Annotated in this window: 92 protein-coding genes, 1 tRNA gene and 1 pseudogene (1 of these 94 running past the window's edge); 63 read left to right on the top strand and 31 right to left on the bottom strand. The window is 43.1% G+C overall.

Annotated elements, in window-relative coordinates; translation table 11 throughout:
• On the top strand, positions 1-477 hold the 3' portion of the coding sequence (locus AC04NP_RS18660; protein ID WP_482861443.1) for an SDR family oxidoreductase. Its footprint begins 330 nt before the window's first position; the window shows 477 of its 807 coding nt (coding positions 331-807); its start codon lies beyond the left edge, outside the window; it ends in the stop codon at positions 475-477.
• 49 nt (positions 478-526) lie between these two features.
• Here AC04NP_RS18660 and AC04NP_RS18655 read toward each other — a convergent pair whose 3' ends face one another.
• A complete protein-coding gene (locus tag AC04NP_RS18655; protein WP_482861442.1) occupies positions 527-1,258 on the bottom strand; it encodes a hypothetical protein in 732 nt (243 codons plus the stop codon).
• A 224-nt stretch (positions 1,259-1,482) separates the two neighbouring features.
• Between AC04NP_RS18655 and AC04NP_RS18650 the strand changes: the two genes are divergently transcribed.
• From AC04NP_RS18650 to AC04NP_RS18590, 13 genes are all read left to right on the top strand, one after another.
• Positions 1,483-1,555: transfer RNA gene (locus tag AC04NP_RS18650), tRNA-Lys, on the top strand.
• A gap of 290 nt (positions 1,556-1,845) precedes the next feature.
• Positions 1,846-2,400 carry an RNA polymerase sigma-70 factor gene (locus tag AC04NP_RS18645; protein WP_482861441.1) on the top strand — a complete coding sequence of 185 codons (555 nt, stop codon included), beginning with the start codon at positions 1,846-1,848 and terminating at the stop codon, positions 2,398-2,400.
• 86 nt (positions 2,401-2,486) lie between these two features.
• Positions 2,487-3,548, top strand: a complete 1,062-nt coding sequence (locus tag AC04NP_RS18640) for a FecR family protein (RefSeq protein WP_482861440.1) — start codon at positions 2,487-2,489, stop codon at positions 3,546-3,548.
• Positions 3,549-3,907: 359 nt separating this feature from the next.
• The gene (locus AC04NP_RS18635) at positions 3,908-7,387 is read left to right on the top strand and encodes a SusC/RagA family TonB-linked outer membrane protein (protein WP_482861439.1); all 3,480 of its coding nucleotides are present in this window, start codon (positions 3,908-3,910) and stop codon (positions 7,385-7,387) included.
• 31 nt (positions 7,388-7,418) lie between these two features.
• A complete protein-coding gene (locus AC04NP_RS18630) occupies positions 7,419-8,942 on the top strand; it encodes a SusD/RagB family nutrient-binding outer membrane lipoprotein (RefSeq protein ID WP_482861438.1) in 1,524 nt (507 codons plus the stop codon).
• Between the two features lie 20 nt (positions 8,943-8,962).
• Entirely contained in the window at positions 8,963-12,391 is a 3,429-nt protein-coding gene (locus AC04NP_RS18625) for a VCBS repeat-containing protein (RefSeq protein WP_482861437.1), read from the top strand.
• Between the two features lie 400 nt (positions 12,392-12,791).
• Positions 12,792-13,349, top strand: coding sequence for an RNA polymerase sigma factor (locus tag AC04NP_RS18620; protein ID WP_482861436.1), 558 nt, complete (start codon positions 12,792-12,794; stop codon positions 13,347-13,349).
• 401 nt (positions 13,350-13,750) lie between these two features.
• Positions 13,751-14,791, top strand: coding sequence for a FecR family protein (locus AC04NP_RS18615; RefSeq protein WP_482861435.1), 1,041 nt, complete (start codon positions 13,751-13,753; stop codon positions 14,789-14,791).
• 82 nt (positions 14,792-14,873) lie between these two features.
• A complete protein-coding gene (locus AC04NP_RS18610; RefSeq protein WP_482861434.1) occupies positions 14,874-18,470 on the top strand; it encodes a SusC/RagA family TonB-linked outer membrane protein in 3,597 nt (1,198 codons plus the stop codon).
• Positions 18,471-18,489: 19 nt separating this feature from the next.
• Positions 18,490-19,911 carry a SusD/RagB family nutrient-binding outer membrane lipoprotein gene (locus AC04NP_RS18605; RefSeq protein WP_482861433.1) on the top strand — a complete coding sequence of 474 codons (1,422 nt, stop codon included), beginning with the start codon at positions 18,490-18,492 and terminating at the stop codon, positions 19,909-19,911.
• A gap of 19 nt (positions 19,912-19,930) precedes the next feature.
• A complete protein-coding gene (locus tag AC04NP_RS18600) occupies positions 19,931-20,863 on the top strand; it encodes a hypothetical protein (protein ID WP_482861432.1) in 933 nt (310 codons plus the stop codon).
• 172 nt (positions 20,864-21,035) lie between these two features.
• Entirely contained in the window at positions 21,036-22,199 is a 1,164-nt protein-coding gene (locus tag AC04NP_RS18595) for a T9SS type A sorting domain-containing protein (protein ID WP_482861431.1), read from the top strand.
• A gap of 552 nt (positions 22,200-22,751) precedes the next feature.
• Positions 22,752-22,928: a hypothetical protein gene (locus AC04NP_RS18590; protein ID WP_482861430.1), complete on the top strand. Its 177-nt coding sequence runs from the start codon at positions 22,752-22,754 to the stop codon at positions 22,926-22,928.
• A gap of 17 nt (positions 22,929-22,945) precedes the next feature.
• Here AC04NP_RS18590 and AC04NP_RS18585 read toward each other — a convergent pair whose 3' ends face one another.
• Both AC04NP_RS18585 and AC04NP_RS18580 read right to left on the bottom strand, forming a co-directional pair.
• Positions 22,946-23,308 (bottom strand): hypothetical protein, encoded by a 363-nt coding sequence (locus tag AC04NP_RS18585; protein ID WP_482861429.1) that lies wholly within the window; start codon positions 23,306-23,308, stop codon positions 22,946-22,948.
• 402 nt (positions 23,309-23,710) lie between these two features.
• Positions 23,711-24,004 carry a hypothetical protein gene (locus tag AC04NP_RS18580; RefSeq protein WP_482861428.1) on the bottom strand — a complete coding sequence of 98 codons (294 nt, stop codon included), beginning with the start codon at positions 24,002-24,004 and terminating at the stop codon, positions 23,711-23,713.
• Positions 24,005-24,434: 430 nt separating this feature from the next.
• Here AC04NP_RS18580 and AC04NP_RS18575 point away from each other — a divergent pair, with 430 nt between their 5' ends.
• From AC04NP_RS18575 to AC04NP_RS18565, 3 genes are all read left to right on the top strand, one after another.
• Entirely contained in the window at positions 24,435-24,887 is a 453-nt protein-coding gene (locus tag AC04NP_RS18575) for a helix-turn-helix domain-containing protein (RefSeq protein WP_482861427.1), read from the top strand.
• Between the two features lie 505 nt (positions 24,888-25,392).
• The gene (locus tag AC04NP_RS18570; protein WP_482861426.1) at positions 25,393-25,926 is read left to right on the top strand and encodes a DUF6978 family protein; all 534 of its coding nucleotides are present in this window, start codon (positions 25,393-25,395) and stop codon (positions 25,924-25,926) included.
• Between the two features lie 4 nt (positions 25,927-25,930).
• Entirely contained in the window at positions 25,931-26,710 is a 780-nt protein-coding gene (locus tag AC04NP_RS18565) for a DUF1828 domain-containing protein (RefSeq protein ID WP_482861425.1), read from the top strand.
• 136 nt (positions 26,711-26,846) lie between these two features.
• On the opposite strand, the gene AC04NP_RS18560 is transcribed toward AC04NP_RS18565, so the two are convergent.
• The 3 genes from AC04NP_RS18560 to AC04NP_RS18550 all read right to left on the bottom strand — a co-directional run bounded on the left by AC04NP_RS18560 (position 26,847) and on the right by AC04NP_RS18550 (position 30,209).
• Entirely contained in the window at positions 26,847-28,100 is a 1,254-nt protein-coding gene (locus AC04NP_RS18560; RefSeq protein ID WP_482861424.1) for an NAD(P)/FAD-dependent oxidoreductase, read from the bottom strand.
• 6 nt (positions 28,101-28,106) lie between these two features.
• Positions 28,107-29,108, bottom strand: a complete 1,002-nt coding sequence (locus AC04NP_RS18555) for a 4-hydroxyproline epimerase (RefSeq protein ID WP_482861423.1) — start codon at positions 29,106-29,108, stop codon at positions 28,107-28,109.
• A gap of 174 nt (positions 29,109-29,282) precedes the next feature.
• Positions 29,283-30,209 (bottom strand): dihydrodipicolinate synthase family protein, encoded by a 927-nt coding sequence (locus AC04NP_RS18550; protein ID WP_482861470.1) that lies wholly within the window; start codon positions 30,207-30,209, stop codon positions 29,283-29,285.
• Between the two features lie 160 nt (positions 30,210-30,369).
• Between AC04NP_RS18550 and AC04NP_RS18545 the strand changes: the two genes are divergently transcribed.
• The 4 genes from AC04NP_RS18545 (at position 30,370) to AC04NP_RS18530 (ending at position 35,989) form a co-directional block, all read left to right on the top strand.
• Positions 30,370-31,266: an AraC family transcriptional regulator gene (locus tag AC04NP_RS18545; RefSeq protein WP_482861422.1), complete on the top strand. Its 897-nt coding sequence runs from the start codon at positions 30,370-30,372 to the stop codon at positions 31,264-31,266.
• Positions 31,267-31,329: 63 nt separating this feature from the next.
• A complete protein-coding gene (locus tag AC04NP_RS18540) occupies positions 31,330-32,148 on the top strand; it encodes a M90 metallopeptidase family protein (protein ID WP_482861421.1) in 819 nt (272 codons plus the stop codon).
• Positions 32,117-34,456 carry a S9 family peptidase gene (locus AC04NP_RS18535; protein WP_482861420.1) on the top strand — a complete coding sequence of 780 codons (2,340 nt, stop codon included), beginning with the start codon at positions 32,117-32,119 and terminating at the stop codon, positions 34,454-34,456. The genes AC04NP_RS18540 and AC04NP_RS18535 overlap by 32 nt, the downstream gene beginning before the upstream one ends.
• A 252-nt stretch (positions 34,457-34,708) precedes the next feature.
• Positions 34,709-35,989, top strand: a complete 1,281-nt coding sequence (locus tag AC04NP_RS18530) for a Gfo/Idh/MocA family protein (protein ID WP_482861419.1) — start codon at positions 34,709-34,711, stop codon at positions 35,987-35,989.
• A gap of 81 nt (positions 35,990-36,070) precedes the next feature.
• On the opposite strand, the gene AC04NP_RS18525 is transcribed toward AC04NP_RS18530, so the two are convergent.
• Positions 36,071-36,667 (bottom strand): 3-keto-disaccharide hydrolase, encoded by a 597-nt coding sequence (locus AC04NP_RS18525; protein WP_482861418.1) that lies wholly within the window; start codon positions 36,665-36,667, stop codon positions 36,071-36,073.
• 966 nt (positions 36,668-37,633) lie between these two features.
• Between AC04NP_RS18525 and AC04NP_RS18520 the strand changes: the two genes are divergently transcribed.
• Positions 37,634-37,768, top strand: a complete 135-nt coding sequence (locus tag AC04NP_RS18520; RefSeq protein WP_482861417.1) for a hypothetical protein — start codon at positions 37,634-37,636, stop codon at positions 37,766-37,768.
• A 7-nt stretch (positions 37,769-37,775) separates the two neighbouring features.
• A complete protein-coding gene (locus AC04NP_RS18515; RefSeq protein WP_482861416.1) occupies positions 37,776-37,991 on the top strand; it encodes a hypothetical protein in 216 nt (71 codons plus the stop codon).
• Positions 37,992-38,121: 130 nt separating this feature from the next.
• Here AC04NP_RS18515 and AC04NP_RS18510 read toward each other — a convergent pair whose 3' ends face one another.
• A complete protein-coding gene (locus AC04NP_RS18510) occupies positions 38,122-38,925 on the bottom strand; it encodes a class I SAM-dependent methyltransferase (RefSeq protein WP_482861415.1) in 804 nt (267 codons plus the stop codon).
• Between the two features lie 130 nt (positions 38,926-39,055).
• Between AC04NP_RS18510 and AC04NP_RS18505 the strand changes: the two genes are divergently transcribed.
• Positions 39,056-42,337 carry a VPS10 domain-containing protein gene (locus AC04NP_RS18505; protein WP_482861414.1) on the top strand — a complete coding sequence of 1,094 codons (3,282 nt, stop codon included), beginning with the start codon at positions 39,056-39,058 and terminating at the stop codon, positions 42,335-42,337.
• Positions 42,338-42,575: 238 nt separating this feature from the next.
• Positions 42,576-43,508, top strand: a complete 933-nt coding sequence (locus AC04NP_RS18500; RefSeq protein WP_482861413.1) for a LysR substrate-binding domain-containing protein — start codon at positions 42,576-42,578, stop codon at positions 43,506-43,508.
• On the opposite strand, the pseudogene AC04NP_RS18495 reads toward AC04NP_RS18500, so the two are convergent.
• A pseudogene (locus AC04NP_RS18495) lies at positions 43,495-43,946 on the bottom strand (DUF3291 domain-containing protein). The gene AC04NP_RS18500 and the pseudogene AC04NP_RS18495 sit on opposite strands and share 14 nt — an antisense overlap.
• 103 nt (positions 43,947-44,049) lie before the next feature.
• Between AC04NP_RS18495 and AC04NP_RS18490 the strand changes: the two are divergent.
• Positions 44,050-44,409 (top strand): winged helix-turn-helix transcriptional regulator, encoded by a 360-nt coding sequence (locus AC04NP_RS18490; RefSeq protein WP_482861412.1) that lies wholly within the window; start codon positions 44,050-44,052, stop codon positions 44,407-44,409.
• 11 nt (positions 44,410-44,420) lie between these two features.
• On the opposite strand, the gene AC04NP_RS18485 is transcribed toward AC04NP_RS18490, so the two are convergent.
• The 3 genes from AC04NP_RS18485 to AC04NP_RS18475 form a co-directional block, all read right to left on the bottom strand.
• Complete coding sequence (locus AC04NP_RS18485) at positions 44,421-44,900, bottom strand: vanadium-dependent haloperoxidase (protein ID WP_482861411.1); 480 nt, start codon at positions 44,898-44,900, stop codon at positions 44,421-44,423.
• Between the two features lie 81 nt (positions 44,901-44,981).
• The gene (locus tag AC04NP_RS18480) at positions 44,982-45,383 is read right to left on the bottom strand and encodes a hypothetical protein (protein ID WP_482861410.1); all 402 of its coding nucleotides are present in this window, start codon (positions 45,381-45,383) and stop codon (positions 44,982-44,984) included.
• A gap of 70 nt (positions 45,384-45,453) precedes the next feature.
• Complete coding sequence (locus AC04NP_RS18475; RefSeq protein ID WP_482861409.1) at positions 45,454-45,750, bottom strand: hypothetical protein; 297 nt, start codon at positions 45,748-45,750, stop codon at positions 45,454-45,456.
• Positions 45,751-46,102: 352 nt separating this feature from the next.
• Between AC04NP_RS18475 and AC04NP_RS18470 the strand changes: the two genes are divergently transcribed.
• The 5 genes from AC04NP_RS18470 to xylA all read left to right on the top strand — a co-directional run bounded on the left by AC04NP_RS18470 (position 46,103) and on the right by xylA (position 52,752).
• Positions 46,103-46,723 carry a hypothetical protein gene (locus AC04NP_RS18470; RefSeq protein WP_482861408.1) on the top strand — a complete coding sequence of 207 codons (621 nt, stop codon included), beginning with the start codon at positions 46,103-46,105 and terminating at the stop codon, positions 46,721-46,723.
• A 402-nt stretch (positions 46,724-47,125) separates the two neighbouring features.
• On the top strand, positions 47,126-47,440 hold the full coding sequence (locus AC04NP_RS18465; RefSeq protein ID WP_482861407.1) for a hypothetical protein: 315 nt from the start codon (positions 47,126-47,128) through the stop codon (positions 47,438-47,440).
• A gap of 168 nt (positions 47,441-47,608) precedes the next feature.
• Entirely contained in the window at positions 47,609-49,870 is a 2,262-nt protein-coding gene (locus tag AC04NP_RS18460) for a xanthine dehydrogenase family protein molybdopterin-binding subunit (RefSeq protein ID WP_482861406.1), read from the top strand.
• A gap of 23 nt (positions 49,871-49,893) precedes the next feature.
• Complete coding sequence (locus tag AC04NP_RS18455) at positions 49,894-51,381, top strand: xylulokinase (protein ID WP_482861405.1); 1,488 nt, start codon at positions 49,894-49,896, stop codon at positions 51,379-51,381.
• A 12-nt stretch (positions 51,382-51,393) separates the two neighbouring features.
• Positions 51,394-52,752 carry a xylose isomerase gene (gene xylA / locus AC04NP_RS18450; protein WP_482861404.1) on the top strand — a complete coding sequence of 453 codons (1,359 nt, stop codon included), beginning with the start codon at positions 51,394-51,396 and terminating at the stop codon, positions 52,750-52,752.
• A 160-nt stretch (positions 52,753-52,912) separates the two neighbouring features.
• Here the strand turns inward: xylA and AC04NP_RS18445 are convergent, their stop codons facing one another.
• Positions 52,913-53,944 carry a nucleoside hydrolase gene (locus AC04NP_RS18445; protein WP_482861403.1) on the bottom strand — a complete coding sequence of 344 codons (1,032 nt, stop codon included), beginning with the start codon at positions 53,942-53,944 and terminating at the stop codon, positions 52,913-52,915.
• Between the two features lie 359 nt (positions 53,945-54,303).
• Complete coding sequence (locus AC04NP_RS18440; RefSeq protein ID WP_482861402.1) at positions 54,304-55,392, bottom strand: methyltransferase domain-containing protein; 1,089 nt, start codon at positions 55,390-55,392, stop codon at positions 54,304-54,306.
• A gap of 327 nt (positions 55,393-55,719) precedes the next feature.
• Here AC04NP_RS18440 and AC04NP_RS18435 point away from each other — a divergent pair, with 327 nt between their 5' ends.
• Both AC04NP_RS18435 and AC04NP_RS18430 read left to right on the top strand, forming a co-directional pair.
• A complete protein-coding gene (locus AC04NP_RS18435; protein WP_482861401.1) occupies positions 55,720-56,211 on the top strand; it encodes a YdcF family protein in 492 nt (163 codons plus the stop codon).
• A 155-nt stretch (positions 56,212-56,366) separates the two neighbouring features.
• Positions 56,367-57,692, top strand: a complete 1,326-nt coding sequence (locus AC04NP_RS18430) for a neutral/alkaline non-lysosomal ceramidase N-terminal domain-containing protein (protein WP_482861400.1) — start codon at positions 56,367-56,369, stop codon at positions 57,690-57,692.
• Positions 57,693-57,896: 204 nt separating this feature from the next.
• Here AC04NP_RS18430 and AC04NP_RS18425 read toward each other — a convergent pair whose 3' ends face one another.
• The gene (locus AC04NP_RS18425) at positions 57,897-58,526 is read right to left on the bottom strand and encodes an RNA polymerase sigma factor (RefSeq protein WP_482861399.1); all 630 of its coding nucleotides are present in this window, start codon (positions 58,524-58,526) and stop codon (positions 57,897-57,899) included.
• 221 nt (positions 58,527-58,747) lie between these two features.
• On the opposite strand from AC04NP_RS18425, the gene AC04NP_RS18420 reads away from it, so the two are divergent.
• From AC04NP_RS18420 to AC04NP_RS18310, 23 genes are all read left to right on the top strand, one after another.
• Positions 58,748-59,875, top strand: a complete 1,128-nt coding sequence (locus tag AC04NP_RS18420; RefSeq protein ID WP_482861398.1) for a FecR family protein — start codon at positions 58,748-58,750, stop codon at positions 59,873-59,875.
• Positions 59,876-60,300: 425 nt separating this feature from the next.
• Positions 60,301-60,609, top strand: a complete 309-nt coding sequence (locus tag AC04NP_RS18415; protein WP_482861397.1) for an FAD-dependent oxidoreductase — start codon at positions 60,301-60,303, stop codon at positions 60,607-60,609.
• A 605-nt stretch (positions 60,610-61,214) separates the two neighbouring features.
• Positions 61,215-62,102: a helix-turn-helix domain-containing protein gene (locus tag AC04NP_RS18410; RefSeq protein ID WP_482861396.1), complete on the top strand. Its 888-nt coding sequence runs from the start codon at positions 61,215-61,217 to the stop codon at positions 62,100-62,102.
• 48 nt (positions 62,103-62,150) lie between these two features.
• Positions 62,151-64,550 (top strand): glycoside hydrolase family 127 protein, encoded by a 2,400-nt coding sequence (locus AC04NP_RS18405; protein WP_482861395.1) that lies wholly within the window; start codon positions 62,151-62,153, stop codon positions 64,548-64,550.
• 10 nt (positions 64,551-64,560) lie between these two features.
• Complete coding sequence (locus AC04NP_RS18400; protein WP_482861394.1) at positions 64,561-66,609, top strand: beta-L-arabinofuranosidase domain-containing protein; 2,049 nt, start codon at positions 64,561-64,563, stop codon at positions 66,607-66,609.
• Positions 66,610-66,683: 74 nt separating this feature from the next.
• Positions 66,684-68,285 (top strand): arylsulfatase, encoded by a 1,602-nt coding sequence (locus AC04NP_RS18395; protein ID WP_482861393.1) that lies wholly within the window; start codon positions 66,684-66,686, stop codon positions 68,283-68,285.
• 29 nt (positions 68,286-68,314) lie between these two features.
• On the top strand, positions 68,315-68,935 hold the full coding sequence (locus AC04NP_RS18390; RefSeq protein WP_482861392.1) for an RNA polymerase sigma factor: 621 nt from the start codon (positions 68,315-68,317) through the stop codon (positions 68,933-68,935).
• Between the two features lie 143 nt (positions 68,936-69,078).
• Positions 69,079-70,107, top strand: coding sequence for a FecR family protein (locus AC04NP_RS18385; protein ID WP_482861391.1), 1,029 nt, complete (start codon positions 69,079-69,081; stop codon positions 70,105-70,107).
• 146 nt (positions 70,108-70,253) lie between these two features.
• The gene (locus tag AC04NP_RS18380; protein ID WP_482861390.1) at positions 70,254-73,787 is read left to right on the top strand and encodes a SusC/RagA family TonB-linked outer membrane protein; all 3,534 of its coding nucleotides are present in this window, start codon (positions 70,254-70,256) and stop codon (positions 73,785-73,787) included.
• A gap of 19 nt (positions 73,788-73,806) precedes the next feature.
• Positions 73,807-75,252 carry a RagB/SusD family nutrient uptake outer membrane protein gene (locus tag AC04NP_RS18375; protein ID WP_482861389.1) on the top strand — a complete coding sequence of 482 codons (1,446 nt, stop codon included), beginning with the start codon at positions 73,807-73,809 and terminating at the stop codon, positions 75,250-75,252.
• A complete protein-coding gene (locus tag AC04NP_RS18370) occupies positions 75,239-76,753 on the top strand; it encodes a sulfatase (protein ID WP_482861388.1) in 1,515 nt (504 codons plus the stop codon). The genes AC04NP_RS18375 and AC04NP_RS18370 overlap by 14 nt, the downstream gene beginning before the upstream one ends.
• Positions 76,754-76,819: 66 nt before the next feature.
• Positions 76,820-78,541 carry a sulfatase family protein gene (locus AC04NP_RS18365; protein ID WP_482861387.1) on the top strand — a complete coding sequence of 574 codons (1,722 nt, stop codon included), beginning with the start codon at positions 76,820-76,822 and terminating at the stop codon, positions 78,539-78,541.
• Positions 78,522-80,189, top strand: coding sequence for an arylsulfatase (locus AC04NP_RS18360; protein ID WP_482861469.1), 1,668 nt, complete (start codon positions 78,522-78,524; stop codon positions 80,187-80,189). The genes AC04NP_RS18365 and AC04NP_RS18360 overlap by 20 nt, the downstream gene beginning before the upstream one ends.
• A gap of 73 nt (positions 80,190-80,262) precedes the next feature.
• Entirely contained in the window at positions 80,263-81,768 is a 1,506-nt protein-coding gene (locus AC04NP_RS18355; protein WP_482861386.1) for a sulfatase family protein, read from the top strand.
• 86 nt (positions 81,769-81,854) lie between these two features.
• Positions 81,855-82,055, top strand: coding sequence for a hypothetical protein (locus tag AC04NP_RS18350; RefSeq protein ID WP_482861385.1), 201 nt, complete (start codon positions 81,855-81,857; stop codon positions 82,053-82,055).
• Between the two features lie 435 nt (positions 82,056-82,490).
• Positions 82,491-83,450: a stage II sporulation protein M gene (locus AC04NP_RS18345; protein WP_482861384.1), complete on the top strand. Its 960-nt coding sequence runs from the start codon at positions 82,491-82,493 to the stop codon at positions 83,448-83,450.
• Complete coding sequence (locus AC04NP_RS18340) at positions 83,437-84,369, top strand: hypothetical protein (RefSeq protein WP_482861383.1); 933 nt, start codon at positions 83,437-83,439, stop codon at positions 84,367-84,369. Before AC04NP_RS18345 ends, AC04NP_RS18340 begins: the two co-directional genes overlap by 14 nt.
• Positions 84,344-85,093 carry a DUF4129 domain-containing protein gene (locus AC04NP_RS18335; RefSeq protein WP_482861382.1) on the top strand — a complete coding sequence of 250 codons (750 nt, stop codon included), beginning with the start codon at positions 84,344-84,346 and terminating at the stop codon, positions 85,091-85,093. Before AC04NP_RS18340 ends, AC04NP_RS18335 begins: the two co-directional genes overlap by 26 nt.
• A 20-nt stretch (positions 85,094-85,113) precedes the next feature.
• Positions 85,114-86,313, top strand: coding sequence for a DUF4350 domain-containing protein (locus AC04NP_RS18330; protein ID WP_482861381.1), 1,200 nt, complete (start codon positions 85,114-85,116; stop codon positions 86,311-86,313).
• A gap of 6 nt (positions 86,314-86,319) precedes the next feature.
• Positions 86,320-87,297, top strand: coding sequence for an AAA family ATPase (locus tag AC04NP_RS18325; RefSeq protein ID WP_482861380.1), 978 nt, complete (start codon positions 86,320-86,322; stop codon positions 87,295-87,297).
• Positions 87,298-88,629, top strand: coding sequence for a DUF58 domain-containing protein (locus tag AC04NP_RS18320; protein ID WP_482861379.1), 1,332 nt, complete (start codon positions 87,298-87,300; stop codon positions 88,627-88,629).
• 256 nt (positions 88,630-88,885) lie between these two features.
• Complete coding sequence (locus tag AC04NP_RS18315) at positions 88,886-90,610, top strand: amidohydrolase (protein ID WP_482861468.1); 1,725 nt, start codon at positions 88,886-88,888, stop codon at positions 90,608-90,610.
• A gap of 212 nt (positions 90,611-90,822) precedes the next feature.
• Positions 90,823-91,704: a Cbp1 family collagen-binding glycoprotein adhesin gene (locus AC04NP_RS18310; protein WP_482861378.1), complete on the top strand. Its 882-nt coding sequence runs from the start codon at positions 90,823-90,825 to the stop codon at positions 91,702-91,704.
• Between the two features lie 339 nt (positions 91,705-92,043).
• Here the strand turns inward: AC04NP_RS18310 and AC04NP_RS18305 are convergent, their stop codons facing one another.
• The 13 genes from AC04NP_RS18305 to AC04NP_RS18245 form a co-directional block, all read right to left on the bottom strand.
• Positions 92,044-92,730 carry a class I SAM-dependent methyltransferase gene (locus AC04NP_RS18305; protein ID WP_482861377.1) on the bottom strand — a complete coding sequence of 229 codons (687 nt, stop codon included), beginning with the start codon at positions 92,728-92,730 and terminating at the stop codon, positions 92,044-92,046.
• Positions 92,727-93,566, bottom strand: a complete 840-nt coding sequence (locus AC04NP_RS18300) for a hypothetical protein (RefSeq protein ID WP_482861376.1) — start codon at positions 93,564-93,566, stop codon at positions 92,727-92,729. The genes AC04NP_RS18305 and AC04NP_RS18300 overlap by 4 nt, the downstream gene beginning before the upstream one ends.
• Before the next feature lie 85 nt (positions 93,567-93,651).
• On the bottom strand, positions 93,652-94,539 hold the full coding sequence (atpG, locus tag AC04NP_RS18295) for an ATP synthase F1 subunit gamma (RefSeq protein WP_482861375.1): 888 nt from the start codon (positions 94,537-94,539) through the stop codon (positions 93,652-93,654).
• Between the two features lie 44 nt (positions 94,540-94,583).
• Positions 94,584-96,164, bottom strand: a complete 1,581-nt coding sequence (gene atpA, locus AC04NP_RS18290; protein ID WP_482861374.1) for a F0F1 ATP synthase subunit alpha — start codon at positions 96,162-96,164, stop codon at positions 94,584-94,586.
• A gap of 47 nt (positions 96,165-96,211) precedes the next feature.
• Complete coding sequence (gene atpH, locus AC04NP_RS18285; protein WP_482861373.1) at positions 96,212-96,769, bottom strand: ATP synthase F1 subunit delta; 558 nt, start codon at positions 96,767-96,769, stop codon at positions 96,212-96,214.
• A gap of 11 nt (positions 96,770-96,780) precedes the next feature.
• Complete coding sequence (locus AC04NP_RS18280) at positions 96,781-97,275, bottom strand: F0F1 ATP synthase subunit B (protein WP_482861372.1); 495 nt, start codon at positions 97,273-97,275, stop codon at positions 96,781-96,783.
• A 98-nt stretch (positions 97,276-97,373) separates the two neighbouring features.
• Positions 97,374-97,622 carry an ATP synthase F0 subunit C gene (atpE, locus tag AC04NP_RS18275; protein WP_482861371.1) on the bottom strand — a complete coding sequence of 83 codons (249 nt, stop codon included), beginning with the start codon at positions 97,620-97,622 and terminating at the stop codon, positions 97,374-97,376.
• A gap of 46 nt (positions 97,623-97,668) precedes the next feature.
• Complete coding sequence (gene atpB, locus AC04NP_RS18270) at positions 97,669-98,691, bottom strand: F0F1 ATP synthase subunit A (protein WP_482861370.1); 1,023 nt, start codon at positions 98,689-98,691, stop codon at positions 97,669-97,671.
• A gap of 12 nt (positions 98,692-98,703) precedes the next feature.
• The gene (locus AC04NP_RS18265; protein WP_482861369.1) at positions 98,704-99,096 is read right to left on the bottom strand and encodes a hypothetical protein; all 393 of its coding nucleotides are present in this window, start codon (positions 99,094-99,096) and stop codon (positions 98,704-98,706) included.
• Positions 99,093-99,341 carry an AtpZ/AtpI family protein gene (locus AC04NP_RS18260; RefSeq protein ID WP_482861368.1) on the bottom strand — a complete coding sequence of 83 codons (249 nt, stop codon included), beginning with the start codon at positions 99,339-99,341 and terminating at the stop codon, positions 99,093-99,095. Before AC04NP_RS18260 ends, AC04NP_RS18265 begins: the two co-directional genes overlap by 4 nt.
• On the bottom strand, positions 99,341-99,745 hold the full coding sequence (locus AC04NP_RS18255; protein WP_482861367.1) for a hypothetical protein: 405 nt from the start codon (positions 99,743-99,745) through the stop codon (positions 99,341-99,343). Before AC04NP_RS18255 ends, AC04NP_RS18260 begins: the two co-directional genes overlap by 1 nt.
• 71 nt (positions 99,746-99,816) lie before the next feature.
• On the bottom strand, positions 99,817-100,260 hold the full coding sequence (locus tag AC04NP_RS18250; protein WP_482861366.1) for a bactofilin family protein: 444 nt from the start codon (positions 100,258-100,260) through the stop codon (positions 99,817-99,819).
• Between the two features lie 10 nt (positions 100,261-100,270).
• Complete coding sequence (locus AC04NP_RS18245) at positions 100,271-100,999, bottom strand: M23 family metallopeptidase (RefSeq protein WP_482861364.1); 729 nt, start codon at positions 100,997-100,999, stop codon at positions 100,271-100,273.
• A gap of 237 nt (positions 101,000-101,236) precedes the next feature.
• Here AC04NP_RS18245 and porW point away from each other — a divergent pair, with 237 nt between their 5' ends.
• From porW to AC04NP_RS18225, 4 genes are all read left to right on the top strand, one after another.
• Complete coding sequence (gene porW / locus AC04NP_RS18240; protein WP_482861362.1) at positions 101,237-103,885, top strand: type IX secretion system periplasmic lipoprotein PorW/SprE; 2,649 nt, start codon at positions 101,237-101,239, stop codon at positions 103,883-103,885.
• Positions 103,886-103,888: 3 nt separating this feature from the next.
• Complete coding sequence (locus AC04NP_RS18235) at positions 103,889-106,237, top strand: penicillin-binding protein 1A (protein WP_482861361.1); 2,349 nt, start codon at positions 103,889-103,891, stop codon at positions 106,235-106,237.
• Positions 106,238-106,425: 188 nt separating this feature from the next.
• Positions 106,426-108,219: an excinuclease ABC subunit UvrC gene (uvrC, locus tag AC04NP_RS18230; protein ID WP_482861359.1), complete on the top strand. Its 1,794-nt coding sequence runs from the start codon at positions 106,426-106,428 to the stop codon at positions 108,217-108,219.
• A 46-nt stretch (positions 108,220-108,265) separates the two neighbouring features.
• Entirely contained in the window at positions 108,266-109,015 is a 750-nt protein-coding gene (locus AC04NP_RS18225) for a TIGR04283 family arsenosugar biosynthesis glycosyltransferase (protein WP_482861357.1), read from the top strand.
• A 105-nt stretch (positions 109,016-109,120) separates the two neighbouring features.
• Here the strand turns inward: AC04NP_RS18225 and AC04NP_RS18220 are convergent, their stop codons facing one another.
• Genes AC04NP_RS18220 through AC04NP_RS18210 form a run of 3 tightly spaced genes read right to left on the bottom strand, consistent with a single transcriptional unit; the run spans position 109,121 to position 112,133 of the window.
• On the bottom strand, positions 109,121-109,705 hold the full coding sequence (locus AC04NP_RS18220; protein ID WP_482861355.1) for an ABC transporter permease: 585 nt from the start codon (positions 109,703-109,705) through the stop codon (positions 109,121-109,123).
• Positions 109,689-111,773, bottom strand: a complete 2,085-nt coding sequence (locus tag AC04NP_RS18215) for an ABC transporter permease (RefSeq protein ID WP_482861354.1) — start codon at positions 111,771-111,773, stop codon at positions 109,689-109,691. The genes AC04NP_RS18220 and AC04NP_RS18215 overlap by 17 nt, the downstream gene beginning before the upstream one ends.
• 33 nt (positions 111,774-111,806) lie before the next feature.
• Positions 111,807-112,133 (bottom strand): PadR family transcriptional regulator, encoded by a 327-nt coding sequence (locus tag AC04NP_RS18210; protein WP_482861352.1) that lies wholly within the window; start codon positions 112,131-112,133, stop codon positions 111,807-111,809.
• 294 nt (positions 112,134-112,427) lie between these two features.
• On the opposite strand from AC04NP_RS18210, the gene AC04NP_RS18205 reads away from it, so the two are divergent.
• From AC04NP_RS18205 to AC04NP_RS18195, 3 genes are all read left to right on the top strand, one after another.
• Positions 112,428-112,814 carry a BlaI/MecI/CopY family transcriptional regulator gene (locus tag AC04NP_RS18205; RefSeq protein WP_482861350.1) on the top strand — a complete coding sequence of 129 codons (387 nt, stop codon included), beginning with the start codon at positions 112,428-112,430 and terminating at the stop codon, positions 112,812-112,814.
• On the top strand, positions 112,807-114,093 hold the full coding sequence (locus AC04NP_RS18200; RefSeq protein ID WP_482861348.1) for a M56 family metallopeptidase: 1,287 nt from the start codon (positions 112,807-112,809) through the stop codon (positions 114,091-114,093). Before AC04NP_RS18205 ends, AC04NP_RS18200 begins: the two co-directional genes overlap by 8 nt.
• 533 nt (positions 114,094-114,626) lie before the next feature.
• Positions 114,627-115,343, top strand: a 717-nt coding sequence (locus AC04NP_RS18195; RefSeq protein WP_482861346.1) for a hypothetical protein, incomplete at its 3' end; no start/stop codon positions are given.

Genomic DNA, 115,343 nt, shown 5'->3' with positions numbered 1-115,343 from the left:
AATTTTTACGGCGCTTTGTATGCGACCAAATATTGCTTGCCACCTATCATTCGCAGCAAAGGATCTGTGGTAGGTATATCTTCTATAGCTGGTTACCGGGGGTTACCGGGCCGTGTGGGCTATTCTGCCTCCAAGTTTGCATTGCAGGGATTTCTGGAAGTTTTAAGAACGGAGATGTTAAAGAAGGACGTACATGTTTTAACCGCCTGTCCGGGTTTTACCACTTCAAATATCAGGAAGGTGGCCCTTACAAAAGATGGCGGCGTTCAGGGAGAGTCACCGCGCGATGAAAGCAAGGAAATGTCTGCCGAAGAATGCGCACTGTTAATCTATAAAGCAACGATGAAACGGAAAAAGCATTTGGTTTTGACAACGCAGGGCAAACTTGTAGTTTGGATGAATAAGTTTTTTCCCGGATTTATAGATAAAATGGTCTATAATGCGCTGGCGAAAGAGCCTGACTCACCGTTTAAATAGCCCTGGTACTACTAAAATATGACTACATAAAATATAATCGGACCTTTGGTTAATGAAGGGTAGCGATGTTGTTTTCCCTGATGTAAGCGATGTTTCCTTCCCATTCAATTTCTACCCAGACATCCTTTTTATCAATTACTTTGACCCTGTGCCCCTTGTCTATGATCCTGACCAGGTCGGCACCGGATGAAGGGGCATCCATGATGTAGGCGTCGGTTTGTACAATGATACCCCTGTTATAATTATCCGAAAAATTGACATGGTAAAAAAGAATGCCTAGTGTGAGCGTTAGTAAAACCCCGGTGGTAACCGGTTTTTGGTCGTATTTTCGTTTCTGCCTGAAAATAACCGCAAAAAGTATCAGGGCCAAAGCCAGTAGCATGTAGGTCAGGGATGCATTGTATTTCCGGTAAAGCATCATAAAAAACTCCCAGTCAGCATATTCATAGCCCGACAAATTATGGTTTTCGGCCAGCTCCTCCATTTTCTTAAGGACCTTTTTGTCAGTGGTTTGCAGGTAATACAGATTTAAGTAGTAAAGTGCTTTGCTGTAATCTCTTAAACCTTCTTTTATGAAAGCCATCTTGAGCAGCATTTGAGGAGAAGATTGCTGGTATGTTTCCAGCAACCTCTCATATATTTCAAAAGATTCGGTAAATTTTTGCTGGGAGAACAAGGAATCTGCCCGTTCAAGATTTGCCTGGGGAGATTGGGCAAACGACAGGTTTACGCCAAAAACAATAAAAAGTTGGATGAAAAAATTCAACAGATAATTGCGCATTGTACTCTTCTGAATTCCGATAGTGCGAAATTAATTAAATCGAGGGTCAACTTACAAGGATTTAACTTTAATTAACACAGGATCGGGGATGGCTGAGACGGAAAAAAATATCAGCGTAAATTTGTTGGTAAATTTTTGCATTTTAACCAATTGGGATTAATTTTGCACTCCGCAAACGCAGGAAACGCCTGTAGGGGTTTTAAATAAAGCCTTGACTTTCACATGATTCCGTAGCTCAGTTGGTAGAGCATCTCCCTTTTAAGGAGAGGGTCCTGGGTTCGAGCCCCAGCGGGATCACTTTCGTATACTTAATCCCCTTGTAATTTTAAGTGAATTTACCTCCGCCTTTTTAAAAGTATTGCGTTCCCTCCCCGGTATTATAGCCCTTCCCTTCTCCCTTCCGTGGTATGCGTGTTTGACATTTCATACAGCCCTATGATTTTCCGACGTATAAGTTCTGAGCAGGTATGATACCATAAAGTTCGTGAATTTTTCATATTATCTGGGCAGATATGATAGGTACCTTGGAAATAATTTATATATTAGGTGAAAGATGGCGCGGCAGGTGCTGACATGTATATAACCAAATGAGGTTAGATCTTTTAAGAAATATCAAAAATGGAGATACTGGGTCATTCAATGAACTGTATGACCTTTACAGCATCAGGCTGTTAAATTTCGCCTTAATGTATCTTGACAGTAAGGTAGAAGCCGAAGAAGTGGTACAGGATGCCTTCTGCAAAATCTGGCAGAACCGTCATAAACTCGATGAAAAATTTTCTTTAAACGGTTATATCTTCCGGATTACAAAAAACCTGGTTTTAAACAAGTTAAGAAAACGCATCAACGAGCCCTCTGGCTATGTGCCGATCGGTAGTTGCAGCATTCATCACAATAAAACTGAAAATGACATATTGTTTCATGAGATGGAGCGACTACTGGAAGATGCCATAGAGGCACTTCCTCCGAGAAGGCAATTGATCTTTAAACTGAGCCGGGAAAAAGGCTTATCGAATCAGGAGATTGCAGATCATCTGGATATCTCTGTCAATACAGTTGAAGGGCAAATTCGAAAGGCCATCAAATATCTCAGGAGCTACATTAAAATTGTGAGCCTCACCGTGATATTTATTTTTTTATAATAATTATTTCATGGGATAACGGTTAGCACCGATTTCTGTGTATTAAATAGTAAATGCAGGATTAACTAAAAACTATTTGCACAGAAATGGATATGCTTCTGATCAAGAAGTTTCTCAAAAAACAATGCAATGAGGAGGAGCTTCAACAAGTTTACCGCTGGTTAAATGACCCAAAGAATAATGAAGAAGTAGCTGCATTGCTAAAAAATAGCTGGCATCAGGTATCTGATAAGAAACCTGAGGCAGATGTTGACTTGGAAAAATTAAGAAATCAGATTCTGGACAAATTGAGTTTTACCGAAACTGTGCGTATTGATCCGGTGCAAGAGGCGGAGGCCGGTGCATTTGAAGCCGGTGCTTCAAAAGTTGGTGATACCGCGAGGGTTAAACCTATTCATAAATTCAGATGGTTGAGGGTGGCGGCGATCATCATACTCCTGGAGGGCATCGCCTTTTTTGCCTATCGATACCTTAGCCATACCGACCTTGAGCCTCAATACACAGAAAAAACAACACTCGATGGCCAAAAGTACACCCTCTTTTTAAATGATGGGTCTAAGGTCATATTGAACTCAAACAGTGTCCTCAGGTATCGCACGGACTTTGGTGAAACATCCAGGGATTTGGTTTTGGAAGGTGAAGCATTCTTTGAAGTCTATGAAGATGCATCCAAACCGTTCAAGGTTGAGACGAATGGAATTACCACCGTTGCCCTGGGAACATCTTTCAATATTAAGGCAGAGCCGGAAGCCAATGAGCTCAGTGTTTCGCTGATCACAGGAAAAGTAGAGGTGACCGGTGGAAACGAATCAGACAAAAAATTTATATTAACCCCGGGTGAAGCATTGATCTTTGACAGGGAGGCCGGGAGTTTCAGCAAAACCCTTTTCGACCTTAAGGAACGGGTAGCATGGAAGGATGGTATCATTTACTTTCGCGATAAGGATCTTTTTGAGGCTTTAAGGGAACTTGAAAAATGGTATGGTGTTGAATTTGAAGTGGTTAATATAGAAAAAGCCCATGATGACTACGGTAAGATCAATGGAGAATTTGAAAATGAAAGTCTCGCCAATGTGCTCAAGGTGATGAGCTTTGCGAAAGGCTTTAAATATCAGATTACAGGCAAAAAAGTGGTAATAGAACTTTAGCCGGAGCGTGGCCGGACAGGTATGTCATGTATGTCGAAATGTCGTAATTCATAATACTAATCTATGAGATCCCTAAGATAAATATTCTCAACTATCAAAATCACCCTATATGAAAAAAATTGATACAAGCTAAACAAAAACCCCCGGTATGAAGATACCAGGGGCGAATATGCTCTTGTCTGTCCATGTGAATAAGCTTAAGGTCCAATTTAATTTTATTCAAAGCAACAAGAGCGCCTCATTTTTATGAAAACCGATGTTTCACAAAAACATATAAATATATGAAATATAAAGCTATACGAATTATTACTTTGGCGTCGAAGTACTCATGTTACGTTTTAATACTGCAATCTGTCTTTATGTCAGTAGTAATAGCTTCGGAAGTTGCGGCCCAGTATAAAAGCGTCAAAACGGTGAAAATTAACGAATCATTCCGTAATCTGACGCTTCTGCAAGCTTTTGAAAAGATTGAATCCAATACTGAATTTAGATTTTATTATCATAGTGATGATATTAATAAATTCAAAAAAATTGATATATCGAGCCAGGGCGAACAGACCGTAGCCGACATACTTACTGAAATCTCCAGGTTATCACGTTTAAAATTTAAACAAGTCAATAATCAAATTGCAGTACTTAAAATACCCCGTTTACGAAAATTACGATCCGATCCGGTGGAAGTATTGAGAACAGTAGCTGGGAAGGTACTGGATGAGGCAGGAGTGGGTCTGCCAGGCGTTAATGTTTTGGTGAAAGGGTCATCGACCGGTTCGATCACCGATGTCGACGGAAACTTCAGCATAGATATTCCGGACGAGACCACCACGCTGGTTTTCTCCTATATCGGTTACATTACAGAAGAGGTGGAGGTGACATCAGGTCAAACCACTGTTAATGTGACCCTGCTTCCGAATATCACAGAACTTCAGGAGGTGGTAATCTCTGCCTTTGGACTTGAAAAAGAGACCAAGCGTCTCGGATATTCAGTTACTGAGTTAGCAGGCAAGGAAGTTACAGAAACCCGGGAGCCGGCATTCATTAATGCCCTGGCCGGTAAAATTGCCGGAGTAGCCATCCAATCAGCCAATAATGGCCTGGCAGGCTCCAACAGGGTGATTATAAGAGGCAATGCATCATTCAATAACAACCAACCCCTGTACGTCATTGACGGGCTGCCCATCGATAACACGCTGCAGGGAGAAGCGGGCGCATTTGGCGGTGTAGATTTAGGTGATGGACTAGCCTCTATTAACCCCGATGATATTGAATCGCTGACGGTCTTAAAAGGGCCATCGGCCGGAGCACTCTACGGAAACAGGGCGCAAAACGGTGTTATTCTTATCACCACTAAAAAAGGAAGTAGCGGAAAAGGCGTTGGCATTGAGTTTAACAGCAATACGGTTTTTGAAAAAATAAGAGCCTATGATGAGGATGACCTGCAGACAATTTATGGCGGAGGCTTTGGCGGGGAACTTTTCGGACAGGATGATGGCAGTGGAAGTGGTGTAAACAATGGTTGGTCATGGGGAGCAAGAATTGATACGACAGCTACTTTTATTGATTTTGACGGGGTAGAAAAACCCTACGAGTTAAACACCATCAATGATAACTTTGACCGCTTTTTTGAAACCGGTTTGAGTACCACCAATTCCCTGGCTATTTCCGGAGGAAATGAAAAAAGCACCTACAGGCTATCGTTGAGTCAAACGCATACGGATTCCCCTTTTCCCAATAATGCCAACCTGGACAGATATAATATCGGCTTAAGGGCAACATCGAAATTTGGTGAGAAGATCTCCACCGACTTTAAAATAGATTTGTCCAGAACCCTTGCAGAAGGCAGGCAATTGCTGCAACAAGATGGCCGGGGCGCCGTGGGACTCACATTTTTCAGGCTTACCAATACCACCAATGTGTTAGATTTGAGGCAAAAGGATGAGAATGGGAATTTCATTTTTGTGGGCAGCGGAACACCCAATCCATGGAATGCTGTGGAGCGGATAAATCAGGCTGATACCCGGAACAGGATAAATGGTTTTGTAAGCCTCAAATATGACTTTACCGATTGGTTGGCATTGCAGGTAAGAGGTGGTTTGGACCGGTCTAATATTGAAGATGGTTTTGGCATAAGGCCTAACCCGAATGATGATGGTGGCGGTCAGTACAGTGAACAAAGAACGACTGTGGAAGAGGCCAATGCCGATTTCCTCCTATTAATCGACAAAGATATTTCGGAGGCTTTTAACATATCCGGCACTTTCGGAGGCAACCATAGAAGTGCCACCTTCAACCGTACTACTATTTCAGGGCGTGATTTTGCCGATCCAAACGTCTTTAATATCAGTAATTTAAGGGTTAGGAATTTGCCAGGTTTTAGCCGCTCCAATACCGAAGTAAATTCTTTGTTCGGAGCCATGCAGTTTGGATACAATAATTACCTCTTCCTGGAATTAACGGCTCGAAATGATTGGTCATCCTCCTTAACTTCAATAAGACCCGGAGTTTCAGAGAACAGCCTTTTCTACCCTTCTGCCAGTCTGAGTTTTGTGTTTACCGATGCCTTTGACCTGGGCTCCATTTTCACATTGGGAAAAGTGAGGGCCTCATGGGCACAGGTAGGAAGTGACGCAGATCCTCATCAAACCGAGCTTACTTTTACACTGAGTCCCGAGACCAATGGCCTCTCAGGGGCATCAATTAACGGGGGTAATCTGCCTCCGACTACGATTAGGCCGGAAGAAACCGATGGTATTGAATTCGGCGTTGATTTGCGGTTTTTTGATAACCGGGTAGGGCTGGATCTGGCCGTATACAGGCAGGAAACCAGGGATTTTCTACTGCGGCAGAGCATTTCCAGGGCTACCGGATTTACCGGGGCATTTTTAAATGCCGGATCGATGGTAAATAAAGGAATAGAGGTTTTACTTACCGGAACACCAGTAATGGCCAAAAGATCTGGTGGATTTAGTTGGGATGTATCTGTCAACTGGGCCAAAAATGATAATGAGTTGACTGAGCTAAGTCCGGAGTTGGAAGAAACCGGCGTATCACATGGAAATCTGATAAGATCAAAAGTCGGATATCCATTTGCTTCTATCTTTGGCACGCCCATAAGAAGGGACTTTGAAGGAAATATTGTTTATGAAGTTGTTCAGGTGGAAATTAATGGGGAAACAGTCGACAGGGTCGTACCAGCCCAGGGGAGGTATGTCTTTGATGCCAACGGACAGGTAGTTACCGATGAGAATGGAAGTGCAATTATTGAGAATGAAGTATTCCTCGGCAACCCTAATCCGGATTGGATCGGAGGGATCACCAATACTTTCTCTTTTAAAGGATTTACATTCAGCTCCGTGATAGATGCCCAATGGGGTGGAAAGCTTTTCTCGAGCAGCTATCGTATGGCCTCTCTTTTAGGCCTGACAACCGCTACCGAAAGAGGAAGGTCGACCGATGAGTATATTCCTGAAGGCGTGAGGAATACCGGTACTTTGGAAAATCCGGTTTTTGTTCGTAATGATATCCCTTTTAGCCCGGAAGAAACTTATATTAATGGGAATCCCGGATTGCTGATCGATGAATTGTTTGTATTCGATAATTCATTTATCCAATTAAGGCAAGTAAGTTTGGGTTATACCTTTCCCGGAAGTTTATTAGGAAACACGCCTTTTCAAGCGGCAACGCTTTCCCTGGTCGCCAGAAACTTGTTTTTTATTACCAAAAAAGTGCCTCTGGTAGACCCGCGGTCCAGCACAACCGTGGGCAATGGCTTTGGGTTTGAGCAATTCTCTCTTCCCGCAAGTTTTACATTTGGATTTAATCTGAATATCAGACTTTGATGAAAAGGTGTTTAATTTAAATCGCTTAGCAATGAAAAGATTTATAAATATAAAATTATTCTTTACCCTCTTCCTGGCAGTTGGGATTGTTTCATCATGTGATGATGGCTTTGGTGAATTGAATCTGGATCCTGATGCGATCACCAGTGTTACACCGGGACAGCTTTTCTCCAAGGCATTGATCAGTAGCTCGAGGGTGGACATGGAACCCAGGACCAATTATTTCCATGCCTTTATGCAATACGGGTTTAACGGGTTTTGGTCAGGGACTAATTATGCTATCAGTGATGGCATTATTTCCAGGTACTTTAACAGTATGTATACCAGTCCCGTCAAAAACATAACGTTTCTTATCAATGAATTTAACGATGATGTGCCGGCTGGCAATACCATAGCGGCGGCAAGGATCTGGAAAGTGTTCTTATTTCAAAAGCTCACGGATGTTTATGGTGATATACCCTATTTTGAATCGGGCAATTCACTCGAGACCCGCAATTTTACCCCGGCCTATGATAGTCAGCAGGCGATCTATAATGATCTGATCAAAGAATTGAGAGAGGCCAAGGCAGCCTTCGATCCGGATGATGAAAATGGTATCAGAGGAGATCAGTTTTATGGAGGGGATATCGTTCGATGGGAGAAACTTGCCAACTCACTCCTGTTGCGTATTGGCATGAGGTTATTAAAGGTTGACCAGGGACTGGCACAGGAACTTATCAATGAGGCAGTATCTGCTGGCGGAAGCGGGGTAATGAGTAGTAATGAGGATATGCCGGTGATGAGGCATACGGAAAATGAGCCTAATCCCTTTGAATTTAATCTCAATGATCAGCATTTTTTGTTACATAAAACCCTGGTTGACCATATGAAAGTAAAAGGCGACCCCCGGCTCAACATCTATGGTGCCATTCACAATGAACCCAGGGGAGTCGTAACCTCTACAGATACAACCGAGTACGAGGGTTGGAGCTTCGATGAGAATGACCCGGAAGAAAATGTCAGAGTTACCTTCAGTATCTACAGAAATGAGGAGACCCCTTTTTTCCACTTCAGTTATGCCCAGGTGGAGTTTTTACTGGCTGAAGCAGCGGTGAGAGGACTCATTGCCGGTGATCCGGCTGCACACTATGAGGCCGGTATCAGGGCGCATATGGAATCACTGTCAGACCTGCCTACCGGTCCGGCGGTTACCGGTCAGGAAATTGATGATTACATTGCGGCTAATCCTCTCGATGATCCCAATGACCCCTCGGATGACTCAAACGAGGCAAAAATTGAAAAAATTGCCACCGAGTTTTGGGTATCGGCTTTTTTGTTTGATGCCGATGAAGCATGGAACAACTGGAAAAGAACAGGTTTTCCTGATTTGATACCAAATCCTAATACGCTGGATCAGGCAGTGGGTAGTGATTCACCCGGGAGAATACCCAGGAAACTCCCTTATCCACAAGCCGAATTTGTTAACAATGGTGTCAACGTACGGGAAGTATTACCAAATTTTGGAAATGCCAACGATTTCAATGAGGCCTCCAGGGTATGGTGGGATGTAGAGTAGGAATTTGACGATCGAAATCGATGCAAAGCTATTTAAGAATAGATTACATTGACAGGGGGGGATTTTTCCCCACCCCTGTCAAAATATGGCCCTTCTTTTCGGATTTTAAGTTGTCCGTTTTGCAGGCATTTTTACTTTTCCTGATGCCCACACTTTTACCCTCACCCGTATGGTCCCAGGAGCCCTCGAAACTTTTCACCTTATTAAGCAGCGATCATACCGGTGTTACCTTTGAAAACACCCTCGAGGATACAAAAGAACATAATATTTTCCGTTATGAAAACTACTACAGTGGTGGTGGGGCAGGTATCGGTGATTTTAACCGTGACGGCCTCCCGGACATTTTTCTAACTGGAAACCTTGTCGGAAATCAGTTGTACATCAACCAGGGTGATTTCCGCTTTGAAAACATCACAGACCCCGCCGGTATCATAGATGATGGGGCATGGTCGTCAGGGGTGGCAATAGCCGATGTAAACGGAGACGGATGGGACGATATCTATGTTTGCAACGAAATGTATGACAATGCTGCCGAACTAAGAAAGAACAAGCTTTACGTCAATAATGGCGATTTAACATTCACCGAGAGCGCTGAGCCATATGGTCTTGCTGATAAAGGAAGGTCAAGACAGGCAATTTTTTTGGATTACGATCGCGACGGTGATCTTGACCTCTTTCTTTTGAACTCTCCCCCGGAGCCCGGAAAATATTCAGGCATTTCCTGGGATAACCTCCTAGTAGATAAATACAGCCCCAGGTTATATCGAAACCAGGGAGGCAGGTTTACAGATGTCACCGGGCAAGCCGGTGTTTTGAAGGCAGGATTTCCTAACAGCGCTTCAACAGGTGATTTTAACCATGATGGCTGGCCGGATATTTATGTGGCCAATGATTTCAGGGCTCCTGATTTTTTATATATCAATAACGGAGATGGCACATTTACTAATATAATCGATCAGGCCATGAAGCATATCTCCAACTTTAGTATGGGAGTGGATGTGGCAGACATCAATAATGACGGATTGCTGGATATTTTTGTACTCGACATGGCCGCTGAGGATAACTACCGGTCCAAAGCCAATATGAGTGGCATGAATCCCGGGGCTTTCTGGCAGGTGGTCAACGAAGGAGGACATTTTCAGTATATGTTCAATACCCTGCAGCTTAACCGAGGAAACAATCATTTTAGCGATATTGCGCAAATAAGCGGTGTATCTTCTACAGACTGGAGCTGGTCAAATCTTATAGCCGATCTGGACAATGACGGATACAAGGATATTTTTGTCACGAATGGGATCATGAGGGAAATAAGAAACACCGATGCTTTTCTCAAAATACCCGGGTATGTTAAAGCAATTGCCCATGATTACCTTAAAAAGAATCCCGGGCAAAAGGGTTTGAATATCTGGGATGTGGTAAATCTCGACAGTGTTTTGGCATTTTTGCCATCCCAGAAGTTGCCCAACTATGCCTTCAGGAACAACGGTGACCTGACGTTTACCAAAAAGAGCAGGGATTGGGGACTGGATCATCAGACTTTTTCCAATGGCTCGGCCTTTGCGGATTTGGATAACGACGGCGACCTTGACCTGGTTGTGAATAACATCAATGACAAGGTATTTATTTATAGAAACAACGCCGACAGGCTGGTGGCCAACCATTACCTTCGTGTAAAACTTACCGATGGTGAAAATCACCATTTGATCGGCACAAAAATAGAAATACAACACGGCAGCCACCGTCAGTTTTTTGAGATCACCAACGCCAGGGGAATGTTCTCTTGCTCAGAATCAATAGCCCATTTCGGCCTGGGACAAGATAAAAAAGTAGATCGGATAATCGTTACGTGGCCCGACCAGAGACAGACCGTCAGGAAAAACATTAAGACAAACCGGTTGATGACAATCGATAAGGGAAAAAGTAACCTGTTGTCACCGAAACCGGTTGAAAAGCGTCAGCCTTTGTTTGAAAATCACACCGGCAAATCGGGCATCGAGGTCAGGCATCGTGAAAATGATTTTGACGATTTTGAAAAACAGGTGCTATTGCCACACCAGTTGTCCCGGTTTGGTCCTGCCCTGGCAGTGGCTGATGTGGATAACAATGGCCTGGAAGATTTTTTTGTGGGAGGAGCATCGGGCTACAGCGGTGAACTTTATCTGCAATTTCCGGATCAGAAGTTTTCCAAAATGACCCATGCACCATGGGAAGCCGATCAAATGTCAGAAGATGTCGACGCACTGTTTTTTGACTCGGATGGTGACGGAGATTTGGATTTGTATGTAGTAAGCGGAGGCAATGAATTTGAACCGGGAAATGTAAGTTACCAGGACAGGTTATACATCAATTCGAACGGAAAGTTTGAAAAATCGGATGGTATTTTACCCGGTATGCCCGTCAGTGGGTCTAAAGTGGTTCCCGGCGATTATGACAACGATGGGGATACCGATCTTTTCCTTGGTGGCAGGCTAACCCCATATGCCTACCCGCTTCCGGGTAAAAGCTACCTGCTGGAGAATAACAATGGGAAATTTTCAGACATTACTTCAGAGGCTATTCCCGAGTTATTGGCTATTGGCATGGTGACCGACGCCGTCTGGACCGATTTTGATAACAATGGAACACTCGACCTCATTGTGGTTGGAGAATGGATGCCTGTTACATGTTTCAAAAACACGGGAAAAAGTTTTAAAAATATAACCCTTGAAACAGGCCTCGAAGGAACAACAGGCTGGTGGTTTCGCATAACCAAAGGAGATTTTGATAAAGACGGTGATGATGACTACGTTGTTGGAAATTTGGGAAAGAACGCTAAATATAAAGCCAGTGAAAGCGAACCTTTTCAAGTCCACTATGACGATTTCGATGATAACGGTTCGAATGATATTGTTTTAAGTTATTACAATTTTGGAGGGATCTACCCTGTGCGGGGCAAATCGTGTTCATCCCAACAAATCCCCTCACTTCGAAAGAAGTTTAAAACCTATGATTTATTTGCGTCATCGGATCTGAATGCAATTTATGGCGCCGATAATCTGGACAGGGCATTACATTATGTGGTGAAAACATTTGCCAGTGTATTTATTGAAAACCTGGGTAAAGGTCAATTTAAGCTTTCGCCACTTCCGAATGAGGCGCAGCTATCGAGTATCAATGATGTGGTCATCGATGACTTCAACAAGGACGGGAATCTCGATGTATTGCTGGCCGGTAATTTATATGCCGCTGAAGTAGAAACACCGAGACATGATGCCAGCGTAGGTCTTTTGATGACCGGGGACGGCAAGAATAACTTCGAGGTTGTTCCCCCTGATGCCAGCGGATTTTATGCCCCCTATGACACAAAAAATGTGGCAGTTATTCACATAGGAAAAGATAAAATGATACTGTTGGGAGCCAATGATGATTATCTGCAGCTTTTTAAGGTATTGAAAGTTAAGAATCTTTAGCGCTCCAATTTTGGCCTTATCCTGCTGCTTTTGCCCATAAGGCTTGGGTTACTTGTCGAAAAACCATACCTCTGGTCAATAAAGGTTTATGAGCTCGCTCGATACCTGATGCAAATTTAACATTTTAGAATACTAAATTATCCAAATCAGGGCCAGTATAATCATTGTGTGAAAATTTATTACTAAAATTAGTATTGCTTATTCCGGTCTTATGGTTCTTGGTTTTTTGAAAGAAATGGATTAATATAAATGAAGTCGAGTTACATAACTTAAGCTAAAGGATTACTTTGCGTATGTAAAATGGTGTTTGAGGGGCTGCTAATTAGCGATGGCTTAATCATGGCATGGTAGAAATAATTAGTTGACGTTTGTGAATTGATCATTATTAAAAAGTTGATTTATGGAAAATGATGCGTGGCGACGTCTGAGGAATGGAGATATACTTGCCTTAGCATCCCTATTTGATGAATACAAGGATGATCTTTTTTCTTATGGAATCCATGTTTTCAAAAAAAGAGAATTAGTAGAAAATGCTATCCAGGATTTATTTGTTGAACTGGCCTCCAAATGGTCAAAACTTCCGGAGGTTAATTGTTTAAAGGCCTATTTATTTCGAGCCTTGAGATATAAAATTCAACGTCAATTATCAGCCTTTAACGCTAAAAATGAAAGGTTATTCACAGATGTTTTTGACCATGACCTAACGCAGATCTCTCCTGAGGATCAATTGGTTAATGCTGAAACCAAAAGACTGAATGATCAAAAAATACGACATACCATTTTGCAGTTGGCCCCCCGTGAAAAAGAAATCATCCATCTGCGGTTTTATCAGGATTTAAGTTTTGAGAAGATCGCTGATATTATGAATTTAAATTATCAAACGAGCCGTAACTTGCTCGCCAGAGCAATCAAAAAGATTCGGTGTAAATTTGACGAGCATTATTTGGCTCAAAAATAACAGGACTGTCCCAAATTCTTTTTTCACTATCCTATTTCTCACCTTAACCATGCCTTCAATTAATCAAAGCATATCGAAGGACTGGCCTTTGCCGGTATACTCAGGCAGTTCTTCATCAATTCTGGCGAAAGGATATTTCAAATTTTAATTTATGTTTTTCGATGGCCTGATCATAGTGAATTATCAAAGATTTAGCAGGCGCTAAAAAACTTTTATGTGCATACCAAAAAGGTTCACCAAAATTGATGAAGAACCAATCAGGCTTTTCACTTCCGGCGTGATCCGACATTTTCAAACCCCTATCGGAGCCTCTCAAAAAGGCTTTTTGAAAAATTTGTTTTGATATATAGTTACAAGGTGGGTATTTCTTGTACTATAATAAAAAAACCGGGGAATTGCGCATGAGTGATATAGATTACACCAAATACAAAGCTGAAGATTTTGTACAGGATTCTAAATTTTATCAGTGGGTGGTGTCGCCTGATGATGAGGTCAAAGCATTTTGGAAAGAGTGGTTGACCCAAAACCCTCAAATGCTTGAAGAAGTAACGTTGGCGAAAATCATGTTGACGTCAATTATAGAGAGCAAACCATCCTATAAGCTATCTGAACAAAAAAGTAAGGCAATACTGGAAAAATCGGTGCAGGCCTATTACCAAACCAGGCAAAAGGATTCAAAGCCCGAACCGGCCCCTAAAACTGTTCCCATTCAACGCAGCCTATTTAAATGGGTCTCAGTCGCTGCTGCAATTGGGCTGATTGTCAGTATTGTTGTAATCAACAAGACCTGGGATTTGGCCGGAGAAACCTATAAGACTGAATTTGGAGAAATCAGGCATGTTACACTCGCGGATGGATCGGAGGTGGTTTTAAACGGAAATTCTCAGCTAAAGATTCCAAAGACCTGGGATACCGGGCAGGCAAGAAATGTATGGTTAAAAGGGGAGGCATTTTTTTCAGTGCAACACCTGACATCCGAAATAAAGTTTGTTGTGCATACGGCCGATTTACAGGTCGAGGTCTTGGGAACGGAATTTAATGTCAATAACAGAAGAAATAAGACCAAAGTTGTGTTGAGCTCGGGTAAGATAAAAGTTAATCTGGAGAAAAATAAGCAAACGTTGGAAATGCAACCCGGCGACTTTATCGAATTCTCGAGCCAAAGTAACGAGATCAACAAAAAAAAGGTTGATTCGAAGAAATATACGGCTTGGACCAACTTTGAGCTTACTTTTCATAGTACCCCGGTCGAAGAGGTGTTTGAGACGCTGGAAGATGTTTACGGATACTCAGTAGTCGTAGAAAATCAAGTAGATTTTTCGGGACTAAGCCTTACTTCAAAAGTTTCTGCAAGGGATCCTGAAATTCTGCTACGGGTTTTGGAAAACACTTTCCAAATGAAAATTAGACGGAACAAGAAGCAATTGCTAATCACAAAGTAAAAATCAGCCCTGTCAGTTATTTACATACTGCCACTTATTCATTGACAGGAACTGATTATGGTATAACGTTAAATGACTGCCTATGCGATTTAATTTACAAGTATTTGTCACATTTATTTTTATGGTGTCGGTTGTTTGGGTGCCTTTTAAAATACCTGCTCAGGCGACTAATTTTTATAATCGGGTGGAATTGGTTTCTCTTAACGTACGAGAGAAACAAGACCCTTTGGAAAATCAAAAGCAGCCTTTAAGGCAAGCTTTATTGGGCTTGGAGGAAAGATTTCAAATCAACCTTTCCTTTAATGATGAGTATGTGCAAGGGGAATCAGTGGACAAAAAAAAGACGGTCGGTAATGATGTTGAAAAAATTCTTGCCGAAATTCTTTCTCCTTTTCAATTGATTTATGTCAAATTGGATCAGAAACACTATGTCATAAAATCTTCCCGGCCGAACGTAGAAAAAGCCATTTCCAAATTGGACAGGAAAAGATTTAAAATTTTGCCTGATCGGATTTTAAATCCGCAAAAAACCATTGACACGACCATTCCTGCTTTACGGAAAGGCGGTGACCACATTGTTTCCGGTAAAGTTACCGACAGGGCCGGCGAACCTATTCCTGGCGTCAATGTAATTATCAAAGGATCGACACAAGGTGTAATCACAGATAGTGATGGCAGCTATGTGATGGTGGTGGATGATAAGCAAGCTACCCTGATATTTTCGTTTGTGGGTTATGAAACCATAGAAATGCCTGTAAATGGGAGGTCGGCCATCGATGTAGTATTGTTTGAAAACCTGCAGACCCTCAATGAAGTGATTGTAACGGCCCTTGGTGTTGAAAGGTCGACAAAATCGCTGGGTTATGCGGTTAGTAATGTAAAAGGTGAAGAGATTGGTGAAACGGCCGAATCCAATGTAATCAATGCGTTATCGGGGAGAGTGGCAGGGTTAGATATCAGTTCCTCATCAGGGGGTGTGGGCGCTTCATCCAGGATCATATTAAGGGGAGTAAAAACAATAGGCGCTAACAGTGATCAACCTTTATTTGTAATTGATGGGGTTCCGGTCAATAATTCTTTGAGAGCTACGGGACGCATTGACTATGGAAATAGCATTGCGGATTTCAACCCCGATGACATTGAGGAAATAACGGTTTTGAAATCGGCCGCTGCTGCTGCTTTATATGGTTCGGCGGGGGCTAATGGTGTGATCGTCATTAAAACCAAAAGCGGGAAGGGTAACAAGAACCTTGGTTTTGAGTTTAATAGCAGTCTTACATTGAGTGAACCCTTCAGGTTAATTGATTACCAAAACGAATATGGCCCCGGATTGCCGGGAGTTGATTGGAACTATTATGATCCTGTAGGCGGTACAGGCAATTCCTGGGGCGATCCCTTTGGCGTACAAGAGACAGCCGTGCAATGGAATAGCCCGCTGGACGCAGAAGGTAACCCTGTTCCTTTGCCACTTCGCGCATATCCGGATAATGGGAAAGATTTTTTTGATACAGGGGTAATGCGCGAATTAAGCCTGGCAGCTTCTAAAGGTGAAGAAGGTAAGTATCATTTTAGATTGGCCTTAAGGAACGCTGAAGAGCAAGGCATGGTGCCTACCTCAGAGCTAACCAGAAATACGATTACATTGAATGCAGGGGTAAATATAACAGAGAAGCTGGAGACAAATGTAAATTTAATTTACGCCAATCAGGAAAGCCCCAACAGGGTTGCTACCGACAATTGGTCGAATAATCCAATCAGACAGGCCCTGATTGTACCCAGGCACGTTGATGTAAAAGCGCTCCGCAATTATGAACATTTGCTTGCCAACGGTGTGCCTGTTCCATTTGAGGTTACAGGCCAGGATCCCCAGGTGATCGTACCGGGCTGGACTGCCGCAGATGGAGACTTCTTTCCCAATCCTTTCTTTACACTCAACAACGAAAAAAATGAATACAGTAATGAGCGGATTTTTGCTTCGGCCCATATTAAATATAAATGGACCGATTGGCTGCAACTGGATGCTAAAGTCAACCAGGAAGTAATCGATGAAAAAATTGAACAAAAAAGGAATGAGGGGGTCCGGTTATGGACGGGATCATTCTTTGGGTATGCCGGGTCCTATTACCGGGATGTTTTTCAGAGAAAAAATACTTTTGCCAATGTGATCCTGACTGGAAACAACCGCATTGGAGCGTTTGGTTTTAATGCCATACTGGGAGCAGAGACAAGGACTTTCGTACTTGATGGTGCCTGGCAACGGGCGCTTGAATTAGAACTTCCTAATTTGTTTACGATTAATAATGCCGTGGGTAATCCGCAGCTTGATCAATATTATTCGGAATCAAAAATCAACAGTGTTTTCGGCAATGTGGATTTCGATTACAAAAACCTGGTCTTTTTTACCCTGACAGGGCGTAATGACTGGAACAGTACCTTACCCATTTCAAATAACTCGTTTTTTTACCCATCCGCATCATTAAGTTTTATTATGAGTGATTTACTGGATCTGCCATCTGCTATTTCTTTTTTGAAATTTCGAGGCAATGCGGGCAGGGTTGGCATCGGCACCTCAGCTTATCAAATTGACCCTACTTTGTCAACAAATACCAGATTAGGCGATGTATTTGAGGCAACCATTGCCAATGGGCTTAACAATCCAACCCTAAAACCAACGAGAACAACCACCTATGAAGTGGGTATGGATCTACGGCTTTTTGACGCCAGATTAAACTTCGATGTGGCCTTGTATACGGGAAAATCCGAAGATCAAATCCAAAGAGTACTTTTACCCGGATCTTCAGGATATACAAGCAGAATCATTAATGCCGGAGATATTAAGAATGAAGGCATCGAAATAGCTGTAACGGCAATCCCTGTTGACAAAGCTATCAGATGGGATGTTGGTTTTACTTATGCCAGAAATGTAAACGAGGTACTTTCGCTTGCCGAAGGTGTTGACGAATTACAGATAACCGCAAAATACTCCAACATCAGAACCGTTGCCAGGCCAGGTGAGCCTTATGGCCAATTGGTGGGCAATGGGCTCAAACGTGACCCAAATGGTAATGTGATCCACAATAACGGTCTTGCGGTTCAAACAGACCAGCAGGTTGTATTGGGAAATGTTACTCCCGATTGGTTAGGAAGCTTTATGAGTACTGTCAGTTATAAAGGGCTTAGCCTTACAGCGCAGGTCAATGCAAAATTCGGAGGGGATATATTCTCATTAACCAATCAATGGGCAGCCAGTGCAGGACTTACGAAAAGTACGCTTTCTCCTCACAGAAACCAGTCTATCGTCGGAGAAGGGGTTATGGAGGTGATCAATGGAGATGAAGTAAGCTATGTGCCCAATAACGTGGCAGTGCCCTACAGAGATTATGTTGGAAATCTGATGAGGTGGGGACTTCATGAACCGGTGGTTTATGATGGCACCTACATCAAGCTGAAAGCTATCCAAATTTACTATTCCATACCGCAAAAACTGGTTGACAGATGGCTCCCTTTTCAACGCATGAGAGTAGGTGTAGCAGGCCGGAATTTGGCATTGTTATATGCCAAGGCGCCTAATTTCGATCCGGAGGCGTCGATGTCTGCAAGAAACACCGATTTAGGGTTTGACATGTTTAATTTACCCACTGCCAGAACGGTCACGTTCAACTTGTCCTTTAGGTTTTAATTATTAATGGTTGAAGATTATGAAAAATTTAGCTACAAATCAAAGTTGGTTGTTGCCGCTGCTTTTTCTTTGGGTGCTTTCCGGTTGTGACGATAACTTTGAAGCAATCAACACCGATCCCAACGCTTTTTCAGAAGTGCCGGCACATTTTTTTCTCCCGGGTTCCATATTATCCATGGCCAATGCAGAAAATGATTATTTTGACGGATATCTTTATCCGTCATCCTGGATTCAGCATACGGCTTTGGTTAGCTGGGATCAACCGGGCAATTATTTTTACGAAAAAGGCCGTTCAAGCCTTTGGAATAATTTATACCGGGGGCCTTTAGTGGATCTGGATTTGATGATTGCACAAGCTGAGGAGGAAGAAAATCAGTCTCTCAAGGCAGTAGGTATGATTTTGCATGCTTACGGATTTTCACTGTTGGTCAATGCCTTCGGGGATGTGCCATACAGCGAGTCTTTTCGGGTGGATGAAGGAATTAATCAACCTGTCTATGACGGGCAATCGACTATCTATGAGGCGATTCTTGCACAATTGCGACAAGCCGATGCGCTGCTTGACGGTGTGACCAGCATAGATATCGATCGGGATTACGATATCCTTTACCGGGGTGATGGCCTCAAATGGAGAAAGTTTGCCAATAGCCTAAGGTTTCGTTTATTAATGCATATATCTGCCATCACCGATGTCGCATCAGAGCTATCGGGCATTTCTCCCTTGTTTGAAAGTAGTGATGATAACGCCATCTATCGATATCCGGGAGATATAGAAGGTGCCATTTATTCACCGGCCCAGGCCATAGGACCGGAGGCTACAGACCAGGGGCATAGAATGGCATCGCCATTGGTTGACAGGATGACTGCCACCAATGATCCAAGGTTACCCCTGTATGCCTTGGTCAGTGAAGATGGAGGAACTTATGCGGGCGTGCAACCGGGTATCTATTTTGTGGAAGATGATGTATTCTCAGGCATTAATCCGGCCGGTTTCACGCGTGATGCCACCATTACCTTCATGGACTACTCCGAATTATTATTCCTGCAGGCAGAAGCGGCCGAAAGAGGTTTGATTACCGGAGATGTAACCGCTTTTTTAAGCGATGCGATCGGTTGGAACATGACCCGCAGGGGTGTGGTAAGTGATGCTATTATTGATTACGTTGCTAACGTACTTTCAGACGGTACCGACCTCGAAGAAATTTATATGGAAAAGTGGGTAAGTATGTTTGGCAGAGGTATGCAAGCCTGGACAGATTACCGCAGAACCGGTATGCCCGGTCTTTCCCCGGTACCTGGCGGCATTGTTAATGTGATACCCAGAAGGTTTAGCTATCCTGAAAATGAGCAAGCGACCAACAGCGTAAACATGCAGGCCGCTGCTGCCAAACTGAGTAATGGAGATAACCTCGACTCACAATTAATCTGGACTATACACTAACGCTGTAAATTATTTGATCATGAAAAGATATATATACCCACTGTTTATAGTTTTGCCATTATTGTTTTCAGGATGTCTTGATGAACCCGGGCCATTTGCCAGTGATGCAACGCCCGGACTATCTGTTACCTATGATGAAGAAGTCAGCGAAATTACTTTTACTAAAAATCCCGATGCAACCATCACAGGAGCAATAAACATATCAGGTAAGTTCTTTGTCAATCCTGCGGCCGTATTTGATCGGGTGGTGATTATAAAAGCCTTAATGGATAACGATTTCAAGGTGATTGAAGAAAGTCTGGCCATTGGGGATTTAGCTTTCTATGATTCTGTTGTTTTTTCTATTTCCAGCGTTGAAGCGCTTTTTGATGGATTGAGCATCGAGCCTGATGAAATTGTGGTAGGATCGACTTTTGGCTTTCGGCCAATAGGCATTTTACCCTCGGGAGATACGATCGAGGTTACCAACTCGGTAACTGTAATTCCCGATTATATTGCCTTTTGTGAGATACCCGATTTGGCGCTGGGAACCTGGGTGGCGACCAATACGGTATCCGGCTTTTCCAAAGAGGTAGAACTCATTTGGAATTCTAATGAAAATCTTTACGTTTTGACTGATTTTGGATTGGATTGGAGCAATTGGGATGATTTTTGGTATGGCACAATGTTCTCCCTTGCATGTCCGATAGTAAACACAGATCCTGTAGAGATTAATCTTGCCGGTAGGGGATGGGACACTGATGAGGAATATGAAATGCTTGCCGATGACGGCGTTACCATAGAAAAGAGAAGGTTAAGATATATGCCCTATATCTATAAGGAGGCTTCACCTGTTGGCTATTTCGATGCAACGACTGGCAGCTTAATTTTTGATGGTGTAAATTTAACAGATGCCTGGTGGGATGCCGATAGCCACGACCAGGTAAGCCTCACCTTCTCTAAAAAACCTTAATGGCCCTATTCAAACGACAGGGGAAAAATGTATTTACCTTTGATGGTTAAAAATGGGACATCGCCAAGCGATAAAGGAATGGAAAATGTGTGCCGGAAAAACTCTGAACGACAGGGGAAAAATCCATCTCCTGTTTTAGAAAAATGGTTATCAGACAGTTAAATAGAATTATATGAAAGGGTACAGACTAAAAATGACATCGCTTTTCATCTTAGGTGTTACGATATCAACGGCATTACCTGCCTATTCCCAGGAATGTAAGGTGGTTCGTTTTGTTTATTTCGTCGAATCGGATTATGATTTTAATCAGGAAGACAAAGACGCTATAGCGTCGCATGCCCTCGCCTTCCAACAATATTGGTATGAACAACTGGGGGTGACTTTTTATCTTAATGATCCGATGGTAGAGGTGATTTATGCCGACCATCCCAGCAGTTGGTATATAAATACGCCCGACGGTATCCACGGGGATCAGGCGAGATGGTACCGATTGGGAAACATTAAAAAAGAGGTTTATTCAAAACTAAACATTGAAGATTTCGATCCTAACAACAGGGTCGTAAATTATCCTGCTTCCCGCAGTGACGGTAAAGTCGGGGCTAACTTCGGAGGTGCCTGGATGGATGCCGATGACATGTGGTGTATTTCAGGTAAATCCGGCTCTTTTCCTTTTGATGAAGGTACTTCCGCTCATTGCCTCGGTCACGTGGTACATGAATTTGGCCATGTCCTCGGGTTACCCCATCAGGGCCCCCGGACGGATTGTATGCAATTTGGTTTTTATAATAATACCGGAGGGTCGGGTATGTGCGACTTTTCCCGGGAAAATGTGGACCAAATCCTGGCTGACTCCGACAATACAGGTTGGTTTGAAGCAATTCCCGGACAAATTTGCGGATCATCGGGTGTTGTTTGTGTCAGCGATAGTGATCATGACGGAGTATGTGACCCGACTGATCAGTGTCCGGGATTCGATGATACACTTATTGGTACTTCCTGTGACGATGGTGACGATGCCACTACAGATGATCAATACATTAACGCGGGCTTTGCAGGTTGTAGATGTGAGGGCAAGGTAGTTGTTGGGGTCGATGAAAAGGCATTTGAAAATAACTTGAAGATCTATCCCAATCCATCATTTAATTTTATTACTGTCGAGTCGGGGACTTATATGGATGCCACAGTCGAAATCATCAGCTTAACCGGCAAAATCTGGTTATCGAAATCTGCCTCCAACCGGACTGAGTTGAACCTGGCGTCTCTTCCGAAAGGTGTTTATATACTCAGGGTATGTCATAAAGATTCTATTATTCAAAGAAAAATAATCAGGAGGTAATGTTGCAAAAGTAAGGCGAGGGCATTTCATAACTTCAGAAAATGGTTCCTGAAATTACAGGAAGTAGACAGAGCTACCCAACCTTACATAGCGTATGGTTAAAGCTGAGCAACTCTGCTACCTTAAAGGTCCCCTAAAAACTTATCAAAATCCATTTATTCGATAAGCAATCTTTTTATAATTCTCAGATGGCCTTATTCCCTCATTTCCTTCCAGCACCAAAATCAAAATCACCGAGCCGGAATCATCCATAGGGGAATCAATCGGTCTATCGTTATATCCTCACCTGTACAAGATAGCAACCAGATGAAGCATAACAGTAGCACAGCCATAGGTTTAATTCGTGTGTCTGTTTTCATAATTTATGATTGATGGTGAATATTTACTTTAAAGTAAATGGGCTGTATAACAAAAACTTATGCTTACTTTGCAAAATGTAATACTATATTTCCGGTTGAGGCGCTGTGAAGGTTTTCCGTTTGTATGATGGTACTGAGTACAGTCATAAAGCCTACAAAATGGTGCGTCATTGTGTTGTCCTGCACCAAAAAAATGCGTGATAGACCAATTATCGCTACCATGCAATTAAGGGATCACTACCTATCTGATACGCTGATTTTCAGGATGAATGGTAATATTGGATATTCGCCTCCCCGGTACAGGGAAGGGAGCCATATTGGGCCGCCTCGCTTTTTTCGGGGCTTTAAAATCGTAGTTTTTACCAACTAGAAGGGCTAATACACGGTTCAAATGGGTGATCGATATTTGTTTTTTGAAAAGATTAATTTTTCAGGAAATACCGAACCCATCGATTTCCGGCGGACTTCAAAACACGAAATTTCATCGTCATCCCTATCGCATAGGTTGAAGTAGCAAGGGGATACGCCCCTTTGTAATAAGTGCTTCAAACCCCCATCGGGATAAATTTTGAGACATACAGGATTGTAATTGCTAATCATGATAAATATAAATAACGCCAATAAAGGATAAGCGGCCTCCATGTTTTTGTACCTGACGTGAAGTTGCCCTTTTGCCTGGCGTATTTTTTCAATGCTGCAGCTAAACTGTCTTAAATCTTCCACCATGTCGAGCCAAATCATATCCATCATACTGAATTTCCGCCATTGCTTGTTAGCGTCCCTTGCGGCAGGAATTATCTCTTAATTATCCCAGTGGTTGATTAACCGGTATTCTTTACCTGCCCCTTTATTGACCATTCCTGTTTTTTTGTTCAATGCATTGCTTAAAGCTTTGATGTCAGGCGCCCTGAAAAAATTTTCAACATTTTCTGGGCTAAACCATCCATTCTGTAAGTTGCCCGACCTGTTTTTCCATTGTTTTAAAGGTTTAGTCGAACCATGGTTCAAAACTATGCACACCGGTATATTTTCGGACAGAATAAAAGCCAACCTGAGCAAAGCATAGTAAAGGGCTGCCCTTAGAGCAACCCTTGATTAGTAAAACAATGACATGCGCACCTCAAGCAGGTTTGTCAATCAAATTTTGCTTAATCACATGCATGAATTTTTTGTATTTCGCGTCAGGTGGATTGTTGGGAGACAATCCAATTCGCGCTTTTTAATGATCAAATCAGCATAAAAATTAAAAGCCTGTTCCAAAAGTTCTTTATCATTTTTCGGATCCATCCTTTCGACCAATTTGTTTTGACGATCAAAATACCATTCTTTAAATTCATTTGTAAGGTTATTATCAAAACCCATAATGGCTGAAATTAATGGGCTAAAACCCAGGAAGCCAGCGTAGGCGTCAATTCCTTTCGTGGCCAGGTCATTGGCGCATTTCACGTTTTTCAATTCAGCTTGGATCAGGAACAAGATAAGCTCGACCTTTGGAGGCAGGTTGACTCATGGTGTGTTTTGTAACCCATTAATTCCGGATCGCAATCTTCAATTTCAAATTGTCTTATAACCCCTAAAACTGCGTTTTGGTAGCTTTGTAATTCTTCGATTCCCGATAAAGGGATCGCGATCTTTCATTGATTTTCTTTTTGATCGTATTCTATCATGATTTATGGAATTAGGTGTAATAAAAAAGTGAGTTGTGTTTTACAATTTCACAGGTTGTGTTTTATCGGGCCCTGTTTAACGCACTAAAGTAGAGGAGAAATTTAATTGTATCCTACTACCGCAATGCGTAGTATTTTACGTTACTTTTGTTTTGGCATAGACGATTCAAAAGTTTTGTATCAACCCTGGGAATTGATATATTTATGCTATGGAAAATAACACAAAACCCCGCTCCAAACACATGGGAAGAAAGATTGGCCGCATGCGTGAACTGTTGGGTATCAGACAGGATGCGGTCGCCGACAAATTAGGTATCAGCCAGCAAACCGTCTCCAAAATTGAACGGAGTGAAAATGTCGATGATGAAATGCTGGCCAAGATGGCCAAAGCGCTGGGTATAAATGTAGAGGCCATTAAAAGCTTCGATGAGGAATCTATTGTTTACAATATTATTCAAAACAATTATGAAGGGGCAACGAATAATACACATAGCGAAAACCCTCAATATCATTGCACTTTCAACCCTATCGATAAGTTGATGGAGGTTGTTGAAGAAAACAAAAAATTGTATCAGGAGCTTTTGAAGGAAAAGGAGACTGTTCTGAGGAGTGAAAAAGAGAAGGTGGCGATGTTGCAGAAGATGTTGGATGAAAGGAAGTGAAGTGATTTTTTAGTATTTTTTTGGGCTATGGGGATGATAAGTTTGGCCAGCGCTTAATTTCCCGTTGACTTTTGCAAATTTTTTAAATTGTGGATCCAATTTCTTTTTAGCTGTATGATTTTGGCTTATCTGATTGAATCCGGTTTTTGGAAAAAATACGAGATTAGATGTCTTAGTTTATAGTTATTGTTATCAACCAAAAGCGGACATGGCACTAACATCTTCTAATGCGTATTTCTACGGTTGTTTATTTGTTTATTAAAAGCTAGTTTGCTAAAGGTTAAAATATCTGTCTTAAACCTAAAGTAGATGTTGATTAAACTTAATACGGAGCATATAATTTCAGTTATCAATTTGATCTTCAAACTTCGTTGTTCCAAAATAACAAGGTTAGAAGCTAGACACTGAGATTGGATGAAGTGAATCGATTACTTTAGCTTATTTATATTTAAGGAATTGTACATCATACACATAGGTTAAATTTTTATTGCTTTAAAAAACAGCCATGATTTCAAGGGATGAAGCAAATGAACTTATAGCAAGTCCAAAAATACCAAAGGACGGATCATCATTGCTTTATGACCAAAGAAAGACAAAACAGGTTTATGAATTAATCTCCCAAGAAGATAATAATCTAAAGTTTAAACTTGACTACAGCGAGAGTAACAGGGTCTCACTGAAGCTTTCTTGTCACCATAGAGATTTTGGCAATCTTGGTCTTATTCGGATCGATTTCCAAGGATCAAGGCACGAGAATCCGCAAACTTTAACAGCGACAGCACCAAATTTTTTACATAACTACGTTGGGCTTGAAATACCTCCGAGAAAAGCACACATTCACATTTACGTTGAAGGGTCTGAGCTAAATTGGGCCATACCAATGGAAGATTATTTGAAACTGGATTCTGGCCAACGATTTCAATTGAATATAACGGAAATTAATGTTGAGGCAGATAAGATGAGAGCGGTTGAAGATTTTGCAAGACTGATTAATTTGCAAGCCACTTTCTCATTTTTAGGTAAATTATCGTTAAATTAAATATATGAACGAACTGTCCAAAATATTAGACGATTACTACAATTGGCTTAGATCCAAAACTCATATCATTGAGGATGAGCAGACGGATTGGACAGCCATAGCAACCCCCTTTACCGGAATATTTAACGATGGAATTGAAATTTATTGCAAAAGAAAAAATGGCAAATGGATTCTTTCGGATGGAGGAGAAACAATTAACTTACTTGAAGAAAGTGGGGTGTCGATAAGTAGATCTCCAAAGAAGAAACAGTTTGTGGATGGTATAGTAAAAAACTATGGAGTAAACGAAAGTAAGGGGGAATTCTATGTTGAAGCTAATATAGAGAATTTTTTACAAAAGAAGCATTACCTGCTACAAGCAATATTGGAACTCCATGATTTAGAATATTTATCGGAGAAAACCGTTCGTTCTTTGTTTAAGGAGGATGTTGAGAACCATCTGAACGAAAAGAGAATCATTCACGTTAGAGACGTTAAATTCGCAGGTTATAACGGATTGGATTATCACTTTGATTTTCATTTTCCAAAATTTGATAAAGAAATTGTATTAAAAGCATCAGAACAACTTCGCCAAAGCACAATTTCCTCGTTTGTTTATTCTTGGCAGAACGTTAAGAAATTAAGGGAAGAACACAATAAGAAATCATTTGAAGCAACTATCTTAGTGAACGATCTTTCACACGAACCAAAATCTGATTTAATGGAAGCATTGGCTATTGAAGGAGTACAGACCCATAGATGGTCAAAGATAGAAGAGTTTGATAAATACATCGGCCAAAATTAAAGGGCAATAGATGCCATTTGATCTTACAATGATCAAAATACCTGACAGTTAGGTAAGCATATTTAATAATATGCGGATGGAACTTTTGACTTTTTCTCTATTAAAAATCCGATGCGCATAGTATGCTTATCTGATCTCAATCATATCTTGAAGGATTTAATAATGATATATCTCTTTCCATTTTTTCGTTACAGGCAATCTGAGATACGAGGTGCCCGGTTACCGGGCCAAGGCTGAGCCCCATCATAGCATGACCGGTGGCTAAAATTAGATTTTTAAAATGCTTGGGCCGTCCCAGATAGGGGAGGCCGTCAGGACTGCAAGGACGCAGACCGGTCCATACATCCAGGTTTTGAAAGTCAACAGCTTTAAAATCGGGGAAATATTGAGGTATGGACTTAAATATACCATTTAAACGCTTTTTATTGACTTTTTCATGGGCGTTCCCTAGTTCCATGGTCCCTGCAAAACGCAATCCGTTTTGCATAGGCGTTACCGCAACCCTGGCTTCTGTGAGGATTGCGCAGATCTTTGGTCGAGCCTTGGGCTGAGGTAGTAATACACTGTATCCTTTACCGGCGATCAAGGGTAAATTGACTGAAAGGTTTCGACACAATCGGCCTGACCATGCACCCCCGGCTATGATATATTCGTCGGCGACAAAACTCTTATCTTTGGTATGAGCAGCCGTAATCACACCTGTTTTTTTAGAGAACGAGATGACTTCTGAAAACGGCAGAAATGAAACCCCCAAGGTGCAAAGCCTATGATACAAACCGGACATAAAAAGCTGTGGGGTAAGGAAGGCATCCCCAGGAAAATAAACCGCTCCGGCAATAGCTAATCGCAGGCCCGGATCCAGTTGCCTTACCTCATCCGATGATAATACCATGGCCTTTATCCCAAGCTTTTGGGCCATCGTGACCAGAGATGCTTCTTCATCCAATACTTTGAAAGTTTTACATACCATCAGCAGGCCTTTTTTCTGAAATCCAAATGCCGGCAACGCTTCTTCACCGATTTCCTCATAAAGTTGCTTACTCGCGAGATTAAGCCAACTCAATAGGGGCGCTGAACGCGTAACGTGCTTTTTGTTGGCTGCCCGGTAAAATTTCCAAACCCAGGTAATCAGGTCTTTGTCAAGGCGAAGCGGAAGATGAAAAGGACTTTCAGGGTTAAACATCCATTTTAACCCAAGTTTAATTGCCCCGGGTGCTGCAAGAGGGATAAAATGGCTGGGAACTATCATGCCTGCATTTCCGTGTGAACAACCTTGCCGGAAGTCTCCTTTGTCTATCACTGTTACTTCAAACCCTTTCTTGTTCAGAAAATAAGCGGAACACAAGCCAATGATACCACCTCCTACGACTACTGCTTTTTTAGTTTTCATAGGGGATTAAATTACCTGGAAGCCGTGAGCATAAGGATCGTCATCATCTATGAAAATATTATTATAGCCTGTAATCCTGGCCCATCCCTCTATACTGGGTATGATCGCCATCATGCCATTAATAGTGGTTTCTTCTTCTATACGTCCGGTGAACTTGGATCCGATGTAACTTTCGTGAATGAAGGTTTCACCGATTTTCAGCTTACCTTTTGAATACCATTGGGCCATTCTTGCTGAGGTGCCGGTGCCGCATGGCGACCGATCAATGGCTTTATCTCCATAGAAAACGGCATTTCGAGCCGTAGCGTCAGCAGAAAGCGTATTTCCGGTCCATAGGATGTGACTTAAACCTTTTATGGAACTATTCAATGGATGAACAAAGGAATGCGCCACATTGATCTTTTCCCTTAAAATCCGGCTATGCTGAACGAGCTGCTCTGCAGAGAAATCTTGTATGCCACTAAAATTCTCCTGTGGATCGACGATGGCATAAAAATTACCTCCGTAAGCTACATCCACAGTAAGCTTACCCAGGCCGGGACAGGCTACCGTAATATTTTCGGCTGCCAGATAAGCAGGAACGTTGATCAGCCTGACCGAGGTTACTTTTTTACCTTCTTGTTTGTAATCGACGATGACTAACCCTGCCGGCGTTTCAAGCCTTAGCTTCCCGGGAGATTTAGGATTTACAAGCCCTTCTTCAATAGCGATAGTGACAGTACCTATGGTGCCATGACCGCACATTGGCAGACATCCACTGGTTTCAATAAACAAAACACCAACATCATTGGCAGGGTCTGCGGGTGGATACAGAATACTTCCCGACATCATATCGTGCCCCCGCGGCTCAAACATCAGCCCCTTTCTGATCCAGTCATACGTTTCAAGAAAGTTTTGACGTCTTTCGGTCATATTTTGACCTTCGAGGATAGGCCCTCCGCCAGCCACCAACCTCACAGGATTGCCACAGGTATGAGCATCTACACAAAAAAAGGTCTTCTTAGCCATTTGCTTTTCAAAATTGTTGAACCGTTCGGGCCTCTATCAATCTTCAGGCACCTTTTACACATGGACTCGAGACACATCATATGCTTGTAATTGGATTTCCGTGGTTTACATTCTCCAGATGTTTCCGGAGCGTGTCGCAGTCATGAGACCATTGATTTAAATGATACCTTTACCCTATTGGGCGGCTGCCGGTTCTAAATTTAAGTAATCAGGTAGTTGCGGCCGTTTTTCGAGCGCCCGTTCTATAACTGCTATCACTCGTTCCCTTTCCTTACCGGCCAGAGGTAATCTCGGAGGACGCACATTTTCGCTTCCGAGTCCGGTATATACTTCCGCCAGTTTTATATTCTGAACCAGTTGGGGATTGATATCTAATTCCAATAAGGGAAGGAACCAACGATAAATATCCACCGCCTCTTGCGATTTACCAGCTTTTATCAATCTATAGATCGCCACGGTTTCGTGAGGGAATGCACAAACCAAACCGGCCACCCATCCATGGGCACCCAGGAAAAGGCTTTCCATGGCCAGCGTATCCACCCCGGAAAAAATTTTAAAACGATCCCCAAACCTGTTGATCATTCTGGTCACATTGGTTGTATCCCTTGTGGAGTCCTTCACGGCTACGATATTTTTACAGGAAGCTAACGCTTCAAACATATCCAGGCTCACCATAATTTTATAGTCTACAGGATTATTATAAATCATGACAGGCAGATCTGTCGCGCTGGCAACCTCCTTAAAATATTGTACGGTTTCCGCATCTGTGGCCTTGTACCTCATTGGCGGCAGCAACATGATACCGTTTGCCCCATTTTGCTGGGCCTTCTCCGCTTGTCTGATCGCATTTTTAGTGGTTTGCTCGGCGATGTTCATAATAACGGGAACTTTACCCGCTACCACAGAGCGCGTCGTAGTCAGTAACTGAAGTTTTTCTTCCTCATTTAATGCGCTCGCTTCACCTAAAGATCCTCCAAGTATAATCCCGTCTACTCCAGCCTCTACCTGAATGCCTATACTTTTGCCAAATTTGTCAATATCCAATTGATCGTTGTCTGTAAATTTGGTTGTAATCGCCGGATAAACACCATTCCAATTCATCATGATTTATTTAGTTAAATGTTAAGTTCCCTGCAAATTTCGTATCCCAATGGATTAAAACCTTTGACTATTTTTGCGAATAGTCATGCTATTTTGCTCTATAATGAATATTTATGGCATTGATTCGTGCAAAATAGTATTTACTTAGTATATTAACTGTATGAAAATTCTTCCTTTTAAGATACCGAGGACAGAGGATGTATCTTTTTTGGTTCAGTTTGATGATGAGCCACATTTCTACGATACACTTCATCAGCACCCGGAAATCCAGATCACTTTGATTCTAGAGGGCACCGGGACCTTATATCTTGGAGATTATATCGGAGAGTTCAAAAGCGGGGATATTTTTGTTATCGGGGAGAATATTCCACACGTATTCAGAAGTGATAAAATATATTATGAAGATTTGCCCCACCTGCGGGCCAAAGCGATTTCAGTGTTTTTGGACCGCAGAACATTGGGGAATAATTTTTTTAATATTCCCGAAACCCGAGAAGTATCCGATTTTTTTAAGAGGGCAAAAAAAGGGCTCAAGATCACAAAGCACACCAAAAAGGAGATTTCTTCGCTATTGAAAAATATTACGCAGGTCGAAGGGCTCGACAAGCTTATACAAATTTTGATCATGCTTCGCCTCCTGTGCAGAACCGATAATAGTAAATTTCTATCCAATTATGTCACCGACGGTGATGTGCAGGAAATTGATGGTAAAAGACTAAACGATGTTATCCAATTTACCTTAAGCCAATATCACAGGCCGATCGGACTGGAGGAAGTATCTGCTATAGCCAACATGTCTTCCAGTGCCTTTTGCAGGTTTTTTAAACATAGAACAAGAAAGACCTATGTTAATTTTTTGACTGAGGTGAGAATAAGCAAAGCATGCAATTATCTCCGGGAGAAAGATTCGACAGTGATACAGACATCTTATAAAGTTGGCTTTAACAATCTCTCGCATTTTAACAGAAAATTTAAAAAAATTACAGGATATACTCCCACCGGATATCAGAAAAAACATCATCTGATACAGCATCCCTTAAAGAGTGGCTTGATTTAAAACACCCGTGGTATTATTGGAAGTAGTAATTGATACATATAATTTACAAAATAGCATATATTGATGAAAACCCTATCATTATTAGTAACCAGCATAACGCTATTCGTGTTATCGGGTTCAAAAGTGATCGACAATGATTTCAAAAATTGGAAAATCACAGCGCCCCCTGACTCGTTACATCTGGATCCGTTTTACAAAAAATATATCAATGTTAATGGCATCCCTATTATATCATCGCACAAAGTACCTGATGAGGCAATTCAGGCAGCGGGAGTAACGGTAGCAGCCATGACGGAATTTTTGGTGCCTAAAGTATTGGACGCGTTGGTAAAACACCACACCAAAGTGGCTATTATGGCCAGATACGAGGGTACCACTGATTTGCCTGAACACCGCTATTTGGCCAAAGATACTACGCTTAACTGGGATGTCAGGGCCAGGGGATTGGGTGGGACTTTGGAAAGCCCGCTAACAAGCTGCGCAGAGGAAAACCTGCTATGTTACCAAATAGATAAGTACCATGCCGAAGACATACTTATCCATGAGTTTGCACATGCCATTCATGGGATAGGAATCCTCTCCGTCTATCCTGACTTCAATGATCGTCTCCAGGCGACCTTAGATGCTGCCTTGCAAGACGGTAAATATAAAAACACTTATGCCGCTACCAACATTCATGAATATTGGGCTGAAGGAATACAGAATTGGTTTGGCGTCAATGCAGAAGTGCCCAAGCCGGATGGCAAGCATAATTATATAAATACTGCCGACGAGATGAAGGTGTATGACCCCCAACTATACGCATTGATCGATGAATTCTTTGATTTGCCCACCTACAATCCTTCCTGCCATGCCAAATCGAACATTTATACAAGCGATTAATTTTGTTTTGACAATGATCGCCGCCATTAAAAAATGCTGCTTTTTTCTCATCGTTTGCGCGGGACTTATTGCCTCTTTTACTGCCGGGGGACAGGAGGTAAGCCGCGATGATTATGCCAGGGCTGTTAGTTTTTTGATGGAAAATATAAACAATAAAACAGCCTTCAATCTGTTTGTTCGCGCCAATTGGTACCCTGATAGTTCCGGTCTTTGGTACATGCATTATGGGCCGGGGAACAAGGTATTTAATCAAGTATCTTTCCCTTCACTGGAAGTGTCACACCTTTTTGACCATCAGAAAGTGGCGGATGCTTTACGTGTTATTTTGAAGGAAGAAATACAGGCAACAGACCTTCCTTTTAATTCTGTAGACTATATTAATAAAGAACATATTCAATTCAGCGTAAAAGGGAAGATTTTCCAACTTAATTTAGAGGCTCATACAATTACTTCCGTAGCGCCTCAAAAGGAAGAGTACCTGTTCGAATCCCGATCACCTGATGGCAAATGGGTGGCCTATTCCGAAGATTATAATCTTTTCATAAAATCAACAGAAACAGGGAAAGTGTATCAGTTGAGTACCCGGGGAAAAAAGAACTATGAATACGGCAGCTATTATGGCTGGTTTGATAAAATGGAAGGTGAAAATGGTGAACGTCCTCAGCGATTTTATGTCAATTGGTCTCCCGATTCCAAATGGATTCAAACCAGCATTTGTGACCTGAGGTATGCGGATAAAATGTATTTGCTCGATTGGAGCGTAGACACGCTTTACCGCTCCAGGCTGCTCTCCTACTTCAGGGGTTCGCCCGGAGATACTACGATGGTTCACATGATACCGGTATTTTACAATATCGAACAGAAAAAGGAAATTGTTCCTGATTTACCACGCAATACCCATATTAATGGTATTAGCTTCCGTTGGTCTGCTGCACCGGGACAGGTTTATGCGCATTATTCGGAACGTGGGTATCAAAAATCCCATATCCTTAAACTTGATCTGAAAACCAATCAATTAACCACCCTGATTACTGAAACAAGCGATACCCGTATTGACAATTTTAATTACTGGTTGATCGAAGCAAAGAACCGATTGATATTTACTTCGGAACGTAGTGGTTGGAAACAGCTTTATACATTGAATCTGGAAACAGGGACGATAAAACCCATTGGTTTGGGGGACTATTATGTCAATACCGTCCAACAGATTGACACGAAAAAGGGTATTATTTATTTTTTGGCATCCGGTAAAGAACCAGGAAGAAACCCCTATCATCAGCACCTTTACCGGGTAACTACAGACGGCAAAAAGTTAAAACTACTGACCGGAGAAGATGCTCACCATGAGGTGAGTTTCTCTCCGGATAGAAACTATTTTTTTGATAATTTTTCTACGGCAACAACTCCCACTATTTCCGTTTTACGAGATGCCGGAAGTGGCAGGATTCTGGTTGAAGTATCCAGGGCAGATATAAAGCGTCTGCTGGCAAAAAACTGGCGTCCCCCTCAGGTATTCGAGGCCACAGGCAGAGACCATAAAACCAGGATTTACGGAGCGTTATGGAAACCAACCGACTTCGATCCTATGAAAAAATATCCACTTATCGACCATAGCTATACCGGCCCCCATACGCAAATGTTTCCCAAATCATTCAGCATGACGTTGGCTCGGAACAATCAGGCCTTAGCGGAATTGGGGTTTATTGTCATGATGGTCGATGGCATGGGCACCGCCGGCAGATCGAAGGCATTTCATGACGTTTCCTACAAACAAATGGGCTTTAATCTGACCGATCACGTATTGGCCATCGAACAATTGGGCAGGCAATATAGTTGGATAGATACCGATAAGGTAGGAATTTTTGGACATTCCGCAGGGGGATATGACGCGGCCCACGCCCTGCTTCAATTCCCGGATGTATACAAGGTGGCTGTTGCGAGCTCGGGTGATCATGATTTCAGGATGGAAAAGGCCTGGTGGCCTGAAATGTATATGGGCTGGCCAGTGGATTCCAGTTACCACCTGCAATCCAGCATTACCATGGCCGGAAAATTGAAAGGCAGCCTGCTGCTGGTGCATGGAGGTCTGGACGACAATGTGAATCCTTCTGCCACGTTTAAACTTGCTGAGGCACTGGTTAAAGCTGATAAGGAGTTTGACTTGCTAATACTTCCAGGCCAACGCCATGGATACCGGGGGCAGCATGCAAAGTATTTTCGCAAAAAACGTTGGAATTACTTTGTAGCCCACCTTTTGGGCGCTGAGCCCATATGGGATTTTGATTGGGAACAAACCCTGTCAAAATAGAAATTCCGGTGAACGCTTTGGAAGAGCGATCCGGGTGTTAATGTCTTTCAGGGAAATCACCGGTATTCGAAAAATACCGGGATTTGGTATTTTAGGCGTCATTGATCTTTTATCGGGAGATTTTACAAAAATGGTAACTACCGCTGTCCTTCCTGCATTTTCTTCAGGTTATTTTAGGGTGAAAAGCTGGCTGGCCGGTTTTGCATGTCATATTGATTTGGAATGGTGGTTTTTTTTCTGTTAATTATTACTATGAAACGAAGAACCTTTATTAAAAACACCGGGCTAACCATTTCAGCTTTACCACTTTACAGTGCCACTTTTCAAAACCAGTCCTATAAAATCGCTTTGGTAGGCTGTGGTTGGTGGGGTATGAACATATTACGGGAAGCAATGGCTTACGGTCGATGCAAGGTGGCAGGGCTCTGTGATGTAGACAAAAATGCTGCGACCACAGCAAGGGGGGAAGTAGAAAAACTAAACGGCGATAAACCAAAAATATATGGTGATTTCAGGGAACTCATCAGCCGTGAAAAACCGGACATCACCATCGTGGCTACTCCTGATCACTGGCATGCACTTCCGGCGATTATGGCCATGGAAAATGGCGCTCATGTGTTTATTGAAAAACCGATCGGCCATACTATTGGCGAAGGACAGGCAGTTTTGAGGGCTGCCAGGTTACATGACCGCAAAGTGCAGGTGGGCACCCACAGGAGGTTGTCACCTCATAATATTTCTGCCATGGAATTCCTCAGATCAGGCAAGGCAGGAAAAATTATTCAGGTGAAAGCCTTTGTTAACTACCAGCAAGGTGCTGGCACACCTGCCCCTGATTCGGACCCTCCCAAAGGGTTGGATTGGGATATGTGGATAGGACCGGCACCCTGGCGTGATTATAACCCCGGAATCCACCCGCGAGGGTTTAGGCAATTTCTGGATTTTGCTAATGGCACCGTGGCCGATTGGGGGATCCACTGGTTTGACCAGGTGCTCTGGTGGACCGAGGAAAAGTATCCAAGAAACGTGTTCTCCCATGGCAACCGGTACATCCGCCAGGACGGATCGGATGCCCCGGACACACAACTGGCAATATTTGAGTTCGAGTCGTTTACCCTGGAATGGGAACATAAACTATGTGCCGGTAATCTGAATGAAGCCCACAATGTGGGTTGTTATTTTTATGGCACCGAAGGAACTTTGCACCTGGGTTGGCGCGATGGATGGACTTTTTATCCGAAAAACAAAAACAAGGAAAAGGTGCATCAGAATCCTACACTTCATGCACCGGATCATCAAAACATCAAAGAATCCTGGGCAGACTTTATCCTGGCCATAGAACAAAATAAATTACCTGCCAGCGATATTGAAACAGGGCACCTCGCCAGCAACATTAGCCTGCTGTCTATGATTTCCTGCAAACTGGGCAGGAGCATTCAATGGGATGGTGAAAATGAAATGATTGCAAGTGATGCCGAAGCCAATAAGCTCCTCCGCAGGGAATATCGTGGCGACTGGCAATATCCCGGGTGACTAAATAAAATTAGTCATTAATACAATTCTAGTCATAGTATGACTCCAAGTCATACTATGACTTTCATATAACTAAAGTTATCATATCTCGGCCACCTTGATATTTCGGAAGTCAATGGACATCTCATTCTTAGGGTGCAATTGTAACCCTATCGGGCCTTGTTCAATGGCATTTTCCGACGTATAAGTCATTACCTTTTGCCCATTTAGCCAGACTGTATAAACATTCGCCTTCGCTTCTACCTTCATGGTATTCCAGCCATCGGTTTTGAGCAATTCCTTGACGCCTTCAGCTTCCACAGGATAGCCTTTCCCCGGAATGTAAGGGGAGCCGGTCATGTCACGTTTTAACGATCCCGAGATGCCAATCTGGATTTGTTGTTTGTCATTTCGGAGGAATATACCGGAATCTACGGTACCTCCACCGAACCGGAAGTCGGTCTGGACAACGAAGTCCTTATACTGCTTTTCAGTCCATAAAACGGAGCCTTTTTTGTCAGGACCATTTTTTACAGAAAGTATGCCTTTCCCGGCACTCCACCAGATGTTATTTTCAGGCACCGCCCAGCCATCCAGCGTTTTCCCGTTGAAAACCTTTTTCATTTTTTGCGCTGGCGAATCTACGAGAATACCTGCCAGAATGAAGGACATTACTAGTATCAAAGACTTGGATCTCATGGCTCTTAAGTTTATGTTAAAAATAAGGTTTTTGCGCTTTCAGTTTAACATGTAATCTACAAAGTAAGCTTCATTAATTCCAGCCTTCTCAAAAATTTGTATTTATTTTCATAGAAGCCATAGCAGATGCGGAAGAGCGTTTTACGGGCTTTGAATAAAAATTTCAACCATTCAATTTTATAGGTATAAATACGCATATTTAAGTTTTTATACGGAATTATTGCACACTTTTAAGCGGCTGATCTTCATATACTTTCACCTGTTTTTATCAAGAAGCTTCTTGATAAAATATCAAAATTGCTTGCCTTCGGAAAGCCTTGAAAATTTTGAAGATGAAATTTTTAATAGTATTCACTATATGCTCTTTTTTAGATCTAACAAAACAATTATATTCATTACCGGGTATTTATACTCAGACCATTTAATTCAGGTAACCAGGTAGCCAGCCCCTCATCGGCGTTGCCGGAAGCTCAATTTATGCGTGTCGATGCCCGCCCGAGGTTCATTGTCAAACAAATCACCGGTATATGTTGCGTCAGGTAATTCCTATGTCGGGTAAAATAATTTGACCCCGATGGTTTTCCGCCGACTAAACTTATTTGGACTTAGGCTGATTTAGGAACTTAGTAGTTAAGTATGCTGATTTTCAAACTGATAGCTAATGATTTAGCGTTTCATTTGTACGGCGTTCCGGGAACGGATGAAGGTTTTTTATCAAATTATAAAGGAAATATGATTTGACGAATTTCAGATCAGTCTTTTGCCATACACAGGCTTACCGGCATTTTGATTTTTTCCTGCTTGAAAAAAGCAGCAGGTGAAAAGTTGAGGCATATTGAATAGGAAAAATTGAAATTTGATTGATTGGAAACATTACACTTATGTTATTACTCCTCAATTTAGGAATGCCCGTTGCATAGATCATTGATATCTTTGACCTGTCGGATTAACATACAGGCACGCAGTATGAAATTAAATTGTGTTGAAATCGATCATGGAAGTGCAGCATTAAATATCCGTGGGGAAATAGCGCAGAATTTTCCGGGAAAGAAAATAGGATCCTGTATACAAAGCTTATTGGAACAAATTACTGACGATTAAAGAAGAAGTGCCGGGCCAAAATGTGAAAATGATTGTACCCATGGAACATCGCGCCAATCATGACGCTTATGTAGAGGCCAACATGAATACCGGGATCAACAAGGTAGCGGGAAAAGGCAGGGGCCTGGAAATGGTACGCAAAGACGGCTCCAAATTTTGGGACAATTTATCTTTAAGCAAAGTACACGTTGGTGAAGACTTGCCATACACGGCTTTTAATTAAAGATATCACCCGGCAAAAAGCACAGGCAGCCCAACTCAGTAGTATGATAGAGGCGATTAACACAAGCCAGCTTGTGGTAGCGTTTAATCTGGATTGCCCTGTCACGAGGTACAACGGAAGAGAGCAGGTTTTACTTTCTGCAAATAAATGCCAGATTTGTTTTTTCTAAAATACCAAGAGGAAACTGATAATCATGGTTATAGTCGGCCAAATCTTTTATTTCTACACTACTGAACGAGCGTGAAAGTAAATTGACCACATCCATGCCGTAATCCCTGAAATGTCCGTTAAAGCTTAAATCTTTGAAAGTAATGGTTTTATTCCGGCGCCAGTTTCCTGGAATGGTAAAAATTGCTAAACCCTGTTTTTTTAAAATCCTGGCAACCTCGGCGATGGCTTTATCATCTTTAGGTACATGTTCAATCACATGATTACAAAGGGCCATATCAAAACTTTCTGTTGCAAAGCTTAGTGCCTGGATATCTTCTTTCGGGAAATCGACATCTTCCAGTATGTAGTCTGTGGTTTGGTAGCTTTTTTCCAAATGTCGGAAAAGCGGATAAAAAACCGGCTCCGGGGCAAAGTGAATTACTTCCGGTTTATCAAGATTATGCAGGACTGCCTGGTAGAGTACCTTCAGGCCCCGGTGGCGTGGTCTGGAATTACAGTTAGGGCAGACCGAATGCCACTTAATTCTTAGCCGATTGGATAAATGGACAAAATAGGGGAGCTGTCGCTCGCATAAGTTGCAGTAATATCTCGGTTTCTTCTGAGACTGGATAAGCCAGTTTGAGCTATCGGCAACCAGACCGTTAATCACAGCGGGTACATCTCCCTGCCTGAGGCGGGCATATGTTTTGGATAAAATTTTTCTCAAGGTAGTTTTGGGAAAAGACTGAAATGCACCCGGGTTTGTTTTGGTGGTGACCGTCATCGATCTTTGGTTAAAGTGGTGAAAGGCCCTTGAAATTCACTTTAAATTTAAAAAAGGATTCCGTTAATTTGTTTATCTGGCTGAAATAAATGTTTAAAAACCTTTTTAACCTTAAACACCCGCTACCAAAATGAAAAAACTATACCATTTTTACCTGTTAATTGCCTTTGTAATGCTCTTTGCTTTTCATTCACAAGCTCAGAAAAAAGGCATCGAAAGCTTAATGTCCGATAGTCTCTTTATGGGAATTAAAATGCGTAACATCGGTCCCGCGTTTATGTCGGGTCGTATTGCAGATATTGCCATACATCCTGAAAATGAACACGTTTGGTATGTAGCCGTAGGCTCCGGTGGAGTGTGGAAGACCAAAAACGCGGGCATAACCTGGAAGCCGGTTTTTGATAATCACCGGTCTTATTCCACCGGCTGCATTACTATTGATCCCAATAACCCTCATATTATCTGGTTAGGAACCGGCGAAAATGTGGGTGGCAGACATGTGGGTTACGGGGACGGGATTTACAAAAGTGATGATGGAGGGGCTACCTGGAAAAATATGGGGCTGAAAAATTCCGAGCACATCTCAAAAATTATTATTCATCCTGAAAACCCGGCGGTTATATGGGTGGCTGTTCAGGGGCCTTTATGGTCAAAAGGTGGCGAACGGGGTCTGTACAAATCCAGCGATGGTGGAGAAAACTGGAAAAAGGTTTTGGGTGACGATGCATGGACCGGGGTAACCGATGTGGTTATTGATCCCCGCAACCCGGACTGGTTATATGCTGCCACCTGGCAGCGTCACCGGAATGTTGCTGCTTACATGGGGGGAGGGCCTGGCTCCGGCATCCATCGCAGTACTGACGGTGGGGAGACATGGACCAGGCTTTCCAAAGGATTGCCCGCTTCTAATATGGGTAAAATTGGCCTGGCGATTTCACCACAAAAGCCCGATATCCTGTACGCTGCTATAGAGCTGGACAGGCGTACCGGAGGGGTTTACCGCTCTATGAACCGCGGCACTTCCTGGGAAAAAAGATCTGATGCCGTGTCAGGAGCTACCGGACCACACTACTACCAGGAGCTTTATGCCTCACCGCATCATTTTGACAGGCTGTACCTGGTAGATGTCCGTATGCAGGTATCTGAAGATGGAGGTAAAACCTTTTACCGGATGAAAGAAGACCATAAACACTCTGATAATCATGCCATAGCCTTCAAAAAAGATGACCCGGACTATTTATTGGTGGGCACTGACGGTGGCCTTTATGAAAGCTTCGATCTTTCGGAAAACTGGCGTTTTATCAATAATCTGCCTGTTACACAATATTACAAAGTGGCTGTCGACGATGCAGAGCCCTTTTATAACATTTATGGGGGCACACAGGATAACAATACGCATGGCGGACCTTCCAGAACGGATAATGTACATGGCATCCGCAATGCAGACTGGTACATCACCCTGTTTGCCGATGGTCATCAGCCGGCTACCGAGCCGGGCAATCCCGATATTATGTACTCGGAGTGGCAGGAGGGCAATTTGGTACGGGTCGACCGGACTACCGGTGAAATCGTGTACATTAAACCCCAGCCCGAGGCCGATGAAAATTATGAACGTTTCAACTGGGATTCCCCTATTTTGGTGAGTCCCCATGCTCCCACCCGTCTGTATTTTGCTTCCCAAAGAGTGTGGCGTTCCGATAACCGCGGGGATAGCTGGACCGCTATAAGCGGTGATCTTACCCGTAATCAGGAGCGCGTTTCATTGCCGATTATGGGTAAAACCCAAAGCTGGGACGAGCCCTGGGACGTCAGTGCTATGTCTAATTATAATACGATAACTTCCCTTGCCGAGTCTCCTAAACAGGAGGGCCTCATTTATGCCGGTACCGACGACGGCATCATTCAGGTGACCGAAAACGGCGGGCAGAGCTGGCGCAGGATAGAGGCAGGCAGTCTGCCAGGCGTACCGGCGACAGCTTTTGCCAATGATATCAAAGCCGATCTGTTCGACGTGAATACGGTCTACGTGGCACTTGACAACCATAAATTCGGTGATCTGCAACCCTATCTTTTAAAAAGTACCGATCGTGGCAAAAGCTGGCGTTCCATCACAGGTAATATTCCGGACCGCACCCTGGTTTGGCGGTTGGTACAAGATCATGTTAAGCCGGAACTGCTGTTTGCCGCTACCGAGTTTGGCATTTACTTCACCCTGGATGGCGGTATTGAGTGGATGAAGATTATGGGTGATGTCCCCACCATCTCCTTCAGGGATCTGGCCATCCAGCGGAGGGAAAACGATTTAATTGGAGCGTCGTTCGGGCGTAGCTTTTTTGTGCTGGATGACTACAGCCTACTGAGAGAGGTGTCGGAGTCCCAGCTACAGCAGGAAGCTTCACTGTTTGCTACCCGAAAGGCCTGGTGGTACATCCCCCGGATCGTGCTGGGAGGCAGCGAAAAAGCTTCGCAGGGTGCTTCTTACTACGTGGCACCTAATCCTCCGTTTGGCGCGGTATTTACTTACTATCTGAAAGATGACTTGAAATCAAAAAAAGAGATCAGGAAAGAAGCGGAAAAAGCACTTAACAAAGCCGGTAAAAATATTCCCTTTCCGGGTTGGGAGGCATTGGAAGCCGAGAGAAGGGAACCATCACCCAAAATATGGCTGGTAGTGAAGGACAATCAGGAAAATGTTGTCAGACGACTGGAAGGGCCTATCAAAAAAGGCTTTCACCGTGTAGCCTGGGATTTACGGTATCCCGCTTCGCAGGCCATTACCATGGATCAAATCCGGACTGAAGATGAAGACAATCAGCCCCGGGGTTTAATGGCTGGCCCGGGCACTTACACAGTTTCACTTTTCAAAGAAGTCAACGGGGTCATTTCCCCCTTGGCAGCACCCGGGACTTTTGAGGTAGAACGCCTGAGGAAAGGCGCACTGGAAGGTGCTTCTCCTGAAGAAACAGTGGCTTTTTGGCGTGAAATTGAAGGTTTGCAAAAAGCTACTTCTGCTGCAACCGTGCAGGTGGGAAAAGGGCTGGATAAATTGAAAGTTATGCAGGAAGCCCTGTCCCGTGCTATGGCCGTTCCAGGTGAACTGGATGCCCAATTATATCATTTGAGAATGAGCCTGCTGGATCTGGACCAACAATTAAATGGTAACCGCACCAAGCAACAAATCGGGGAAAAGGGTAAGCCCACGGTGCAACAAAGGTTAGGTGTGGCCTATTTGGGTACCACAAATGCAACCTACGGCCCTACGCCCATGCACAAAAGAAGCCTGGAAATCGCTCAAACCCAATTCTCCGAAATCCAGCGGCAGTTACAAAAAATACTGACCGTGGACATTTTAAATATGGAAAAAGCGCTACAGCAAGCCGGGGCTCCGTGGACAGAGGGTATAGGGAGATAGAGTTTGAAGTGTGGGTGTGGGTTTGAGGGTGTTTTCTTGTATGGGGGGGAGGGAGATGTGGGTGGATGGGATAATGTTGAGTGTTGGTGGTCATTTGCTGTGCTATCGCGACTCTCGTGAAGTACATCATCATCGATAAGGGGAAAAATCTGTTTATGTCGAAGTTTTTTTTGTAAATGAGGGCATAATGGGTATATTTATTAAATAGATAATTCTTTAATCAATATTTAAAAAATAAATGACCTTACAACAGTTACAATATGTCGTGGCACTTGACACCCACAGGCATTTTGTAAAGGCGGCAGAAAGTTGTTTTGTAGCGCAACCTACCCTCACGCTGCAAGTAAAAAAGCTGGAAGACCAAATTGACTTGTTAATATTTGACCGGTCGGTCCAGCCCATGAAGCCTACCCCCATGGGACAGGTTTTTATCAGCAAGGCCAGACAGATTTTAAGAGATGTCGAACAACTCAAGCAACTGGTCAGTGACGAAAAATCCGACATGCAAGGAACGTTTAAGATAGGCATCATACCGTCGTTATCTCAATACCTGTTGCCGCTTTTTCTGGCTGACTTTTCCCAACAATTTCCACAAACGAATCTTGAAATAAAGGAATGGCAAAGTGACGGTATTATAGAGGGTTTGCAAAATGGCTTACTGGATCTGGGCATTCTGGTCACGCCCCTGGAGGAATCGTCCTTAAGAGAAATTCCCCTTTTTTACGAACCTTTCCTGGTGTATGCCAATAAACACAGTGAATTGCTGAAGGAGCAAAGGGTAAATTTGGGAGATATGGACAAGGACGGTTTATGGTTGCTGGAAAAAGGTCACTGTTTCAGAAATCAGATTTTAAACATATGTGCCAACCGGGAGGAATCGAAAACGCAGCGAAATATCCATTTTGAAGGAGGCTCGCTGGAGACATTAAAAAGGATGATTCAAAAGATATCCGGATACACCCTGATACCGGAGTTATCATTTGACCCGTATCCGGATGGAGACTTTACCCGCAGGTTTAATGAGCCGGAACCGGCAAGGGAAGTGAGTATTGTGGTGCATAAAAGTTTCACAAAAGAAAATCTGATCACCTCCCTGAGAAAGTCCATTCTCAAGTTTACACCGGAAAGCTTCAGGAAAAACAATCGTTTTGTAACCGTCAAGTGGCGGTAATATTTGGTGGAAATGGTCTGCCAAATGTAAATGCTACCGGGCTCTCTCCCGATTCCTGCAGGTTTTTTAGTCGCTCTTTGGCTTCTTCTATTGTGGGAAGGTGTCCCTTTTCGATCCACCACAAGGCCATGTGGGCCGAAGGCATCTTTTCAAACCAAAGGTTGCGTTTTTTGAGGATTTGCATGTGACCGGATTTGAAGACAAATGCCTTCAAATCCTCTAAAGTTTCCCATACAGACATATTAACGATGATCAACGGATCACCGAAAGCAGAATGTCCGTGGCATTGCCCGATTCATCTTTGAACCGCCAGACAAATCCCTTACTCGCTTCAGCCAGGGCATTGATTCTGTCCAGATTATTGGCAAATTCGGCAATCTCAGGGTGATCGATGGGGTACTTCAGTTTTCCGATATTCAATTGCGCCAAATGATACATTGCATGATATAATGATTAAATTCGAATAGCTAAAGTAAAAGAGATTACCGGAGCAAATCAAGTAGTTACTTTTTGCTCCCAAAGGAACTAAAAAGTATCAATTATGAGTATGAACCCGAATAAGCGATGTGCCGTCATAGAAACTTTAAAAGTTTTTTCCGCCAAGTGGAAACCCTGTATCCTGAGCTTTTTGTTTAAGGGCAATATGAGGTATGGAGAACTGCAACGCCTGATCCCTGATATTAGCCGCAAAATGCTGACCCAACATTTGAAAGAGCTGTATGCAGATGGGTTGATTGAAAGAAAATCCTTTCCCACCATTCCGCCGAGGGTGGAATACGCCATCTCGGAAAAAGGCAAAGCTTTACAAGCTGTGTTCAGGGAGTTAAACCGGTGGGGCGTTGAGAATCTGGCCCATGTTTGTTCAACCGAGGAGATGACTACTTCCTGGCCCCGGCGTTGACAGCTTTAGTATCATCCTCCCCCGGAAACAGGCCTTAAAAAATTTCTGCATACATGATTGGCGACATTCATGCCTTGTTTCAACCCTTCATCAGTAGCAAACCTGAAATGAAATCCATTCATGATCCTGGATTCCGCGCATTTTAATGCAGCATCGAACACGTTGGTGTATGTTCGTGTTCTGGCATTTGGCAGGGCGGTTATGGACTCCATCGTAAAAATGACTTCCGGCGTTCCATACACATATGCAATGATCTCAGCACCACCCCCTCCCACCGCCGCATGGGCCGAAGGATATTCAGGCCAGGGCGGGGTCAGCATCTCAGGTATCCAAGCGGGATCTGCCTCCGTGCGCTTATTGCCATCCTGATCTCCCGCCCTGATCGCAGTGTAGGGGCGCCAGGTATCATAATGGTATTTGCTATCAAATGAAACAAGATAGGTATCATAAATATTCATATTGATCAACGCAAACATCCTGGCTGTTTCCAATACGCCCAGATTTCGTTCTTTAGCGGTGATCCTCCCAATTCTGTTCCAACTATGCTCTGCAAATTCTGCCCACCAATGGGCCTAGTTGGTTTTATCCTCTGATCTTACTTTGCTGTTCCTGGCGCCGTACGTTTTCACCTCATTGTATGAGTCAGCATATTTTTTGCTGTTTAACGCAGGGGGATCGGGGGATCTGAATTGTGTGACCGAGTCTAGTGTAAATGGTTTTGCATAGGAAAAATCGGGTTTCCAGACCCAGTCAAATTCCGGCGTGTACTGATAATCTCCCGGTTTGGTCATTGGCGTGTAATCTCCTTGTTTTTCATGCCCGTCGCCTGCTCTCATTTTTATGATAGCCCGGGCAGACAAACTTCCGAGTTCCAGTCCCAATTGTTTTGCGGTTCCTTCTTTTATGGTGGCGAGCCACTGGTCGCAGATCAGATTTATGGTATCTGACCTGTCTTGGTATATTGCCGACAGCACTGTTTTGGCAGCCTGAGCAGCCGCAGCGGTAGGATCTGCCTGAGGGTGTGAACCCTTGTAAGCATAAGGTTCATAAGTTGTTCTCTATGGCGTTAAAAGCATCATGAATCGCCAAATGCGTCATAGTCAATGCCCTGACACCAATGAATGACAGAAAATAGTCATGCTCATTGGCGATTGTATAAGTGAGATGATTAAGTGCTATGACCAGATTATTGTCCAGATGCTTGAATACCCGCCTGTTGATGGTTTCAGAGGTTCTTGTCTTGCGTTGACAGCTTAACAGGGATAATAATATCAGAAAGTAAATTGCCGGCAACAATAGTCTTTCGAAGAATAATTTGGTATACTTCAGGAATAAGTGCATGATGTAAATAGTCCTGTTTCAAAAAACAACCAGTCAGCCACTGGTAAATGCCTTTTAGGTTTTATGATGGTTTTAGAGGCAGGTAACCCGGGGGCAATTAAAATAACAATGGGAAGAATGAAAATGGAGTGGGTTTATTGTTGCTACCGATGATAATTACTTGTTTATCTTTTATAATATCTTTTTGAAGGTTTGTAATGAAGCCTATGCTTTAATGTTTTTTACGAAATTTTTGAGTTTTGATTCCGGTTTTATACGGAATTGTAATCGGGAACACATAGGGTGGTCTTTTGCAAATTTTTAGAGATGAATTACCTAAATTTAGCAAGTTAATTTTAAATGATCGAACGCTATGAAACACGGTTTTGCACTTTTTGTTTTCTCCTTTTTTACAATGGCACAAGCAGCGGCACAAAATAATAACCTGGAAAAGGCTACATCCGGCGAAGAACTACCTTACTACCAGATTCCTTCCTATCCGGAGACTTATACTCCGGGCACCGTAGCAGCCCGTATGATAGATGCGCTTGGTTTCAGGTATTATTGGGCTACCGAAGGGCTCAGGGAAGAGGATTTGAAATTCAGGCCCAATGCACAGGCCAGATCATCTATGGAAACCCTGGATCACATACATGGTCTTTCGAAAGTAATTGTGAATGCCTCTGACCAAAAAGCCAATGAACCGGGCCCGGATGAAAAGCACCTTACTTTTGAGCAAAAAAGGGCCAAAACCCTGCAAAACTTTAAAAGGGCGAGTGATTTGCTAAAGGCGCATGGAGGCCATGAGGTAGAGGATTTTAAGATAGTTTACGGAAGCGGTGAAAAAACCACTGAATTTCCTTTTTGGAATCTCATAAATGGTCCTATAGCAGATGCCATCTGGCATGTAGGACAAGTAGTCTCGTTCCGGAGGTCATCCGGAAACCCGTTTAATTCCAAGGTAAGTGTCTTCCATGGGAAATTGACGGAATAATCCGCATTTCCACTCCAGCAAGGACATTTTACTTTCTGCATGATACTTTCCTTTTCCCGGGTGCAATAAAAAATTCTTAGGAGATGAAGTCCATTTCTGACAAACTTTCTGTTGCCTGATGTCATAAATAGCTGTTATGGTAAAGATTACGCAGTATTATGTAAGGTTGTACCGGATTTGACACATTCGGTTTTTCCGATAAAAAATCATTATTGTTGACTTCCAGTGATAAATACAGAACAAAGGTCGAGGTAATCGATTTTTTCTGATGTTTTCTCGAAGGGGTATTTTGAATCTAAAGGGAAAAAGACACATGTCATGAACTGCAGGTAATTTTTAACGCTTCATATAACAAATGCACTAATTTGGCCGCCAATTAAGGAACAAAATGATTTGGATATTATGGGATTAGGAAAACTTACAAAAAAAATGAATAAAGGTATAACATTATTTTGTTTGTCTCTTTTGTTACTTAGCTATGATGGAATTGCGCAAAAGTTTTATTCGAGGGCTGGTGGCGAATATAAAGTTCAGGGTGGTAAGACCAACTTTATAGATACTGATCCTAACGACAGAACTTTTATGAGCCCGGCACCGGTGATTGATCCTGGATTTTCTGGTGTTAATCCTACTACCGAACCATCAACTGATCATCCTGCTACGTTGCCATTGCATTATGCCAATGCCAGCAGTGTGGGAGTTACTATGAATTTTTAACGTTTGTCAATCCTTTTATAAACTAATAGACCAATAATCAAATGGCCATTCAACCCCATGAATGGCCATTTTTTTATGCTTTTTGGTGATAAATAATCAACAATTACAATTATCTTTTTTAAATTAGATCATCGATCTGATATTACTGGATAATAGCTATACCACCTTATGAAGAAAACTGTCGAAAACACCCCATCCATTCTAAAGCTGGATCGCAGAAGTTTCCTGAAAAACACCTCCATAGGATTTACAGGCATTATGTTGGGGATGCAGATAGGTTGCGGGCCCCGGGAAAAAGAGTTTTATTCCGATGCAGCATTCAAACCCAATGTTTATCTGAACATAAAAGGAAACGGCGAGGTGGTCATTGTTGCGCATCGTTCGGAGATGGGTCAGGGCGTGCGTACCGGTTTACCTTTGATCGTTGCTGACGAGCTGGAGGCAGACTGGCAAAAAGTGAAAATAGAACAGGCAGTGGGTAACGAGGAAGTCTACGGTAACCAAAATACCGATGGCTCGTTTTCTATCCGAATGTTCTACATGCCTATGAGAAAAGCTGGTGCGGTAGCCAGAATGATGCTTGAGCAGGCAGCGGCGAATCGATGGCATGTGGAGGTAGCCACCTGCAAAGCAAAAGACGGCGAGGTGATTCATCAAACATCAGGTAAAAAACTGAGCTTTGCGGCACTGGCCGAAGCAGCCTCTTTACTGGAATTGCCCCGGGAAGAGGATATTCGGTTGAAGCCGGCGTCTGAATTCAAATACATCGGCAAAGGGTTGCCTATCGTGGATCTCCATGATATGGTCAGCGGAGGGGCTGTTTATGGTATGGATGCCAGGGTGGAAGGGATGAAAATCGCTATGATACAACGATGTCCTGTGGCCGGTGGCAAGGTAGTGAGTGTGGATGACAGTGAGGCTTTGAAAGTGCCAGGTGTACAGAAAATATTTACGCTTGATTCCCCTGGGTTTCCCACCAATTTCCACAATCCCCTGGGTGGGGTAGTAGTAGTGGCTGACAATACCTGGGCGGCGATGCAAGGGAGAAAGGTATTGAAAATCGAGTGGGATTATGGTGTGAATGCCGGATATGACTCGCACAAATTTGCGCAGCAAATGGAAGCCGATGCCAAACGAACCGGAAATATTAAACGTGAACAAGGCGAAATAAAAAAAGCGCTCAAAGCTGCCGGTAAGATGGTAGAAGCCACCTATAGTGTTCCCCACTACGCCCATGCTACCATGGAGCCTCCATGTGCGTTGGCTAAAATGGAAAACGGCAAATGTGAAATATGGGCACCTACCCAACATCCTCAATGGGCTAAGGGAGTAGTGGCCGAGGCGTTGGGAATAGAGGAAGAAGACGTTACTATCCATGTTACGCTTTTAGGAGGGGGTTTTGGCAGAAAGTCGAAGCCCGATTTTGTGGTGGAATCAGCAGTTATCGCCAAAAATTGTCAGTGGCCGGTCAAACTAATCTGGACCAGAGAGGATGACATTCAACATGATTTTTATCACTTTAATAGTGTGCAGCATGTAAAAGTAGCGCTGGGTAACAACAACGATGTGTTAGGGTGGAATCATAAGACGGTGTTTCCACCGATAGGTGGAACGGCCAGTGCCGATGTAAAGGAACCTTCTTTTGAGCTGGGTTTGGGTTTTGTCGATTTTCCCTACAACATACCCGCTATACGCCTGGAGACCCATGAAGCCAAAGCGCAAATCAGGATTGGCTGGCTGCGGTCTGTGGCCAATATTCAGCATGCTTTTGCCATCGGCAGTATGCTTGACGAGGTGGCCGAGGCAAGAAAGGTCGATCCTATCGACAACGCCCTGGAACTACTGGGAGAGGATCGCCATATTAACTTTAATGACTTGGTAAAAGACTTTTTCAACTATAATGAAAAACTGGAAGATTTCCCTTTTAACACGGGTCGTTTAAGGCATGTAATCAATATGGTAAAGGAAAAATCAAGTTGGGGAAAAGACCTGCCTTCGGGGAGAGGACAAGGGTTTGCCGTTCACCGGAGCTTTTTGACCTATGTAGCCTGTGTGGTAGAAGTATCTGTTGATAACAATGGAAAGATTTCAATACCCGAAGTACATTATGCGGTGGATTGTGGTGTACCGGTAAATCCCGACAGGGTAAGGTCACAGTTTGAAGGCGGTGCTATTTTTGGTACGAGTATAGCCTTAAAAGGCCAGATATCGGTAAAAGACGGACAGGTCGAACAAAGTAATTTTCACGATTACCCATTGGCCAGAATGCCCGATGGGCCCTATGACATTCAGGTACATTTGGCAGACAGCCGGGAGAAGCCTACCGGCGTAGGAGAACCACCTGTACCCCCCTATATCCCGGCACTTTGCAATGCTATTTACGCAGCCACAGGCAAAAGGGCCAGGAAGTTACCGGTAAGTCTAACCTAGTTAATAGTTAATTTTTTATTCAAATGTATTTATTAGGATACGATATCGGCAGTTCTTCCATTAAAGCTGCTCTGGTGGCCATTGAAACCAGACAAACCGTGGATGTGGTTCAACATCCGGAAACCGAAATGGAAATTGCTTCTGCGGCTCTGGGTTGGGCCGAACAGCACCCTGATACCTGGTGGGAAAACCTTGGCAAGGCTACACACAAACTGTTAGCGGCCAACCCCCAGATCAATCCTGGCGAAATAAAAGGGATTGGCATCGCCTATCAAATGCACGGCTTGGTGATCATAGACAATGAGAAAAAAGCGTTAAGACCTTCTATAATCTGGTGTGACAGCCGTGCGATCGAAATAGGCGATGAAGCTTTTCACAACCTGGGGGAAAAGCGGTGTTTGGAGTCACTGTTAAACGCACCCGGGAACTTCACAGCTTCCAAGCTAAAATGGGTTAAAGAAAATGAACCGGAAATCTATGAAAAGGTGGACAAATTCATGCTTCCGGGCGACTACATCGCCATGAGAATGACCGGCAGGATTTTGACCACCATGTCCGGATTGTCTGAGGGCATTATGTGGGATTTTAAGGGAAATAAACCGGCTTCGTTTTTATTTGATTACTATGGCATTTCAGAAGATATGCTCCCTGAGGTGGTAGCTTCCTGTGGCGACCATGGGGAATTGACGGAGCAGGCGGCTGCGGCTCTGGGCCTGAGTGCCGGAATACCGGTTACATACCGTGCCGGTGACCAGCCCAACAATGCCATGTGCCTCAATGTGCTGGAACCGGGAGAGATAGCTGCTACCGGGGGAACATCAGGTGTTGTATATGGCATAACCAACAAACCTGTCTATGATCCCGAATCACGGGTAAACGCTTTTTTACATGTCAATCACACCATTGAAAAGCCGAGAATCGGTATTTTGCTCTGTATAAATGGGGCAGGGATACAATATAGCTGGATCAAAAAACAAATGACGCAAAACGGCGCCACCTACGAGGAACTGGAAAAGATGGCACAGGCCGTTCCGGTCAGTTCGGATGGGTTAAGAATTATCCCGTTTGGCAATGGTGCCGAAAGGATTCTGGGCAACAAGAATATAGGTTCCCACTTTGTGAATCTTAACTTTAACCGGCACAAAAAAGCCCATATGGTCAGGGCTTCCCTCGAAGGGATAGCTTTTTCATTTATTTATGGCATTGACATCCTTAAGGAGATGGGCCTTGACATTCAGTTGATCAGGGTAGGAAACGACAACCTGTTTCAGTCTGAGATCTTTTCACAGACAGTAGCCAGTTTATTGAATTGTGATATCGAGGTGCTTGATACAACCGGTGCCGTAGGAGCCGCCAAGGCCGCCGGTATCGCTCCCGGTTATTATCAGGACCTCAGGGAGGCCAATGAGGATTTAAAAGTAATTAGCCGTTTTGGTCCGGATAAAAACCAGGGCATCTATCGGGATGCCTACCGGGTTTGGAGAAATGATTTGGAAAAAATATTTAAATAACTATAGAAAAGTATGAGCAGTATCAGTAATTCAGCCGAAACATTGCCAGTGATCATTGGCGAGAAAGAATATTTCAGCGGCATTGACAAAATATCTTACGAAGGAAGGGAATCCGACAATCCGATGGCCTTTAAATATTATGATGAAAAAAGGTCAGTGGCCGGAAAGACCATGAAAGATCATTTTAAATTTGCCGTAGCCTACTGGCATTCTTTCTGCGGCACCGGCGGCGATCCTTTCGGGTTACCTACCAAAAATTTCCCATGGTTATCATCCAATGATCCTATACAGCAGGCAAAAGATAAGATGGACGCGGCTTTTGAATTTATCACCAAATTATCGGTTCCTTATTACTGCTTTCACGATTTCGATCTTATCGAGGAGGGGGCATCACTGAGTGAGTCTGCCAGGCGGCTGGAAATAATTTCTGACTATGCGCTGGAAAAACAAAAGATGTCAGGCGTGAAGTTGCTTTGGGGTACCGCCAATCTTTTTTCTAACCCGCGGTATATGAATGGCGCCGCCACCAATCCGGACTTTGCCGTAGTAACCTATGCAGGGGCGCAGGTTAAGCATGCCATCGATATTACCATCAAACTACAGGGCGAAAATTATGTTTTCTGGGGCGGAAGAGAAGGCTACATGTCATTGCTGAATACCCATATGAAAAAAGAGCTGGATCATTTTGCCACATTTTTGCATATGGTCAAAGACTACGCGCGCAAACAAGGTTTTACCGGTAATTTTTTCATTGAGCCCAAACCTATGGAACCTTCAAAGCACCAATATGATTTTGATGCTGCTACGGTTATTGGCTTCCTGCGACAATATGATCTGATGGAAGACTTTAAATTGAATCTCGAGGTCAACCACGCTACGCTGGCCCAGCATACCTTTGCTCATGAACTGCAGGTAGCAGCAGATGCAGGCCTGTTGGGAAGTATGGATGCCAATCGCGGTGACTATCAAAATGGCTGGGACACAGATCAGTTTCCCAACAACATCTATGAATTGGTGGAAACACTGCTGGTATTTTTGGAAGCAGGTGGACTACAAGGTGGTGGCGTCAATTTCGATGCAAAAACCAGGAGAAATTCCACTGACCCGGATGATCTCTTTCACGCCCATATTGGAGGTATGGACGCTTTTGCCCGGGCTTTGTTAATTGCTAACGAGATTTTGGAAAATTCCAGGTACAAAAGTTTGAGGGAAACAAGGTACGGTTCTTTTGCTGATGGAGAGGGCAAAACCTTTGAGGAAGGTAATATGACTCTCGAAACCCTGGCCGATATTGCCGGTCGAAATGGTGAACCACCACTTACAAGCGGAAAGCAGGAGCTGTACGAAAACCTGATTAATCAATACCTTTAAGAACAATATTTCCGAAGCGTTAACAGATGATGGTTCGATCGATCCCTCACCTGAAAACCAGATGACATAAAATAATTAGCTCCGGGCACTTTTGGTTGTTGAACAAGGTTTAACAGCAAAATAATTACCGAATGCCGCGTGCGTTTAGCGCAGCCGGATGTTATTTTTGCAGAAAACCATCGAACACCTGCCAGAACCGCTCCTTCATGGCTTCCACATCGATGGAAGTATAGGCATAGATGGGACGGTCCAGGTTATCATAGGGGCTTTGTACTTTGGATCGATTGGCCAGTTCCGGATAAGCGATTGCCAGTATGATGGCAATGTCCCACATGGTCCAGTGTTTTTTTTCCTTATCGTTTTGCTGCCAGTAACGATGATAGGATTCCCAGCGATTCACCAGGTAATCTGCTATCCCACCTTTTCCTTTCAGGTGGAGATCGACTTCGGCTTTATCGAATACCAGGTGTTGGGAAGTCGATGCGGTCATGACATGGAATTCCAGGTCGTGGGTGTTGATCAGCAAATTCACGGCATTAGGGTCATTGTTGGTATTGAATTCGCGCTTATTCCATGTACGTGTTTCCGGGTGGTGCCAAAAGCCCAGGTAGTTGGCAGTTACTTTGGGAATGATTTCCGGTGCCATAAGAACCGCCGAAGCAAGGTTAGTGGCCGGACCTAATACCACGACATTGAGTTTTTCCCCGAGGGGTGTGGCTTTGGCCTGTTCTATGATAAAAGCAGCCGCATCCGAAGGTTGTGGACGAAAGGTATTTACCATGGGTAAGTTTGAGCCTTCAGGGTGCGGAATATCTTCCATGCCCATCAATGACAGTATTTCTTCATTGAGCCTTTGACTTTCCCCCACTGTATCGTTGGGTGCATTCGGATGGGTATGCCACTGTGCTGAAGTGATTCCTGCCACTTTCAATCTTGGCTCAATAAGTGCGATGGCAATGGCATACAGATCATCGACCTCATTGCCTGTATCGGCGTCTACAATCAATCTGACAGGCGATTCCCCGACATTACCCACCGGAAAGGCACCAAAAGCCGGATCTGTACCTAGCAGCCAGGTCATCAGGCCGGCTTTGCCTGTCCGGGCAAAAAAGGTCCTGCGTGAATACATTTCCATAAGGTAAATATATTCCTTTCTTAAATTAATCCCCTGGCCTGAATGATTTTTTAACATTTGACAGAAATATTGCTACCTTCAATGCTTGCCCTTCCTGTTGATGAGCGAGAACACCGTAAGTACCATAATGATGACAGAAACTACTACAGTCCAATCATCCATTTTTCTTGATTCGGCATACATCTGGTAATCCCTCGGCAAAAATTTTGTTATTAGTGGCCGCCGGAAAAGTTGCGGCCCGGAAACAGAATCAGCATTAGTGCTGCGGGCACATGGCATCTGAATGCTATGAGCAGGTTAATGGTTCCAATTGATAAAATCCGATGTTTAATTCCCTTCGGATGCTTTTGACAGTTTTTTTAGTCCGGATTTACATTCGTCGCATCCATGTGTGCTTTCCCCAAAACAGCATAGCCTCATACATCAGGTGTATCACCTTTTCTTGCAATAGCCTTAAAGAAGGTATAACAAAAGGTACCCCCTCTCTCTGCTGTTTTAAACAAATCTTTGATACCTTTCTGCATCGCTTCCTTACTGATGATCTTCCTGGCTATGGCTTCCTCTGAAATCCCTTTGATCATGGCGACGAAAGTATTTTTAATAAAACCCTCCGTTAACTGTGGTTTGGAGTCGTTCACATATACTTGCCGGGGTGATACCTCAATATCGGTATATCCTGTATCAAGAAGCAACGGATACAGTTTTCTGCCAATATTGGCATCACAACCTGTCTGGCTTTGCAGGGTTACCTGAGCGTTAACGGCTTTTATCGCCGCCGAACTTTCGGGATGAAAATAGGTCGAGCCATGATCTCCCTCGATTACCGTAATTGTTCCCTGGGGTTTAAGCACTCTATACAACTCGAGTAATGCTTCTGAAGGATGGGACAAATGTTCCAGTAAGAAACAAACGAAGATATGATCGAAATGGTCATTTTCATATGGCAAATCCTGTATATCTGCTAACCGGAACATTACATGCTCAATATTCAGCTCATTGACCGATTCTTCGGCTTTTGCCAGGGATGCAGGCGATAGATCAACAGAGACAAAAGTAGATTCCGGGTTTTTGGCAGCTATGATCCGGGTCTGTGCCCCGACGCCACAACCCGCTTCCAGAATCAATGACCCTGGTTGCCATTTTGAATCCCAATGTAAAAGTTCGGACACAGTGTTGGCCTGGTCATTTAAACGGGTCGTTTCATCCTGCGAGTATCCGTGAACGTAATTTTTCAGGTGCTCTTGATTTATTTCCTGAATATTATTTTCTACGCGTTGCAATTGCTCGAGAATCTCTTTGCTGGCGTCCCGCAGCTCCTTGCCGGCCAGTGTGAACAGCAACTTGTTATTTACCCGGTGAAATACCTTGATGCCGAGACGCGATTCCAACTCTTTAAGCTGATGACTCAACGCGGATTGAGTCAGGCAAAGCCTGTCAGCGGCGTTTTTCAGAGTTCCTACTTCAGCAACCGCATCTATCAGTTTTAAATGACGAATCTCTATCATTGAAATGGTATGGAACAGGTATTCTAAATTAGGAGACTTTATTGAAAAAAGAAGCTTATGAAATATGAAAAGAATTCATGTTATCAGTGAAATTTGTTAACTGAACATACAAATCTCATAGACCTGGTAATCCGGAAGATTTCCCGGAAAGTCATGATAAGAAATAGAAATCATTCATTTAAAGTGTATATTGAATGATAAAATGAGATTTGCAATCCTAAATTCCAAGAAGTGATAAAGGTAAAGATGAAATAATTAACATCCTTAGTAAGTTTTTATAGAGGTTGGTTGACGCCAGAAAAGTGAGCATTTAAAGTAAGTACAAGTTTGAAAAAGGAAGTATTGATAGTATTGGGCGCCCCCAACTCCCCTTCCGGTGAGTTAAGCAGCATAGCTATCAGCCGTCTGGATTGTTGCCTTGGTCTTTATTCAAAAGGAAAATCAGTATTATGCACAGGAGGTTGGGGTAAACATTTTAATACTTCTAATGAAGCACATTGTGTTTATGCCAAGAGATATTTAATGCAAAAAGGGGTTTTGGAAAACGATTTTTTGGCATGTGCGTTGTCAAAAAATACGGTTGACGACGCTATAAAGATAAAACCTATTGTTTCAGCCTTGGAAAACCCCGATTTAAAAATAATCACATCGGCTTTTCATATGGAAAGGGTGCAGGTGATTTTTAATGAAATTTTAAAAGGCTTTAACTGCAGCTTTATGAGTGCACAGGATAATTTAGGAAAGGCACAGTTGCAGCGACTCATAAAACATGAGAAAAGGGCGATAGCATTAATCATGAAGAACGGATTATACTATTAGCTCCTGAAATAAAGTAAAGTCCTTTTTCTTGAATACAATTCATGCGATCACTGCAACGCTTTACCGGGAATTAATTAATATTGCAGTAATACAAAAATTGAGGGAATTACTTGGCCCCTTCGGATTTTTCAAAAAAAGCTAAAGGTAAAAAAAGCATGCTAAGGTTAGCGTTGACCGTTTTACTATTGGCAATCCTGATGATAATTTTATTTACCCCGGTAGATGACACGTCATTTCGGGAATCGGATTTTTATCAGGACACCATGGAGGGGCTTGACAGTGTGAGGAATGTACTGGATCGGCAGCCATCCGGCAAGGTTCATATTGGGTGGGGACAGGCAAGCATTACACCGGAAAGTCCTGTCAGACTTACCGGAAATCATTGGCAGCCTTTTGATACCATTTATGACCCCGTTTATGTGAGGAGTTTCATTTTTTCCAACGACTACCATAAAATTGCCCTGATCAGTTACGATTTATGGATTGTGCACCCACAACTTGCCAAAGCAATATCCAAAGCGGTCGAAGCCACGGATTTGGGGATTACCGGGATTTATTTTACAGCCTCACATACGCATTCGAGCGTGGGTGGCTGGGGCCGTGGTTTACTGGGAAAACTGGTGATGGGAGGTAATAACCATAAAATGGTTGATCTTCTGGTGCAATCGACCTTAACATCACTCGAAGCCGCTAATACAAATATTGAGGCCTCAGTGATCGGTTTTGGGGCGGTGTCGACATATAATATGGTTATAAACCGGTTGGACCGGGATGGCCTGGTCGATGATAAGATAAGGTTGTTGAAAGCAAAAAACCGACTTGGCGAACAGGCTGTTTTCACCACTTTTTCTGCTCATCCGGTGTATATGGATAAAAATCTCAATGCCCTGTCATCTGATTACCCCGGCCCTTTACTGACTTATGTCAAAGAATTGGATTCCATCGGCTTTGCCTCTTTTGGCGCCGGGGCCATGGGCAGCCACTCTCCGGTCAGGGCCGGGCCGTTTGTGTATGAAAACTTGCTGCAATACAGCCGCCATCTAAAAGATTACATTGCAGGGGCGGAGGATGGAATTACCATGGATTCTACCGACATCCTGCGATTTGCGCAGTGGCCTGTCACCATGAGGTCGCCGCATTTCCGCATAACTGATCACTGGAGGGTGAGGTCCTGGTTATTTCATGCGGTTCTGGGAAAAAATACAGGATATATCACTTGTCTGAGAATTGGCAATACAGTGCTTGTCGGGTTGCCTGTTGAACTTTCAGGGGAGTTTTACTCGCAGTTCGAGGCTATCTGCAGGCAGAAAGGCATTTCTTTAATGATCACCTCCTTTAATGGAAATTATCTTGGGTACGTAAACCCTGAAAAGTACTATTTCACCATCAGCAAGCCCGAAACCCGTGAAATGAATTGGTACGGCCCCCAGGCCGGGGAGTACATTGTAGCATTAGTGAATGAGCTCCTGGCCATAATCTGAACAAGTACGGAATTTATCCTTAAATAGCGCAAGCGTCCCGTGGCTTTTGCCCAACGTTTTCGACAAAATTCTTGGTGTCTCTTTGTGTCTTGGTGGTTAACCATTTTTCACCACGGAGGCACCAAGAGACACAGAGGTAATTTGGGTATTTGTGGTGTATAAATTGCATATAAACTGCCGGCGCCGGTGGTCATTTAATCCTGATCAACCAATCAATTCCCTTATTTTATCGATGGCCCTGTAAAGGAGTTTTCTGGCCGAGTTCTTGTTTTTCATGTCCATGACATCGGCGATTTCAGATTGTGTAAGGCCTTCGTAGTAATAGAGCAGCACCGCCTCTTTTTGTTTTACCGAAAGCCCCTGCAGCGCACTCCGCACCTGCTTCAACCGGGTTTGAATTCGTTCCTGGTCGATAATGCCCTCTTCCCGGGATATATATCTCTTCGGAAATTTGTCGTCGCAAACCAGGCTCACTAATTGAGGGTTCTTTAATTTTTTTTTCCTGTCCCTGATGATCCTGTAGAGCGATTTGTACAAATAAGGTCTTACTGCCGACACCTCGCCAAGAAAAGCTCTCCTTCTTAGTAAACCGAGAAACAGTTCCTGTATAACATCTTTTGCGGTGTCGCGGTCAGTGTATTGAACAGCAAAACGGAACAATTCCTGTGAATATTTTTGGTAGATATAAACGATTGCCTCCTCGTTCGAATTTTTGAATCTTCTCCAGATTTCTGCTTCGCTCAGGTTTTCCATGAGCGACCTCACCCTCTGGCTTTCAGCCTTATTGCCAAATGCGTGTAAATCGGTTTTAACAGAATCAGGGCGAGTTGCCATAGTATCGAATGCTTTGAACTAAATCAATATATGAAAAATAAATCTAATAATCACATTTAAATCCTGTCAAGTTAAAGCCGGGGTATTTATGTTGCCAACACACATCCGGTTTTTGTCTTTATTTTAAAGCACAACAGCCAAAATATAATAAAATTCAGCTCATTTTAAAAAATCAGTTGCCCTTTATGGCACACTTCCGATATTCTTTCCCTCTCTAAAGTATGAATGACCGGGTAAAGTATGATGACAACCTTGTATTTTTGCCTGGAAAATTTAATGAGTGGAAAGTTTTGGAAAAGCTAAACTACAGGGATTACGACGCCCTTAATTTTATTAAGGATGAATTTTTTGTCCGTTGGGTTAAAAACCCGACAAAGGAGTCTTCTGACTTCTGGGAAAAATGGATTGCCAGTCATCCTGAAAAGCATGAAGAAATCATTTTGGCCAAAAGTTTGGTACAAACCATGGATTTAGCTAAAGATGAACAATTGAATGAGCAGGAGTCACTGGAAATTTTAGATGAAATTCTGGCCAAAAGGCCCGGTAAGTACGAGAAGATTGATTCCGGCCATCCGTATTCACTACTCCTCAAAGTAGCCGCCTCGATCATCATCATATTGTTATCAGCCCTTTTCCTGTGGAAAGCGTCTTACCCTCCCGCCTATGATGAGCAATTGGAAGCCATGCCTGGTTGCGTTGTGAAAGCCAATCCTCCGGGCCAGCGGTCTGTTATGTTTTTGGATGACGGATCCAAGGTAACACTCAGCTATGGCAGCAAAATATCTTACCCGAAACCTTTTAAAGAAAATGAAAGAACAGTTACGATGGAGGGAGAGGCATATTTTGAAATAGCCCATGATAAAAAAAGGCCTTTTAAAGTACTATCGGGAAATATTGTTACAGAGGCATTAGGCACCTCATTCAATGTTAACTCGCGTTCCGGTAAAGATGACATTGTGGTATCCTTGGTTAGCGGAAAGGTTCGCGTCTGCCTCAAAGACAAGGGATCGGGCTCTGAAGATTCTGAATTTATCATCAATCCCGGTGGGCAGATCTCTTACAACAGGAAGGCAAAAAATTTTTCAATGAATGATTTTGTTCCCGATGAGGTGATTTCGTGGAAAGACGGAGTGATCGTATTTAGCCATGCCAGCCGGACAGAAGTGTTGAGCAGGCTTGAAGCGTGGTACGGGGTTGAAATCACAGAATCGAACAAAAGCAAATCGCCCTGGAACTTAACCGCACGGTTTGACAACCAACCCTTAGAGAAAGTACTCAATTCGTTAAGTTTTGTAATGAAATTTGACTTCGAAACCAACGAGAAAAAAGTAATGCTGAAGTACAGATAAATAAGATGAATAGCAACCGACCAGAAGCTTTGGTTGGCATTAAATGCCCATGCCGCCGGATTGGGGGAAATTGCCAACCTGATTGAAACTGCCACCAAAAAACAGTTATCAAAAGCCATGTGGTCCGGATTTTGGTTTTGAGGCCGACGGGATGACATTACCGGAACGCGTAACTCCGGGACAGGTACTTTTAGATACCGGGTATAGGAAAGGTTTGTATGGTTTACTATGAAAGAAAGGCGGTTTACCAATCGGATCAGGTCGGCGCTTTAAAAATCAAGATCTGAATTGGAAGGATAATTTATGATCGGTTTAGGTTAATATAGGTTAATGGTCGAAGTCAGTATCACTGTATTTTTGTCATTCGAATCCAACGCATATAACTATGAAGATAATCCGGAAGGATTTCAGGTTATTTAATAAAAATGCGCTTGAAAAGGGTAGCTATTATCGGCGGTGGAATCATCGGTTTATATACAGTCTGGGACTGGGAAGAAGCGGGGTATAAAGTCACGGTGGTGAAAAAAAATGACTTCCACGATGGCTGCTCATGCGGAAATGCCGGAATGATTGTTCCAGGCCAGATCATACCGATGCCCTCGCCGGGGGTTCCGGCCAATGGGCTCCGGTGGTTATTCAACCCCAAAAGCCCCTTGTATATCAACCCGGGCCCGGATCTAAATCTGGCGTCCTGGCTGTGGAATTTTTTTCGTAGCCGAGAAAGAAGCATTTGAGCTGGCGACCCTTGCCAACAAGCTGGGGATAAAGGCACAGGTACTTTCAAAGAACGGACTTGATGCGCTCGGTCCGGCTGTCGGATACAATTGAACCGGCACGTTTCGGGATATGCTGAATTTTACATCCTGATCAGGCGTAAACGACGTTGAAGATTGCCTGATATCAGGAGATTTTATTTGAAACATAAATAGAAATGATGATTTACCGACAAAGCAGTACGATGCAATTAATTTGTAGCCACTTAATGGGACACCCATCGGATTTATATCCTCTATTAATATTGAGTGTAGCTCAGAAGCGTAAATGTACGAATATACAGAAGCGTCTCGTGGCTGTTGTACAAAGCATGTTATCGTCCATACGGGCCGGTGCCGTGAGAAAGGTCAAAGCAGGTGCCGTGACCCGGCTTTGGTAAAGCCCTGGTACGCTATTTGGAAGTATTTGACGTTTCATTCGGAATGAATTGAGTTAAAAAATCAAAACCTTGGGATCCTGGTCACAGAACAGGCATAGGTTGTGTAACAGCCGCGGGAGGCTGGTGCAGGTTTTGGAGTTGGTTTAGGTTTCGATCGTTCACCATCAGGAAATTGTAACTTGAAATATGAAAGCCTTACCTTTTTTAATCTACAAAAATTCAAATACCTCCTTCTACGTCCGGGAGGACAAACAAAAATACTTTTATGATTGCCTGCACATGCACGCAGAGATTCAATTATCGTTGATCCTAAAGGGAGAGGGCCAACTGATTGCCGCTGATTATGTTGGAAATTTTAAGCCAGGCGATATTTTCGTTATCGGCTCCAACATTCCCCATGTTTTCAGGTGCAGCGAAAAGTACTATTCCGAAGACTATACAGGTCATGTACACGCTGTATCTATTTATTTTGACTGGGAAATCTTTCGGGAGCAATTTTGGAATCTGCCGGAAGTAAGGTACATTTTTCAGAATGACACTAAAATCCGGAGAGGATTGAAGATTGGGGTGAAGCACCGGAAAGGATTAAAAAAAATGATCCTGGATCTATTAAAAAGTGAGGGACTGGACAGGATCATTTTATTTTTAAAAATTCTCCACACGATTACCACCACAGAATACCATCATTTGCTGACTGAGATGGTGGAGGTCCAAACAAATCCTTATGAAAGGGACCGCCTGGCCAATGTTTACCAATACACCCTGGAAAATTTCAGCAAAGATATCAGCCTTGAAGATGTGGCAAATGTGGCTAACCTGACGGTAAATTCCTTTTGCAGGTTTTTCAAAAAAAGCACCAGGAAAACCTATTTCGAATTTCTGATCGGAGTGAGGATCGCCCATGCATGCAGGCTCTTGCGCGATTGCGATACGCTGGAAATTTGCGCCATCTGCTACAGGGTGGGTTTTAATAGTGTGCCTAATTTTAATCGTCATTTCAAGCGGTTTACAGGCTACACGCCTTCTGAATACCGGTCTTTTACCCATAAAGATCTTAAAAAACTGGTCGCTTAATGCATTTTGAGGCTGGCCATAATTATCATCTATACTATTGTAAGACATATGAACAAAAAATTAGTTTTAATGTTATCCGGTTTGCTTGGACCGCTGGCAGTTTACGGACAAGGCAGCAGGCCGGATTACCCCATTTCCCCGGTAAAATTCACACAGGTTGAAATCACTGACTCCTTTTGGAAAGAACGCATAGAAACCAATCGCAGGGTCACGATTCCGATTGCTTTCCAGCGTAGTGAAGAAACCGGAAGAATCAAAAACTTCAAAGTAGCCGGAGGGCTGGAGGAAGGCACCTACAACACCCGCAGGGGCTATGATGATTCGGATGTATATAAAGTAATGGAAGGGGCTGCCTATTCCCTGCTTCAATCACCTGACAAGCAGTTGGAGGCCTATCTGGATACCTTGATATACTACATCGGCGAAGCCCAGGAAGAAGATGGGTATCTTTTCACCGTAAAAACTATTCTGGGCGTATCTGATGAGCACAGAGATTCCAAAAAGCCAAAATGGGTTGAAATAGAGCAGGGCTCACACGAGCTATACAATGCAGGGCATATGTATGAAGCTGCAGTTGCCCATTATGAAGCGACTGGTAAGCGTAACTTTCTGGATATAGCGATTAAAAATGCCGACCTTATTGAGCGGGAATTCGGCTGGGGCAAAAGGGAAGTGGTACCGGGCCATCAGGAAATAGAGATAGGCCTGGTGAAATTATACCATGTTACCGGACAAAAAAAATACCTGGATCTGGCAAAATTTTTCCTGGATAAAAGGGGTAAAAATGAACATAAAACCACGTACAATCAATCCCATAAGGAAGTAACCGAACAGGACGAAGCAGTAGGTCATTCCGTAAGAGCGGCTTACATGTATACCGCCATGGCAGATGTTGCCGCCTTGACAGGAGATCAGTCATACATCACGGCGATGGACAGGCTATGGCATGATATCGTGGATGCCAAATTATATATTATCGGTGGTATTGGTGCGGCGGGAGGTCACGAGGGTTTTGGGGGAAAGTACGAATTGCCCAATCTTACCGCTTACAACGAAACATGTGCAGGAATTGCTAATGTTTTCTGGAATTACCGTTTGTTCCTGACCCACGGTGATGCCAGCTACATGGACGTGCTCGAGCGATCACTTTATAACAACGTTTTGTCCGGCGTATCATTGGATGGTAATCAGTTCTTTTACCCCAACCGGCTGGAATCAAGGGGCAAAACCAAAAGAAGCGAATGGTTTAACACCTCCTGCTGCCCGTCAAATATTTCCCGGTACCTGCCATCGGTACCCGGATATATCTACGCGGGAACACAGGATAATTTGTATGTCAATTTATTTATTTCAAGCAAAACGGGGCTGGAAGTCGGAGACCGGGAGGTTGAGGTGGCGCAAACGAGCCAATTGCCCTGGTCAGGCAGGGTTGAATTGCAGATAAATCCCCGCAACACCACCGATTTTGCCCTGAAAATCAGGATTCCCGGCTGGGCGGCACAGAAACCGGTGCCATCTGATCTTTATTCATTTGTCAACGGGCCGGCATACAATACAAAAATAAAAGTCAACGGAGAAAATGTGGATTATACCGTAGAAAAGGGTTATGCAACGCTGCGCAGGGAATGGTCGCCCGGAGATGTGGTGGCAGTCGACTTTCCCTACGAGGTGAGGATGATAAGATCACATCCGCAAATAACCGAAAACACGGGCCGGGTGGCATTGCAGGCAGGCCCGGTAGTCTACTGTGCAGAGGGTTTTGACATCAAAGATGGCCACGCCAATAACCTGTTGCTGGACCCGGATCAAAAATTTGAGTTTACTTATGAAAAGGATTTGCTGGAAGGTGTCATGACAATTAATGGTTATGCAGATATTCTCATGGAGGTCAAAAACGGCGGTGTTGAAAAAGAAAGAGTGCCATTCAAAGCCATTCCCTATTACGCCTGGGCCAACAGGGGCGTTAGTGAAATGCTGGTTTGGATTCCTGCTGATCCAGCCTATGCAGTTGCGGAAAAATTACCTACAATAGCGTCAAAGAGCAAAGTAGAGACCTCCAAAAAGAAAAGGGCAGGTAACCTGAGTGCTGTTAATGATCTGTACAAACCTCGCAAAGACGAACATGCGGAAATTAGCAATTTCAATTGGTGGCCGGTAACGCGTGCGACTGGTACTATCACCTATACTTTTGAAAAGCCCGAAGAGATTTCTGCCAGCACAGTCTATTGGTTCGAAAGCCCTGATGGCGGTATCATTTACCCCCTTTCCTGGAAGCTTTATTACAAGGATGGAGCGAAATGGAAACCTGTTAAAGGCGCCAGGTATCCGGTCAATGAAACCGGCGAGCCAAGCCAGGCCACGTTTAAAAAAATTACTACCGATGCCATGAAGTTAGAACTTAAAATAGGAGAAAAGCCTGCCGGATTATATGAATGGGAGATTCAATAAAGAAAGTAAAATGCGATTTTTGAAAATATTCACGTCATTTGTTTTATTGTCGTCATGTACTGATGGCAATCCGGGCCCTGATGACTATCCGGGCGCTGAACATCAGAGAAACAATCATTATATCACCAACGCCGCTCCCTTGATGGCACAACCTTACACAGCGCTGCCGTTAGGGACGATAAAACCTCAAGGCTGGTTGAAAACAATGTTGGAAACGCAACGCGACGGGCTGACCGGTAATCTGGATAAGGTATACGCTATCGTGGCCGGTGAAAACAACGGCTGGCTGGGCGGCACTGGCGATAGCTGGGAAAGGGGACCTTACTGGATCGATGGCCTGGTACCTCTGGCCTATTTACTTGATGATCGAAAATTACTGCAGAAAGCCCATAAATGGGTCGAATGGAGTATTAAGAATCAAAGGGACGACGGATATTTCGGCCCTCATCCTTACGATCCGCAAACGCCGTTGATTAAGGGAACCCAACAGAAAATGAGTGAAGATTGGTGGCCTAAAATGGTAATGCTGAAGGTGTTTCAGCAATACTATTCCGCTACAGGGGATGTCAGGGTGATCGAGCTGATGTCTGAATACTTTAAATATCAACTGGCCCGGCTTCCTGACAATCCGCTGGATAAGTGGACTTATTGGGCAGGGCGCCGCGGTGCCGACAATTTACAAATCGTCTATTGGCTGTATAACATTACCGGGGAGGATTACCTGCTAAACCTCGCCACCCTGATTCATAAGCAAACCCATGATTGGACCTCCGTGTTTTCAGGGGATGCTTTAACAAGGACCAATCCTTATGTATCACTTCACTGCGTCAATGTCGCCCAGGGCCTGAAAGCGCCTGTCATCTACTATCAGCAAAGTAAAGACTCCACCCATCTTAGGGCGCCACTGCTTGGCCTGGAAAAATTAAAGGCAGTACACGGGTTTGCCAATGGTATGTATGGAGGGGATGAGGCACTGCATGGGAATGATCCTACACAAGGATCCGAACTTTGTTCGGCGGTTGAGATCATGTACTCCTTTGAAAGCATGCTGCCCATTACCGGCAATACTTACTATGCCGATTATTTAGAACAGATAGCGTTTAACGTACTGCCTACCCAGCACAACGACGATTTCACCAAAAGGCAATACTTTCAGCAGCCCAACCAGATTAAAGTGTCGCACGAATACCGCAACTTCGATTGTGAATATGGAGGAAGCACCACCCTGTTTGGTGTTACCACCGGATATCCCTGCTGTGTTGCCAACATGCATCAGGGATGGCCCAAATTTACCCAAAACCTGTTCTATGCCACCGGCGATAATGGCGTGGCAGCCCTGGTTTATGCCCCCTCTTCGGTCGATGTAAAAGTAGCCGATGGCGTAAATGTGCATATTGAGGAAAAAACACAATACCCTTTTGAGGAACAAATTGAATTCATTATTAATCCGGAAAAGGAAACCACTTTTGCATTTCATCTAAGGATACCGGGATGGTGTGCCCGGCCTCGCGTTACAGTGAGCGGCCAGGAGCACGCCGTAGAACAAGGAGCACACATCGTCAAAATAGAAAGGGCATGGAAACAAAATGATAAGGTTGTCCTGGAGCTTCCCATGGAAATAGCGATTGACAGGTGGTATGAGAAATCGGCATCTGTTCAAAGGGGGCCATTGCTTTATGCTTTGAAAATCGAGGAAGAATGGAAAGAAGTGAGCAAAGATAATTGGCCTGATTCCTTTTTTGAAGTCTGGCCAAAAAGTGCCTGGAACTACGGTATTCCTAAGAAAATCCTGGATAATAAAGACTTTGAGGTGGTAAAAACCAGTGGGCAGATAGCAGCCATGCCCTGGAATCCCGAAAATGCGCCACTCAGGATTATCACCACCGGCAAACAAATACCTCACTGGAAGGAGTACAACGGAAATACGGGCAAACTTCCTGTGTCGCCCTGGCCCCACCGGGAATTGGGGACAGAGGAGGAAAAAATAGCGTTAATCCCCTATGGTTGTACCACATTGAGGATTTCCCAATTTCCGGTAGTAGATATTCATAAAAAATAACCCTGACAGCAGGATATAAACGCGGGTTTCAAGATCCCTGACCCAAAGGAAAAAGAACTGAATAACCAAGAACTATGAAAAAATTATACTTTTTTGTTTTTTGTGTCTTCCTTTTTTGCTGCACTAACCAGAAAAAAGAAACCGAAAAGCCAAACATCGTCCTCATCCTGGCAGATGACATGGGTTTCTCCGATCTGGGCAGTTACGGCGGGGAGATTAACACGCCAAACATCGATCAACTGGCCTACGGCGGTGTCAGGTTTACTAATTTTTACAATGCTGCCAGGTGCTGCCCTACAAGGGCGAGTTTGCTGACCGGACGCTACCCACACCAGGCCGGCGTTGGTAGCATGGTTTACCGAAATTACGGCGGAGCCTATCAGGGTTTTTTGAATAAGGAAAGCGTGACCCTGGCTGAGGTATTGCAAAGCTCCGGGTACAAGACAATCATGTCAGGCAAATGGCATGTGGGCCACAAGGAAGGTCAATGGCCCACTGACAGGGGATTCGATAGATTCTACGGCATCCACATGCATGTGGATAGTTATTGGAAAGTACTTAAAAATTGTGAGGTGTATCAGGACGGTAAACTGTTGATCCCTGCCACAAATGATCCGGTCAATCATATTTTCCCCGAACAGGACTGGTACACCACCGATGTATTTACCGATTATGCCATCAAATTCCTTGAGGAAGAAAGAGAAAAGGACGATCGACCATTTTTTTTATACATGGCCTATAATGCCCCGCATTTCCCACTTGAAGCACACGATGAAGACATCGAAAAATACAGGGGGCAATACATGGAAGGATGGGATAAGCTAAGGAAGGAAAAATTTGAAAGCATGAAAAAAACAGGGGTCATCCCCGACAATTCGGTGCTGTCACCCTCCGAAAATGCCAAATGGGATACTTTAAGCATGGAAGACCGGCTGGAATTGGATTTCAGAAGGGCCATATATGCAGCCCAGATTGACAGGTTGGATCAGAACATCGGCCGGTTGGTAAACCATTTGAAACAGACCGGGGCGTATGATAATACTTTAATCATCTTTTTATCTGACAATGGATGTTCCGCAGAATCCGGCCAGTTCGGCATGAATTGGGGTAAATACAAAATAGAGAATTACGCCGAATGGAAAGAAAAAAGCGGTTGGTCGATCAGCCAGGGCCAGGCATGGGCCAATCTGAGCAATGTTCCGTTCAGGCTTTACAAACGTTACACACACGAGGGCGGTATAGCTACCCCTTTTATTGTACACTGGCCCGGAAAAATTCAAGATCCCGGAACATTTCAAAGGTCAACCGGCCATGTGGCAGACGTTATGTCGACCCTGGTTGAGGCAGCGGGGGCTTTGTATCCTGAAAATTATAATGGGCATGATATAAAACCTACGGTGGGTAAAAGCCTTATACCTTTGTTAAATAGTGCTGAAAGGCAGGATAATAAATACATCTATTGGGAGCACCTGGGACACAGGGCCATAAGAAAGGGTGACTGGAAACTGGTGGCCGAATCCGGCAAGGATTGGGAATTATATAACCTTGTTGATGACCCCGCTGAACTGAACAATTTGATCAATGAAAAACCCGAACTTTCCGAAGCGTTGAAAAATGCCTACTTCCGGTGGGCAAAGGAAAATGATGTCAGGGAGGTTCCATTAAAGAAACCATGATGCTGCCAGACCATTCTCGTGTTTAATCGATGGAAAAACTATCCAAAATAGCACAAAGATATGCTTCGGTACCAGGCAATGAAAAAAGGTTTGCTTTTGCCGGTCAGCCCGACAGTATTATCTGGAAACATTTCAAAAAAGGTGATGAAGCAGCTTTTATTTATATATATGCTAATTATTTTAATGAGCTTCTGGGATTTGGATTCCAGATCACCTCACATATAGGAATTATAGAGGATGCCATCCAGGATGTTTTCGTCGATCTGAGGAGCAGGCATACGCCCCTGCCGAATCTTAAGGTTTCGATTAAAGCATTCTTATTCAAGGCTTTGAAGAATAAAATTTTGGCATATTGCAAACGCGACCAAAAACAGATGGCGGTGGCAGACAGATTTTGGGATCCCGGCTTTAACGTTTCCAAGTCAATTGAAGATAAAATTATCGATGAGGAAGGAAACGGACAAATCGCCAGGCAGCTCAGGAATTTTATCGCTTCGCTGACCCGCCGGGAGCGGGAAATCATTTACTACCTGTATTATCAGAAAATGAGTTATGAGGAGATAAAAGACGTCATGAATTTTGACAATGTGAAATCTGTCAGAAACCTCCTTTATCGTTCGCTTTCAAAGCTAAAATTAAAATTTAACTGAAACCTTGTCGGCCTGTCGACAAAGTTTTTTAGGATAACCAAACTTCAGGATACTTTCTTTAAAGTAAGCATTCATAAAAAAAATGATTTTTTTTGGTGTCATTTTGAGTGTTTTCAATACTTACGTTCAAAGGCGGTATACAAATGAATAAATACACGCAATATGAGCTTGAAGATTTTTTGACAGATGAGTGGTTCATAAAATGGGTAAAAAAACCTACCTGGGAGAGCGAGATTTTTTGGGAAAAGTGGCTAAAAAAAAATCCTGAAAAACAGCCATTGATAAATAAGGCAAGAATCATCATCGAGAGCGCCCACTATGATGAGCCCGGATATAATTTAAAATCCTACAACAGAATTCTGGAGAATGTTTTAAACAACAGCTATTCTTTCAGGCATCCGGTGAGCAGGAGAAAGAGCGGCCGTAAAAGCGTAATTTTCACTTTAACCGCCACGATGGCTTTAATCATAGTTTTTTCATTTTTTCTGATTAAAAACGGCTACCGGAAAGATGTGCTTCCATCTTATCAAACTGTTGTTAAGTCAAACGAAAAAGGCGTAAAGTCAAACTTCACGCTGCCTGATGGGACAAAAGTTTATCTGAATTCCGGGAGCCGTCTGACTTTTTCCCAACCATTTAAAAGAAGCCATGTATCGTTGGCTGGAGAAGCTTTTTTTGAAGTAGCCGAAGACCCCGCCAATCCTTTTACAGTGAATTCAAAAGGGATCGACATCACTGCGCTGGGTACCTCTTTTAATGTCAGGGCGTTTGCCGGTGAGGAAAAGGTGAGTGTTGTGCTGCTGGAGGGCAAAGTCAGCGTCGATATGAAAAATCAAAGGTCTTTTGACAGCAAGTTGATAAATCCGGGAGAGAAAATATCGCTCGATGTTACCGGCGGTGAAGTGAATATCTCTGAGATTGATCATGATAACGATTATGTGTGGAAAGATGGCATCCTGGTATTCGGCCAGGTAAGTTTTGAAAAATTTGTGGCTGAGATCGAAAGGTGGTATGGTGTGCATGTAACCGTGAATTCTCCTCCAAAAAAGCAATGGAGGTTCAAAGGCAGATTTGAAAAGCAAAGCCTGGAAGTGGTACTGGAAAGTGCCCGGTACACTGAAGGTTTGAATTATACTATTAATAAAAAAGAAGTGCAGATAACCTTTAATTGACCCTGTTATGAAAAATATCAATAGCCCTTAAATGTAGAGGAGCCCTACATATGAAAGCCCCTCTTTTTGCTTCAGCATAATTGCAAGTTGGCGCTCGGATTATGCTAAAGCGCTCAATGTTTGTTTAATATATTGACCTCAAATGTATGAAAAAATCTTTTTACCACTATTTAAAAGTTGTGACATTTTACTCATTCCTAGGATATGTATTACAATGCTTTTTCCTATCAGCCCTGATCGCCGGAGAAAGCAATGCACAGAAGGTGAAAAGCATAAGAGAAGTAAAAATCAACGCAAATTTCATCAACGCTTCCGTGATTGAAGTATTCGAGACCATTGAATCGACTACAAATTATGACTTCATTTATGACTCAAGGATCATAAAGACCGGAGAGACGTTTAATTTAAAGGCCCGTCGGGCCTCTGTTGCTGACGTATTAATCGAACTTTCAAGACGGTACAATCTGAAGTTCAAACAAATCAACAGGATGATTAACGTCAGTGAGATAGAAAAAAAGGAAGAACTGGCTATCGAAATAATCCATCAGGAAATCGAGGTCAGCGGGACGGTCACAGATGTGGATGGTGAAGGCATTCCCGGTGTTAATATATTGCTGGTGGGTACCTCACTGGGTACCGTTACTGATTACAACGGCAAATATAATATTTCGGTGCCATCCGATGAGTCAGTGCTGGCCTTCAGTGCCATAGGCTATATCAAAGAAGAGATTGTTGTAGGCAACAGGAAAGTAATAGACATTACATTGCTTCCTGATTTAACGCAACTGGAAGAGGTGGTAGTCGTAGCCTATGGTACCACAAACAAATCTGCATTTACCGGTTCTGCGGCATTTATAGAGCCGGAAAAAATCCAACAAGCTGCTTCCTCGAATATAAGTAACGCCTTACAGGGTTTAAGTCCCGGGGTCCAGGTGCTTGCCAATACAGGTCAGCCCGGGGCTGACGCCACTATTCGAATCAGAGGCTTCGGTTCTTTAAGCTCATCCAATCAACCCCTGATCATTGTAAATGGGAGCCCTTACGAGGCACCATTAAGCAGTATTGCCCCCAACGAAATAGAAAGCATTTCAATCCTGAAAGATGCTGCATCCACTTCCCTTTATGGGTCCAGAGCCGCCAATGGGGTGATTTTGATTACCACTAAGTCTGGCAAGCCTAACAAAACCGTGATCAACTTCAGGGCTACATGGGGGACGTCGGACTTTGCCGTAGCACTGCCCGATAAACTGGATGCGGCAGATCAGTATGAGGCCGTCTGGGAAGGTTTTTATTATGATAATTTACAAAGGGGTTTGTCTGATGATGCCGCCAGACAAAATGCCTCCGACAGGGTGACAGACAGGTTTTTTATAGCCAGGCCGCACACCAATTTTTTGGGTGATGAGAGACAGTACCGGAGCAATTGGAACATGGATGATCCGGTGGGGCTGGATGGAAGAATAAAACCTGAAGCCGAGCTGCTGTATGAATATGACTGGCACGATATTTTCGAACCCAAGCTGAGGCAGGAATATGCCTTTGATTTAGCCACAGGGCTATCTGAAAATACCAATTTATTCGCCTCGACCTCTTATCTGCATGATAAGGGTCAATATTTTAACCAGGATTTTCGACGATGGTCTACCAGACTTAACCTCAACTCAAAGCTCAGCGAACGAATCGGTTTAGAGGCTTCGTTATTTTATTTGCGGACCGACCAGAATAATCCGGGTGAGTTTGCCCGCTTTATCAGAACGGTTCCAACACCGATACATCCTTATGAATTTAACCATGAAACCGGTGAGTTTTTTACCGATGTCTTTGGCAACAGGGCCTTACAAAAAGGGGGTGCTCAGTCTTATTCGGGAAGGCGGTTTTTCGGTGGGGCTAATCCGTTTGATTTTTCCATTGCTCCCGGGGAACCGGACGCTTATGCCTTTAACATCAATAATAGAAATCAGATCATTAATAAAATCGGTTTGCATGTAAATATTATCGATGGATTGGATTTCCGGACAAATATCATCACTGATTATACCGTATCTAACAGGCATCAGTACATATCTCCGGTGCAGGGAATTGAAAGGGCCGAGGGTTTTGCCCTTAAAAGAAACCTGGCCCGGTTCGCTTACACTTTCAACAGTTTCCTGGAGTATAAAAAAAGCTTTGGAGAGCATGGTTTGACAATTATGGCAGGAAACGAATTATTTTCCTGGAATCGTGACCGGCTTTCAGGCACCAAGCAGGTATTTGCCGTTCCCGGGTTTTTTGAGTTAGATGCGGGCTCTGCAGAACCTACAGCCAGTTCATTCGAAACGGACTATCGCCTGGTCAGTGCCTTTTCACGCCTGGAATATGATTATAGTGACAAAATTTATTTAAGTGCCAGCTACAGAACCGACGGTTCATCCAGATTTTCCGAGGAAAACCGGTGGGGTAATTTTTGGTCTGTGGGCGCAGGATGGAGATTGTCAGAAGAAGCTTTTATGGATAATGCAATCTTTGTCAACAATCTCAAATTAAAGGCCAGCTACGGAACCACCGGTAATGATCAGGTCGCTATCAACGATCAAACATCGCTTAATAATCAAATCGCCCTTTATGCTTATCAGGCTTTGTATGACCTCTCTTACAACTTCTATGAAAATCCAGGCGCTATAGAGCAAAAGCTCCCGACCCCCAACCTTAGATGGGAAAAAAATATTCAGTTGAATGTCGGTGTCGAATTTGAGCTTTTTGACAGATTTTATGGAAATATAGAATACTTTATCAAAACATCCGATGATCTGTTATTTCAACGGCCGCTGCCACAATCTTTCGGTATCACTGTGGTCAATGATAACATCGCCGAAGTTCAGAATAAAGGTTTTGAAATTGATCTCCATTATGACGTGTTCAATAACAGGGATTTTAGCTGGACTGTTTCTGTTAATGCAACCCACTATAAAAACGAGATCCTTGAATTACCTGAGAGTGAAGTTTTAGTAGGTTTAAGAAGATGGGTTGAAGGCAGGTCTATTTTTGAATACTGGACACCTACCTGGGCAGGTGTCGACCCGGAAACCGGCGACAATACATGGTTTTTGAAAGAATTCGATAATGAAGGAAATGTGATCGGCAGAACGCCGACAAATGCCTGGAATCTGGTCAACAACCAACCTAACCATGATTTTCAGGGGTCCTCACTCCCCGACCTGTTCGGAGGTGTATCGAGCACAATAAAATACAGGGGATTTGACCTTTCATTTATGTTTTATTACAGCTTAGGGGGCATTATGCTGGATAATGCTTTCCGGGAAAATATCAATATGAGAAATGCATTCGGATTGATCGACTTTTACAGGGATAATCACTGGACCCCTGAAAATCGCGATACAACCATTCCGAGACCTTCTCATGTAAACTTTGCCGACAATGGACGCAGCTCCAACCAGTACATGTTCGATAATGACTTTCTAAGACTGCGGACCGTAAACCTTGGTTATACCTTCCCCTCCCAAATTACCGACAACATAGGGTTGACCAGTCTGAGGGTATTCATGCAGGCTGAAAACCCATTCACCTGGGGAAATGCGGCAGATCGTGGTACCGACCCCGAAATTGCAGGTTTTGATGGTTCCAGTGACTATAACTGGGGTATCAGAAAAACAATTACCGGCGGTGTTCATCTTCAATTTTAACTCACGAAAATTCAGGAAAATGAAAAAGTTAATTAATCTATGTGTTATTTCCGGTTCATTGCTGTTGGGTTTTTCTTGTAAGGAGTACCTGGATGTACAGCCAACGGTTAATGTTTCGGAAGAACAGCTATTTGATAATTTATCGGGACTGGAGGTTGTACTTAACGGTATTTACAGATCTATGTTGACCGATCCAAACGGAATGAATGCGGGTATAGCCGGAATGCAAATTTATAATCTCACCGCTTCCCCCGATTTATGGGTCAGGGAAATAGGAAATGGCTTTTACTTCAGCAGCATATTTTTGTCGGTGAGAACAGAATCCGCCGGTACTTTTGCTAACCAGACCTGGGGATATCATTACCGGCTGATCAATAATTGTAACATTATTCTTTCGGAGGTGGATAATTTCTCCGGCCAGCCGGAACTGGCGGCTTCTGTCAAAGGCCAGACACTTGCCATCAGGGGGTATGCATATTTTAATTTGGTCAGGTATTTCCAGCAAACATACAGCATTGCCAGCGATGAGCCCGGGGTGCCCATCTATCTGGACCGGGCCACTCCCGACAGGGAACAAAATGACAGGGCGCTTGTCAGTGATGTATATGCAAGAATTTTGGAAGATCTGAATGGTGCCCTGGTCGAATTGGAAAACTGGTCGCGCCCCGGCATTGAATTTATCAATAAGGATGTAGTGAATGGTATTTTGGCCCAGGTTTACATGACCATGGAAAATTGGAGCGAAGCCGCTAGCCATGCCAATGCTGCCAGAAATGGTTACACACTCATGACACCGGAACAATACCAGTCGGGATTCGATGAAGCCAACGACGAATGGATCTGGGGATTCAGACAAACGGAAAATGATAACATCCAGACCACAAACCTTTTTTCCAGGTGGAACATCAATGACCACCGGCCTGCGGGCACAGTTTTCGGAGCTGAAACGCTGAGGGTCAATGAAAGCTTTGTTGACCTGTTTGATGACACGGATGCGAGAAATCAGTTTTGGTTCAAATCTGCCGGAGAGATAAATTCGGGATGGGCTTCGGACAAATTCAGGGATGATGGCTCGAACTTTTTGGGGGACATGATCGTCATGCGCGCAGCGGAAATGCTTCTCATTGAGGCAGAAGCGCTGGCAAGACAAGATGGTAATGAAGCGCAGGCTTTGGCATTGTTAAATGAATTGCAAAATACCCGGTTGGTTGAAAACCCTACAAACACCACCGATCAGGCAGCATTGCTGGAAGCGATCTGGATAGAAAAACGAAAAGATCTTTACTCTGAAGGCCTCGTTTTCTGGGATTTACTGCGAAATCAGTTGGATCTTGTGAAAGCAGGAGATGCCAGGGATCCGGTTAACATCCCTGCCAGATCTTACCGGTTTATCATGCAAATACCGGATGATGAGATGAATTTTGGCGGAATTTCAGTGCAAAATCCACTGGATGAAATTTTTTAAAATCGGCGCGATGATTATACCTTCATGGATTATATACATGTCCTGTTTTTGGGGAATATGCTCCTGGCACAGGATGGCGGGCGAAAGTGTGATATCCGGGACCAGGTTATCCGGCCCGGCGAAAGCGGCAACCGGCCCCAATGTCATACTCATTCTGGTAGATGATCAGGGTTGGGGCGCCACCTCCGTGTTGATGGATGATCAAATACCCGAATCAGCCAGTGATTTTAACCGGACACCCCACCTCGAAAAACTGGCAGAAGCGGGGATGCGATTTGTGCAAGGATATGCGCCGCATCCCAATTGTTCACCCAGCAGGGCCAGCATTCAAACAGGCAAAAGCCCGGCGAAATTGCATTTCACTGATATAATAGGCCGGGTAGGTGGCAATGAAAATACCACCAACCGCCTGATCAGGCCACGGCACATTAACGGTTTGGTTGATAATGAGGTGACGATCGCCGAATTAATTAAACAGCACAGGCCTGAATATGCCACGGCACACTTCGGCAAGTGGCATATGAAAGGAGGCGGTCCTGAAAATCACGGCTACGATGTAAGCGACGGCTCAACAGGAAACGGCGAGGGAAACAGGAAATATCCCCAAAACCCCAAGGATATATTTGGTATCACCCGGCGGGGAATTTCCTGGATCGAAGAAAATGTAGAGAAAAACAAGCCATTTTTTATGATGTTGGCCCATTATGCCACCCACAAGTACATCGAAAACCTGCCATCTACCTTAAAGACTTTTGAAGAATTACCCGGAGGGACCAGACACGACCACGCTGCCCATGCCGCCATGACCTACGATCTGGATACAGGGGTAGGCATGATTATGGATAAAGTAAAGGAGCTGGGGATCTCGGATAACACATACATCATCTATCTGGCAGACAATGGTAGCTTTCCAGGGTTAAACCCCGCTAATACAAACGGGCCATTGCGTGGGTGGAAAGCTACCTTATGGGAGGGCGGCATCAGATCGCCTTTCCTCATTGCCGGGCCAGGCGTTAAGGGAGGTACTTTGAGTCGTGAAAGGGTCGTTGGCTATGATCTTTACCCTACCATTGCCGAATGGTTAGGGATCAAAGCCATTTCTCCGGAGATCGAGGGAGGAAGTCTTTGCAACATCCTGAAAAACGAAGGAAACGGACAGGTATCCCGTCCACATGATTTTCTGGTGTTCCACTGGCCCCGTTATGTGCTAAGCAAGGGTTCACACCCCTCTACTGTCATCTTTAGAGGGGATTACAAGCTGCATAAATTTTATGAAACCGGGGAGCTGCGCTTATACAATATCAAAGAAGACATCGGTGAAAACAAGCCCCTGAATCGTGAACATCCTCATGTCGTGGAAGTGTTACACCAGGCTATGCAGGACTACCTGAAGGAAATCGATGCCGGCATGCCGCGGGTTAATGCCAGGTATGACGAGGCAAAGGATCCGGGCAGGAAATTCAAAGATTTGAAAGAAGCCCTCATGCTTGTGGAAAAGTAAACCATGATAAAATTGAATTTTCGAAACCTAAAAATTTCACAAAAGAATTTGAAAACTTATTAAAATATGGCCATCAGTTTTAGAGAATCGGGGTGGTTGTTTCATGATGAACACCACATGTTCGGGAAAAAGCAGCGGTGCAGGGTCATGATGCGTGCTTTTCTGATAAAATCGGTGTTACTATTGCTGGTTACTTCGTGTCATAAAAAAGAGGCAAATAAGCCGAATATTCTTTTTATCACGACCGATTACACCCGGGGGGTCGATGTTCCCATGGCTGGCTCCCCGTTTTTAAAAATGCCTACTATTGACCGGTTAAGCCGGGAAGGAGCGGTTTTTATCAGGCATTCCTGTGTTAGTCCTATTTGCATGCCGGCGAGGGCAACGATCGTTACAGGCAGTTATCCTCATTCACATTCATTGTGGGACAATACCGGTATCTCTGTTAAAAAAGAGGGAAAACCATTTTTGATCACTGATCTGAAAAAGCTGGGCTATAAGACTGTGGGAATTGGCAAAATGCATTTTTCACCTTTCAAGGCCGACTATGACTACGACCACAGGATCACCCAGGAGGGCAAAGACAGGCATTACAGGGATGATGACTATGAGCGATATCTGGAAGAGAGGGGGTCGAGCAGAAAAGACATTAAAAATCTGAAAGGAGACAGGAAAGTGCCCAGGGGCCAAAGTTTTTTTGACTGGCCACTGGACGAAGGCCTCCACCCCGATGCTTTTGTCGCGCATAAAACTATCGAGGCCATTAGAAATGGCGTACTGAAACAAGACAGCTCCTGGTTTATGTGGGTATCTTTTACCGGCCCTCACAACCCATGGAATGCGCCCGGCAGGCTGACAGCGGTGTACCGCAACATGGACAACCTGCCGAATGGTGATTTTGTAAAAGGGGAGCTTGCCGCCAAGCCCATAGATTTCTCCAGGCACCGGTATGGATACGGAGGCGACCTGTTTGAATATTATGACAGCCTGCCGCCGCTTGAAAAAGATAAAATGCGCCACGAATTGCGCGCTGCCCATTATGGAAGCCTGACCTATATCGATGAGTTGATCTCTGAAGTGATAACAGCACTTGAAGGGAGAGGCTTATTGGAAAACACGATGATAATTTTCACCTCAGATCATGGCAGTGCCCTCTTCGATAATGAAATGCTTCATAAAGGCGCGCATTTCCCCACCCAGTCCCTGGTACCATTTGTCGTTTGGTTCCCCGGATTTGTGAAGCCGGGAATCCGCAGGCATTTCACATCACATGCCGATGTATATGCTACATTCATGGAACTGGCTGGTCAGCAAAATCCGATGGCTACTGAGGGAGAAAGTATGGTTGAAATGTTCCGTGACCCGGAAGCTGTTGTAAATGACTTCGTAGTCATTGAAAGTGCGCTGGTGACTTCTATTATGGATGATAACTGGTTGATGGGCATTCATCATATCTCGAAGGAAACGGACTTGTATGACCTTAAAAGCGACCCTATGTGCCATGATAACCTGGCTGAAACCGCCCAATATCAACAGGTGATAGAAGCATTGAAATCTAAGCTGGTCAGTTGGAGAAAATCAAAGGCCCGGGGCAGTCAGGTAAGCGACGATCCGTTTTCCTGGAGCCGTGAACTCGGGGATTCACTCGAAATCGCAAAATATAGAAAAAGATATTTGAATGAGTACATGAGGCTGACCCGGATTGATCGGGACCGGCCTGGCAAAACCGGAGGGCACGCTGTAAAAGTTTTAAAAAATGCCGGAATATATGAACCAGGTTATGAGTAGCAAAGATCATAAATCGCGATTAATTACTATTGCGTTAGCTATTAAGGTACTGATGTTTTGCTGTTGCTGTTCTCCCAAAAAAATCCAAAAGCCAAATATACTGCTTATCATGACCGATGATATGGGGTATTCCGATTTGAGTTGTTATGGTGGAGAAATAAGTACACCCAATATCGATGGCCTTGCTGAGAATGGCATCAGGTTCACACAATTTTACAACACCGCCAGGTGCTGCCCCTCCCGTGCTTCATTGATGACAGGCCTTCATCCACATCAGACCGGACTTGGTGGAATGACCGGAAACAGCACCATATATCCGGGTTATCAGGGCGAAATTTCCTTTGAATGTGTCACAATAGCGGAAGCGTTGAAAACGGCGGGTTACAGTACCTACATGACAGGGAAATGGCACCTGACCGGAGACCGGAAAAACCGAAGAAACTGGCCGGTTCAACGTGGGTTTGACCGGTATTTCGGTACGTTGGAAGGAGGTGGAAACTTCTTCAGACCAAATGAACTGTTGCTCGGTAATGAGCAGATAGCAGTGGAAGATGGCTTTTATTACACGGATCAAATTGGCAGATACACCCAAAAATTCATTGAAGAGCATGTGGCTTCCGGTCGGGATAACCCATTTTTCTTTTATGTGGCTTTCACTGCGCCACATTTCCCATTACATGCCCCGGATTCTTCTATTCAAAAATTCAAAGGAAAATTCAATGAGGGATGGGACGTGCTGAGGGATCAACGTTTCCGGCGTATGCTGGAGCTGGGAATAGTCGATGACCGGTTTAAACTATCTCAACGGGATCCATCTGTTCCTGCGTGGCAGGATGAGGAACACAAGGAGTGGGAATTGAGGAGAATGGAAGTATATGCTGCGCAAATGTATCATATGGATCTGGCTGTAGGCCGAATTTTGGCTGCCCTGGAGCGTACCGGTCTGAAAGACAATACCCTGATCATGTTTTTATCGGACAATGGTGGCTGCGCAGAAAAAATTACCATGCGCTGGTATAATTTTTTGCAGCGTTTAATGGGTGGCCGGTACACCAAAGACGGTGATTCGGTGCTTGTTTCCAACACACCCACTGTGATGCCGGGGGCAGAAAATACTTTTCAAAGCGTGGGTAAATCATGGGCCAATTTGCAAAATACCCCTTTTCGGAAGTACAAACATTATACTTTACAGGGAGGTATCGCCACACCGCTGGTGGTACATTGGCCGGAAGGAACAAAACTGAAAAATGAAATTTTAAACCAGCCGGGTTATTTGCCCGATATAATGGCTACCTGCCTGGATGTATCCGGCGCTGATTATCCTTTAAAATATCATGAACATGATATTGTTCCCCCGGAGGGGCAAAGCCTTCTGCCTGTTATTCGGAACGGGGATGAACTGCGGGAAAGAAAAATGTTTTGGGAACACGGAGGGAACAAGGCCGTTAGAAACGGTAATTGGAAACTGGTTTTCACAAGAGGTAAAAAGCAGTGGGAATTGTTCAATTTAAAAGATGACCCTATCGAGCAAAAGGACCTTGCAGCCGAATATCCGGAAATGGCGGAGGCGTTGCAAAGGGATTGGGAGGAATGGGCATGGCGAACCCATGTTTATCCTAAAAAAGGAAAGGAAAAAAAACCAAACTGATAATTTTCAAAGAAACATTTTAGTCATCGGTCCGAAATTCAAGTAATGAATAATTATAGAAAAAGATAACATTATGATACAAAAATCAACGCTGGCTTTACTGCTTATCCTGACATTTTTTGGATGCCAAAACCACTTATCTGAAGAGGCGAAAAGTCCTCCAAAGCCCAATATCATCTATGTAATGGCCGATCAGTTGAGGTATGATATGATGGGATATGCGGGCAATTATAAAGCCATTACCCCTAACCTGGATCGCATGGCCAATGAGGGTATTAACTTTTCCAATTGTGTTTCGATCAGTCCGGTTTGTGCGCCACACCGGGCTTCGTTGATTACCGGTAAATATTCCTCGAGCACAGGGATGGTAATCAATGAACTCCGGCTCAATCCTAATCAGAAAACCATTGCACATGTCCTGACAGAAAATGGCTATAAAACCGGCTACATTGGCAAATGGCATTTGTGGGCCAACATCGCCGGGCGTCATGGCCAACTGGAAACAGCTTACACGCCTCCGGGGCCTTACAGGATGGGTTTTGATGGATACTGGGCTGCCTATAATTTCAACCATATGAATTTTAAAGGCTATTATTACAGAGACGATACGGTAAGGCACACCTATGATAAGCCTTATGAGCCTGAAGCACAATTTGATATGGCTATGGACTTTATAGAGGAGCAATCCGGCACAGATGATCCGTTTGCCTTGTTTCTCAGCGTTGGTGTTCCACATGACCCCTGGAGCAAAGACAATGTTCCGGAGAAGTATTATGAAATGTTTAAAGATACCTCATTTAAGTTACCTGATAATTTTCAGGATACGCCCGATCCTTACATGGACAGAAATACCAACCCTGAGAGGTGGGAGAAATACTGGATGAAGGAAATTCCCGAAATGAAACGCGTCTATTATGCGATGGTTACCAGCCTGGATGAATACATGGGACGGTTGATGGCTAAACTCAAAGAACTGGGAATAGATGAAAACACCATCGTTATTTTCTCTTCCGACCACGGAGAGATGTTTGGTGAAAACGGCAGGGTCTTTAAGCTTACTTTTTATGAGAGCGCTGCCCGGATACCGCTGCTTATTCGCTGGCCGGGTCAAATTCCGGCCGGATTGGTCTCGGAAGCTACCATCAATACCCCCGATCTGATGCCTACCATGCTCGGACTGGCCGGTTTAACGGCTCCCGGTGAGGTCGAGGGCATGGATCTGAGCCATACATGCCTTGGAAAACCCGGCCCCGAACCGCCATTTGCCTTTATGCAGGGAATGGGACACACCTTTTTGTGGCGTGACGGTCACGAATGGCGCGCTATCAGGGATAAGCGGTTTACTTATGCCAGGTACCTGATTGATGGGAAAGAATGCCTCTTCGACAACCGGCAAGATCCCCAGCAAACAAAAAACCTTATCGGTGATCCGTTTTATGCCGGTATCCACCGTAACATGAAAGATGCCATGGAAACAAAAATGAAGGATTTGGGAGATGAATTTAAAAAAGTCACCTGGTACAGAGATAACTGGCTGGATAACAGGAATATAATCCGGTCTGCCAGAGGAGATTTTTAAAAACAGCACGAACATTACGCAAATGTTTTGCGACTCTTGCAAAACTGTGCTCCCGGAGCAGTAGCTTGATCCGATCCCTGCACTTGTTGAGGAATAAGCCAACTATTACATGGATTACGCCTCATCCGGGATGGTACCGGTCTGCACAGGCTGTCAAAACCCGTCGGCAGATCGCAAGGATCATTATACAGATAAAACTGGTCGGAGGAACTCAGGGGAAACATGATTGTAATCCCACCATCAACCTGACCGGTGATGCGGGACTACCGATGGGGACTTATGTGTAAACGCCATGTGCATAATGTATTTCCATCCGAATCCCTGGCCGGGGTTTTATCGGTAAAAATGTTGACCGTTTCTTTAACTGACTGCAAAGGTACCAGGCAAGCCAATAACCGAAATTGTGGATGGTGATACCACGAAAAACGCCTGAATTAATCCTTTAAAAGGTAGTGGCCGAAGGGATATATCTGATTTGAGTGGTTACTTAAAAGGCTGATTGAACAGCGTTTTTGCTCAAACGGAAATTTATTTGGTTCAATGGACTCTTTTTTTGTTCATCATTGAGCGCATAAGCTTGCTGTACCTTACAGGGGTAGTTATTTTGGCTAAAGTTCACCATTTAAATGGATTCGTGAATAGGAATTATCCCTAATATTTATCTATCTTACCGCCCTGTAATTTTTAGCAGGTTAAATCAGCAATGTTGTTTATTGAAATCAATGAAAGAGGCAGCCTTTGTCAAACAGAATTTACCGATCTGGGAAGAATTTGAGCGTATAATCGAAGATACCCGCAAGGCGGATCCGGATCAACTGGCTGACTTATTTATCCGTGTTACCAATGATCTGGCCTTTTCCAGAACACAATATCCTGAGAGTCAGACAACCATTTACCTGAACAGCCTTGCTTCAAAAATCCATCATGCCATTTACCGCAACAAAAAAGAAAAGACCAGCCGTTTCGTAACATTCTGGACGAGCGAGTTACCTGCAATTCATCTCAGTGCCCACAAGCAATTTCTTTATGCCTTTGTTTTTTTTACCATTCCCGCTATCATCGGTGCACTGTCTGCCAACTATGATCAGACTTTTGCCCGTTTAATTTTGGGCGACGGATATGTGAACACGACACTTGAAAACATTGAAAAAGGGGAGCCAATGGGAATCTACAGCAGTATGGGGCAACTGAGTATGTTTTTGATTATCCTGGTAAATAATGTCGGGGTAATGCTTAAAACTTTTGCCTTCGGATTGTTTTTATCTGTGGGAACTGTGCTGATTTTATTTTACAATGGTGTCATGGTTGGGGTTTTTCAGTACTTTTTCTATATGAAAGGATTGTTTTGGATTTCATTTCTCACAATCTGGACCCACGGCACTCTGGAAATATCTGCCATCATCATTGCAGGTGCGGCAGGACTGGTAGTAGGTAACAGTATCCTATTTCCTGGCACCTATTCACGATTTCAGTCATTCAAAATAGGTATTAAAAAAGGATTAAAAATTGTGATAGGTCTGATTCCCGTCATCACGCTTGCTGCATTGCTGGAAGGGTTTGTTACCAGGATCACCTATCTGCATTGGAGTTTCAAGGCCACAATCATTGTGATTTCTGCTGTTTTTGTTTTGTATTATTATATTATTTATCCGATTAGAATTAGAAAAAATGTCACAGAGTAAGCCCATCGTAATGAGGAAAACCAGGGATTTTGGGGAAAAGCTGAATGCTACAATAGCGTTCATAAGAGCTAATTTTACAGGTTTGTTCCGCAGTATCATTTTTATTGGTGGTCCCTTCATGCTTATTACCAGCGTGTTAATGGGTTTAAACCAGAATAATGTATTGTGGTTAAGTTCCCTCAATTCGCAACCTTTTGGCTCTACCGGTGAACTGGTTACCGAGGTAATAGCTGTTTCTGTTTTAACCATGCTGTTCAGTATTCTCACTATGTCATTGATTGTGACGATTATCAACGAATACATAATCCTGTATCTTGAAAAACAAAGCAGCCAGATTGAGCCTTCCGAAGTATGGCAACGCGTGAAAAAGGATTACCTGATGATATTGATTTCCAGCATAGGATACACTGTAATCGTGTTGATCGGTACGGTTTTTTTTGTTTTACCGGGCATTTATTTGTTTGTGACTTTGTCGCTGATCTACATTGTCCAGATCGCGGAAAGAAAAGGATTCTTCAGTGCCATGAGCCGGTGTATCAGTATCATTAACGGCAAGTGGTGGAGTACATTTGGAATCAATATTGTTTGCTGGGTTATCTGGGGTGTTTTGTTGTATGCCTTATTGATACCTTATCACATTTTTACTTTTGCAGAGCTGTTTCACGACATCTCGGAGGCCGGAAATACCGAGTTCTTTGAAGAGCCTTCAGGCATTACCAAGGGACTGACCATTTTTTTCTCGGCTGTTTACATGGTAGGAAACTATATATTGATGATAATCCCCGTGATTGGGATTGCATTTCAGTATTTTAATCTGGTGGAAAGAAAAGAATCGACAGGGCTCATGCAAAAAATTGATTCTTTTGGTGCTCAAAGGTCAACAATTGTCCAGCGTGAAGAAGAGAATGAGGAATATTAAACTGTGCTTTTTCGTTCCGCTGCTGTTTATTTCAGAATTCACCTTGTCGTCACAGAGTCAGGTAAATATTCAGGAGGGAAAAACCCTGAAGTCAGATACCACGCTTGTGCGCTCCCGGACTTTTCCCTATGAAAGGATCAGGGAGTTTAAAAAAGACGGTGATTTTAACTATGGGCCGGCTACACAGCTAAAATTAAACCTGCTGCAAAGGCTTCTTCAATGGATATTGCGCCAGTTTAGCAATTACGCTGATGTGCCCGGTAGCCAGCCATGGCTTAAAACATTGTTTTATATCATCATTGGTGCTATAATCGCATACGCAATTCTAAAAGTAGCCGGAGCCGACATCAGTAAAGCATTTTATAAGTTGTCGGACAGGGGAAATCTTGAATTCGATGTAGTTGAGGAAGATATTCATCAAATGGATTTTGAAGCTTTGATAGAAGAGGCGATAAACCAAAAGGACTATAAAAAGGCGATTAGACTGTATTATCTCTATGCTTTGAAAAAGCTGGCTGACCGTGACCTGATTCAGTGGAAACCGGGGAAAACAAACCATGAATATGAACAAGAACTGGCGTCCCCTGAAATCAAGCCATCATTTGAGGATTTAAGCTATTATTTTGATTATGCGTGGTATGGGGATTTTCCGGTCAGCCAGCATATGTTTAACCGCGTAAAAGTGATTTTTAAGGATTTTAAAGCAATTATTGATACCCAATAAAGGTTATCAGGGAGTCTTTGATGAAAAAAGATCTGAAATATTATCTGATATTACTCCTGGCTTTTTCAGCGTTTATTCTTTATGAATTAAATAAACCGAAGGAGCTGAGTTGGCGGGTTTCTTTATCAAAAAGAGACAAAAATCCCTATGGCACTTACATTTTAAACGATCTGTTAGCACGCACATTAAGGCAAAGCGAGGTTAGGCATTCCAATAAAACATTGTTTGAATTGTTTCATGAGGGGGGCACTGAAAATTTGCTGATTCTCTGTCAGTCCTTTAACCCGGACGCGTCTGATTTAAACGCCCTGTTTGAGATGCTAGATGCGGGCGCCAATATATTTATAGCGTCGTCGGCATACCGTGGCAAGTTCAGAGATACACTGAATCTGGAGGTAGCCGGTATATTGCTGAATGATTCATTGAAAAATTTGGGGTTGAACTATTTAGGGGCTTTGGAGGATTCCACCCCGGTTCATTTTGTAAATCCCCATCTGGGTGATAAAAACTACTATTTTAAGAAAAGAACCGTAATCGAATATTTTGAGTCGGTCGATACTACCCGGACCCGGGTGATTGCTGAAAATGAAAGTGGCTACCCTGTTATGACCATCACTCCGTGGAGTAATGGAAACATTATCTTGACGACACTTCCGCTTAGCTTTACCAATTACTATCTGTTGTGGAATCAAAATCATGAGTTTGTTTCCGGTGCTTTATCTTATTTGCCGGATAAGGATGTGATCTGGACCGAGTATTATCAACTTGGCAGACAGGAGTCAGGCTCTCCTATAAGGTTTGTGTTGAGTAATGAGTCTTTAAGGTGGGCATATTACATTATGCTGTTCACATTACTGACCTTTGTGTTTTTTGAGGCGAAGAGAAGACAACGGATCATTCCCATCGTTAACCCCCCGGAGAACACAACCCTGGAATTTGCTGAAACGGTCAGTCACTTGTATTATAACCACGGTGATCATTTAAACCTGGCCCTGAAGAAGATTTTGTTTTTCAAAGAACAGATCAGAACCAGGTACTATGTACAAACCAGTGTATTGGATGATGACTTTTACCAGGAATTAAGTAACAAAACCGGTCAAAATATTGAAACTGTTCAAAGCCTGTTTCAACAAATTGCTCAGGTTGAGGCCAGAAAACGCATCAGCGAGACAGAACTATTCAACTTGAGCAAAAAGCTCGATGAATTTTTAAAAAATTAATAATTAATGGAAAACAACGAACAATTTGCCAGCAGAATTGACCTTTCCCAATTAAAGGACAGCGTCGCCGCCATAAAAAGTGAGATAGCCAGGGTCATAGTTGGGCAGGATAAAATGATTGAACTGCTCCTTACGGCCATCCTGGCCGATGGGCATGTACTTCTCGAAGGTGTCCCGGGCGTAGCCAAAACCCTCACAGCCAAGTTAATTGCAAAGATTGTCGATGTCGATTTCTCAAGAATCCAGTTTACGCCTGATTTAATGCCATCGGATATATTGGGCACTTCTGTTTTTAACGTAAAGACCTCAGAATTTGAATTTAAGAGCGGGCCCGTTTTTGCCAATATTGTTCTTATTGATGAGATTAACCGTGCCCCTGCAAAGACCCAGGCAGCACTTTTTGAGGTGATGGAAGAGCGGCAGGTGTCTATCGATGGCCAAAGATTTGCCATGAATCCGCCGTTTATTACCATAGCCACCCAAAATCCCATTGATCAGGAAGGTACCTACAGGCTTCCTGAAGCACAACTGGATCGTTTCTTATTTAAAATATCCGTGGGTTATCCTTCTTTGGAAGAAGAAATCCTTATCATCGAAGGAGAGCATGGGCGGAAAGAAGACCCGGTTGCCAGTATAAAAACCATATTAAGCGGGGAAGAAATAGCAGATTACAGGCAGAAGGTGGCAGAGCTTCATGTCGAGCGTAACCTGATGAAGTATATCGCTGAAATTGTGCATGAAACCAGGCAGAACAAATCGCTTTACCTGGGTGCCTCCCCCAGGGCCTCGTTGGGGATTTTAGGAGCTTCCAAAGCGCTTGCGGCGATCAGGGGCCGCGATTTTGTTGTTCCTGAGGATATCAAGGAAGTTACTTTTCCGGTCCTGGGCCATAGGTTATTACTCACTCCCGAAAAGGAAATGGAAGGCCTTGGCACGGCTCAGGTCATTGACCGGATAATTGATAAAATTGAGGTACCCAGGTAGGTGAAAATTGTAAGGGCGCTATATCTCAAAAACCGGCTTTTTGCGGTAATTGCTGCGGTCATTTTGCTGTTCATTGTAAGCTTTGAGCTGACGGTATTGCTGCCTGTGGCTAAACTTTTTTTGATGGTGCTGCTGGCCATCCTTTTGGTGGATGGCCTGCTTTTGTTCCGTGTGCAAAAGGGGATTTATGCCCGTAGAATTTGTCCTGACAAACTTTCTAACGGGGATGAAAACGAATTGCAGATATATCTCGAGAACTATTATAATTTCCGGATACACTTGTCAGTGATTGATGAACTTCCCCCACAGTTCCAAAAGCGCGACCTGCATTTTGATCTAACCATAAAAGGCAGGGCAACCAAAATCCTGAATTACCATGTAAGACCTGTTAAAAGGGGAGAGTATGTGTTTGGGGCGGTGAATGTATTTGTATCCAGTGACCTTGGACTGATCAGCAGGAGATTTAAATTTTCACAGGATAAAATGGTGCCTGTTTATCCTTCATTTATACAAATGATGAAATATGAGTTACTGGCGATTTCAAATCATCTGAAAGAGTTTGGAATCAAAAAAATCAGGAGGATAGGGCACAGCATGGAGTTCGAGCACATCAAAGAATATGTGGTTGGAGATGATTACCGGACTGTAAACTGGAAGGCTACCGCGAGGCGTGGTACGCTGATGGTAAACAATTACCAGGATGAAAAATCACAGCAGGTCTTTTGCCTTATTGACAAGGGAAGGGTAATGAAAATGCCTTTTGAGGGTATGACCCTGCTCGACTATGCCATTAACGCCTCACTGGCCATGGCCAATATAGCCATTAAAAAAGACGACAAAGCCGGCCTGATCACTTTTCAGCATAAAATCAACGCCATAGTGCCGGCCAGCAAGCGGGGAGCGCAGATGTATCATATCATGGAAACCCTTTACAATCAGAAAACCGGCTATCAGGAGTCTGATTATTCGGTTTTATATAACACGGTCAAATACAAAATTACGCATAGAAGCCTGTTGATACTTTTTACCAACTTTGAAACCGTATCGTCCATGGAGCGTCAAATGCCTTACTTGAAAAAACTGGCACGTGAACACTTACTCGTGGTGATCTTTTTTGAAAATACCACACTCACATCTCTTACAGGGATCAGGCCAGGAAACATCGAGGAAATTTACAAAAAAACTATCGCTGAAAAATTTGTATTTGATAAAAATTTGATAGTAAAAGAGTTAAAGGCCCATGGTATCCAGACCGTATTGACTGCCCCGGAAAACCTTACTGTCAATACTATTAACAAGTATCTGGAATTGAAGGCACGAGGATTTATTTAATGGGCCTTGGAATTATAGTATGGCTTTGTGCCTTCGTGGTGAAAAGAGGTTAACCACAAAGACACCAAGGCACAAAGAGACACAAAGCGTTTTGTCGTAAACGTCGGGGAACAGCAATGTCTCGTTAGTGCCACTCGACACTATCCCTATTTCAGAAATTTGCACTATCTTGAGGTTTACACTATCTTGGTATTATGATTGGTTATGCCGAACCAGCACGCTTATATTCAATTAAAAACAATCAATACCCTGAATGATGAAAAACCTTTGTCCGATCATCCTGTATATATCTCTTGTTATTGTCGGTGTTAGCTGTAAAGATGCTGGTCATGAGGTAGCTGACCTGGTGATCAAAAACGGAAATATTTATACGGTCAGTAACGCCAGCCCAAAAGCCGGGGCAGTCGCTGTTGCAGGAGGAGTTATAGTAGATGTGGGAGCTAACGAAACGATAGACCGCTGGATTGGAAAGGATACAGAAGTGATAGATTTGCAGGGAAAAACCATGACTCCTGGTTTAATCGAGGGGCACGGTCATTTTTTAGGCATGGGCCAGGCAAAACTGAATCTTGAGTTACTGGATGTGACCAGCTATGAACAACTGACGGAAAGAGTAGCCGAGGCGGTGGAGGAGGCCTCTCCGGGCGAGTGGATCCTGGGAAGGGGTTGGCATCAAAGTAAGTGGGACAGTATTTCCGGTACTGTGGTTAAAGGGTTTCAGACACATGAAATGTTAAGTGCCGTTTCGCCTGATAATCCTGTTTTTTTGAGACATGCCAGCGGTCATGCGGGATTTGCGAATGCCAAAGCGATGGAAATTGCCGGAGTCGGGCTGTTGGCAAAAGAAAGTTTATCAAAAGAAGATACCCATGGCGGGGAAATAATCAGGGACGAACAAGGAAATCCCACTGGCATATTTAATGAAACAGCGATGGGTCTGATTGGCAAACATATTCCCGACGCTGACGTGGGCAAGGACCGAAGGGCCATGGAACTGGCCATACAGGAATGCCTTGAAAATGGTATTACGAGTTTTCAGGACGCCGGTGCCGGCAGAAACCAAATAAAACTTGCCAGGGATTTCCTGCATGAAGGCAAGCTAAGCGTACGACTTTGGATGATGGTTTCGAGCAGGGATACTACCTTATTAAATGAGTGGTACGCCAGAGGGCCGGAAATAGGTCTCGGCGACAATTTTCTGACCATCCGCGCTATAAAAATACATGCTGATGGCGCCCTTGGATCACGTGGTGCCTGGTTGCTGGCCGAGTATGCGGACCGGTCTGGTCATTTCGGTCATGAAACCACACCCATGCAATTTGTGTATGAAGTGGCAAAAAAAGGTTTGAAACATGGATTCCAGGTATGCACTCATGCTATTGGTGACCGCACCAACCGTGAGGTGCTGGATATGTATGAAAAGGCTTTCAAAGAAAATCCGGAGGCCGCCAGGTATGCGCGCTACAGGATAGAGCATGCCCAGCATTTGCATCCGGCTGATATACCTCGTTTTGGCGAGCTGGGTGTCATTCCGGCCATGCAGGCCATACACATGTCTTCGGATCGCCCCTGGGCCATTGACAGATTGGGCGAAAAGCGAATCATCGATGGTGCATATGTCTGGCAAAAATTACTGCAATCGGGGGCGGTTATTGTCAACGGTACCGATGTACCGGTAGAGCCCATCGATCCCATTGCCTCGTTTTATGCCAGTATCAGCAGAAAAACCTTAAAAGGTGAGCCCGAGGAAGGATACGAGCCCGATCAGAAAATGACCAGGGCACAGGCCCTGAAATCCTACACGTTGGATGCGGCTTATGGTGCTTTTGAGGAAAATATAAAAGGATCTGTTGAGCCTGGAAAAGTGGCGGATTTTACCGTTTATTCCCAGGATCTGATGCAGGTGCCGGAAAGTGAAGTGCTGAAAACCAGGATCGACATGACGATTGTCAATGGAAAAATCGAATATATACGGGATTAAAATAGCATTATTTGTAGATGGTGTTGTAGATTAATTCCACAATCTGCGCCTCCAATCCCCACCGGAGCGGCCGATTTCATATTACGGTTTTTGACGGATAACTAAAAAATCTTCAAAATTAGGCTTTAATCGTACATTTTGTGTTTTTCCGGTTTTTTGGCACATTATTTACAAATACTAAAATGAATCAAAAGCAACAATTGGAGATTATTATGAAAAAGTTTCTTATTATCTTGTTAATTGGTGTCGGTACATTTGCCTGTAACACCAAAGAATTGGAGCAAAAGATTGCTACTTTGACTGAGGAAAATCAGAAGCTGTTGGCAGAAACCGGTAACAAAGATGCGTCTATCGCTTCATTCATGGATTCTTTCACTGAGATAGAGAAGAATCTGGCTGAAATCAGAGCGAGAGAAAATAATATCGCGATCACTAATAGTGACAATAAGTTGACCGAAGAGGATATCAAAGCAAAAATTGCAGAAGATATTGCAGCAATTAATGAATTGATGGCTCAAAATAAAGAGACTATTGCTTCACTCGACAAGCAATTAAAAAGATCATATGGCAGTAATGCCAGGGTCAAAAAGGCCATGGAAACGCTGAAAGAAGAACTGACAGTACAAATTGAGGAAAAAGATCAGCAAATAGCATTGCTTAAAAAAGATCTGGAAGAGATGAATTTTACTGTAGCTGAATTAAATGCTACAATTGACACGCTTTCTATAGAAAATGCCAATCAGGCACAAATTATCGGAGACAAAGTGATTGAGCTTAACACTGCGTACTACACTGTAAGCACCAGAAAAGAACTGGTTAGCGAAAATGTAGTAAGTAAGGAAGGTGGTTTTCTGGGTATTGGTAAGATTAATTCTTTAAAAGCTGACTTCAATAAAGATGTTTTTAGCAAAATTGACATCACTGAAGTTAAATCTTTCCCGATAAACGGTAAAAAAGTGGAGTTGGTAACCAACCATCCTGAAGACTCTTACACTTTCGAAAAAGTCGATGATAAAAACGTAGAAAGCCTAATAATACTGGATCCTGAGAAGTTTTGGAATTCTTCAAAGTATCTGGTAGTAATGGTGGATTAACCCCAATCTCCATCCATATATAGATTCTCACCACGAGAATCCACCAGAAGCCAGTTTTCACCTGCTGGCTTCTTCTTTTTTTTACTTTTTCTATAATTCAATTCACAATCTGGTACCAGCGTAGTGTGGCTGTCGCACAACTTAAGCATGTGCCTGTATTTTTATTTATACCCAAAAAACTCTGTGTCTCTTTGTGTCTTGGTGCCTTTGTGGTTGACCATTTTTCACCACGGAGGCACCAAGACACAAAGAGGCACAAAGAGTGGTGTGACGCAATGACGTTTTTGCGCATGCCATTCTTTTTTTTTCTGTTGGTCATAAACAGCGATTATGTGGCGGTCATACTATTTTGAAGATAGGTTCGGGACCTTTGGCCGCACTGGTGTCAATGGATTTTCGGTAAGCCCTCGACACAATCAGCTTTTTGAAAAAATATTTTTCTTCAACCAACTGCAGGTTTTGATCCTGGAAGAAATGATCGAACTCAGGCAATCTGTTGGCCTCTAAATTAGTTGTAATCTTAAAAAAAGCGAACATTATTTTTACAAGCAGGTTTTGCCACCAATAATGTGCTTGTCCTTTTTGTAACTGAAAGTCTGTGAATAACCATAGCCCCGTTGTATTGAGGCGATCAAACAGGAGGTTGATCAAAACCCCGAGCCTGTCTTTCATAAATTGATCCAGAAAAAAATTAGTGATAACGACATCAAATTTTTCTACTGCCGGTAATTTTGATTCATCCCCTTCTATAAAGCTAACCCGGCAGATCATACTTTGCTCAAGCCTTCTCCGGGCAAATGCCATCATTTTGCTGGATTTTTCAAGATAAACCACGTGGGCCTGCCGATCGCCTTCCAATATGGCAGGCAGGATCTGACCAGTGCCACCCCCAATCAGAAGTATTTTGGCGCCCTGGGGTAAAAAGTCGAGGCAATGAGATTTGGCCTGTAAGAGCGATTTCCCAAAAATTATTCTGGCCAGAAAATCGTAATAGGGAGCCAGGCGGTCGTATCTGTTTTTGATCACAAACTAATGACCAGGATGGGGTAAAGGAATATGGCATCACCATAAACCCGGTAACGTTCCTTTTTGCTGAAGTACTCCTTTTTAAACGTGATGATTCCCAAAGTAATGCTCATGGTCAGAATCACCATCTGATACAGAATACTATGCAGATTGGAGGAGGAGATAAATGAGTAAATGGGATAAACACCGGATAGGATTAGAAGTGTCCAAATGATGATGAGTGTAAGTTTCGGTCCGGCAAACTGCACAAAAGAGGTATGGCCATCTTTTTTATCGATATTTTCTTCTATCAGTGCAAATAACAGCAGGTTAATCAACGCCAGTCCCAGATACTGACCATATAAAATCCACAAATCGGTACTGATAGCACCTTTATAAATACTTAGCGGCACAAGGAATATCCCCGAAACATAGATGATCGCCACTAAAAATTCTTTATGTAAAGAAGGCCTTATGCCAATCAATTTCAGCACCAGGAAATGTGAAAGGATTACCACCAGCAAGATAGCTCCCCAGAAAACGGTCTTTCCCGGTAAAAAAGCGAGTGATACCAAACCGATGGATGAGGCGATAATAAATAAATAAACCAGGGGTTTAAAATATTTTTTGTGATAAAAGTGGCGTAATGAGTGAGGTTTATGTTTAATATGGTAGGCATCCATTAAATGATCTGCGGTATAAATCAGCCAAACGCAGATGGCGAGTGTGAATAATGGAGCAATTTCAATCCTGACACCGACGTAGTTAGCAATGAATATGGCGCTAATACAGGCACCTATTACAACATCTACACTTAAAATCCTTAAATAACGGTATATCTTAACCAGAATCTCCAAAATTTCAGTAGCTTTTAGATTTTTGGGGAGTTAAAAAAAGCTCATTAACCTTAATGAGCCTTAATACATATAACGAAATTTTTTGTTAATTGTTGGAAAGTGCCTCCGCACCACCTACAATTTCAAGAATTTCCTTGGTGATGGCAGCCTGCCTGGTCCGGTTATAGGTAAGCCTTAATTCTTTTAATAATTCACTGGCATTTTCGGTGGCTTTGTCCATAGCAGTCATTCTGGCTCCCTGTTCCGAAGCATTGGATTCCAATAAGGCTTTGTAAAACCCTACCTTTAAAGATTTGGGAATCAACTCTTTGATGATGGTTTCCTTAGTGGGCTCAAAAATATAGTCAATATTGGATGTATCTGTATCTGTTTCGTTTTCTGTTGGGGTCACAGGCAAAAACTGCTCTTTGCGCAAAATTTGGGTGGCTACGTTTTTGAATTCATTGTAAATGATTTCCACTACATCAAATTCTCCACTTTTAAAACCATCCATAGCAAATTCTGCTGCTTTTCTGGCATCGTCAAAATTCAAATCACCAAAAAGCCCTGCATAATCGTCGATCAGGTGATATTTTCTTTTCTTAAAGTAATCGTAAGCCTTTTTCCCAATAGGTAATATATAAACGTTATCGTTACCTTTCTGCTCCTGATATTTTTCCTCTATCAGCGATAAAGTTCCTTTAAATACAGTGCTGTTAAAAGCCCCACATAACCCCCGGTCTGATGAAACTACCACCAGCAACACTTTCTCCTTCGGTTTTTGCGCTGCGTATATATTGATCAGATCATCTTCCACCCCTGAAGATACATTGGACAGAATTACAGATAATTTGTTGGCATAAGGCCGCATTTGAATGATCCTGTCCTGGGCCCTGCGCAGCTTCGCCGCTGCCACCATTTTCATGGCTTTGGTAATCTGCTGGGTAGAGATTACCGACATGATCCGGTTTTTAACTTCTTTTAGATTCGCCATTTTTTGTAATCAGAATAGCTGATTCTTTCAATTACCCGATAGATTTAACTTTCATATTTTTTGGAAAGGTCCAATGCTACCTTTTTAAGCGTTTCGGTTACATTGTCATCCAGCTTACCACTCCTCAAGGTCTCCAGTGTGTCGTTATATTGTGCTTCCAGTAATCCCAGGTATTCACTTTCAAATTCTTTTACCCTGTTGATAGGCACGTTGTCCATCAGTCCGGTAGTGGACACGTAAATGATAGCTACCTGGTTTTCAACCGGAACGGGGCTGTACTGTCCCTGCTTCAATATTTCAAGGTTTCGCCTTCCCCTTTCAATCGTCAACTTGGTGGCTGCGTCGAGATCGGAGCCGAATTTGGCAAAAGCTTCCAGTTCTCTGAATTGCGCCTGATCGAGTTTCAGGGTGCCGGCTACTTTTTTCATCGGTTTGATCTGCGCTGAACCACCCACTCTCGATACGGAAATACCCACGTTAATGGCAGGTCTGACTCCGGCATTAAAAAGGTTGGTTTCCAGGAATATCTGACCATCTGTAATCGATATAACGTTGGTGGGGATGTAGGCAGAGACGTCACCGGCCTGTGTTTCTATGATAGGCAGGGCTGTCAGTGAACCGCCACCTTTTACCAGATGTCTGATCGAATCGGGCAGGTCATTCATGGCTTGGGCAATGTCATTACTTTCATTGATTTTTGCGGCCCTTTCCAGCAATCTCGAGTGCAGATAAAATACGTCGCCAGGATAAGCTTCACGCCCCGGAGGTCTTCTCAGTAACAATGAAACCTCTCTGTACGCCACTGCCTGTTTCGAGAGATCGTCATAAACGACAAGGGCGGGACGACCGGTGTCCCTGAAATACTCTCCTATGGCGGCACCGGTAAATGGTGCAAAGAATTGCATGGGTGCAGGGTCGGAAGCACTAGCAGCAACTACAATGGTATAGTCCATGGCACCCCCTTTTTCCAGGGCAGACACCACATTGGCTACCGTAGAGGCTTTTTGACCGATGGCCACATATATACAAAATACGGGCTCACCTTTCTCATAGAACTCTTTCTGGTTAATAATGGTGTCTATCGCCACCGCACTTTTTCCGGTTTGTCTGTCACCGATGATAAGCTCTCTTTGTCCCCGTCCGATAGGAATCATGGAATCTATGGCTTTGATACCTGTTTGTAGTGGTTCGTTAACCGGACGCCTGTAGATTACCCCGGGGGCTTTTCTCTCTAATGGCATATCGTAAAGTTCTCCTTCGAAAGGCCCTTTACCGTCAATGGGATTACCCAAGGTATCCACTACCCGTCCCACTAAACCGTCCCCCACTTTAATGGAAGCAATCTGTTTGGTTCTCTTGACTGTATCCCCTTCTTTGATCTCCTGAGAATCCCCTAACAATACCGCACCCACATTGTCCTCTTCAAGATTTAGTACAAGTGCTTTAAGCCCATTTTCAAACGCCAATAATTCACCTGATTGCGCTTGTGAAAGTCCGTAGATCCTTGCCACACCATCGCCCACCTGCAGTACCGTACCTACTTCCTCCAGCTCAGCCTCTGTTCTGTAATTTGATAACTGTTCCCTCAATATTGCTGAAACTTCATCGGGTCTTACTTCTGCCATTATATTTTAATTTTAATTTGCAATAACGTCATAAGCCTGCTTTGTTGTCAAAGGGCTGTTACCTGTTGATTGCGTTGAAATTTTAATTTTAATTCTTTTAACTTCCCTGATAAGCTGTCATCTACCTGTCTGTCACTGAATTTCAGCACAAATCCACCCAAAATCTCTTTATCTACCTTTTCCTCCAACTCTACTTTTTTACCGGTCATATTTCTTACTACTGTGATAAATTCCTTTCTCAGGTCTTCGGTAAGCGGGAAAGTGGTAGTAACTTCAGCGGTTTCTATTCCTTTGTAAATATTGTATTGAAATAAAAATTGCCTGCATATGGAAGGTAAATAACTTTCCCGCTGCTTTTGTGTAATCAACCTGAATATAGACATACTTACTTTATGAAACTTTTTCGAGAAAATCTCATCCAGTATCTTCAGTTTCTTATGTGGATTGATAATGGGATTTTTTAGCATAAGGTAAAAATCCCTGCTTTGACGGCAAATATTGTCAAATGTTCGCATGTCGCTGTGCACCTCCTCGACTACTCCTTGCTCAATAGACAAGTCCAGCAATGATTTGGCATATCTTGAAGCAACTTTAAAATCAGACATTGACTTTTTACTTAGTTATTATTTAAATCTTTGATAAACTCATTGACCAATGACTTTTGAGTATTATCATCTTCCAGATTTTTTCTTAACAGTTTTTCAGCTATTTGAATAGAGAGTACCGCTACTTCACTTTTAATCTCGCTAAGAGCGGCTTTCTTTTCGTTATTGATGGCATTTTTGGCATCTTCCAGCATTTTAGCACTGATTTTTCCTGCCTCTTCCCTGGCTTCGTCCTTCATCTTGTTAGCCGCTGCCGTGGCATCCTTCAATATTTTGTCTCTTTCCAGCCTTGCCTGGTCCAATAGCTTTTCATTTTCTGCTTTAAGCTCAGCCATTTCCTGCTTGGCTTTTTCCGCGGCGCTCAGGGCATCCTCGATAGAGTCCTCCCTTTCTTTTAATGCGTTTAAAATAGGTTTCCAGGCATATTTTCCCAGAATAAAGACTACTGCCAGAAAGGTGACAGTCTGCCAGAAGATCAACCCAAAACCCGGTGTAATTAATTCCATGTATAAAATTTAGTTTTCAGTATCAATCATTGTAACCTGTAGGTTATACAAACCACAACCTAATGTCGTGGTTTGTATAAAATGCTTCTCAATTTCTATTAAGCAGCTTTTAAAGAGATCAGCAACGCAATTACAGCCCCGAAAAGGGCAATTACCTCAATGAGGGCTGCAATAACCAGCATGGCAGTTTGGATTTTTCCGGAGGCTTCCGGTTGTCTTGCCATAGCTTCCATGGCAGAACCACCGATTTTGCCGATACCGATTCCGGCGCCTATCGCAGCCAGACCAGCACCTAAGGCCGCCCCGGCCCAGGCAATACTGATGTCCAACAATAGTGTACTTAACATGATTTGAAATATTTACAAATTAAACATACAAGGTTTCATACTTAACTTAATGATGCTCCTCCACCGCCATGCCAATATACATCGACGAAAATAGTGTAAAGACATAGGCCTGTATGGTAGCTACCAGAATTTCTATCATATTGATAAAGGTGACTACCAGGGTACTGGCAAATCCAACAATCACACTATGAAAGATAAATGCAAGGGCTATCAGGCTCAGTATTACTATATGGCCTGCGGTGATAGCCACAAACAAACGAAGCATCAGTGAAAATGGTTTTGAAAATATACCAATGATCTCCACAGGGATGATGATCGGTTTTAGTGCTAACGGCACGCCGGGAGGGTTAAAAATATGCCCCCAATAATTTTTATTAGCACTAAACAGCGTGGCTATTAAAGTAAAAACAGCCAATACCATAGTAACTGCTATATTTCCGGTTAAATTAGCTGCCCCGGGCAATAGTCCTAGAATGTTCCCAATCCAGATAAAAAAGAATAAAGTCAAAAGATAAGGTAAATAGCGCTCGTATTTTGGGCCGATATTCGGCTTAACAATTTCATCCCTCACATAAATAATGATGGGTTCAAAGAATGACTGTATTCCTTTGGGAGCCTTGCCTTGATTTTTTTGATAACCTTTAGCTACCGAGAGGAATATGAAGATCATGATTAAAGAGCCCATTAACAGGGCAGCCACATTTTTTGTAATCGAAAAATCATAAAACTCATGGCCATCTTCCGCGACCAGATGCCCATGATCCAGTCTGTAGCCCTCATAACTGCTTTCACCATGATGAAAGTGAGCAGACGAAAATATTTTTAACCCGTTTTCACCGGAATAAATTATCACGGGTAAAGGCAAAGTAACATGTGTATCCCCGATGTCAAAAAAGTGCCATTCATAGGCATCTGTTACGTGATGCATAATCATATCACCCGGGTTGAATTCTTCGCCTGTATCATCGCTTGCAAAAGTAAAACCAAAAGGGGTAAAGCTAAACAGAATTGTTAATAAAATACTGGTTATCAATGCGTTGCGAAGGAAAAAACTTTTCTCTATATTCATATTCAACACTTACTACTTCAAATGAGGCCGCAAGTTACTTAATATGGAATAAATTTCAAACCCTAAGTAAAACAAATAAATTATCAAAAAATTGGTGACGAATACGTCACTGTTTTCGGGGTCATTTCTCAAAAAAATCCAGGCTGAAATAACGCATACAATTAACCTGATTACTACCGCGGCAAGATTGATAATCACCGCACTTTTCGGATCTTTATTTTTGATGGCAAGACTGATCAGAAAATAGGTAAAAAGGAAAGTGGCATAAAAAAAAGCCATCAGGAATTCTATGTCGTGATAAATGATGTGCGGATATAACTGATCAATCAAAAAAACAACCAGTGAAATAGTGAGTGTAAAGAGCGATAATCTCAAATAAGGGGGAGCTGCTTTAGCGGCATTCACTGTTTGGGTAATTTTTTAATAAGGTAGACCATGGAACCAAAAAATGACAGAAAAATAAGTATTATTGTAAACCAGGGATTTTGCGTACCTGCCCAGTCATCCAGCTTCTGACCTGCAAAAAAGCCTAACAGTAATGAAACCAGTAGCTGGAATCCCAGCCCTGAATATTTTGCATAGTTTTTTAACTGATTGGATTTTTTTTTACCTGGTTTTTGGTCAGTATCACTTTTTTCCGAAAAAGACATCAAAGAAATTTCCTCTTTTGACCGGAGTTTCCGCCGATATTTAAGTTTAAGGCAAACAATTCAAAAATGACAAATATTAAATAGATTATGAAATAATTGATGACAAATATTTTCAGGTTGGAAATGTTCATATAAACCGCATATCCAAGGATAATCATAGCAATCAGGAGCCTGATGGTGATGATTAGCAAATAATTGGTTCTAAACTTTTTCGGTGCCTTTTGCAGGGCGAGGTAAGTGAGTCCCGTGGTTGACAGTGACAGGAAGAAAAGGAAAAAAAATATTTCCCAGATATGCCTGTGCAGATAGTAATGAAAGGGAGAAATCCGAATGATACCAATCAACAGGGCGACAATACACGCATAAAAGGATAGTTGCCCTAAAGGTTTGGATTCTAAATTCAAATTATTTGCTCACTATAGAATTTTATCAAAATGGAAAGTTTCAGATTCGTCTTATAAACGCTTATTGAAATTTAAACGGTTCGGGCTTTTTCAGGTTCCTTAAATGATGGTTTAATATTGACTTCCCGCTGTTCGGGTTCCCGGCGGAAACTTTGTCCGTTTTCCATTTTACAACTGCCGTTAAACTGTGAGCCTGATTCGACAATCAGCTTGTTGGTAATTACGTCTCCCTGAATTACAGAGGTGTGCTTTAAAATCAGATTGTCTGCCACATTGACTTGTCCTGTAACAGATCCTTCGATTTCAGCATTTTGCGCCTTGATATTACCTATCACTACCGAAGATTTTCCTAAAACTATTTTCGACTTTGTTTTGATATTTCCCTCGACCTTTCCCTCTATTCTCAGGTTGCCGTGTGTTTCTATGTCACCATAAAGCACGGTTCCCTTTCCGATGGTGTTGCTGGAGCTTATGATCTCCGCTTCGACTTTTTTTTCTTCTTTGTTACTAAACATATTATTGTTTTTAGAATGAGACGAAATCTTCCGGATTAACGGGGTTCCCGTTGTACCATATTTCAAAATGCAAATGAGGGGCCGAACTAAGGTTTCCGGTATTTCCCATGATAGATATTATTTCACCTGCTGTAACAAAATTACCAACTTTTTTCAATAATGCCGAATTATGTTTATAGATCGAAATAAGATTGCTGCTATGTTGTATGGCAATCACATAGCCATCGTCTAAGTTATTATCTGCTAATATGACTGTCCCGTCTGCAATCGCCTTCACCGGTTCATTTTTTTTGGCGACAATGTCCGTACCAAAATGATCTTCTTTGGCGTTGTATGGAGATGAAATGACCCCGCCTTCAACAGGATGAAAAAAGAACATCTCCTGCAATTCAATATCGCGGGTAGTACTGGTGCCAATCAAATCGAGTCCCGAGGCCTCAAATTCCTTTCGGAACTGAGAATCTGCCGGGGCTATCTGACTCAGATCAATTTCTTTATTTAAATCGTTAAACGATATATCACCTTTTGAACTGTCCCTTTGAATGACCGGTACCACCGTCTCACCTCTTACCATACGTTGTATGTTTTGGATCAACAATTCTTTTTTGTCAACCTGATCGGACAATGAGTCTACTTTTTGAGACAACAAGAATAGTTTTTTGTTCATCTCCATTTCTGTGTGCCTTGGATCGAGCCATTGCGATAAAACGGTACTTACCAGGTACAAACCGATAATCATAAAAATTATAAAAACAGAAAAAATAAAAACTATTACCTTAGCGTATGTAAAGCTGAAAGTAGATTTCTCTGCGAAGTTTTCTTCGTTTCGTATGATTAGCAAATATCTGTTAGACAGCCAGTTAGATAATGTTTTTTTGGGAGCCAAGATCGCAGTATTGTTGATTAGAGGGCAAAAATATATAATAATTTAGCGATTAGATTAAAAATTATCGTATTATTTTGCAATTTTTGACGTTTGAAAAGAGTAAAAAAGTTAATTAGCTTGGATCGCTCAAATCATCATTTATTTATATTGGTGCTGGGGTTAATAGTGATAGTTGCCGGATGTTCAGCAGAAAAAAATAATGCCATAAGCAAAACCTATCATAATGTTACTGCCCGTTTTAACCCTTACTTTATTGCCAACGAACATCTTAAAAAGGTTGAAGCAACGCTTAAAGAGCAGCATCAGAACAATTATAATAAGGTACTGAAAATTTATCCTGTTATTGATTCGGCTACCATCGAAGGGTTAAAACCCCAATTGGAAGATGCCATCAAAAAAAGTTCCAAAGCCATTGATTGGCATAAAAACAGCAACATGGTAGAGCCCAGCTACATACTTTTAGGCAGGAGTCTCTATTATCTGGGGGAATTTGAAAAGTCTGTTACTGCCTACAAGATTGTCAACAAAAATACCGCTAAAGCAAAGGATCAAAAATCCCGGGATGTACGGCACGAGGCCCTCATTCACCTGATACGCACCTACATCGACTACAATGAGGACGATAATGCGATCGCTGTATCGGACTTTTTGCGGAAAGAGCGATTGAGTAAGAAAAACAAAAAAAAGCTTTACCTGAACAGGGCTTACCTGCACCAGAAGAGAAATGATCTGGACAGCCTTGTGAGTAATTTGGTCAAGGCTGCACCATTAATGAAAAAATCGGAGGGGCGGGCTAAAATATACTTTATTATCGGGCAGGTGTATCAGTCTCTTGGTTTTGATGCGCAAGCCTATGATTATTATACAAGATGTATTAAAAGTAGTCCCGATTACGAATTATTTTTCTATGCAGGGTTAAAACGGGCACAGGTTTTCGAATTGTCGAAAACGACAGACCTCAAAAAGATCAGGAAGTTTTATCAAAAACTTCTTAAAGACTCGAAAAACAAGGAATTTGAAGATAAAATATATTACGATATGGCAGAATTTGAGATAAAACGGGAAAATCTCGATCAGGCCATAGCATATTACAAGGCTTCAGTAGCCGCCAGCGTCAGCAACAACCGGCAAAAGGGTTATTCATACTGGCGGTTAGGCCAGATTAATTATGAAAGGTTGAAAAATTTTGAACTGGCAAAATTGTATTACGATAGTACGGTTCAGGTAATGCCCAAAGATGAGGAAAGTTATAAATCAATTGAGGAAAGGCAAAAAGTGCTGGAGGACTTTGTGAAGCAACTCAATACCATTCAGATGCAGGATAGCCTCCTGGCCCTGGCAGCTATGGATTCCCTTTCTTTAAGTGGCTACCTCGATGAGATAATCCTGGAAGAGGAGCAGCAGGAGGTACTCAGAAAGGCTGAAGAAGAAGCTAAAAAAAAACGCAATAGTTCCCGGAGTTTTGGTGCGGATTTCGGGCAAAGAAACAATGCTTTTACCAGAGGCGACAATGAAGAAGGGGATAGCGGGAGTTGGTATTTTTACAATAATTCGGCCCGTAGCATAGGCCAGAACGAGTTCCGCAGAAGGTGGGGAACGAGGACGCTCGAAGATAACTGGCGAAGGGTCAATAAGGAGACAATACTGGAGGCATCGCGAGACCCTTTGGCCCGGGGTGAGGTTGCCGGTTCGGAAGAACAACCCGAGGAGGTCGACCAGGCTGCCGCACGGGCAGCAAGAAAAAATGAGCTGTATGGCACTATTCCATTTTCCGAAGTGGCACAGGCCAGGGCTAATCAAATGCTTGAGGAAGCCTTTTATAACCTGGGTAATATTTACAATTTTAATTTGCTGGAAAAAATAAATGCCCTGCATACATTTGATACACTTTTAACGAGGTATCCGGCCTCTGACTATAAACCGGAAGTGTTATATCAGATGTATCTCATTAACAAAGGCATAGAAGGTGGTAATTTTGAGGAATATAAAACCAGAATTCTGGAGGAGTTCCCCAATTCCATATATGCCAGAATACTGATTAACCCTAACTATCAGGAAGAAAGCAAGCAGGCCAGCGAAAGATTGAAAAAAGTGTATCAGGAGGCTTACAGATACTACGAAAAGGGTGAGTATGACACGACTACTCAAATTATTAACAGTGCCCTGGCAGGTATTGAGGAAAATGATTTTACCGATAATTTAAGGTTTCTGGAAATTCTGGTTATCGGAAAAACAGATGGCGTTTACAGGTATCAATCTGCCCTGTCGCAGTTTCCGAAAAAATACCCGGAAAGTGATTTAAACCAATATGCGGAAGAATTGCTGGCGTCTTCACGCAGTTTGTTGAAAGAAGTGCAAACCTCCAAAGCTGTCAAGTTCATTCAGGATTTTGATCAAAACCATTCCTTTGTGCTGGTATATAATTTTGAAGCTTATGGTGAAGATGAACTGCCTTCCAGGGTTGAAAATTTTATCAAGGAGCATTTTCCGGAACAGAACCTGAAATTTGCCCAGTTAATATTGACAGGCTCCCAATCAATGATTGTAGTAAATCAATTTAATACCCGGTCTGAGGCTTTAACGTTTTTTAACTTATTTAACAGTGAGAATACGCCACTCCAAGGTTTAAATACACTGGATTTTAGTAATTTTGTGATTACAAAAGATAATTTCGACATCTTCTATCAAACCAAAGATATCGATAACTATTTATCGTTTTTTGAAAAACATTACAACTAGATAATGGCAGAAAAGAAGAAAAAGTCAAAAAAAACCACCTCAAAAAACATCTACCGGAAAATTATCAAAGGGCTTTGGATTGCATTTGCCATAGGCCTGTTGATGGTGCCGGTTTATGTATTTACCGTTAAAATCAACCTGTTCAATCTATACGGCGGCATGCCTAGCCTGAAAGAACTGGATAATCCTGAGGATGAACTATCTTCAGAACTATATTCTGCTGACGGCATTTTGCTGGGTAAGTATTTCAGGCCGAACAGCAACCGTACCCCGGTCGATTATAAAGATCTTTCCGAGGCTATGAAAGAATCCTTGCTGGCAGCCGAAGATATCCGGTTCCATGATCATTCGGGAATCGACCTGAAATCAGTTCTCCGGGCGGCCAGTGGTGTTTTGACCTTCCGAAGGCTGGGAGGGGGCAGTACTTTGTCGCAACAGTTGGCTAAGAATTTATTCGATACCAGGGGCACCGAAGATCCCGATAAATATAAGGGCATACTGACCTCCAATGACCGCAGTAAACTGTCTCTGGGTATCATCAAAACCAAAGAGTGGATATTATCGGTGATCCTGGAATCCAAATATACCAAGGAAGAAATTATGGCCATGTACCTGAATACCATTCCTTTTGGCAATAATGCCTTCGGTATCAAAGTGGCGGCTAAAACTTATTTTAACACTACCCCGGACAGCCTTACCATCCCGCAGGCAGCGATTCTGGTAGGTCTTGCCAATGCCCCATCGAGGTTTAATCCAAGGAGACATCCGGAACGGGCCAGGGAAAAAAGGAACCGGATCATCAGGCAAATGGAAAAATACGAGTTCATCACCAAAGAAGAATCCGACTCACTGCAGGACTCTGAACTGGTGCTGGATTTCAACGTAGATAACCAAAACGTAGGGCCTGCCCCCTATTTTAGGAAGGTAGCAGGGAATTTTTTGCGAAGATGGGCCCGGGAAAACAATCAGGATCTCTACGAAGGGGGATTGAAGATATACACTACGATCGACAGTAAGATGCAGGTATATGCAGAGGAAGCTGTCAATGAGCATATGAGCCAGTTGCAGGCGCATTTCAACAAGCACTGGGAAGGTCGCAACCCGTGGATTGATGAGAACTGGCAGGAAATCAAGGGATTTATCGAATCCCAGTCAATACTTACCGAACATTACAAAAAGCTGGTGGCACAATATGGAAAAAATGCAGATTCGGTCGATATCATGATGAATTTAAAAAGGCCCATGAAAGTATTTTCCTGGAAAGGGGAAATCGATACGTTGATGAGCCCTATGGATTCGTTAAAATACTACAAGCGATTTTTGAATACCGGATTCATGGCGATGGATCCACATTCAGGGCAAATAAAAGCATGGGTAGGTGGCATCAGTCATAAATACTTTAAATTGGATCATGTCAAGCAAAGCTACCGACAGCCGGGCTCTACCTTTAAACCTTTTGTTTATGCAACAGCGATAGAATATGGTTATTCACCTTGTATGGAAGTGCCTAATGTGCCTGTTACCTTTTCTGCGCCCGGGCAGATTCCGCCCACTTATACACCCAAGAACTCGACCCATGAATATGATGGACAAATCATGACAATCCGTGAGGCGATGGCGCGTTCTATTAATCAAATCACCGCTTTTCTTATGAAAAGGCTCAAACCAGAAAATGTAGCATCCAAAGCCAAAGCGATGGGAATACAAAGCCCACTCGATCCGGTACCCGCTTTGTGTCTTGGTGTAAGTCCGGTTTCTGTCTATGAAATGGTGGGTGCCTACAGCACTTTTGCCAATGAAGGCATTTGGACCGAGCCGATTTTTATTACCCGTATTGAAGACAAAAACGGGAATATTTTATACAACCCCACCCCAACTACCGTACAGGCCCTGAGCGAAGAAAATGCCTATGTGATGTTGCATATGTTGATGGGGGCCACGCAGGTGGCAGGCGGTACCGGCTGGGGCCTTGGGCGTGACCTGATTTATGACAATGAAATCGGTGCCAAAACCGGAACGACACAAAATGCTTCGGATGGATGGTTTATGGGCGTGACCAAAGACCTCGTAGCCGGAGCCTGGGTAGGAGGAGATAATCAAAGTATCCATTTCCGTACCTGGGTCGATGGTCAGGGTGCCAGAACAGCCCTGCCTATTTACAAAAAGTTTATGACCAAGGTCTATGCTGACGAAGCGCTGGGTTATGAAAAAGGGCCTTTTGAAAAACCGTTAAAAAGGCTGCCGGTAGAATTGGATTGCAACAAATACAAAGGGTTAAATGTCGATCCTGCTGACAGTTTGAATGTGGGACAGGATACAATAGATGTATTTAAGGAAGAAGATATTTTTTAAAAAGCCTGTATTTTACGGCTTAAGAAACAAGTAAGTACCATTTCATTGTGAAGCCGTTCTTAAGTGCATCCGCTTAAGGTATTGGCTTTTTAATCATTCTGTCAGCTAAATTCTTTGCCGTTTTTGTTAACTTTGCGGAATAGTTTACTTTTCCGCTGTTAAAAAAAGCATAGCATCAACCCCTGTTTATGGAGCTGAATAAAAGGAATAAGGAGTCGTTGGCGAAATTGCCCGATCAACCGGGAATTTATAAGTTTTTTAACGCCGGAAATACGCTCATATATGTTGGGAAGGCCAAGAATATAAAAAAAAGGGTCAGTAGCTATTTTACCAAATCCCAGCTCGACAGGAAGACGGTGCGCATGGTTTCAGAAATTGCTGCGGTTGAGTATGCCATTGTTAACTCTGAGTTCGATGCCTTTTTGTTGGAAAACAACCTCATCAAAACCAATTTACCCAAATACAATATCCGGCTGAAAGATGACAAAACCTTTCCATACCTGTGTGTAGCCAATGAGAGATTTCCCAGAATTTATTCAACCCGCAGAAAGATATCCGGAGCAGGCAAGTATTTTGGGCCCTATGCCAGTGTTAAAGCCATGAAAAGTGTTCTGGGATTAATCAGAAGTCTTTATACCATCCGTACCTGCAGTTTAAATTTATCGGAAGAAAACATACGGAAAGGAAAATACAAGATTTGTCTTGAGTATCATATCGGCAACTGCAAGGGGCCATGCGAAGGATTGCAGCATGAAGAAGCATATAACCAGGACATCAGCCAGGCCACCCATATTTTAAAGGGGAATCTCGGCCTTGTGAGAAATTATTTTAAAGAGCGAATGCAGGAAGCTGCACAGACAATGGCCTATGAGCGTGCACAATTGATGAAAGACAAACTCGATCTACTGGAGAAATTCCAGGCGAAATCCCTGGTTGTGAACCAAAAGCTGACTGACGTGGATGTCTTCACAATTATCAGCGATGATAAAACCGCCTATGTCAACTACCTGAAAATTATCCATGGCACTATCACAGTAACAGATACAGTGGAAATAAAGAAAAAACTTAATGAAACAGATGAGGATTTACTGGCGATGATCATTATAGACCAGCGACACAAATACAAAAGCACTTCCTCTGAAATTTTTTGTAACCTGCCGTTACAACTACCGCTTGAAGAAGTTACGGTTACCTTGCCTAAAATAGGAGATAAGAAAAAACTCATTGACCTCTCCATTAAAAATATCTTATTCTATAAGAAGGAAAAGCTCAACGAAACCCGGGAAAGTAAAAAACAATCGAACAAGGTATTGGAAATACTCAGGGAAGATTTACAACTGAAAGATATGCCTTTGCACATCGAGTGTTTTGATAACTCGAATATCCAGGGCACCAACCCGGTGGCTTCGATGGTGTGCTTTAAAAATGGCAAGCCCTCCAAGAAAGATTACAGAAAATATCATATAAAAACCGTTGCAGGCCCCGATGATTTTGCCTCTATGTATGAAATAAATCACCGCCGGTATAAAAGACTGCTTGAAGAGAAGGCGCCGTTACCGGACCTGATAGTTATTGACGGTGGTAAAGGGCAATTAAATGCCGCCTGTAACGCCCTGAAGGATCTGGAATTGTATGGGGAAATTCCAATTATTGGCATCGCCAAGCGCCTCGAGGAGATTTACTACCCGGAGGACCCGTATCCTTTGCATATAGATAAAAAATCCCCTTCTTTAGGATTGCTGCAAAAAATCAGGGATGAAGCGCATCGTTTTGCCATCACGTTTCATAGGAATACCCGCAGCAAGAAAAGCCTGGTAAGCGAGTTACAGTCGATCGACGGTGTGGGGGAGAAGACAGTTGACAAACTGTTAACTGTTTTTAAATCAGTAAAAAAGATCAAGGAAGCACCTATGGAGCTCCTGGCCGAGGCGGTTGGAGAGAAGAAGGCGGCTGTGGTTAAAGCTTATTTTCAGACCTCATGAACAGGTCAAAATCCGCGGTTGACAGGTTTGACCAAAAGAACAGGCCTTGAAGATCAGTATCATCATTCCGGCACGAAATGAAGAAAGGTTTATCCAAAAGCTGATCGGTTATCTCAACGGTCTTGAAACCGGTGGCTTTTCAAAGGAAATCATCGTGGTTGACGGAATGAGTACAGACCGAACTGTGCATCTGGCCAAAGATGCCGGAGCCATCGTGTTGCAGCCAAAGCTTAAGGGCAGGTCCACCCAGCTAAACCTGGGTGCCGAGACAGCTACCGGCGATATTTATTACTTTTTGCATGCCGATACCTTTCCCCCGGCAAGCCTCTTTTACGATTTGCAGGAAGCAATACAGGCAAATTTTGAGGCGGGATGTTACCAGCTTTCTTTTGACAGCTCACATTGGTTTTTGAAACTCAATGCCTGGTTTTCCCGGTTTGACCTGAATGCTTTCCGGTATGGTGATCAGAGTTTATTTGTTACTAAAACGGCATTTGAACATATTGCAGGTTACGATCGTGAAATGAAAATCCTGGAAGACAATGAGGTGATTACCCGCCTTAAAAAATACGTCAGTTTTAAACTAATAAACAAAGTGGTGGTAACCTCTTCCAGAAAATACATGGAACATGGGGTTTTCCGTCTGCAATTCAGCTATTACCTGATTTATATGCTATACAAGCTAGGTGGCTCCCAGCATTTCCTTTTGAAGATTTACCGCTTTTTACTCGGTAAACCCTGGACCTTGTTACCGGTTGTTGCTTACTGCTTTGACCATTGTATCGGGACCGGATAGGTTGGATTACTATTTTTTGGATCGGTAAAGTGAGGCCCGCCTCGATAAAAAGATCCCCCCCTTTCACCTGACCCCTGATACCTCCCCCCTGACCCCTACCATTGTTTATTCACTCCTCAGACTATCCACCGGACTTTGAGATGCAGCTCTGAAAGAGCGATAACCCACCGTAACACCGGCAATACATAATGTCGCTGCCAAGGTTAATACAAATATACCGACACCAGGTGTCACCCTTTCAGGCAATTCCATCAACAATGCAATACCTGCCAGGCGCGCCATCGGCGCGGCAATCACAAAGGAGATTAATATCAACACTAGGGATTCTCTGGTAAAAATCTTTAAAATACCGGATACGCTGGCACCCAAAACCTTCCGGATTCCGATTTCTTTGGTGCGTTGTATGGCCATGAAAGAAACCAATCCATATAAACCAAGACAACCAATAAATATGGCCAGCAGGGCGCCCATGCTAAGAAAGGTAAACATGGTATTCAGAAACCCATACCTTCGGTTTAATAATTCATCCATGAATGTATACTTGCAAAGGTAATCAGGAAACACTGATTTCCAGGCTTTTTCAATACCTGCCAGGGTTTCGGGTACATGATCAGTGGCAATGCTTATGGCAGTGCCTGCGAACTTTTCAGATTTATATTGCAAGGTAAACGGATCAATCTTGCTGCGCATTGGTTGGGTATAAAAATCTTTGATAACTCCCCGGATTCTCAGTTCGTGGCCATTTAACCATATAAATCGCACCAATGGCCGCTTCCGGACTTTCTATTCCTAAAGTTTTTACCAGGGTTTGGTTAACCAACACCTCCGGAGATATTTGTAATTCATCAGGAGAAAAGTTCCGGCCTGCCATTAACTCCATGTTGAAAGTCTGAAGGTATGAGGCATCTCCATAGTTTATCGTCCCCCTATGTTTATTATCTTCTCCACCCTGACCATAAAATTCAACCCTGTCACCTCCGATAGGGGTGTCATAGGCGAATGTATAACTAAGGATCCCAGACACCCGCTGCAATTCATGACCAAATTTGGTATTTTGCAGGTCTTTGTTTTCTGCCTTCTCATTGGCCATTAAATAAGGCAGCAGCACAATCGCTTCTGAGTCAAAACCCATCGGGCGTTCTTTGAAATGATTAATTTGATTGATCATAATGATTGTTACCAGAATAAGTATTTGAGCCCCGATAAACTGCATCAATACAAGCCCCCTTCTTAATGATAAACCTTTTGATCTCCCAGCATTTTTTTGTGACTTTAACGCCCACACAGGCCGGTAGCCTGATAAAATGAAGGCAGGATAAAAACCGGCCAGGAGCGTAATGAATAACAGAATTCCAGCAATAAACAACAGTATCGATGGTTCTTGCAAAAAGTTAAACTGTAGAAAATCACCGTCAAAGTGGGCATTTAGTTTTAACATTCCCACCTTTGCCAGGGCCAATCCGGTTATCACAGCCATCAGGGTGATTAAGAAAGCCTCACTCATATGTTGTAAAATCAATTGAAAGCGATTGCTACCCAGCGTTTTTCTAATCCCCACTTCTTTGGCCCTGTTGAAAGACTGGGCCGTGGCCAGATTAACAAAGTTAATACAGGCGATGAGCGCAATCATGCTGGCAACGATTGCCAGGATTATCATTAGTGGTACCGGAAAATCATAGGTAAAGTTATTGTACTCGCCATTCCGGTCGTGATTGTCATTTAGTGCCATTAAAAAGAACTGTGTGTCCCTGGCGAAATCCTTTCCCAAATATTTGGCAATTATTTTATCAAATTGAGCATATATCCGGTCAGGTTGTGTATCTTCATTAACTACAACGTAGGTGGCCCCTGCTGTTACCGTTTTCCAGTTATCAATACTCTCCGGTAAAAAATCAGCAAGTGTCGGGAAGGAGATCAGGATGCTGTAGGGATGATCCGTATTTGTCGGAGGTGCTGCTACAATGCCCGTTACGGTGAGGGTTACCTTGTTTTCCAGCAGGAATGTATTCCCCAGGGCTTTGTCCATGCCACCAAGAAATTTCTTAGCAAATACATCTGTGACCACCACCGTATTAGGTGCGGTTAATGCCTGCGCCTGGTTACCAGCAATCCATTTAACATCAAAGACATCAAAGTATTCCTGATCGGCAAAGAAGGCATATTTATCCTCGTAAACATCATTTTCTTTGTTGATCTGGTACCTCCACAGGCAGTGCACGCCGGTGACAGCCTCCAGCCCCGTCACTTCCTCACGGATTGCGGCGGCTAAAGGAGAAAAATTAAAGCCATTGAAATGCCGCCCATCGGGATGTTTTTGATTGAGGTTTACCCTGTATATGCGATCAGCTTTACTGTGATAGTCGTCAAAAGAGGTTTCATATCTGGCAATCACAAAAATTACTATACAACTGGCAATGCCCAGAGACAATCCTGATACATTTATGACGGTATATGTCTTATTCTTTTTTAAATTCCGGATGCTTGAAATAAAGAAGCTTTGTAACATGGCAGTAGTATTTATGGTGAAATGAGGATAAAAATTCAGTTTTTTGGCTTTTCTGAAGGTCACTGGATTACAAAAGCGGATTACTTCCAGGATGTAGTGTATTTTTGCAGCGCTTATTCCTTTTTCTTTGAGCTGGCGGTAAAAGCTTTCAATCAGGTCTCCTTCTATTTCTTCCAGGAGTACATTGGGGCAATACCATCGTAAAAACCTGTTAGCCCAATGGGGAGGTTGATGTTTATGCTTGGAAGTCATCTTCAATTATCTTTGTTCTGCAATATCGAAATTTTATGTAGCCGGTTTCTGCGGGATCATTCCCCACAGGCGGTTACGCATCAACCTTACTTCATCCAAAGCTAATTTTCCGGCTGTTGTTATGACATAGATACGTTTACGTCTCCCGCCCCTTGCCTGCGTTGCACCTCCTAACATAGACTTTACAAATCCTTTCTCTTCCAGCCGGTACAAAGCGGTGTGCACCGCCGAAAGTGAAACTGATCGTCCGGTTTGGTTTTCTATGGCCTTAGCCACAGTTACTCCGTATGCATTGTCATACAGTATCCCGGTGATCAATAGCACCAGTTCTTCAAATTCTCCCAGATAAGTGCCTTTCATAATCATTTGCTATTATATGCGTAAATGTAAAACAAATATTTCATGACCACAAAAAATTTTCAAAAAGAGATCTCACGCCCCATGAAAACCGTCTCGATCGTCCCAAATCTTCTTCCAAAACCAACGAAATAACCAAAACTAACATCCTCACATATCCAATACATCACCTTCACCTGACTCATCTGCCCTTTCACCTTCAACACATAAGCCTAAAAAATTAAATATAAATCTAAAAAATTAGTTGTTTATCTAAATATTTAGTTATATCTTTGTTCAAAACAAAAAGATAAACACTTGAAACAGTTAACCAAGGCAGAAGAAGCAGTGATGCAAATTCTGTGGAAAATTCAAAAAGGCTTTTTGGCCGACATCATGAAAGAAATGCCGGATCCCAAACCTGCCAACAGCACGGTTTCCACTTTTATCAAAATACTGGAGAAAAAAGGGTTCATAAGCCACCGTACCTATGGAAAAATTCATGAATATTTTCCACTGGTGAGCAAAGAACAATACACCAAGGATCACCTTAACGGGTTGCTGGAAAAGTATTTCTCCAATTCATACACAAAAATGGTTTCTTTCCTTTCAAAAAGTGAAGACCTGAGTATTCAGGAAATTGAGGAAATCATCACCATGCTACAAAATCAAATGAAAGAAAGAAAAAACAAACATCATGAATGAGTTTAGTCTTTATTTGCTAAAATCTGCTATAGGATTGGCAGTTTTATATACATTTTACTGGGGCTTTCTGAGGCAGGAAACATTTTTTTCATTAAACAGATTTTACTTGCTGGCCTCTATGCTGCTCTCATTTATTTTTCCCTGGCTTAATTGGTCATTTGGGGTGGAGGTTAAAGGATACTTGACAACCGCCTTACTTGCGCCCCTGACGATTGCAGCAAATCCGCCCGAGACAGATCACTCAGCCTTTGGCACTGTTGATATCGTACAAATGATGTATTTTGCCGGTGCCGGATTTTTTCTGGGCAGGTTTCTTTGGCAACTCATGCGTTTTGCCATTCAGTACTTCAAATCCCCAAAGACTTTGTGTAATGGATTCACCGTGATTATCACTAAAACTATCAAATCCCCGGCTTCTTTTTTCGGTATCCTTTTTCTTTCTCAGGAGGATCTGAAGAGTAGACACCTCGACACCATCATTTCCCATGAAAGTTATCACCACTCGCAATTTCACTCGCTGGATATCATATTGGTGGAATTACTTGCTGTTGTTCAATGGTTCAATCCATTTGTCTGGCTATACAAAAATGCTTTACAGGCGCAGCACGAGTATGCGGCCGATAGGAATATGCTGAGACAAGGTGAGGATAAGTTGGCATATCAAAGCCTGCTCTTCGAAAAAAGCGTCGGAATTAAAGTAAATGAATTAATGAGCTATTTTAATAATTCACTTCTCAAAACACGAATGAAAATGATGAATAAGCAACAATCAGAGCTGCGGGCAAGCCTTAAATATCTTTTTGCTGTGCCTTTGTTTGTCCTACTGAGTGTGGGATTGTTTCCGGACCGCCCTGTTTTCGCCCAAGAAAACACAGATGCGGATCATCAAATCGATGAAATGCCCAAGTATCCCGGAGGGGAGCAGGCCATGTATCATTTTATACAAAGAAATATCAAATATCCCAAATCAGCCAGGTTGGATCGGGCAGAAGGTAAGGTTTTTGTGAGTTTTTTAGTAGACAAAACCGGCAAGGTAACCAATATAGAGGCAGGGGAAAGTAACGACTTGCAAAAACTGCTGCAAGAAATTGTTGTGGTTGGTTATCTAGGGGAAAATGCTACCAGTGCTGATAATCCTACCGGGAATATGGAACCTATTATTACGGAAGTCAAATATGTAATAAGCCGATTAGCGCAATTCACCCCCGGTAAAAAGGCGGGAAAAAATGTAGCGGTAAGAATGACTATTCCGATCACATTTAAGCTGGATGGAGAATAATTCACTTTCCTCAATAATTCAGAAGGCCCTGTGGAAGCAAAGGTTAGATGTGCCTTGATTTTTACCACTTCGATCACTGTTTTGTCACCTGGAGCCTTTGCCCGGAATCATTTGATCCGGGTAAACAGCTTTAACATACATGTTTACACCAGCGGTTTAAACAAGAAAGCCAGGGGAGCCATTGATATTTGAGAATGGCTGGGGAATGGATCGGCAATCCCTATGAGCCCATCCTGATGCTGGATTCTTGAAGTATATTGATAATATTTTCCAGGAGAAATATATCATTCAGTAAATCTAATTTTGAACCATCGAATTTGAACCGGTAGATTTACTGCCGGTAGGAAATGGACATCGATGAAGACGTGCTGCAAAAATGCATCGGAGAGATTTTTATGATGACTATATCGACAACAGCCCGGATTTATTGAATTTGTTGATATGACACTTTTCCGGTAACTTCGCTGATTGATGGAAGTAGCTTACTATTCACTGAATAGTATTATTTTTATGCTTAAAATAAAACAACCAGAATGAAAAATGCACTTTTGGTAGTAAGCCTTTTGCTTTTGGTGATCACATCCTGCGATCAACGAAGGGATGAAGGCCATGATGAAGAGCTGCAGGCGCCACTGAAAATCAGGGAGATAATTACCCGTAATTATACTTTTAAGATGGTGGGAGGAGAACCACAAAAAGATAGCGTAAAAGAGTGTTTTTCCTGCAACCAGGGACTTGAATATGATGAGATGGGCAGGGAGGTGGTTCTCAGGTTTTATAAATCGGATTTGGATTCACTGTACGGTTATGAGGTTTACAGATACAATCTTGCCGGCCAAAAGATAGGTGCAGACTATTATGAAAATGACAGTATCGTTACAGCCTATATTTATGAGCTGGATTCTTTGGGAAGAATACAAATTAACCGCGCCATCGATAGGAAAACCGGAGAGATGCTTTACGGCTACAGGTACCGCTATGATGAAGCGGGGAACGCGTTTGAAACCGGCAACCTCAACGCTGATGGAGAGATTTATGAGTATTACCGCTATGCCTATAATGAGTTTGGTGTGGTTACTACCGAAGAAATCGTTGACCTGGAAGGCAACCCTACATTTGAAATACAATACGAATACCGCCCCAAACCCGACAGCAACTGGGTAGACCAAATCAGTTACCACAACGGCAAACTAACCGAAATCCGCTACCGCGAAATTTTGTATTTTAATTGGGCCATCCCGGAAAATTCA

The organism is Agaribacillus sp. DX54, assembly GCF_056858335.1.
The sequence above is the reverse complement of the archived record's forward strand: the minus strand, read 5'-3'. Positions and strand labels throughout refer to the sequence as shown.

Excerpts from the sequence above, each read along its gene's own strand:
- AC04NP_RS18655 (WP_482861442.1), bottom strand. The coding sequence starts at position 1,258 with ATGCGCAATTATCTGTTGAATTTTTTCATCCAACTTTTTATTGTTTTT.
- AC04NP_RS18645 (WP_482861441.1), top strand. The coding sequence starts at position 1,846 with ATGAGGTTAGATCTTTTAAGAAATATCAAAAATGGAGATACTGGGTCA.
- AC04NP_RS18640 (WP_482861440.1), top strand. The coding sequence starts at position 2,487 with ATGGATATGCTTCTGATCAAGAAGTTTCTCAAAAAACAATGCAATGAG.
- AC04NP_RS18635 (WP_482861439.1), top strand. The coding sequence starts at position 3,908 with ATGTCAGTAGTAATAGCTTCGGAAGTTGCGGCCCAGTATAAAAGCGTC.
- AC04NP_RS18630 (WP_482861438.1), top strand. The coding sequence starts at position 7,419 with ATGAAAAGATTTATAAATATAAAATTATTCTTTACCCTCTTCCTGGCA.
- AC04NP_RS18625 (WP_482861437.1), top strand. The coding sequence starts at position 8,963 with ATGCAAAGCTATTTAAGAATAGATTACATTGACAGGGGGGGATTTTTC.
- AC04NP_RS18620 (WP_482861436.1), top strand. The coding sequence starts at position 12,792 with ATGGAAAATGATGCGTGGCGACGTCTGAGGAATGGAGATATACTTGCC.
- AC04NP_RS18615 (WP_482861435.1), top strand. The coding sequence starts at position 13,751 with ATGAGTGATATAGATTACACCAAATACAAAGCTGAAGATTTTGTACAG.
- AC04NP_RS18610 (WP_482861434.1), top strand. The coding sequence starts at position 14,874 with ATGCGATTTAATTTACAAGTATTTGTCACATTTATTTTTATGGTGTCG.
- AC04NP_RS18605 (WP_482861433.1), top strand. The coding sequence starts at position 18,490 with ATGAAAAATTTAGCTACAAATCAAAGTTGGTTGTTGCCGCTGCTTTTT.
- AC04NP_RS18600 (WP_482861432.1), top strand. The coding sequence starts at position 19,931 with ATGAAAAGATATATATACCCACTGTTTATAGTTTTGCCATTATTGTTT.
- AC04NP_RS18595 (WP_482861431.1), top strand. The coding sequence starts at position 21,036 with ATGAAAGGGTACAGACTAAAAATGACATCGCTTTTCATCTTAGGTGTT.
- AC04NP_RS18590 (WP_482861430.1), top strand. The coding sequence starts at position 22,752 with ATGCGTGATAGACCAATTATCGCTACCATGCAATTAAGGGATCACTAC.
- AC04NP_RS18585 (WP_482861429.1), bottom strand. The coding sequence starts at position 23,308 with ATGATGGATATGATTTGGCTCGACATGGTGGAAGATTTAAGACAGTTT.
- AC04NP_RS18575 (WP_482861427.1), top strand. The coding sequence starts at position 24,435 with ATGGAAAATAACACAAAACCCCGCTCCAAACACATGGGAAGAAAGATT.
- AC04NP_RS18570 (WP_482861426.1), top strand. The coding sequence starts at position 25,393 with ATGATTTCAAGGGATGAAGCAAATGAACTTATAGCAAGTCCAAAAATA.
- AC04NP_RS18565 (WP_482861425.1), top strand. The coding sequence starts at position 25,931 with ATGAACGAACTGTCCAAAATATTAGACGATTACTACAATTGGCTTAGA.
- AC04NP_RS18560 (WP_482861424.1), bottom strand. The coding sequence starts at position 28,100 with ATGAAAACTAAAAAAGCAGTAGTCGTAGGAGGTGGTATCATTGGCTTG.
- AC04NP_RS18555 (WP_482861423.1), bottom strand. The coding sequence starts at position 29,108 with ATGGCTAAGAAGACCTTTTTTTGTGTAGATGCTCATACCTGTGGCAAT.
- AC04NP_RS18550 (WP_482861470.1), bottom strand. The coding sequence starts at position 30,209 with ATGAATTGGAATGGTGTTTATCCGGCGATTACAACCAAATTTACAGAC.
- AC04NP_RS18545 (WP_482861422.1), top strand. The coding sequence starts at position 30,370 with ATGAAAATTCTTCCTTTTAAGATACCGAGGACAGAGGATGTATCTTTT.
- AC04NP_RS18540 (WP_482861421.1), top strand. The coding sequence starts at position 31,330 with ATGAAAACCCTATCATTATTAGTAACCAGCATAACGCTATTCGTGTTA.
- AC04NP_RS18535 (WP_482861420.1), top strand. The coding sequence starts at position 32,117 with ATGCCAAATCGAACATTTATACAAGCGATTAATTTTGTTTTGACAATG.
- AC04NP_RS18530 (WP_482861419.1), top strand. The coding sequence starts at position 34,709 with ATGAAACGAAGAACCTTTATTAAAAACACCGGGCTAACCATTTCAGCT.
- AC04NP_RS18525 (WP_482861418.1), bottom strand. The coding sequence starts at position 36,667 with ATGAGATCCAAGTCTTTGATACTAGTAATGTCCTTCATTCTGGCAGGT.
- AC04NP_RS18520 (WP_482861417.1), top strand. The coding sequence starts at position 37,634 with ATGAAATTAAATTGTGTTGAAATCGATCATGGAAGTGCAGCATTAAAT.
- AC04NP_RS18510 (WP_482861415.1), bottom strand. The coding sequence starts at position 38,925 with ATGACGGTCACCACCAAAACAAACCCGGGTGCATTTCAGTCTTTTCCC.
- AC04NP_RS18505 (WP_482861414.1), top strand. The coding sequence starts at position 39,056 with ATGAAAAAACTATACCATTTTTACCTGTTAATTGCCTTTGTAATGCTC.
- AC04NP_RS18500 (WP_482861413.1), top strand. The coding sequence starts at position 42,576 with ATGACCTTACAACAGTTACAATATGTCGTGGCACTTGACACCCACAGG.
- AC04NP_RS18490 (WP_482861412.1), top strand. The coding sequence starts at position 44,050 with ATGAGTATGAACCCGAATAAGCGATGTGCCGTCATAGAAACTTTAAAA.
- AC04NP_RS18475 (WP_482861409.1), bottom strand. The coding sequence starts at position 45,750 with ATGCACTTATTCCTGAAGTATACCAAATTATTCTTCGAAAGACTATTG.
- AC04NP_RS18470 (WP_482861408.1), top strand. The coding sequence starts at position 46,103 with ATGAAACACGGTTTTGCACTTTTTGTTTTCTCCTTTTTTACAATGGCA.
- AC04NP_RS18465 (WP_482861407.1), top strand. The coding sequence starts at position 47,126 with ATGGGATTAGGAAAACTTACAAAAAAAATGAATAAAGGTATAACATTA.
- AC04NP_RS18460 (WP_482861406.1), top strand. The coding sequence starts at position 47,609 with ATGAAGAAAACTGTCGAAAACACCCCATCCATTCTAAAGCTGGATCGC.
- AC04NP_RS18455 (WP_482861405.1), top strand. The coding sequence starts at position 49,894 with ATGTATTTATTAGGATACGATATCGGCAGTTCTTCCATTAAAGCTGCT.
- xylA (WP_482861404.1), top strand. The coding sequence starts at position 51,394 with ATGAGCAGTATCAGTAATTCAGCCGAAACATTGCCAGTGATCATTGGC.
- AC04NP_RS18445 (WP_482861403.1), bottom strand. The coding sequence starts at position 53,944 with ATGTTAAAAAATCATTCAGGCCAGGGGATTAATTTAAGAAAGGAATAT.
- AC04NP_RS18440 (WP_482861402.1), bottom strand. The coding sequence starts at position 55,392 with ATGATAGAGATTCGTCATTTAAAACTGATAGATGCGGTTGCTGAAGTA.
- AC04NP_RS18430 (WP_482861400.1), top strand. The coding sequence starts at position 56,367 with ATGCTAAGGTTAGCGTTGACCGTTTTACTATTGGCAATCCTGATGATA.
- AC04NP_RS18425 (WP_482861399.1), bottom strand. The coding sequence starts at position 58,526 with ATGGCAACTCGCCCTGATTCTGTTAAAACCGATTTACACGCATTTGGC.
- AC04NP_RS18420 (WP_482861398.1), top strand. The coding sequence starts at position 58,748 with ATGAATGACCGGGTAAAGTATGATGACAACCTTGTATTTTTGCCTGGA.
- AC04NP_RS18415 (WP_482861397.1), top strand. The coding sequence starts at position 60,301 with ATGCGCTTGAAAAGGGTAGCTATTATCGGCGGTGGAATCATCGGTTTA.
- AC04NP_RS18410 (WP_482861396.1), top strand. The coding sequence starts at position 61,215 with ATGAAAGCCTTACCTTTTTTAATCTACAAAAATTCAAATACCTCCTTC.
- AC04NP_RS18405 (WP_482861395.1), top strand. The coding sequence starts at position 62,151 with ATGAACAAAAAATTAGTTTTAATGTTATCCGGTTTGCTTGGACCGCTG.
- AC04NP_RS18400 (WP_482861394.1), top strand. The coding sequence starts at position 64,561 with ATGCGATTTTTGAAAATATTCACGTCATTTGTTTTATTGTCGTCATGT.
- AC04NP_RS18395 (WP_482861393.1), top strand. The coding sequence starts at position 66,684 with ATGAAAAAATTATACTTTTTTGTTTTTTGTGTCTTCCTTTTTTGCTGC.
- AC04NP_RS18390 (WP_482861392.1), top strand. The coding sequence starts at position 68,315 with ATGGAAAAACTATCCAAAATAGCACAAAGATATGCTTCGGTACCAGGC.
- AC04NP_RS18385 (WP_482861391.1), top strand. The coding sequence starts at position 69,079 with ATGAATAAATACACGCAATATGAGCTTGAAGATTTTTTGACAGATGAG.
- AC04NP_RS18380 (WP_482861390.1), top strand. The coding sequence starts at position 70,254 with ATGAAAAAATCTTTTTACCACTATTTAAAAGTTGTGACATTTTACTCA.
- AC04NP_RS18375 (WP_482861389.1), top strand. The coding sequence starts at position 73,807 with ATGAAAAAGTTAATTAATCTATGTGTTATTTCCGGTTCATTGCTGTTG.
- AC04NP_RS18370 (WP_482861388.1), top strand. The coding sequence starts at position 75,239 with ATGAAATTTTTTAAAATCGGCGCGATGATTATACCTTCATGGATTATA.
- AC04NP_RS18365 (WP_482861387.1), top strand. The coding sequence starts at position 76,820 with ATGGCCATCAGTTTTAGAGAATCGGGGTGGTTGTTTCATGATGAACAC.
- AC04NP_RS18360 (WP_482861469.1), top strand. The coding sequence starts at position 78,522 with ATGAACCAGGTTATGAGTAGCAAAGATCATAAATCGCGATTAATTACT.
- AC04NP_RS18355 (WP_482861386.1), top strand. The coding sequence starts at position 80,263 with ATGATACAAAAATCAACGCTGGCTTTACTGCTTATCCTGACATTTTTT.
- AC04NP_RS18345 (WP_482861384.1), top strand. The coding sequence starts at position 82,491 with ATGAAAGAGGCAGCCTTTGTCAAACAGAATTTACCGATCTGGGAAGAA.
- AC04NP_RS18340 (WP_482861383.1), top strand. The coding sequence starts at position 83,437 with ATGTCACAGAGTAAGCCCATCGTAATGAGGAAAACCAGGGATTTTGGG.
- AC04NP_RS18330 (WP_482861381.1), top strand. The coding sequence starts at position 85,114 with ATGAAAAAAGATCTGAAATATTATCTGATATTACTCCTGGCTTTTTCA.
- AC04NP_RS18325 (WP_482861380.1), top strand. The coding sequence starts at position 86,320 with ATGGAAAACAACGAACAATTTGCCAGCAGAATTGACCTTTCCCAATTA.
- AC04NP_RS18315 (WP_482861468.1), top strand. The coding sequence starts at position 88,886 with ATGAAAAACCTTTGTCCGATCATCCTGTATATATCTCTTGTTATTGTC.
- AC04NP_RS18310 (WP_482861378.1), top strand. The coding sequence starts at position 90,823 with ATGAAAAAGTTTCTTATTATCTTGTTAATTGGTGTCGGTACATTTGCC.
- atpG (WP_482861375.1), bottom strand. The coding sequence starts at position 94,539 with ATGGCGAATCTAAAAGAAGTTAAAAACCGGATCATGTCGGTAATCTCT.
- atpA (WP_482861374.1), bottom strand. The coding sequence starts at position 96,164 with ATGGCAGAAGTAAGACCCGATGAAGTTTCAGCAATATTGAGGGAACAG.
- atpH (WP_482861373.1), bottom strand. The coding sequence starts at position 96,769 with ATGTCTGATTTTAAAGTTGCTTCAAGATATGCCAAATCATTGCTGGAC.
- AC04NP_RS18280 (WP_482861372.1), bottom strand. The coding sequence starts at position 97,275 with ATGGAATTAATTACACCGGGTTTTGGGTTGATCTTCTGGCAGACTGTC.
- atpE (WP_482861371.1), bottom strand. The coding sequence starts at position 97,622 with ATGTTAAGTACACTATTGTTGGACATCAGTATTGCCTGGGCCGGGGCG.
- atpB (WP_482861370.1), bottom strand. The coding sequence starts at position 98,691 with ATGAATATAGAGAAAAGTTTTTTCCTTCGCAACGCATTGATAACCAGT.
- AC04NP_RS18260 (WP_482861368.1), bottom strand. The coding sequence starts at position 99,341 with ATGTCTTTTTCGGAAAAAAGTGATACTGACCAAAAACCAGGTAAAAAA.
- AC04NP_RS18250 (WP_482861366.1), bottom strand. The coding sequence starts at position 100,260 with ATGTTTAGTAACAAAGAAGAAAAAAAAGTCGAAGCGGAGATCATAAGC.
- AC04NP_RS18245 (WP_482861364.1), bottom strand. The coding sequence starts at position 100,999 with ATGATTATCGGTTTGTACCTGGTAAGTACCGTTTTATCGCAATGGCTC.
- AC04NP_RS18235 (WP_482861361.1), top strand. The coding sequence starts at position 103,889 with ATGGCAGAAAAGAAGAAAAAGTCAAAAAAAACCACCTCAAAAAACATC.
- uvrC (WP_482861359.1), top strand. The coding sequence starts at position 106,426 with ATGGAGCTGAATAAAAGGAATAAGGAGTCGTTGGCGAAATTGCCCGAT.
- AC04NP_RS18220 (WP_482861355.1), bottom strand. The coding sequence starts at position 109,705 with ATGCGCAGCAAGATTGATCCGTTTACCTTGCAATATAAATCTGAAAAG.
- AC04NP_RS18215 (WP_482861354.1), bottom strand. The coding sequence starts at position 111,773 with ATGACTTCCAAGCATAAACATCAACCTCCCCATTGGGCTAACAGGTTT.
- AC04NP_RS18210 (WP_482861352.1), bottom strand. The coding sequence starts at position 112,133 with ATGAAAGGCACTTATCTGGGAGAATTTGAAGAACTGGTGCTATTGATC.
- AC04NP_RS18200 (WP_482861348.1), top strand. The coding sequence starts at position 112,807 with ATGAATGAGTTTAGTCTTTATTTGCTAAAATCTGCTATAGGATTGGCA.